Raw genomic sequence first — 112838 nt, 5'->3', positions numbered from 1 at the left:
GGCTGGAAGGCAAGTCGTTTGAGCGCGCGGAGCGGGCGCTGACCTATATCAGGAACCGTGACGTGGCGGACGAGACCGAGATTCGGGCCGAATTTGCCGGTTATTTCGACGCGGTGGCCTAGCATCAAAGGAAGCGAAGTGGCGGAAACATTGGACCTGAAGGCCGGCAAGGCCGCACCGATGGACCGCTTGTGGGCCGAGAACGACGATTCCCGGCTGACCGGCGATCCGGCGTTGGTCGTCGATGTGGCCGGCTTCGAAGGTCCGCTCGATCTTCTGCTGCATCTTGCCCGCAATCAGAAGGTCGACCTGTCGCGCATCTCGATCCTGGCGCTGGCCGAACAGTATCTGGCCTTCGTCGAGAAGGTGAGGGCGCTGAGACTGGAGCTTGCCGCCGACTATCTAGTGATGGCGGCGTGGCTGGCGTTTCTCAAGTCGAAGCTCCTGATCCCCAAGCAGCCCGGCGACGAAGGCGAAAGCGGCGAGGAACTGGCGGCAGTGCTGCAGTTCCGGCTGAAGCGGCTGGAGGCGATGCGCGACGCGGCGGCACGGCTGGTCAACCGCAACCGGCTCGGACGCGACGTGTTTGCACGCGGCATGCCGGAGATGGTGATCGTCGAGAAGCGCAATGCCTATTCGGCCTCGCTCTACGACCTGTTGACCGCCTATGCCCAGCAGCGCCAGAAGCAGGCAATAACCAATGTGACGATTGCCAGGCGCGGCGTGTGGTCGCTCAAGGATGCGCGCGACGTGCTGACCAGGCTGATCGGGTCGCTGCGCGACTGGACGGCGCTCGACAGTTTCCTGGTCGAATATCTGGCCGGCCCGGAAGAGCGGCGCACCGCGGTTGCCAGCTCGTTTGCGGCGACGCTGGAACTGGTGCGCGAAGGCAAGATGGAAATGCGGCAGGACCAGGTGTTCGCGCCGCTTTATCTGCGCGGCCGCGCCCAGGCCATCAAGATAGTCGAGGTAACACCATGAGCGAACGCGCCAACGCTTCGGTCATTCCGTTCAAGGTCGACGACGATGCCGAGCAAGGCGCGGTCGCCGAAAACCCGGCACAAAATCAGGGGCAGAATTTGTCGCGGAATCCTGGCGAGCGGCTGCATATGGCGGAGGCCGTACGGATGGCCGAGGCGATCGTATTCGCCAGCGCCGAGCCGGTCAGCGAAAAACAGCTCACTTCGCGACTGCCCGACGGCATCAACATTGCCGCGGCGATGGCCGACCTGCAGCAGATCTATGCGCGGCGCGGCGTCAATTTGGTGCGCGTCGGCGATGCCTGGGCGTTTCGCACCGCCGGCGACCTCGCCTTCCTGATGAGCCGTGACACGGTGCAGCAGCGCAAACTGTCCCGCGCTGCCCTCGAAGTGCTGGCGATCATCGCCTACCACCAGCCGGTAACGCGTGCCGAGATCGAGGACATCCGTGGCGTCGAGACGTCAAGGGGGACGCTCGACACGCTGATGGAGACCGAATGGGTGAGGATGCGCGGCCGGCGCCGCACGCCCGGCCGTCCCGTCACCTACGGCACGACCGACATTTTCCTCGACCATTTCGCACTGGAGGAGATACGCGATCTCCCCGGCATGGAGGAATTGAAGGGTGCGGGGCTGCTGTCCGGCCGCATGCCGTCGAATTTCTCGGTGCCGCTGCCGCCGGCCGACCCCGATGCGCTCACCGACGACGAGGATCCGCTGACCGACATCGACCTCGAAGAACTCGGCCTTTTGACGCCGCGCGTCACGGAAGATTGAGCCGAGCGCCATCTTAAAGCCACAGGCAGGATGGAACTGCGCCGATTGGTAGCGGGCCGCCGTGCCGAAAGTGCGTGACTTCGGCGACTCATTCATGAACTCTGTCGCAGTTCTGTTTGAATCCGAACCCGAAAGCGCATAGATCAGCGTCTGGGAAACCGTTCGAGAGAGATTTGCTATGGGTTCATTTTCGATTTGGCACTGGATGATCGTTCTGGTGATCGTGCTGCTGGTGTTCGGCCGCGGCAAGATCCCCGAGTTGATGGGCGACATGGCCAAGGGCATCAAGAGCTTCAAGAAGGGCATGGCGGACGACGAGACTGCCGAGGACAAGCGGACCGTCGAACACCGTTCCGACGAAACCGTTTCGGTACCGAAGGAAAAGGCCAGCAAAAGCTGAGCCCAAAACTTTAGTCGGCCAAAACTTGAGTCGGAACGTATAGCCATGTTCGAAGTCGGCTGGACCGAGATGCTGGTGATCGCGATTGTCATGATCGTGGTCGTCGGGCCCAAGGATTTGCCCAACATGCTGCGCACCTTCGGCCGCACGACGGCGAAGCTGCGGAGCATGGCGTCCGATTTCCAGCGGCAGTTCAACGATGCGTTGAAGGAAGCCGAGCTCGACGACGTCAAGAAGTCGGTCGATTCGCTGAGAAGCCTCAATCCGGCGGCCGAGATCAGGAAGCAGCTCAATCCATTCGAGCAGGCCGCCGCCGACGTCCGTTCCGGCGTCGACGCAGCGATGAAACCCAAGCCGGCCGTCGATGCCGCCGCTTCGACGGAGCAGGCGGCCGAGCCGCTTAAGAACGGCGCAACGACGATGCCGGGCGTCAGCCCGCCGGAGCCGACGCCGGCCACGCCGATCTTTCCGGCGATGACGGACGAGTCCGTCGTAGCGCCGGCAGTGCAGGCGCAAACGGCTGCAGCGGCCGTGCCGAAAAAAGCACCTGCGGCAAAGAAGAAGCCAGCGCCCGCGAAAGCCGCGGCCGCCGTCCCGGCCAAGCCGGCAAAGACTGCTGCGCCAAAGGCCGCCGCAAAAGCTGAGCAAAAAGCGCAGTTGTCAGCAGCGAAGAAGCCGGCGTCAGCAACGAAGAAGCCGGCCGCCAGGAAAACGGCGGGAGCCGCCAAGTGAGCGTTTCGGACAAGGAAAAGGACGAGATAGAAAAATCGTCGGCTCCGCTGATGGAGCACCTGATCGAGTTGCGCCGGCGGCTGATCTGGTCGATTGGCGGTTTTTTTGTTGCCTTCCTGGTCTGCTTCTTTTTCGCCAAGCGGCTGTTCAACCTTCTGGTCATTCCGTTCAGATGGGCGACCCAATGGGCCGGGCTCGACCCGCACAAGGTCGAGCTGATCTATACGGCGCCACAGGAGTTTTTCTTTACCCAGGTCAAGCTCGCCATGTTCGGCGGCATGGTCATCGCCTTTCCGCTGATCGCCACGCAGATCTACAAATTCATCGCGCCCGGCCTCTACAAAAACGAGCGCAACGCCTTCCTGCCGTTCCTGATCGCCTCGCCGATCCTGTTCCTGATGGGCGCATCGCTGGTCTATTTTTTCTTCACGCCGATGGTGATGTGGTTCTTCCTCGCCATGCAGCAGACCGGCACCAACGACCAGGTGCAGATTTCGCTGCTGCCGAAAGTGTCCGAATATCTCAGCCTGATCATGACGCTGATCTTCTCCTTCGGCCTGGTGTTTCAGCTGCCGGTGGTGACAAGCCTGATGACGCGGGTCGGCATGCTGTCGTCCACGGCCCTGGCCGAGAAGCGCAAATGGGCGATCGTCATCGCCTTTGTGGTGGCGGCGGTGCTGACACCGCCCGACCCGATGAGCCAGATCGGCCTCGCCATTCCGACGATCCTGCTCTACGAGGTCTCGATCTGGTCGGCCCGGCTGATCGAACGCAGCAAGGAGCGCGACCGTGTGGCCCGCGAAAAGCAGGACGCCACCGAAGAGGTGGCCGAAAAGCCGGCGGACGCGTCTTCGACCTAGGTTCGGTTGAAGCGGGCAGCATTTTTTTGCCGGCCATAGCAACTTTGTTCTTGCTTTGTGCCGGCAGCTATGCTACTAATTTCGTTATGGTGCCAATTGGCTCCAAAAACCCGCCTCCCGAGGCGGGTTTTTTGTTTCCAGGGTTCTTTCGATCGAACGTTGCGCGTGCTGCCTACCTGAGGTCGGCGCGAAGGAACTCTGCCTTGACGTCTTGTATCGATGCGGTTTACGCCCTCTGTCTTTGTTTTGGGCATGTCATTGTCCCAAAACCGCTGCGCACTTTTGGGCGACATGCCCTCTGAGGACGAACAGACCATGCTTGACATCAAATGGATTCGCGACAACCCGAAGGCCCTTGTCGAAGCGCTCCAGAAGCGCTCGTGGTCGGCTGAGGATGCGCAGTCCACGGTCGACGACCTGATCGCCGCGGATGAGGCGCGGCGCGAGCATCTGACCGAGCTGCAGACCAGGCAGGAACGCCGCAACGCCGCATCGAAGGAGATCGGCAATGCCATGCGCTCGGGCGATGCAGCTCTTGCCGAAAGGCTGAAGGCCGAGGTCGGCGAGATCAAGGCCTTCATCCAGAACGGCGAGGCGCGCGAGCGCGAGCTCGACAAGGCGCTGAACGACGCGCTGGCGGTGCTGCCCAATGTGCCGTTCGACGACGTGCCGGTCGGCAAGGACGAGCACGACAACGTCGTCAAGCGCGTCGTCGGCGAGGTGCCGACACGGCCGAATTGGGTGAAGGAGCATTTCGAGATCGGCGAAGCGCTCGGCATGATGGATTTCGAGCGTGCGGCAAAGCTTTCCGGCTCGCGCTTCACGGTGCTCAAGAGCGGACTGGCGCGGATGGAACGCGCGCTCGGCCAGTTCATGCTGGACCTGCACACGACCGAGCACGGTTATGAGGAGGTAAATCCTCCCCTATTGGTCAACGACGCCGCCATGCGGGGCACTGGACAGCTACCAAAATTCAAAGAGGACCTCTTTATCGGGGCGGACATTCCGGGGCGCTCGAGGCTGGGAAGAGAGGCTCTTGCTCAACACACAAAGGATAGCGATATCCAACGCCTACGTGAGGGCAAGATTTCTATCCTTGAGTTGGTGGACGAAGTTTACGAGCGTGCCGAAACACATGAGCAATTTTGGCTAATCCCAACCGCCGAAGTGCCGCTGACAAATCTCGTGCGCGAGGAAATCACGCCGCACGAAAAACTGCCGCTGCGCTATACTGCGCTGACGCCGTGCTTCCGCTCGGAAGCGGGCTCGGCGGGCCGCGATACGCGCGGCATGCTGCGCCAGCACCAGTTCTACAAGGTCGAGCTGGTGTCGATCACCGACCAGGAGACTTCGGTTGCCGAGCATGAGCGCATGACCGAATGCGCCGAGGAGGTGCTGAAGCGGCTCGGCCTGCCGTTCCGCACCGTGACGCTGTGCACCGGCGACATGGGCTTTGGCGCGCGCAAGACCTACGACATCGAGGTCTGGCTGTCCGGCCAGAATGCCTATCGCGAGATATCGTCGTGCTCGGTATGCGGCGATTTCCAGGCGCGGCGCATGGACGCCCGCTACAAGGACAAAGACGGCAAGGGCAACCGCTTCGTCCACACGCTGAACGGTTCCGGCACCGCCGTCGGCCGCGCTCTCATTGCCGTCATCGAAAATTACCAGAACGAGGACGGCAGCGTAACCATTCCTGAAGCGCTTCGGCCTTACATGGGCGGTCTCGCAAAGATCGAATCATCGAAGTGACAAGCTTGTCGGCCCCGCGTTCCTTCGCGCCCCCCTCTGTCCTGCCGGACATCTCCCCCTCAAGGGGGGAGATTGCGCCGTCATCACAGCTTTCGCCAACTGTTGGCGTAGCAAGGAAGGCGGCGGCTACGGAATTGCCGATCTCCCCCCTTGAGGGGGAGATGTCAAGCGGTGGAAAAGAGGGCAGGACAGAGGGGGGTATCGTAGAGCGCTGCCGTCAATCCAATTCTGCAAAGGCGGTCTCATGCGCATCCTTCTGACCAACGACGACGGCATCCATGCCGAGGGCCTTGCATCACTCGAACGCATCGCGCGCACGCTGTCGGACGACGTCTGGGTGGTGGCACCGGAACAGGATCAGTCCGGCTATGCGCATTCGCTGTCGATCTCGGAGCCGCTGCGGCTCAGGAAAATCGGCGAAAAGCACTTTGCGGTGCGCGGAACGCCGACCGACTGTGTCATCATGGGCGTGAAGAAGATCCTGCCCGAAGCGCCTGACCTGATCCTGTCCGGCGTCAATTCCGGCGCCAACATCGCCGACGACGTCACCTATTCGGGCACGGTCGCCGGCGCCATGGAAGGCGCGCTGCTCGGCGTGCGATCGATCGCCATCAGCCAGGCCTATTCCTATGTCGGCGAGGACCGCGTCGTTCCCTACGAGACGACCGAAGCGCTGGCGCCGGCCCTGCTCGAAAAGCTCGTCGCCATGCCGTTGCCGGACGGCGTGCTGCTCAACGTCAATTTTCCGAACTGTGCGCAGGAAGAGATCGCCGGAACTGTAGTCACTTCGCAGGGCAAGCTGGTCCACAGCCTGTGGGTCGACGAGCGGCGCGACGGGCGCGGCCTGCCTTACTACTGGCTGCGCTTCGGCCGCGAGCCGGTCGAGGGCAAGCAAGGCACCGACCTCCATGCCTTGCGCAATCGGCTGGTGTCGGTGACGCCGCTGCAGCTCGATCTCACCGCGCATGAAATCCGCGATCAACTGGCCAAGGCGCTCGCATGAACTTGAACCACGCTGCAACGGTCGACGAGCGCGAAGGTTTCGCTGCCTTCCTGCTTCGTCTGCGCGGCAGGGGGACGGTGCCGAAGGCGCTGATCGCCGCCTTCGAGGCGACGCCGCGGCGCGGCTTTCTGTCTCCGCATTTCCACCCGATAGCCTGGTCGGACCGTATGCTGCCGATCGAATGCGGCGAGGCCATCGAAGGCGCCGACCTGCAGGCGGCGGTGATCGCGGCACTTGCCATCGAGCCGGGCAACCGGGTGCTCGAGATCGGCACCGGGTCCGGCTACACGGCGGCGGTGATGTCGCGGCTTGCCGCGCGGATCGTCACCATCGACCGTTACAAGACGCTGGCCGAACAGGCCCGGCAGCGGCTCGAGGCGCTCGCCATCGGCAATGTCATCGTGCGCCAGGCGGACGGTTCCAACGGGCTGGCCAACGAAGCGCCGTTCGACCGCATCGTCGCCTGGGCGGCCTTCGACAGCCTGCCGCGCTTTCTCCTCGACCAATTGTCGAGCGGCGGCATCGTCATCGCGCCGATCGGACCCGACGAAGGCGAGCAGGTGCTGGCCAAGCTGACCAAGGTCGGCAGCCGCTTCGAACGCGAGGATATCGGCCTGGTGCGCCTGCAGCCGATCCTGCACGGTGTCGCCGCGGTGATCTAGGCTGTGTCGATATTCAGGTTAGGCCGGCCTGCAAATGGCGGCTTCCTCCACTTCCGGCCTTCGCCGGCCGAAGCATTCATAAGAGGTCGCGGCAGTTAAGGCTATGGCCGGCGTAGGCCGGTGCTCACGTACCCAAAAGTACGCTCCGCTCCGGTTCTCGGAACCCACCATTTTCGGCTCGGCCTGACCTGAATCTCGACACACCCGGCGCTCGATCCTCGAATATTTTAAGAAAATTTGCGTCTGATTCTACAAGTTTAACCGACCGGTAACATTAACGCGCTTTAATCACACTCAGTTGTACCGGGTCTGTGCGGGTTAGTGCGATGCAATTCAGTGTTTTGAAGGCAAACGGACGCAATCTGGCGCGTGGCTGCGCCGTCCTCATGATCGCAGGCGCTGCGACGGGGTGTAGTTCCCAGGTGGCGCGGTTCAACAGCGTCGATGACGTGTTCACCGCCTCGACCAACAACCAGCGCGCCATCATCGACAAGCAGGATGCTGCCCAGCCCTATCCGGGCGATGTTGCGGCCGCGCCGATCGACGGCAGCCACACCCAGTCGGTCAGCCGCTCAAGCCTCGAACCGGTTACGGGACAGCAGTTGCCACCGCCGGCTCCCGCCCTGGCACCCGCAGCCCGTCCGGTGCGTACCGCTGCCGCGCCGACCCTGGCGCCTGCCGCTCCTCGTGTCGACAGGACGGCAACCGGCACCGTCGCTCCGGCGGCAAGGCCGTTCAAGAACGCCGAGCCCGACGCGCCGCGCATGGCGACGGCCGCCGGCGCACCGCATGCAACCGAGATCGTCGTCAAGGACGGCGAGACCATTTCCGGCCTGTCACGGCGCTACGGCGTGCCGGCCGATGCCATCATGAAAGTAAACGGGCTGAGCGCGACCAAGGGGCTGAAGACCGGCCAGAAGCTCGTCATCCCGGCCTATGCGTATTCGAGCAACGGCGCCACGCCGAAAGTCGCCGACGCCAAGCCCGCGAACGGCACCAGGCACGACCAGCCGGCCGACGCGCCGGAGAAGGTGGCCGTGCTGCCGCAGCAGCCGAAGCTCAGGGAAGGCAAGTCTGCCGCGCAGGTGGACGCCTCGGCTGCCGCAAGCCAGCCGAAGGATGGAAAGACCGCGCCCAAAGTGGCTTCGGCGACGGCCAAGCCAGCCGGTGCTGGCGGCACCTACACGGTTCAGCAAGGCGATACGCTGTCGGCCATCGCCAGAAAGACCGGCGTCGGCGTCGTCGCGTTGAAGCAGGCGAACGGCATGCAGGATGGACTGCTCAAGATCGGCCAGACCCTGAAAGTGCCGGCAGGCGGAACCGCTGTCGTCGCCAGTGCGAAGCCGGCAAAGGTCGATCCGGTGACGACGGCCACCACCCAGCCGCCTGCCAAGGCCACGCCGACGCAGACGCTCGCCTCCTACACGCCGCCAAAGAAGGACGCGAAAGTCATCCAGCAGGCCGAGGACGACGATGCGGTGGCGCCGGACGCAACGGGCATCGGCAAGATGCGCTGGCCGGTGCGCGGCCGCGTGATCTCAAGCTTCGGCGGCGGCAAGGACGGCGTCGACATTGCCGTGCCCGAGGGGACGCCGGTCAAGGCAGCTGAAAACGGCGTCGTCATCTATGCCGGTGACGGCCTCAAGGAATTCGGCAACACGGTGCTGGTGCGGCACGAAAACGGTCTGGTCACTGTCTACGGCCACGCCAGCTCGATCGAGGTGCAGCGCGGCCAAAAGGTCAAGCGCGGCCAGGAAATCGCCCTGTCCGGCATGAGCGGCACCACCGACTCGCCGAAACTGCATTTCGAAGTGCGCAAGAACTCGGCGCCGGTCGATCCTTCGACCTATCTCGAATAGAAGACGAAAGCGATTTGCGGGCCACTTGACCTTCAGCCCGCCGAGGAAGTCCGCTCCGCAAGGTGCGGGCTTCTTCTGCTGTTAGTCCTTGAGCGGCTAATCCTTCAGCGATTTGCCGAGCCGGCCTGCCAGATCCTGGGTGAACTGCCAGGCGACGCGGCCCGAACGGCTGCCGCGCGTCGTCGCCCATTCCAGCGCCTCGGCGCGCAGCGTCTCGGGATCGATGGCGAGATCGTGATGGCGGACATAGCCTTCGATCATGTCGAGATATTCGTCCTGCGAACATTTGTGGAAGCCAAGCCACAGGCCGAAACGGTCCGACAGCGAAACCTTTTCCTCGACCGCTTCGGACGGATTGATCGCCGTCGAGCGCTCATTGTCGATCATGTCGCGCGGCAACAGATGCCGCCGGTTCGAGGTGGCGTAGAAGATGACGTTGGCCGGGCGGCCCTCGACGCCGCCTTCAAGCGCTGCCTTCAGCGATTTATAGGACGTGTCGTCATGGTCGAATGACAGGTCGTCGCAAAACAGGATGAAGCGGAAGGGTGCCGCCTTCAGCAGTCCCATCAGCTTCGGCAGCGTGTCGATGTCTTCGCGATGGATCTCGATAAGCTTGAGCGGCAGGTCGAGCTTGGCCGAAGCGTTGACCGCGGCGTGCACCGCCTTGACCAGCGACGATTTGCCCATGCCGCGCGCGCCCCACAACAGCACGTTGTTGGCGGCGTAGCCGGAGGCGAAGCGCTCGGTGTTGTCGACCAATATGTCGCGGACGCGGTCGACGCCGCGGATCAGGCCGATGTCGACGCGGTTGACCTTGCGCACCGGTTCCAGATAGCCGGGATCGGCCTGCCAGACGAAGCAATCGGCCTCGCCGAGGTTGGTTTGCGGCACCGGCGGCGGGGCGAGGCGGGCGACCGCCTCGATCAGGCGGTCGAGCTTCTGGCTCAGGATATCGATGGTACTGTCGGTCATCTCTTGTCTTTTTTGTTTCGCTTTCAGGATGGTGCGGCAGGCCAACCTACCTGATTTCAGCGGTTTCGAAACTCGTCCCAAGCATTTGTTCGGGCATGATCTTTTGCGGAAACCGAGCGTCGCTTTTGGGGATCACCCTCTAACACGGCTCACCAGGCTGGAAAAGCAGCCGATTTGCCCGGCCGCGCAGTTGCATTGGCAACGTTACCGACTATATTCCGGCCAAATTTGGCGGGGCCGTCAAATTCCCAGAACGGTTAAGGCGGCTGTTTTTAAAATTCAGGAGTACCTCGATGTTCGTGACACCGGCATACGCCCAAGGCATCGGCGGGGACTCGTCCGCAATGTTTATCCAGATCGTGCCGTTTGCTCTGATTTTCGTGATCATGTATTTTCTGATCATCCGGCCGCAGCGCACGCAGCTGAAGAAGCGCGGCGAGATGCTGGCGGCGGTTCGCCGCGGCGACACCGTTGTCACCGGTGGCGGCTTGGTCGGCAAGGTAACCAAGGTGATCGACGATAACGAGCTCGAGATCGACCTTGGCGGCGGCACCAAGGTGACGGCGCTGCGCTCGACGCTTGCCGACGTGCGCGTCAAGGGCGAGCCGGTGGCGAACCAGAACGCCAAGAAATAACCGAATTGTCGGCGGAACGATCCGCCAGTACGCCCTGACGGACGACGCCATATGCTCTATTTCTCGCGCTTCAAGATGATCCTGATCTGGCTGGCCGTGGCCGCCACGGTGGTCCTCGCTGCGCCCAATCTTTTCTCGGCAAGCACCTTGGCCCAACTGCCCAGTTGGGTGCCGAAGCGGCAGATGACGCTCGGCCTCGACCTGCAGGGCGGCTCGCATATCCTGCTCAGGATGGATCCGAACGATCTGATCAAGGACCAGCTGGAGACGACGCGCGACGAAATTCGAACGCTGCTGCGCAATGCCAAAGTCGGCTATACCGGCCTTTCCGGATCGGGCCGCAGCGTTCAGGTCCGCATCACCGATGCCAATCAGGTCGATGCCGCCAAGAATGCGTTGAAGACATTAACCGATCCGGTGCAAGCTGGCCTGTTCAGCGGCGGCTCCATCCGGGAAATGACGCTGGATGAATCCCAGCCCGGCCTGCTCAAGTTCACCGTCACCGATGCCGGCGTCAAATACCGCACCTCGGCGGCGCTGACGCAGTCGATCGAGGTCGTCGGTCGCCGCGTCAACGAGCTCGGCACCACCGAGCCGATCGTGCAAAGGCAGGGCGACGATCGCGTTCTGGTCCAGGTGCCGGGCCTGCAGGATCCGCAGCGGCTGAAGGAGATCCTCGGCCAGACCGCCAAGCTGACCTTCCAGATGGTCGACCAGTCGATGCCGGTGCAGGATGCGCTCAAGGGCCGCCCGCCGGCGGGGTCCTCGGTGCTCTATTCGCAGGACGATCCGCCCGTTCCCTATCTGATCGAGAACCGCGTCATCGTCTCGGGTGAAGACCTCGACAAAGCGAGTGCGACCTATAACTCCCAGACCAACGAGCCGGTGGTTTCGTTCACCTTCAATTCCAGGGGAGCGACGCGGTTCGGCCAGGCGACATCGCAGAATGTCGGCAAGCTGTTCGCCATCATCCTCGACAATCAGGTGATTTCGGCGCCGCAGATCCGCGAACCGATCCTTGGCGGCAGCGGCCAAATCTCGGGCAATTTTACTGCCGAGAGCGCCAACGACCTCGCCGTGCTGCTGCGTGCCGGCGCTTTGCCGGCGACGCTGACTGTGATCGAGGAGCGCACCGTGGGGCCTGGTCTCGGCCAGGATTCCATCCATGCCGGCAAGGTCGCGGGTATCATCGGGTCAATCCTGGTGGTGGCGTTCATGTTCGTCGCCTACGGTTTCCTCGGCTTCCTCGCCAACATCGCGCTGGCGGTGCATGTTGCGATGATCGTCGGGCTGCTGTCGCTGCTTGGAGCGACGCTGACCCTACCTGGTATCGCCGGTATCGTGCTGACCATCGGCATGGCGGTCGATTCGAACGTCCTCATCTATGAACGCATCCGCGAGGAGCGACGTGCCGGCCGCTCGGTCATTCAGGCGATCGATACCGGTTTCAGCAAGGCGCTGGCGACCATCGTCGATTCCAACGTGACCTCGCTGATCGCAACCGTGGTGCTGTTCTGGCTCGGAACCGGGCCGGTGAAGGGCTTTGCCGTCACCTATGCCATCGGCATCCTGACCACGGTCTTCACCGCCTTCACCTTCACCCGCCTGCTGGTGTCGATCTGGCTTCGCCGCGCCCGTCCGAAGGAGTTGCCGCGGGCGCCAGTGACGTTCATTCCACCCGGCACGAAAATTCCGTTCATGGGCATCCGCCGCTGGACGTTCACACTGTCCAGCGTGCTTTCGGTGCTGTCGGTCATCGGCTTCATGACCATCGACATCAATTACGGCATCGATTTCAAGGGCGGCTCACTGATCGAGGTGCAGTCCAAGGCCGGCAATGCCGATCTGGCCGACATCCGCGGCAGGCTGACGGAACTTAATATCGGCGAGGTGCAGGTTCAGCAGTTCGGCGAGCCGAACGACGTGCTGATCCGCGTCGGTACGCAGGAGGGCGGCGAGAACGCCGAGCAGACCGTCATCGACAAGGTGCGCGGCGAGCTGCAGGACCAGTATGATTTCCGCCGCGTCGAAGTGGTCGGGCCGACGGTCTCAGGCGAGCTTGCCAAGCAAGGCACCATTGCCATGCTGGTCGCTCTGCTCGGCATCCTGATCTATGTCTGGTTCCGCTTCGAATGGCAGTTCGCGGTCGGCGCCATCGTTGCGACCGTTCACGACGTGGTCATGACGATCGGCTTCTTCGTCATCACCGGCCTCGAATTCAACCAATCGTCGCTGGCGGCGATCCTCACTATCATCGGTTATTCGCTCAACGATACGATCGTCGTCTATGACCGCGTTCGCGAGGATCTGCGAAAATATAAGCGAATGCCGCTGCCGCAATTGCTGAACAACGCCATCAACGAGACGCTGTCGAGGACGACGCTGACCTCGGTGACGACGATCCTGGCGCTGCTGGCGCTGGTGCTGTTCGGCGGCGAGGTGATCCGCTCGTTCACCATGGCCATGCTGTTCGGCGTCGTGTTCGGCACCTATTCGTCGATCTTTATCGCCGCGCCACTGCTTATCCTGTTCAAGCTGCGGCCGCAGGCCACAGCGTCGGACGAGGAAAAGCCGGTGGGCGGCGGCAAAGCCATAGCCACCTGACGGCTTGCCTCAGAAGTGGCCAAGGGCATCGTCATCCGCGAGGCGCATTTCCCCGGCCGCGCACCGATCGAGGCTTACGGCAATGGCGGTTTCCGCTTTGCCGACATGTCGCATCGCGGCTCACTGCTGTGCCTGCCTTCGGGCATCTATGGCTGGGAGCCGGCCGATCCGCTGGCGCTGACGGCGGCGGATTTCGCCAAGCTGTTCAACGAGGCCGACAAGGTCGAGATCCTGCTGGTCGGCAGCGGCAAGGATCTGAGGCCGTTGCCCGCCGCGCTGCGTACGGCACTGAAAGAAGCGGGCATTTCCGCCGATCCGATGTCGACCGGGGCGGCTGTGCGGACCTACAATGTGCTGCTGGCGGAAAACCGCGCCGTGGCCGCAGCACTCATCGCCGTCGACTGACGTGGCCGAAAACACCAAAGTCGCCATGGAGACGGTGCGCGCCGCCGATCATGACCGCTATCTGACCGCGCTCTACGCGCCCGAAGACAAGCGGGACGCGCTGTTTTCGCTCTATGCCTTCAACGCCGAAATTGCCGGCATACGCGATCGCATCCGCGAAGCGCTGCCGGGCGAGGTGCGGCTGCAATGGTGGCGAGACGTCATCGCCGCCGAAGAGGATCCGACTAAGGTCGGCCATCCCGTGGCGGACGCGCTGAGGGCGACTATTTCCGCTCACCGCCTGCCCAAGGCCGCTTTCGACAATATGCTCGAAGCGCGCATCTTCGATCTCTATGACGACCCGATGCCGTCGCGCACCGACCTCGAAGGCTATTGCGGCGAGACTGCCGCAGCACTCATCCAGCTTGCGGCGATCGTGCTCGATCCGGTCGAAGCACCACGCTTTGCCGAACTTGCCGGCAGGGCAGGTTGTGCGCAGGCGATGACCGGTCTCCTGCTTCTGCTGCCGCTGCATCGCAAGCGGGGACAGTGCTTTGTCCCGGCCGATATTTTGGCGGCGGCGGGATCCTCGCCGCAAGAATTCGTTACGGGCAACGGCGGGCCGGGCGCGGAACGCGCCGTTGCCGCGATGATCGCTCTGGCACGGGAGCATCTTTCCGCCTTCGAGTGGGGAGCGTCCGCTTTACCGGTTTCATTGCGCCCGGCCTTTCTGCCGCTGGCTCTGTCGGGCGCCTATCTCGACAAGATGGAGACTGCCCGCCGCCCGCCTCTCAAGGATATGGCTCGGCTCTCCATCCTGCGCCGGCATTGGCTTTTGTTCCGGCGAGCGACGCGAGGCTGGCCGGCCGCATGAATGCTGATGACCAATGAGGAAGTCCGGGGAGGCCGCCAAGCCTGGACTGCAGGCGGCGAGCATTGCCCCGGCCGAGTAGTTTTTCATCACGATGGATTACTCGATCCGCCATCGCGCATCAGCGTCTCATAATCGCGACCGCCGTAGAAGATGTTGACGATGCGAACAAGATCGTCGCTGACAACATAGGCGATAATAGCCGAGTGCTCGAACGGCACCGTTCGCAACCCTGGTGCAATGTCATCGCGCGGCCGGCCGCCACGCGGTGCATTGCCGATGCTTCGGCAGCGATCTTCGATCCGAAGCACGAATTTCAGCGCTATGTCCGGATTTCCGCCGGCCTCGATGATGTGCTTGAAAATGTCAGCCAAATCGTTTCTGGCGGTTTCACGGTAGTCGACCTCAAGCCGCTGAATCATCAGCGCGGCCTGAATACTGAGCAAACAGTCCTCGGAGATGATCGCGCACCTCTTCTCCGGTATAGCCAGGCCTCGTATCCTCGATCGACGCCTTTACACGCGCCCTGATCGAGGCCATGCGCTCGGCATGTTCTTCCTCCTCGCGCTGGAAGGCGCGAAGCGCTGCGCGGATGACTTCGCTGACCGAACCGAAGGAGCCGTCTTCAACCTTTTCGCGGATCATACGCGCCATGGCGGGCGTTACGGTGATTGACAGTTTCTCAGCGGATTCCATGGAATTTGGCCTCGCGATACAAAGTAGGATGTTATCCTACTTCTGCGCCGCGCAATCCGCAAGCAGGGAGCTACTCCGCCGCTTCGGCCTGGGAAGGCAGCCCCAGCCATTCGCGGCAGTCGGCGAGCGCGCGCGACGTCACGGCGTGCCGCTTGGCGACCGTCTTGTCCTTGCCACGCAGCCGCTTGCCTTCGATCTTCGGCGCGTCCACCGGCGGGAACAGGCCGAAATTGACGTTCATCGGCTGGAAGGAGTGCTTTCCCGGCTCGTCGTCGGAGACAATATGGCCACCGGTGATATGGTTGAGCAAGGCGCCGAAGGCGGTGGTCAAGGGCGGCAGCGACGGCGCATGGCCAAGCCTTTCGGCGGCCGCGAAACGTCCGGCAAGCAGGCCGATGGCGGCGCTCTCGACATAGCCCTCGCAGCCGGTGATCTGGCCGGCAAAACGCAAGCCGGGCCGCGATTTCAACTGCAGCGACGCATCGAGCAGCGTCGGCGAATTGATGTAGGTGTTGCGGTGCAGGCCGCCTAGGCGGGCAAATTCGGCGTTTTCCAGCCCGGGGATGGTGCGGAATATGCGCACCTGCTCGGCATGCTTCAGCTTGGTCTGGAAGCCGACCATGTTGTAGAGCGTGCCCAGTGCGTTGTCCTGGCGAAGCTGGACGACGGTATAGGCCTTTACAGACGGATTGTGTGCATTGGTCAGCCCCATCGGCTTCATCGGCCCGTAGCGCAATGTCTCGACGCCGCGCTCGGCCATCACCTCGATCGGCAGGCAGCCGTCGAAATAGGGCGTGCCTTCCCATTGCTTGAATTCGGTTTTCTGGCCGTCGACCAGTGCCTGTACGAAGGCAAGGTACTGCTCCTTGTCCATCGGGCAGTTGATGTAATCCTTGCCGGTGCCGCCGGGGCCGACCTTGTCGTAGCGCGACTGGAACCAGCAGATGTCCATGTCGATCGTGTCGAAATGGACGATCGGGGCGATGGCGTCGAAAAAGGCGAGCGCGTCGGCGCCGGTTGCGTCCGCAATCGACTGGGCGAGCGACGGCGCCGTCAGCGGGCCGGTGGCAACGATCGCCTGGTCCCAGTCCGCCGGCGGCAGGCCGGTCACTTCCTCGCGTCGGATGGTGATGAGCGGGTGGGCTTCGAGCTTCTTGGTGACCGCTTCGGAAAATCCGTCGCGGTCGACGGCGAGCGCACCGCCGGCCGGCACTTGGTGCGCATCGCCGGCGCTCATGATCAGTGAACCGGCCAGCCGCATTTCGGCGTGCAGCAGGCCGACGGCATTGGTTTGCGCATCGTCGGAACGGAAGGAGTTGGAACAGACGAGCTCGGAGAGCCCGTCGGTCTTGTGCGCATCGGTGCCGCGGACGGGACGCATTTCATGCAGGACAACGGAAACGCCGGCTTCGGCCGCCTGCCAGGCGGCTTCGGAGCCGGCAAGTCCGCCGCCGATAACGTGAATGGGGTTCTTGTCCATGAGCGCCGAAATAGTCGCTTGGCGCAAGGATTGCAATTGCCAGGGATCGCACCGCAAGTGGGCTGCCTAGGAAAGACCGCCCAAAACAACAACACCCGCCGAGGGAGGAGATCCGGCGGGTGTCGTTTTGTTGGTCGATCCTCGGGAGGAGGTGAAGATCGACCGTATTCGCCATCGCCGGGGAGGAGGTCGGCTTTGACGAAATTCCTTTCGCCATTTGAAAGGGCGCGAAACCCTTTTTAGAAACAACCTGGAAACAGCGCCCGCCGGGGGAGGAGGTCCGGCGGGCGCCGTTTTTGTGGTCAACCCTCGGGAGGAGGTGAAGGCTGACCGTATCCGTCAGGGTCGGGGAGGAGGTCGACCCTGGCGAAATTCTTGTGGTTAGATCGCCCTGCGAGCGACCATCTTGATCTCGTCGCGGACGATGCCGAGATCGTTGAGCTGGCGATTCGACAGGCGACCCAGCTCGGTAACCGTCTCGCGGTAGACGCGCCAGTTACGATAGTTGCGGATCAGGTTCATTGTCGTTCTCTTTTCAAAACTGGTTCGGACCATTTGCGGCCCGAAGGATTAGACCGCCTTGCGGGCGACGTAGTGAATGTCGCTGCGGCTGATGCCGAGGTCGGTCAGTTCACGGGTGCTCAGGCGGTTCAGCTCGGACACGGTGTCCCTATAGCGGCGCCAGTTGCGATAGTTGCGGATCAGGTTCATGGTAGTCTCGTTTCGTCTTTCTTTCGGATCATTCCGTCTTTGTGTGCACCGTGAAAATAGGTGGGGTTATATCGATTTAAAAGCGCTATTGGTGCATGGCAGCAATGCAAATTGTGCAATGCAGCATTAACGCGCGTCCGGTTTTCCGCCCAGATCGGAAAATGCCGTTAGGTCAAACGCTTGGCCGGACGAGCTAAAAGGACCAAGCAAAGGGGGAGGGGCATGGCGAGCTATTCGTCACGGGTCAGGTCGGATATCGCGCGATGGCAGCAGGCTGGCCTGATCGACGCGCCGACGGCCGATGCGCTGACGCGCGACGTCGAGGCAAACGAACGCAAATCGCTGAGTTTCGGCTCGATCCTGGCGATGATGGCGGCGCTGCTGTTCGGCGCGGCTATCCTGATCTTTATCGCCGCCAACTGGGAAGTCATCCCGCGGCTGGTGCGGGTCGCGGCACTTTTTGCCGTTATCCTTGCCGGCTATGTCGGCGGCGCGGTGCTGAAGATGCGCGACCATGCGGCGATCGGCGAAGCACTGTGGATCGTCGCGGCAGCAGCGTTCGGCGGATCGATCGCGCTGATCGGCCAGATGTATCATTTGTCGGGCGACGAGGCCTCGGCCTTGATCACCTGGGGCGCCGGCACGGCGCTGGCGGCGGTGGCGCTGCGCTCAAACCCGCTGACCGTCGCTGCCGTCGGCATCGCCGATGCCTGGCTGTTCCTGAGAGGGTTCGACTACTTCCGGCGCACGGAATTTCCGCATCTCTTCGTGGTCATGGCGCTAATTCTGTTCGCCGTTTCGTTCTGGACGCGCAGCCAGGCGGCGCGCCACCTGATCATCCTGTCGCTCCTTTTCTACCTCGTGCTGTTGGCCATGGAATACGACACGCTGCAAGTCGCCATCCCGCTCGTTGCCGCATCGGTGCTGCTTTTTACCGCTGCGATCTTTGCTGCCGGGCCGGTCGAGAGGGTTTTGCAACTCGGCGGCAGGTTGCCCTTGCACGCGCTGATCGGCTTTCTCACCGGCCTGGCGATGATCCAATTCGAACTGGCGGATGAAAGCAGCTACAATAGCGGCTTCGCCATTGCCTCGGCTGTTGCGCTGGCCGGCATCGTCGCGGCGATCGTGCTGGGCGGCCGCGAGAGCCGGGGACTGCGCTGGGTTGCCTATGCGGGCTTCGCCTTCGAACTCGCCATCATCTATGTGGTGATGCTGCAATCAATGCTCGACACGGCAGGCTTCTTCCTTGCGGCGGCGGTGCTTCTCGCCGTTCTTGCTTTCATTATCATCCGCATAGAAAAGCGCATGAACGCCTCGAACATGACAGGAGCGGCGGCATGATGACCGGCAAAAGACTGATCATCTCGGCGCTGGTCCTGGCGCTCGTCCAGATCGGCTTTCTGAGCTGGATCATCGCCGGACGCGCGGCGATCCTGCGCGATGGCAAGCAGGTCCTGCTCAGGGTCGAGCCGATCGATCCGCGCGATCTCTTGCGCGGTGACTACATTCTGCTCGGCTACGATATTTCGCGCATACCGGTGAAGCTGATCGGCAACATTCCGGCCGGCAAGCTTTCCAGCGAGGAAACGTCGATCGTGGTCAGGCTGAAGCAGGGCGCCGACGGCTATTGGGGGCCGACCGCGGCTTGGTTCGGGCAAGCGCCGGCGCCGGCAGCATCCAATGAAGCCGATATCGTCGGACACGTCTCCGAGGGCTGGAATATCAGCCAGGGAGCAACGACGATCGCGCCGGATTACGGCATCGAGCGCTTCTATCTGCCGGAAGGCGAGGGGATGGCGATCCAGAACGACATGCGGGTGCGGCCGTTCGGCATCCGGGTGGCGATTGCGGCCAACGGCACCGCGCAGATCAAGGCGCTGGTGGACGGCGACAAGACACTGTTCGAGGAGCCGCTTTACTAGATCGCGCTACGGCCTTGGCAATGATCCTCCTTCGCCAAGGCTTTGGAGGAGCTTCGAGTGGCCTGCCACCCGAAGCTCGAAGAGCGAAGGATGGTGCGGATGAAGGGACTCGAACCCCCACGCCTTTCGGCACTGGAACCTAAATCCAGGGCGTCTACCAATTCCGCCACATCCGCATTGCCCGGCCAATCCCATGTAGCCATCATTCTGTCAATGTCAGAGCCCACATCGGCATCATTGGCCGCAATGCAAAGATGGTTGAAAATCGGCCGCGCCTGTGACAAAAGGCGTGTCGAATGTGACGGGACGCGACGATCCGCTTCTGCAGAATGTGATAAGAAGTAGGAAAAACAAAGACTTATTCACATTTTGGAGCGTATTTCTGGAGGATTTGTGCCGCGTTGAGCGGACAGATCGCCAAGTCCCGCACCAAAAGCCATTCCCGGCAAGATCATACCGGCAGGCTGTAAACGGCAGGGGCCGTTTGACGGCCTCATTGGTGGAAACAAAGGTTTTATGATGCAGGTCACCGAAACGCTCAACTCCGGTCTCAAGCGCGAGATCAAGATCACCGTGCCGGCCGGTGACATGGAAGCCAAGCTGATGGCGCGGCTCTCCGATGCCAGGAACAAGGTCCGCATCAACGGCTTCCGCCCCGGCAAGGTGCCGGTGCAGCATCTGCGCAAGGTCTACGGCAAATCATTCATGGCCGAAGTGGTCAACGAGATTCTCAACGATTCGACCCGTTCGATCATCACCGGGCGCGGCGAAAAGGCCGCCATGCAGCCCGAAGTGATCATGACCGAGGACGAGAAGGAAGCCGAGAAGATCCTGGCAGGCGGTGCCGATTTCGAGTTCCGCCTGAACTATGAGGTCATTCCGCCGATCGAGATCAAGGATTTCTCCGACATCAAGGTGACGCGCCAGGTGTTCGACGTGCCGGATGAAGAGATCGACGAGCAGGTCAAGCGTGTCGCTGAATCCGCCCGCACTTACGAGCCGAAGACAGGCAAGGCCGCCGAGGGCGATCGCGTGACCATCGATTATGTCGGCAAGATCGACGGCGAAGCCTTCGGCGGCGGCGCGGGCACCGATCAGCCGCTGGTGCTCGGCTCGAAGGAATTCATCCCCGGCTTCGAGGACCAGCTGGTCGGCAGCAAGGCCGGCGACGAGAAGCAGGTCACGGTTACCTTCCCGGAAAACTACCAGGCGGCGCATCTGGCCGGCAAGGAAGCCACTTTTGACGTGACGATCAAGGAAGTGTCGAAGCCCGGCGCGCTTGAGATCAACGACGAGATGGCCAAAAATCTCGGCCTTGAATCGCTGGAGCGCCTGCGCGAGGTGGTGCGCGGTCAGATCGAGAACCAGTTCGGCTCGATAACGCGCCAGAAAGTCAAGCGGCAGTTGCTCGACCAGCTCGACGCTGCTTACTCGTTCGAGGCGCCGTCCAAGCTCGTCGAGGCCGAGTTCAACAACATCTGGAACCAGGTCAACCGCGACCTCGAAGCTGCTGGGCGCACCTTTGCCGACGAAGAGACGACGGAAGAAGAAGCGCGTGCCGAATACATGCGGCTTGCCGAGCGCCGCGTGCGTCTCGGCCTGGTTCTCGCCGAAATCGGCGAGAAGGCCGGCGTCACCGTGACGGACGAGGAATTGCAGCGCGGCCTGTTCGAGCAGGTGCGTCGCTATCCGGCCAACCAGCAGCAGGAAGCCTTCGAATTCTATCGCAATAATCCCGAAGCGCTGAACACGTTGCGCGCGCCGATGTTCGAAGAGAAGGTGGTTGACCATCTGCTCGGCCAGATTTCGGTCACCGATGTCAAGGTCAGCAAGGAAGAGCTGCTGGCCGACGACGAGGATACGGAGACAACCAAGGCCAAGCCGGCGAAGAAGGCGGCTGCGAAAAAAGCGGACACCAAGAAGGCCGACGACGACGCTGAAGAGCCGAAGAAAAAGGCCGCGCCGAAGAAGAAGGCCGCCAAGGACGCTGAATAACGTCCCTGCTGAATTCCGAAAGGCCGCCTTCTCGAGGCGGCCTTTTTCGTTGTGGCGCAGACGCAACGGATTTCACGCATCTGGCGGTCGAGGTAGCGATATGAAGCTTTGATGATTATCTGCGCTGGGTTGCTGACCGCAGCGGTTGTTGGAGGCATCGTTGAGACAGTTCTTCGGTATCGGAAGCGTGGCGGCGGCGTTCCTGCTTGCGTCGGTCTGCGGCATTGCCCAGGCTGATACGGTTCTCGACAACTGGCGGTTCGACAAGAGCAGCGATGGCCTTGTCACCGCCTCGCTTTACGCGACCAACAAGCTCATCACCGGTGGCGGCGCATTGAGCTACAGCCCGGTTTTGACGATCGCCTGCCGGACAGCCGGCGAACCGCGTTGGAGCGAATGGCTGCAACTGAGCGACACCGTTTCCGCCAGCCGAACCATCGCCATGTCGGTGACTGTCGGCCAATCCGGCAAGCTCAACGAAAGCTGGTCGGTCGGCCCGCGCAGCAGAATGCTGGTCCGCGACGGTGCCGACGGCATCAGGCGACTGATTTCCGCGGACCGGCTGCTGCTGTCCTGGCGGTTCGGGCTGCTGTCGGGGCGCGGCAAAGCCGAGTTTGACCTCACCGGAGTTGAAGAGGCGATCGGCCGGATCGCCGCCAGCTGCAACACCAAATTGCCTTGAGCAGATTGTCCGCATTAAACCTTTGCATGGCCGAACTCTACCTGCCGGCCGGGTTCTGTGGTATGTAGGTGCCGCAACCCCAGGCATTGGATATCCGTTCTGCCATTCAAGAGCGCATGCGAGCGGACTAAATGTCGGCCTGTGCAGGTCAGCCAGGGCAAATTGGCGATCAGGGAGGAAATGCCATGCGTGCCATTGTGTTTTTCATCATCATGTCCGTCGCCACCGTCATTGCCGGCCCCTCGCGGGCACAGGATGCCGCGGCGGGTGAGAAGGTCTTCGCCAAATGCAAGGTCTGCCATATCGCGGACAAGGATCAGAACAAGATCGGTCCGTCCTTGAACGGCGTCATCGGCCGAACGGCCGGCACGCATCCAGGGTTCAGCTATTCCAAGGCTATGACCGAGGCCGGAAAATCCGGCGTTAAATGGGACGAAGCCACGCTGACGACCTACCTTCGCGATCCCAAGGCGATGGTCAAAGGAACCAAGATGGCGTTTGTCGGCCTCAAGAAAGACGAGGACATCGCCAACGTCATTGCTTATCTGAAGCAATTCTCCAAATAGCCCGGCTCTTCCGCCGGATCTTGGCATAGCAAACAGGTCGAGGCATAGCCTCGGCCGCAATCTGCCGGCAGTGTCGGTGGGAGGGCGGCTCGTTGCAAAAAAGACATTGGCCGGCTAGGCTGCCATTCCCATCGGTGGTCGTCTGAATGTCGACTGAAGAAAGCCGTCTCAAGGATACCGGCATCCGCCTCTCGGAGGCGACGGCGGGTGATTTCTTTGCGCTTTTGAAGCCACGCGTCATGGCGCTTGCCGTGTTTACTGCCTTCGTCGGCCTGATGATGGCGCCCGGCGTGATGAATCCAGTTATCGCCGTAATTGCCATCGGCGCAATCGCGGTTGGAGCGGGAGCCGCCGGCGCGCTCAATATGTGGTACGACGCAGACATAGACGCCTTGATGTCTCGCACGTCCAAGCGACCAATTCCGTCCGGTCGCGTCACGCCTGGCGAAGCTCTCAGCTTCGGTCTGGTGCTTTCCGCACTGTCGGTCATGACGCTCGGCGTGCTGGTGGGGTGGCTCGCCGCATCGTTGTTGGCGTTCACCATCTTTTTCTATGTTGTTATCTACACGATGTGGCTGAAGCGCTCGACGCCACAGAATATCGTCATAGGCGGCGCGGCAGGCGCCCTTCCTCCGGTGATCGGGTGGGCTGCTGCAACCGGCGCAATCGGCATTGAAAGTCTCATCCTGTTTCTGATCATTTTCCTCTGGACGCCGCCTCATTTCTGGGCGCTGGCCCTTTTCAAGGTCGGTGACTATGCCGCGGCGGGGGTCCCGATGATGCCGAATGTGGCCGGCCAGCACTCGACCAGAAAACAAATCTTCGCCTATTCGCTGCTCTTGGCGCCAATCGGCGTGCTTCCTTGGGGCTTCGGCTTCGCGAGCGGATATTACGGCACTGTTTCAGCCGCGTTGGGTGCAGGTTTCATTTGGCAGGCCTGGAAGGTTCTCGTCGCCGACAAGGAGATGAAGCCGGCAAAGGCACTGTTTGCGTATTCGATTGTCTATCTTTTCGCAATATTTGCGGCGTTGCTTGCCGACACCATTGTAATGCGAGTGATCGCTTCAGCCGACTATTGACCCCGGCTCAAAACATCACGTTGGCAGAGCACAAAATCCCAGCAACAGCAGAATAATGACGCCAAGGCCGAGTATGAGAACTGTCCTTCCGTCCATGACCTTCACCTTCGACTAGAAGAGCATATCGAAGAACGGCGTCCGTAGCTAGTCAGGCTACCCGGGAGCTCCTACTCCCGGGCCTTCCTACAAAGCGCGACAAGTCCCCCGCATGAGAGTATATTGATCATGGTGCAGGTCGCGGTTTGCGTGGGCCAATCATGCAGAACGGCAGCACCGTAAAACGCGACCTTACCGGACCTGGTCTGGAGGAATGGTCATGGCAAGCTTTCACGTGATAGCAGGCGCCAGCGAGACGCTGGAACACACCAGAATTCGAAAAATCGGTGTCTCCGATCTTTTTGATGCGCTCAGGCGTGGCGTCGATGATTTCATGGTCAAACCGTCGCACATCGTTTTTCTCTGCCTGATCTATCCGATTGCGGGAGTCGTGCTTGCTGTCTGGACATCAGGTAACAACACGCTGCCATTGCTGTTTCCGCTTGTATCCGGCTTTGCACTGATTGGTCCGTTCGCGGCGATCGGCCTCTATGAGATCAGCCGGCGACGGGAAGCCGGGCTCGACGCCTCGTGGAGGCACGCCTTTGAAGTCAGGAGTTCTCCGGCACTGCCGGCTATTGCAGCGGTCGGCGTCATGCTGCTTGCGATCTTTATCGCCTGGCTTTTGACGGCCCAGATATTCTACCAGACCCTGTTCGGCCCGGCGCCGCCGCAATCGCTGTCCAGCTTCATCAGTGAAATATTCGCCACGGGACGCGGCTGGACGCTCATCATCCTGGGTCACGCCATCGGCTTCGTGTTCGCCGCGGTTGTGTTGTGCACCACGGTCGTCGCATTCCCGTTGTTGCTCGACCGCGATGTCGGCGCCTACGAAGCCATCCACACCTCGGTGCGCGTTGTCCTGGCCAACCCGATCGTGATGGCCGTGTGGGGCCTTATCGTCGCCGTCGCCCTGATCGTCGGCTCGCTGCCAGTGTTCGCCGGGTTGGCAGTCGTGCTGCCGATCCTTGGTCATGCGACCTGGCATGTCTATCGGAAAGTTGTGGAATCGCCGCCGGCCACCAGACCGTGAGCTGAAAAAAACCTGCCCTGCGCGCACCGGTGAAAGTGCCGGTGCGGGCAGGGTGGGGCAGAGCTTTCAATAGGCCGGGTGGCTGAAACGGGCCTGGCGCGCGTCCTTTGTCAGGTCGCGGAAATCCTTGCCGCTCACATGCACCAGCGTCCTATGGTCACCGCCCTCGAAATAGACTTCGGGAGCGTCGCCGAGGCTTTCATCGAGGACCACTGGCACATCATAGGCAGCGCCGATCGGCGGCACAGCGCCGACATCGCAATCGCCGAACAACGAGACCACCTCGTCTTCGGAGGCAAGTCCAAGAGGCTTGTCCATGACATCCTGCAATGTCGCGAGTTCTATCCTGTGCGTGCTTGGAACCACGGCGAGCGCGTAGCCACGGTCGTGGTGAACGACCACCGATTTGGCCATTATGCTGCCAGGCACATGTGCCGCAATGGCGGATTGTCTGCTTGTCGCCGTGCGGTGATGCTCGACGGTGTCGTAGGAAATTCCTTTTCTGTCGATGAAGTCCTTCAGTCTGTTTGCGATGGTCATCTTGGGCGCCCCTTGCTGGTGTTCGCGACGCATGTGGAAACGCCGGCATTGCCTGTCGTTTCCGATACCAACAGAAATGGACCAGCCGTGGATTGTTTCAAGGCGAAGGCTCCAGGACCGGACCGCCTGGATCCGGATTGCATGTCAGGGCCCGGCCCCGAAAAACGCCATTCGGGTGAGAAGCGTGTAGTCCGCTTCGAAGACCATCATCGTCACGAACACCAGCACCAGCACCGGCGGCAGGATGATTGCATATGTCAGCGCCAGCCGTTCCCAGGCCATGTGCATGAAGATGGCGACGATCAGCCCTGCCTTGAGGATCATGAAGATCAGGATCAGCGACCATCTGAGATAGCCGTGGAGACCGAAATAGTCGACCAGATAGGAGCAGGTGCTGAGGATGAACAACCAGGCCCAGACCACCAGATAGAGCTTGATCGGGTGCTCTTGATGAACCTCCGCCGGGGTAAACCCGGTCGTCGTCGCATCATGGGTACGGGCGCTGTCCAGCGCATGCTGTCCCAGGCCGTTTGCGGTTGCTTCAGCCATGTCCTGCCTCTCACCAAAGATAGAAAAATGCGAAAATGAACACCCAGACCAGGTCGACGAAATGCCAGTAAAGCCCCATGATTTCGACGTTCTCGTAGCGGCCCCTCCGGCTGGTGAAGAAGCCGGGCCGTCCGACGTCGTAGTCTCCGCGCCAGACCTTTCGCGCCACGATGATCAGGAAGATCACCCCGATCGTCACGTGCGTGCCGTGAAAGCCGGTAATCATGAAAAAGGATGCGCCGAACTGGGCAGCGCCCCAAGGATTGCCCCAAGGCCGCACGCCCTCGGTGATCAGCTTGGTCCATTCGAAGGCCTGCATGCCGACGAAGGTCGCGCCGAGTGCTGCGGTCAAGAGCATCAGCACTGCCGTCTTGCGGCGGTCGCGGCGGTAGCCGAAATTGACCGCCATGGCCATCGTTCCGCTGCTCGAGATCAGCACGAAGGTCATGATGGCGATAAGGATCAGTGGAATGTCGGAGCCGCCGATGCGCAGGGCGAAGACCTCGCTCGGATTGGGCCACGGCACGCGTGTTGAGATACGCGCGGTCATGTAGGAGAGCAGGAAGCAGCCGAAGATGAACGTGTCGCTGAGCAGGAAGATCCACATCATGGCCTTGCCCCAGGACACGTTTTTGAACGCCCGCTGATCCGAGGACCAGTCGGCGGCGATGCCTTGCCAGCCTGCGGGCCGCGGCTCTGTTCGGCCGATGTGGGCCAGTGTCGTCTCTGCCATCCGCCCGTTCCTCCTAGGTCAGCAACCCTCGGCAAATGTCGATTAAAGTCGAAGCCCAGCCGGCCAGAAGCGCAAAGATGGCGAGCCAGACGAAAAGCAGGAAATGCCAGTACATGGCGCACAGCTCGACACTGAGGCGAAGCCGCTGCGGCTGCGCTCCGTTCCAGGCGCCGACGCTCGTTCTGCCCAGCCCGACCAGTCCTCCCAGTATATGCAGGCCATGCATTCCCGTTAGCAGGTAGAAGAAGCTGTTGGCCGGATTGGATGCCAGAAAATAGCCGTCCGCACTCAGTTCCCGCCATGCCACAAGCTGTCCAATCAGGAAGACGAGCGCCGTGAGTCCAGCGGTGGCGAGGCCAAGCCTGACCATGTCCACTTGACCCTTGCGCGCCGCGAGCGAAGCGCACTGTATCGCAATGCTGCTCAAGACCAGTACGCCGGTGTTAAGCCAGAGCAGGGGCGGGATGGGCAGCGGCCGCCAATCCGACAGCGCCATGCGCATGAAGTAAGCACTGGTGAACAGCGCGAACAGGCAGCCGACGACGGCAAGGAAGACGCCGAGACCGATCTTTGCGGTCGGCAGCGCCGATCGGTCCAGAGCGACAAAATCCCCGATCATACCTTGCTCGAGCCACGGTTTCGTCATTAGCCGCTGATGGGAAAGCCACCACCCGGCAATACCGGCGATCACGAGCAGGAAGACCAGGATTACGCTCATGCCGGCTCCCTGGAGGGCGCGAAGGAGCCCGGAACGTTTTGCGGTATGAAGTCCTCCTTGGCTCCCGGTACGCTGTAGTCATAGGCCCAGCGATAGACGATCGGCAGATCCTTGCCGAAATTGCCGTGGGCGGGCGGTGTTTCGGGCGTCTGCCACTCGAGCGTCGTTGCCCGCCACGGATTGCCGCCAGCCTCACGGCCATGGCGGATGCTCCAGATGAGATTGAACAGAAACACAATCTGAGCAAAACCGACTATAAAAGCCATGATGCTGATAAACGAGTTCAGGTGATGGGCCGATTCCGTCATGATCGTCATGTCGGTCAATTCGTTGTACCGCCGCGGCACGCCCATCAAGCCGAGATAGTGCATGGGAAAGAAGATCAGATAGGCGCCGAGGAAGGTGACCCAGAAATGGAACCGGCCCAGTGTCTCGTTCAGCATCCGGCCGGTGACCTTCGGATACCAGTGATAGATCGCGCCGAAGATTACGATGATCGGGGCAACCCCCATGACCATATGGAAATGGGCGACGACGAACATCGTGTCCGACAGCGGAACGTCGACGACGACATTGCCAAGAAATAGCCCAGTCAACCCGCCATTGACGAAGGTGACGATGAAGGCCAAGGCAAAAAGCATCGGTATGGTGAGGTGGATGTCGCCGCGCCACAGCGTCAGCACCCAATTGTAGACCTTGATGGCTGTTGGGACGGCGATGATCAATGTCGTTGTGGCGAAGAAAAAGCCGAAATAGGGATGCATGCCACTGACATACATGTGGTGCGCCCAGACCACGAAGCTCAGCGCGCCGATGCCGACGATGGCCCAGACCATCATGCGGTAGCCGAAGATGTTCTTGCGCGCGTGGGTGCTGATCAGGTCGGATACGATGCCGAAGGCCGGAAGCGCCACGATGTAGACCTCCGGATGGCCGAAGAACCAGAACAGATGCTGGAACAGGATCGGGCTGCCGCCGCCGTGCTGCAACTGTTCGCCCATCTCGACGATCGCCGGCATGAAGAAGCTGGTGCCGAGCGCCCGGTCGAGCAGCATCATCACGCAGGCGACGAACAGCGCCGGGAAGGCGAGCAGCGCCATGATGGTGGCGGTGAAAATACCCCAGACAGTAAGCGGAAGGCGCATCAGCGTCATGCCGCGCGTGCGCCCCTGCAGCACCGTCACGACATAGTTCAAGCCGCCCATGGTAAAGCCGACGATGAACAGGATCAGCGAGACAAGCATCAGGATGATGCCCCAGTCCTGGCCGCCTGGCGTACCGGTCATGATCGCCTGCGGCGGATAGAGCGTCCAGCCGGCACCCGTCGGTCCGCCGGGCGCAAAGAAGCTCGACACCAGGACCAGCACGGCGAGCAGATAGATCCAGTAGCTCAGCATGTTGACATAGGGAAAGACCATGTCGCGAGCACCAACCATCAACGGGATCAGATAGTTGCCGAAGCCGCCCAGGAAGAGTGCCGTGAGCAGGTAGATCACCATGATCATGCCGTGCATGGTGATGAACTGGTAGTAGGCTTCCGGGGTGATGAAGTCGAATGTGCCGGGGAAGCCGAGTTGCAGCCGCATCAGCCAGGATAGCACCAGCGCGACCATGCCGATCGCTGTCGCCGTCGCCGAATACTGGATGGCGATGACCTTGGCGTCCTGCGAGAAAACGTATTTCGTCCACCAGCTGTGCGGATGGTAGAGTTCCATTTCCGCGACTTCGGCCGGCGGTACCGCATCTGCAGGTGTGATATCGACCATAGGAACACCTCCGTGCCCTTTTCGGCCAGCCCGACAGTTCGGGCTTGCCACACTAATTTCAATCCCGACGGCGCGCCGTCGTTCCGGTTTCCTACTCTGCCGAGCCCATCTGCTGGGGGGCGGACAGCTGCGCAAAAGTCTGCTGCTGGCCAAGCCACGCCAGATAGTCTTCCTGAGTATCGACCATGACCACGCCATGCATCATCGGATGTCCCTGGCCGCAGAGTTCGGCACACAGGACCTGGAAGGTCCCCGTCTTGGTCGGAGTGAACCAGAAATAGGTGACCGAGCCCGGGATCATGTCCATCTTGGCGCGGAATTCCGGCACGTAGAAATCGTGCAGCACATCGACCGAGCGGAGCAGCATCTTGACCGGTTTGCCTACCGGGAGGTGCAGGTCGGCCGCTTCCACTACGACATCGTCCTGGCCGTTGGCATCGGTGGCGATGACGCCGAGTGGATTTTCAGCGTTGACGTCGCGAGTGTCGGATGTGCCGAGCTTGCCGTCCTTGCCGGGGAGGCGGAAACTCCATTGCCACTGCTGGCCGACGACTTCGACCTCGGTTGCGTCGCTTGGAACGTTAACGAACCGGCTCCAGACGAACAGGCCTGGAACGAGCAAAGCGGTGACGCCAACCGCGGTGACGACCGTCAGCCAGGATTCGAGCCGCCTGTTCTCAGGTTCATATGCCGCCTGATTGCCTTCCCGATGACGGAAGCGGAAGACGCAATAGGCCATGAAAAGAACCACGGCGGCGAAGACGACACCGGTGATCCAGAAAGTTATGATGATGGTGTTGTCGATATAGTCCCAGTTCGAGGCAATCGGCGTCCACCACCATGGGCTCAGGAAGTGGAACAACACCGAGCCCACGACTATCAGAACGAGTACAAGCGCAACGGCCATGTCCCGGTTCCTCCCGGTATTCCAAGCGGCGCAAGCCGTCCCGGGAAATACCAAGTGCATCATAACTTGATTTGCGATGAAAATTCTAGAGCCGGCTGTGGGAAGGGCAAAAATACCATTTCGGCGCTGGCGGTCCTTCGGTTCGGTGGCAGCGCGTGGCAAACATCGTCAGCGTCGAGTAACCGGCAAGGGCGGGCACGCCGAATGTGCTCGGCAGAGTCACCGGAACGGCGATCGTCGGGGATCGTCGCGCGCAGGTTCTGCAGGAACAGCAGCATGACGAAGAACGTCAGCACGATTGCTTCGACCAGTGTCCGTTCACCTGCTCGACGCTCGACGAAGGGAGTGGAGCCACTTTATTGGCCGGCAGATGTCACCCGCCAAACTGTGTTGCCGACGTCGTCGGCGATGAGCAGGGCCCCGGTTTTGTCTACAGCCAGGCCGACAGGCCGGCCGCGCGCCTTGTTGTCCTTGTCCAGGAAGTCAGTCACCACGTCGGTAGCGACGCCGCTCGGACGGCCGCCGCTGAATGGTACGAACACTACCTTGTAGCCATTGAAGCGCGTGCGGTTCCAGCTGCCATGCTCGCCAACGAAGGCGCCGCCGCGATATGCCTCGGGAAGGCTGGTTGCCGTATAGAAGGCCAGTCCCAGAGGGGCGACGTGGGAACTCAGTGCATAATCCGGAACGATCGCTTTTGCGACCAGGTCCGGACGTTGGGGCATGACGCGGGGATCGAGATGCTGGCCGTAATAGCTGTATGGCCATCCGTAGAAGCCGCCATCCTTTACCGAGGTCAGATAATCCGGCACGAGATTGGGGCCGAGCTCGTCGCGCTCATTGATCACTGCCCAGAGCGCCCCGGTCTGCGGCTCCCAGCTCAGGCCGTTTGGATTGCGCAAACCGCTGGCGAAAATGCGCGACCGGCCGGTGGCCCTGTCTACCTGCCAGATGGCGGCGCGGTTCTTCTCCGCCTCGATGCCGTTTTCGGCGACGTTGCTGTTCGAGCCGATGCCGACATAGAGCAGCGAGCCGTCGGGGCTTGCCACCAGGCTCTTCGTCCAATGGTGGTCGATCGGGCCGCCGGGCAGGGCGGTTAGCGGCGTCCCGGGCGCGGTGATCTTTGTGTCACCGGTGTTGTAGGGATAGCGGACGATGGAGTCGGTATTGGCGACGTAGAGATCGCTTCCCACCAGCGCCACGCCAAAGGGGGAGCTCAGGTGGTCGAGGAATACGCTGGTCAGCTCCGGCTTGCCATCGCCATCGGTGTCGCGCAGCAGCGTAATGCGGTTGCTTGGGCCGCTGTCGCCGCCCGAGGTGACCCAGGATTCGATCCAGCCCATCACCAAATCCTTGGGCCGTTTGATCGGTTCACCACCCGGCGCCTTGGACTCGACCACCAGGACGTCGCCATTGGGCAGCACGTAAAGCGACCGCGGATGCTGCAAGCCGTGGGCATAAGCCTGGATCTGCAGCCCCTGCGCGACGGTCGGCTTTTCGTCGTTCTTCCATCCGACCACGGAAGCGAGATGCATGGGCGGGAAGAAATATTGGATCGGCTCCGGCAGGTTTGGATTCGGCCCTATCTGACTGCTGGGATCCGGGTCGTTGCCGCTGCACGCTGCAAGAGTGATCGCCGCAGTGCAAACGAGGACGGACACCGCGATGCGCCTGGTCTGACCGATGGAGCTTGCTATGCGCATCAATCCGCCACTCCGACGTGATGCCGGTACACCATGGACCAGCCCAGCCAACCAGTGAAGATGAGGATGAGCACGACAACCGCCGAGAGGATCAAGCCGGTAGGAACGATGGAGGTCCATGCATCGCGGGTGTGCACGAGCATGTTGATGATGGATAACGCCAGCGCCAGAAGATTGCCGAGCACGTGCGGCCAGGCGGGGGGCTGTGCCCTTATCAGCGGATTGGCCAGGAAATCGATCAGCCCCGCGATCGCTGCTAGGCAGCCCATGATCACGCCGATGGTAACCAGCCAAGCGGAGAAGTCAGCCCACATCATCTCCGCTGTTCGCCAATAGGCTAGATCCGTCAGCAGGGTGCCGACGAAGCAGGCGATCGGAAATGGCACGAGCATCGGATGAATAGGATGTCCTGCAATCCTGGCCGTCGAACGCGGATTGTCACCGACCATAATGCGCCATCCTCCCTATTCTCGTCCAAACAAACGCCGCCTGCCCGGCCTCCGGCGGCTGTTGCCGAGAGACCGGCAGACGATCGATAGATCCGTCAGGCCCAAAAAAGGGCGCTGGCTGGCTGCGCCTGTTAGGCGGCGGACTGGGTCGGCGGGTTCTGATACATCATCCAGAGCTCGATCGCCGCCAGCACGGCGACCAGAATGCCGATCACGACATGCACGGTCATCGCCGTGGTCGCCTGGAATCCAAGCACCCAGGGCGATGCGAGAACCCACAGTCCGACGACCAGGTTCACCCACTCTTCCCACACGGCAAATGCTGCGAGGGCGGCAACCGAAAGCACGACGATCAAGATTCCGCTGCCGAGGGCGTTCTGCGTCTGCGGGCCTGCCGCAAATGCGAAGATCCAGGGAGAGAAGAACAGAATTGCCCCAAGGATCAGGTTGGCTACGTCACAGAGCCTGGCGTTTGTCCACTGGTTCATGGCATCCTCCATAAGGAGCGTTTATGGCTCCCGAGTTCGGCAAGGTGGTGCCTGAGTTCGGCGCGATACGCCCGAAGCCGCTCACTCCGTGTCACGGCAGTGCCCTTGCCCGGCCGGAGTTGCGCATGTGGCGAACTCCAGTCAAATCCGGCTATCTAACTGAATTCCGGGCTTTATGTTCCATTGGGCACCGGCACGCCTGGATCAATTGATGGTGATCGAACAAATCCAAACCTGCCTGTCAGGGGGCGGCGGGGCGGCGGCGCGTAGCTCATTCTGTCTTTTTATCGAGCCGGTGAAACATTTCTCATGGATCGCAGTTCTTGGATGCAGAGGAGTTGAATAAGGGAAACCTGATTGCACGGGAGGAGCACGGACGGCACAACTATAAATACGCTCTGCATAGAATACTTCGCAACGGGAAGCTCTCGCTTGTCTTGGTTGCCGCCGAAGCTTGTTTGAAAGACGGCGATCGCCGCCGAAAAGATTTTCTAAATGAAAATAGCCCAGATCGCACCGCTAACCGAATCCGTGCCGCCCCGAACCTACGGTGGAACCGAGCGAATTGTTTCGTATCTGACCGAAGAACTTGTCCGACAGGGCCACGAGGTGACGCTGTTCGCCAGCGCCGATTCTCGTACCTCAGCCGAGCTGGTGCGGTGTTGCGACGTCGCGCTGCGCCTGAACCCCAGGGTCCAGGACGGTGGTCCGCACCATGTTATGATGCTTGAACGGGTGCGCCGGCGAGCCGATGAATTCGACGTTTTACATTTCCACGTCGATGTCCTGCACTTCCCCATAATTCGGGATTTTGCCAGACGAACGGTTACCACGCTTCACGGCAGGCTCGACCTGCCCGATCTGGCGCAGCTTTATGCGATGTTCGACGACGTTCCCCTGGTCTCGATCTCCTTCGACCAGCGCCGGCCCATGCCGCCCGTCAATTGGGTTGGAACCGTGCATCACGGCCTGCCCCGCGATCTTCTGCCATTCCACCCGAACACCTCTGGCTATCTTGCGTTTCTCGGTCGCATCTCGCCGGAAAAGGGGCCGGAAGCGGCCATAGAAATAGCAGCGCGGGCCGGGTTTCCCCTGAAGATCGCCGCCAAGATCGACAAGGTGGACCAGTCGTTCTGGAAGGAAAGGGTCGAGCCGCAAGTGCTGCGGCATTCGAACGTGGAGTTCATTGGCGAGATCGATGAGCGGCAAAAGGCGGATTTTCTGGGCAATGCGATAGCGCTTTTGTTTCCGATCGACTGGCCGGAACCCTTCGGGCTCGTAACGATCGAAGCAATGGCCTGCGGTACGCCGGTGGTTGCGTTCCGGCGTGGCGCCGCCCCGGAGATCATCGATGACGGTGTGTCCGGATGGATCGTGGATACGGTGGAGGAAGCCGTGGGCGCGCTCCGGCGCATAGACAGCCTCGATCGCGCACGAGTGCGGCAGACGTTCGAGAAGCGGTTCACGGTCGAGCGCATGTGCAGCGATTATGTGGCACTCTACCGAGCACTCACGAGCAGCACGGCAGACGCAGTTGCCCCCACAAACGAGCTCTCCAGAAATATCGCGATGGTGGCTGTGCCGGGCTGAGGAACCGACTAATCCACATACAGACCACGACGGCGGAGTCCGGGAGCGCCTGCGGGGTCTTGTCGCCGGGCGCGGCGATCGCGCCAGAAGCCTTTGATCAGCAGCAAGCCTTCCCGGGGCTAATGCTTTCGCGAGCGGCGGCGCACTGCCGCCCGGTCCGGATTGACGCGCGCTACTTTCGCTGCAAAGGTGTTTTAACGACTTGTTTACCATGCGTCAGTCAGGGGTGGGGGGAATTTGGAACGGTTTCTGGGCGCGAACCGCCTTAATTGGGATGATCGGGCCGAACTGCACTCGACCGACACAACGGGCAGCTACCACATCGAGAATGTGCTGGCCGGCGGATCCAATCTCTATGAGCTGGAAACACGCGAGCTCGGCGACATCGCCGGCAAGGATATCGTCCACCTGCAGTGTCACATCGGTCTTGACACGATCAGCCTGAAGAATCTCGGCGCAGGCAGCGTGACCGGGCTCGACTTTTCACCGACGGCGATCGTGGCGGCGCGGGATTTTGCTGCGAAGGCAGGCACCGACGTGCGCTTCGTGGAAGCGCCACTGTTCGAGGCGGTGGAAGCGCTCGGCCGGACCTTTGATATCGCTTACGTTACTTGGGGTTCGGTAAACTGGCTGGACGACGTGTTCCGTTGGGCGCGGGTGGTTGCCGATCTTCTGCGACCCGGCGGCCGCCTCTACATGGCCGAGGGCCATCCATTGATGTTTCAGTGCGATCGAAAGGCCGCGGCCCTGGAATTGAAGCACGACTGGCGAACGCCGATAGCTCGGCCGCTCGCCTGGAACGAGGAACTGACCTACACCGGCGATGATCGTATCTTGAAGCATCCTCGCTATTATGAATGGATCCACCCGATCAGTGACGTGGTGAATGCGCTGATTTCAGCTGGTCTGACGCTCGATTTTCTCAATGAGCATGACACGGTTTCGTGGCAGCACTTTTCATTTGCCGTGCGGGCCGGCAAGGATATGTACGGCCTACCCGAGAACTCTCCCAAGATACCGATGGCCTATTCCATTGGCGCGACGAAGCGCAGCGTCGGCAAGATACCATACCTTGTGTCTCCCAAGGCGATTGAGGGGCACTAGTCCAGGTCAACGCTCCAGAGTACTCGGGTCGGAGCGTCGACTTGTGCAATCGCGCTCGTGCGCCTCGATCTTCCGAGCAAGGCTGATCTAGCTGGCGTTTCATGTTGGTCCGCATCGTGCAGCCCGCCTTCAGCATCGCTGTCGGTATCGCAGCCGGCGTCAGCCGTCGGAAAATGAAATTTCTCAGGAGTATGAAGGTCAAATTAAACATTGAAAGCTAATGTTCCTCATCGGGTCGACCCCGAGAACCTGAAAACGGCACTTGAGGAATCGCCTATTGGCTTTTTTCCGCGCTAGGTTCAACGGCATCAAGGAGGCCGTCTTTTCGTCGGCAAATATTCCGGCGGCGATCGCGTTTGTCGTCATCCTTGTCAGCGCAGCGTTCGCGGAGCACCAGAACAAAATCGTCTCGGACCAGGCCGTCCGTGCGGACGTGCTGACCAAGGTCAATCTCATCCGCGCCAAGCTCGAAGGCAATATCAATGGAAACCTCCAGCTCGTGCGTGGACTGGTCGCCGCGGTCGTGACCGAGCCCTATATGGGACAGCAACGCTTCGCCTCGCTCGCGAGCAATCTGTTTGGCGCCGACTCGCAATTGAACGATATTGCCGGCGCGCCCGATCTGGTCGTTTCCCTTATGTATCCGATGGAGGGTAACGAGCAGGCGATGGGTCTGGACTACCGCAAGAACGAGCGGCAGCGTGCAGCTGCGCTAAGGGCGCGAGACGAACGCAAGCTGGTGCTTGCCGGTCCCGTCGACCTGAAACAGGGAGGACAAGGCTTCATCGGCCGCTTTCCGGTCTTCGTGCCGAGCGCTGGCAATACGGAACGGTTCTGGGGTATCATTTCCGCCGTTGTCGACGTGCAGCGCCTTTACAGAGCGAGCGGCTTGCTTGACGACGATCTCGGGATCGACGTAGCGCTGATCGGCAGGGACGCCCTCGGTCACCGAGGTGGTCAATTCTACGGCAATGAGGAGATCAGCAAAAGCGATCCGGTGACGGCTGACGTTTTGCTTCCTTCCGGCTCGTGGCAGCTCGCGGCCATTCCCAAAAATGGCTGGCCTTCGACGCCAAGCAACGCATGGTTGTTGCGCGCGATCATGGCGACGGCCGGAGCCTTGGTTGTGTTCCCTTTCCTGGTCACAGGCCGCCTGATTGGCGAAAGACAGCGCAATTATGCGGAATTGCGTCGATTGTCACGACGCTTGGAACTCGCTCTGGAAGCTTCGGCTATTGGGGTTTGGGAACACGATCTCGCGACCAACGAGCTTACGTGGGATGATCGCGTCAACGAAATATATGGCAAACCAACCGGCGAGCACCGGGGCTACCCAGACTGGGCGGGAGCAATCCACCCAGATGATTTGGCTGGCGCCAACGCGGACTTCGACAGGGCAGTGGCCAGCGGACGACCATATTTGTCTGAGTACCGGATTGTGCGTCAGGATGGCGAGATCCGTCATGTCCGGTCCAAGGCGATCCTCTACCGGGTCGCAAACGACACCCCAAAAATGATCGGCGCGGAATGGGACGTGACTGCCGACGTCCTGCTGAACAAGGATCTGGTTCGTGCAAAACAGCTGTCCGAGTCGAAAAATGCAGAACTCGAGTCGGCCAAAGCGCGCATAGAGCACATCGCGCTTCATGATTCGCTGACCGGCTTGCCCAACCGGCGTTACCTCGACCAGGTACTGGAACATTACGCGGCAAACGCCAGGCGCTCAGGCGGGCACGCGGCACTGCTTCACATAGATCTGGATCGGTTCAAGCACATCAACGATACGCTGGGCCACGCCGCCGGTGACGCGATGCTGGTTCACGCGTCAACCGTGCTCAGGTCGAAGGTCGGCGACGAGGGATTCGTCGCCCGTATCGGGGGAGACGAATTCATCGTTCTGTGCGTGGTGCGCGACGATACCAAGCAACTGGCGCTGCTCGCCGACCGCATCATCAGCCAGATGCGCGAACCCGTCTACTATCAGGGTCATCGATGCCGTTTTGGTGTCAGCGTGGGAATCGCTGTCGATAACGCAAAAGATGTCGAAGCCAAACACCTGCTGGTGAACGCCGATATCGCCCTTTACCGAGCAAAGGGGCGGGGCCGCAATCGATACGAATTCTTCACCGACGCGATGCAAAGCGAAATCGTCGATACTAAGCGGATTGCCGACGAAATTCTCGGCGGCCTCGAGCGCAACGAGTTCATCCCCTTCTACCAGCCCCAATTTGACGCAAAGACGCTCGAAATCGTTGGGGTTGAGGCGCTGGCGAGGTGGAAACATCCAATAAAGGGTATTTTGGCGCCCGACATCTTCCTGAGGATTGCAGAAGAACTGAACGTCGTCTCGATCATCGACCAAGCCATATTGAAGCAATCGCTTTCGGATTTCGAAGAGTGGTCCGCTGCAAAACTTCACATTCCGCGGGTGTCGGTCAATGTCTCGGCCAGGCGCCTTCAAGACGAGGAGCTCATCAAGAGCCTGCGAGAACAAAATATCAAGAAAGGAACAGTTTCGTTCGAGCTTGTTGAGTCGATTTTCCTGGACGAGAACGACGACCTTGTCACCTGGAATATCGAGCAGATAAAAGAGCTGGGGATTGACGTCGAAATAGACGATTTTGGTACCGGCTACGCTTCGATGGTCAGTTTGCTGAAGTTGCAGCCGCGCCGGCTGAAGATAGATCGGCAGCTGGTCACCCCAATCGTCAAATCTCCGCAGAGAAGGCAGGTTGTCTCGTCGATCATTGAAATCGGCAAGTCGCTGGGTATCGAGGTCGTGGCGGAAGGCGTCGAGACGATGCAGCATGCACGGCTACTCAAGGGCCTGGGCTGCGACATATTGCAGGGTTATGCCTTCGGCCACGCATTCGATTCCGAGGGACTTAAGACCTTTGTCCGATCGCGACGCCTGCGCACGGCCAGCTGAGCCTCGGCGCCAGAATTTATCGAGCCGACCGCCTTCACGTTGCGGTACAGAGGCGCACAGCGGACAAAGCAGAAAACAACGCCAAACCTCAGATCAGCAGCAGGCCCTTCATGCTGGAGTGGCCTTTCCTGCCGATGATGATGTGGTCGTGAACGGCAATGCCAAGCGGTTTGGCCGTCTCTATGATCAGCTTGGTCATCTCGATGTCGGCGCGCGACGGCGTCGGGTCTCCCGACGGATGGTTATGCGCCAGAATGATCGCCGTGGCGGAGAGCTCCAAGGCGCGCCTGACCACCTCGCGCGGATAGACCGGTGTGTGGTCGACGGTGCCGACCTGCTGGACTTCGTCGGCGATCAGCGCGTTTTTCTTGTCGAGGAACAGGATGCGGAACTGCTCGCGCTCCTCGAAGGCCATCACCGACCGGCAGTATTCGAGAACCTGCGTCCAGGTCGACAACAGCTCGCGGCCGGCGATCTCGCCGCGCGCCATGCGCTGCGCCGTTGCCGCAACCACCTTGAGGTCGAGCGCCACCGCCGGGCCGATGCCCTTCACCTCCTGCAGGCGCTCGACGGGCGCGCCGAGGACCTCGGCCAATGTACCGAAGCGTGCCAGCAATGCCTTGGCGACAGGCTTGGTGTCGGCGCGGGGGATCAGCCGAAACAATAAAAGCTCGAGCAGTTCGTAGTCGGGGAGGGTGTTGGTACCGGCGGCGAAGCGCTCGCGCAGGCGGTCGCGATGGCCGAGATAATGCGGCTTGTCGGCGGCCACCGCCTTCGCGGGTGATCGCACTGGCCTTTCGGGAAAGAAGGCCCGCTCGTCGTCGTCACCGTTCATGGCTGCCCCACCCAGCATTTGCCGGGCAAGGTAACGCCCGATCTGCCAGACACTAGGCCCGCAGGCCGGGGCGGTCGAGGTTTTTTGGCGACAGCGTGAAGATCTCGCAGCCGGTCTCGGTGACGCCGATCGTGTGCTCGTACTGCGCCGACAGCGAACGGTCGCGCGTCACCGCGGTCCAGCCGTCCGACAGCACTTTCACATGCGGCCGGCCGAGATTGATCATCGGCTCGACGGTGAAGATCATGCCCGGCCGCATCTCGACGCCTTCGCTGGCGCTGCCGTAATGCAGGATATTCGGCGCGTCGTGAAACAGCCGGCCAACCCCGTGGCCGCAGAAATCGCGCACCACCGAGCAACGCTCGGCTTCGGCATAGGTCTGGATGGCGGCGCCGATGGCGCCGGTTCGGGCGCCCGGCTTGATTGCCGCGATGCCGCGCATCAGGCACTCATACGTGACTTCGAGCAGCCGCTCCGCGGCACGCTTGATCGTGCCCACCGGATACATGCGCGAGGAGTCGCCATGCCAGCCGTCGAGGATATAGGTGACGTCGATATTGACGATGTCGCCATCCTTCAACGGCTTGCTGTCGGGTATGCCGTGACAGACGACGTGGTTGATCGAGGTGCAGGATGATTTCGTGTAGCCACGGTAGTTGAGCGTCGCCGGAAGCGCGCCATGGTCCATCCCGAACTCGAAGACGAAGCGATCAATCGCTTCGGTGGTGACGCCGGGCGCCACAATCGATACCAGTTCGTCGAGGCAGCGCGCGGTGAGATCGCAAGCCTTGCGCATGCCGACAAAACCTTCCTCGTCGTAAAGACGGATCTGGCCGGTGTTTCTGAGCGGTGCCGTGGCGGCGTCGAGATAGGTGACCATTTTTATCCGTCTTGCAGGGATGCGAGGCCTGGATGAGCCTCCGCGAGAGAAACCTTCCCAGATTTGGCACTGGAAAGCGCAAGGTTCAAGGACGAACTGCCGGCGACGGCCGAAGACCGGCGATATTCACGCCTGGGAGCATTCTCCTTGCCTCTAGCGGCCCATGCTTCGCCGGGTTCATTGACCACCGTAGTGACGACACATTTCTAGGCGAGAAGCGGCCCAGGCATTAAGCCGCCACGGCAATTTTTTGCGACGAACGGCGTTGCTGCGGGGGTGTCAGTTCGGGAGAGATCGAATGGACAGACTGCAATTCGAGGTGCCGGTGCGGATCGCGCCTGTGCCCGGCCAGCCGGTCGAGGAAATCTACAGTGTCGAGCAGGCGCTCGATTTTCTGCAAACGTGGCCGGTTCGCCGGAAGGGACCAACCTACCAGGCCGCGTTCAATGCCTGTTTTGGCGCCACGGTGGACATCGTCGAGACCGAAGACGCATGGCGGGCCTTCATGGCCTTTTGCCGGGTGAGCGGCCTGCTTGCCAGGGACATGATGGTTCCGCGCAAGCGCGGCGGCGAGGCGAGGGGACTGCGGGCGTAGACAGCCTTCGACGTAGTCCTCAGTCGTCTTCGCCTCTTCTTGCCGACATCCCCATCAGAGTGGCGGGTCCAGCAAAGCTTGCGCAGCATCACGCTGGCGATAGACATAATGCCAAGTTGAAATGCTGGTACGCCCAAGGGGAATCGAACCCCTGTTACCGCCGTGAAAGGGCGGTGTCCTGACCGCTAGACGATGGGCGCGCTCAGATGTGAGCGCTTATAGTTGCGTCGCGACAAACCGGCAACCCGTCTGCCGCCGGCTGCGACAACTTTTTTCCTTTGGCTCCAAACCGCGTCTTTCCGACAGCCAAGCTGGTTTTTGCGGCATGATGCAACGCCGCCGAAGGGCCTTCGCGGTGACGGAAGATCCTCGCCCTAGCCGCGCCTGCGGCAGCGCCAGTTCCAGTCGCGCTCCGGTCCGACATCGACGTGAACGGATTCGGTGTGGCAGTAAGTGCCGACGCCGCCGCGGCCCGGCATGGTGCGGATGTAGCTCGCCAGTTCCCACTTCGAGACGCCGGGGACCTGGATGTCGGCGGCGGCGCAGTACATGTGCAGCGAATTCTTGGCGCCGTTGGCGCGGCGGTTGCGGGCCGGATCGCGATAGCCGGAGGTGACCGTCATCTTGCGGCCGTAGTGGCCTTCGATCGTCTTCAGCACGCGAACCAGCGACGGCTTCAAGCAGGCGACATCGACGCTTTCGTTCTGTTTCAGGAGGCCGTTGGGCGCCAGCCGGGCGAGGCCGGCGGCGGAGGCGACCTGGTAAGCGCCACCCGAACCTTCGTCTTCGTTGAGATCGACGTCACTCTCATCGTCGAGGCCGGATTTGCGCTTGATCTCGAACAGCGCCGTCTGGCGCACGCCGGGCAGCGCATCGGCCGTGAAGTGGCTGGTATCGCCCGTCGACACCAGCTGCACCGGCTTTTCAGCCGAATTGGCCGAGGCCAGGGTAACGGTGGGTTTTGCCGCAGGCGTCGCCTGCACGACCGTTGGCTGCCCGCCCGATCTGCTGTTGGCCGGCGATGCTGCCGAAGCGGGGGTGGCGCTGAACAGCGAGGCCAGGAAGTTTTTCTTCGGTGCGTAGGCCTGTGGCTGCGGCATCTCGCCGGCGGTCACATAGACCGGGTTGTTCATCGCCGGCGCTGCGGCCTTGGCGTCGGGCTTCGATGCATCAGCACTGTTCTGTGCCACGGCCTGATCGGCCGTCTGGGCGTTTGGTTGCAGCGGCTGCGGCGTGTGTCCCGCGATCGTCTCGGCTGCCGTGGGAACGGCGATCGGGAAGCCGGCATCGGGCTTGGCCCCTGGCTTGGCCACTGGCACATAGGCGACCTGCTCGGGAAGGTTGGCGTCGCCGTCGGCATTCATCGTCATTTGTGCGCTTGTCATCTGCGACGATGATGCGGCCGTGCTGGCCTGGGGCGCACCGGCGGCCGTGCTGATTTCGGTAGCCGAGGTATTGTAGCCTGGCATGCCGACCGACATGGTCGGGTCGCCGGCCGAGGTGCAGGACGCCAGGAGCACCGAGAAAAGCGCCGCCACAATGGCGCGGCTTTCTCCCTTCGCGAGGCGCGATCCTGCTGATCTCAAAACAAAATTCCCCCTCGATATCCGACCGGTTCGTCATTGGCGCGGCGTCGAAACGTCTCGTCGAAATGACCCTTGTTCCCCGAACCGGAAACGAGACCTGTGTCAAATCTGCAAGCCTCAAAGTAATTTGGCGGCTAGAGGATGAATCAAGGCTGCTCAGGGTTGACGGCACCATTTCGCCCGCTTTTGGCGGCGCGTCAACTCACCACACATTACAGATGGTTACACGCGCACCTTGACATAGGTGCCGGGGGCTTCGCCTAGAACTTGCATATGCTCGCCCGGTTTGCGGGCCGGTACGCGGGTATTGTCCTTGGCTTCGATCCAGCGTTGCCAGTGCGGCCACCAGGAACCGGGATGGTCGGTGGCCCCGGCGAGCCACTGGTCGAAGTCGCCGGCCGGCTTGCCGCCGGTCCAGTAGTGATATTTCTGCGCCGCCGGCGGATTGACGACCCCGGCGATGTGGCCGGAGCCGGCCATGACGTAATCGACCTCGCCGCCGAAATATTTCGAGCCGAGGAATACCGACAGCGCCGGCGCGATATGGTCCTCCTTAGAGGCGAGGTTGTAGACCGGCATGGTAACGTCCTTCAGCGAAACCGTGCGGCCCGCCAGTTCCATCATGCCTTGCGAAAGCCTGTTCTCGAGATAGCAATTGCGCAAATAGAAAGAATGGTTGGCAGCGCCCATGCGGGTCGAATCGGCATTCCAGTAGAGCAGGTCGAAGGGCAGGGGATCCTTGCCGCGCATGTAGTTGTTGACGACATAGGGCCAGATCAGGTCGCCCGAGCGCAGCATGTTGAAGGCGGTCGCCATCTTGGTGCCGTCGAGATAGCCTTTTTCGTTCATCGCCTTTTCGACGGCCGCGACCTGCTCCTCGTCGACGAACACTTTTAGATCGCCGGCATAGGTGAAATCGACCTGGGTGGTGAAGAAGGTCGCCGATTTGATGCGGTGGTCGCCTTCCTGCGCCATCAAGGCCAGCGCTGCCGCCAACAGCGTGCCGCCGACGCAATAGCCGATGGCGNTGGTCGCCTTCCTGCGCCATCAAGGCCAGCGCTGCCGCCAACAGCGTGCCGCCGACGCAATAGCCGATGGCGTTGACTTGCCTTTCGCCGGTGGCCTTCTCGATCGTGTCGAGGCCGTATTGCAGGCCCTCCCTGATATAGGCCTCCCAGCTCTTGGCGCCGTGCCGCTCGTCCGGGTTGATCCAGGAGATTACGAACACGGTGTGGCCTTGCTCGACCGCCCAGCGAATGAAGGATTTTTGCGGGTTGAGGTCGAGGATGTAGTATTTGTTGATCCATGGCGGGCAGATCAGCAGCGGCCGCTTGAGCACGGTGTCGGTAGTCGGCTCGTATTGCAGGATTTCGGCGACGTCGCTGCGGCCGACCACCTTACCCGGGGTGGCGGCGAGATTCTTGCCGATCTCGAAGGGCGAATAATCTGCCTGCCGCAGCTTCAGGTCACCCTTGCCCGCGGCGATGTCCTCGGCAAGCATCTTCATGCCGCGCACCAGGTTTTCGCCGTTGGAGGCGACAGTCTCGCGAAACAATTCCGGATTGGTCAGGATGAAATTCGACGGCGAGATGGCATTGGACACCTGCTTGACATAAAAGCCGGCCTTGTGGCGGGTGTGCTCGTCCAGGCCGTCGGCGTGCTCGACCAGTTCGGCCGCCCAGCGCGAGGTGACCAGATACGCCTGTTTGAGGAAATCGAAGAAGGCGTTGCGGCCCCATTCCGGGTCCTGGAAACGCTTGTCACCGCGCTCGGGCTTGACCGCGTCCTCGGCGTCCTCGGCGCCGGCGCCGATGCGCTGGACGGCGTTGGCCCAGACGGTCATGTAGCCGGAAAACAGCCGCGTTTGCGCCTCCAGCGCGCGCTGCGGGTCGGAGAGCCAGTACTCGGTGAGCTTGGAGAACGTCTTCACCATGTCGACGACCGGCTCGGCGACGTGATCGCGCACCTCGCCCTTTTCCCGCGGCTCGGCCCATGCCGAGGCGGCCTTGCCGGCCTGCTCGATCATGCGGGCCATGTTCAGAGCGAAGCGCTCCGGGTCCTTCACCAGATATTGCTCGACGGTCGAAGGTTGGTCATCTTCCGCTTTGCCCGAATCGGGTGTTTTGGACATGGTTCGCGGGGTTCCTCCCGAAGCGTTTTGTTGACATATTACCATGGGATATCGAACAGGGTCCAATGTGCTCTAACCCGGCCGCCAGGAAAACAATATGACGATTAATATTGGCAAGAACGTTTTTTCCGGCACTGGTCGTTTTTGCCGCATGGCGCTCGTCCTGTTGGCGATGGCCGGTTGCACGAGCAGCAACATAGAAGGTGCAGCGCCCGCCACCGGCCTTGTCGGCGCGAAGGACACCGGTTCCTATCCGAACCTGAACATCCGGCCGCAGGTGGCGGCCGAGCAATTCACCGACGAGGAAAAGAACGCCAAGCTCGCCCAACTGAAGGCCGAGGAGCAGAGCCAGGCCGCCAAGGGCGGCGGCGTCAAGGTTGCGGACCAGGCAGCGCTGGACCAGCTGGCAAAAAAACACGGCGCCGAGGCGCTGAAGCAGATCGAAGGCAAATGCGACCCCGCTCTCGACCCTAGTTGCAAATAAGCTTATACGCGCGACCGCAACCTCACTGTCTGGAACTGCCATGGAAGAATTTCACAAGGTCCGCCGGCTTCCGCCCTATGTCTTCGAACAGGTCAACCGGCTGAAGGCCAGCGCCCGTTCGCGCGGCGCCGACATCATCGACCTTGGCATGGGCAATCCGGACCTGCCGACGCCCAAGGCCATCGTCGACAAACTCTGCGAGGTGGTACGCGATCCGCGCACGCACCGCTATTCGTCGTCGCGCGGCATTCCGGGCCTGCGTCGTGCCCAGGCCAACTACTATGCCCGCCGCTTCGGTGTGAAGCTCGACCCGGACAGCCAGGTGGTGGCGACGCTCGGCTCGAAGGAGGGCTTTGCCAATATGGCGCAGGCGATCACCGCCCCCGGCGATGTGATCCTGTGCCCCAACCCGACCTATCCGATCCACGCCTTCGGCTTCATTATGTCAGGCGGCGTCATCCGCTCGCTGCAGGTCGAGCCGGACGACGGCTTCATCCCGGCGTTGGAGCGCGGCATCCGCCATTCGATCCCGAAGCCGCTGGCACTGATCCTCAATTATCCATCCAACCCGACGGCACTGGTCGCTTCGCTCGATTTCTACAAGGAGGTGGTGGCCTTCGCCAGGAAGAACGACATCATCATCCTGTCGGATCTTGCCTATTCGGAGATCTATTTCGACGGCAATCCGCCGCCTTCGGTGCTGCAGGTGCCGGGCGCCATAGACGTCGCCGTCGAGTTCACCTCGATGTCGAAGACCTTTTCGATGCCGGGCTGGCGCATGGGTTTTGCGGTCGGCAATGAACGGCTGATCTCGGCGCTGACGCGAGTGAAATCCTATCTCGACTACGGCGCCTTCACGCCAATCCAGGTGGCGGCGGCGCATGCACTCAACGGCGACGGCGCCGACATCGCCGAAGTGCGCGACGTCTACCGCAAACGCCGCGATGTCATGGTCGACGCCTTCAGTCGCGCCGGCTGGACCATTCCCGCACCGGCGGCATCGATGTTCGCCTGGGCGCCGATCCCGGAGCCGTTCAAGCACCTGGGCTCGCTTGAATTCTCCAAGCTCCTGATCGAGCACGCCGACGTCGCGGTGGCGCCGGGCGTCGGCTTCGGCGAGCATGGCGACGATCACGTGCGCATCGCGCTGGTCGAAAACGAGCACCGGATCCGGCAAGCGGCGCGCAACATCAAGCGCTTCCTCGCATCCAGCGCCAAGCAGCCGAATAACGTCGTGCCGCTCGCCGCGCATCGCTGATTTTCTACACATGAACCGACTGAATGGGGCGTCGCCGGACATGGCTGAAGCGTTGCGTGTTGGAATTGCCGGGCTCGGCACCGTCGGTGCGTCGGTGGCCCGCGTGCTACGCGACAAGGCGGCCGAACTGACGCGGCAGTGCGGGCGCGACATCGTCGTGTCGGCGGTTTCGGCCCGCGATCCCAAACGCGACCGCGGCGTTGATCTTGGCACAGCACAGTGGTTCGACGACGCCGTCAAGATGGCGCAGACCGCCGAGATCGACGTGTTCGTCGAGCTGATCGGCGGCGACGAAGGCCCATCACGCTCGTCCGTCAAAGCGGCGCTCGAGGCCGGCCGCCATGTCGTCACCGCAAACAAGGCGTTGCTTGCCAAACACGGGGTGGCATTGGCCGAGATCGCCGAGAGGAAAGGCGTGCTGCTCAATTACGAGGCGGCGGTGGCCGGCGGCATTCCGGTTATCAAGACAATGCGCGAGGCGATGGCCGGCAATTCGGTGACCCGCGTTTTCGGCATCCTCAACGGTACCTGCAACTACATTCTGACGCGCATGGAAGCCGAGGGCCTGTCTTTCGATGCCTGCCTGAAGGATGCGCAACGGCTGGGCTATGCCGAAGCCGACCCGACCTTCGACATCGAGGGTCACGACACCGCGCACAAGCTGTCGATCCTGACCAGCCTTGCCTTCGGCACGAGGATCGCCGCCAACGATATCTACATGGAAGGCATCTCCAACATCAGCCAGGCCGACATCCGCGCGGCCGGCGATCTCGGCTACCGGATCAAGCTGCTTGGCGTCGCCCAACGCACCGAAAGCGGCATCGAGCAGCGCGTGCACCCGACCATGGTGCCGACGGCCTCGGTCATCGCGCAGGTGCACGGCGTCACCAATGCGGTGGCGATCGAAACCGACATCCTCGGCGAATTGCTGCTTTCCGGCCCTGGCGCCGGCGGCAACGCCACCGCGTCGGCGGTGATCGGCGACATTGCCGACATCGCCAAGAGCCGGCCTGGCTTCCAGCATGGTCCGGTCTTCGGCCGGCCGGCGAGGGAATTGAAGCCTTACAAGAAAGCGCAGATGCGCAGCCATGCCGGCGGTTATTTCATCCGGCTGACCGTACACGACCGCCTCGGCGTCTTCGCGGCAATAGCCAAGCGCATGGCCGACAACGACATTTCGCTGGAATCGATCGTCCAGCATGCCGCCGGGCCGGAAACCGAGGCACAGAAGACCGTCATCCTGGTGACCCACGAGACGACCGAGGCGGCGGTGCGCAAGGCCGTCGACGGCATCACCAGGGACAGCCTTCTGACCGACAAGCCGCAAGTCATCCGCATCGAGCGGGCCGGATAGCAGTCTCACATTTTGCGTTTAATCGATTGATATTGCTGCGCTTTCAAAAAGGTCCAGCGCAGGTCTTGCTGTTGTCACGGGGCTTTGACACAAGAAGCGCGTCTCTGGCGGGAGGCTAAACTGCCAACGAGGATTGTCCATCGATGAATGTGGCCCAGAACATTGTCGCCGGCCTCGACCGGATACTGACCATGGAATTGGTGCGCGTCACCGAACGCGCCGCGGTCGCGGCCGCCAGATTGCGCGGACGCGGCGACGAGAAAGCCGCCGACCAGGTCGCGGTCGATGCCATGCGGCAGGAGCTCAACCGTCTTGCCATCAACGGCACGGTGGTGATCGGCGAAGGCGAGCGCGACGAGGCGCCGATGCTCTATATCGGCGAGGAGGTCGGTACCGGCAAAGGCCCCGCTGTCGACATCGCGCTCGATCCGCTCGAAGGCACGACGATCTGCGCCAAGAACCTGCCCAATGCATTGGCTGTTATCGCCATTGCCGAAAAAGGCAGCCTTCTGTTCGCGCCCGACGTCTATATGGACAAGATCGCGATCGGCCCGGGCTATGCCGACGGCATCATCGACATCGATGCCTCGCCGGCCGAAAACATCGCCAGCCTGGCCAGGGCCAAGGGCGTGCTGGTGGCAGAGATCACCGCCTGCATCCTCGACCGGCCGCGCCATGGCGCCTTGATCGAAGCCGTGCGGGCGACAGGCGCCGCGATCCGGCTGATCGGCGACGGTGATGTCGCCGGGGTCATCCATACCACCGACCCGGACGAGACCGGCATCGACATCTATCTCGGCACCGGCGGCGCGCCGGAAGGCGTGCTCGCAGCTGCCGCCTTGCGCTGCACCGGTGGCCAGATGCAGGGCAAGTTGATCCTCGATACGCCGGAAAAGCTGGCGCGCGCCGCCAAGATGGGCATCTCCGACCCTAAACGGATCTACCACACGCAAGACATGGCACGCGGCGACGTGCTGTTTGCCGCGACCGGCGTCACCGACGGCAATATGCTGGCCGGCGTCAAGTTCGGCCGCAATTTCATCACCACGCACACGATCGTCCTGCGATCGTCATCGCGGACCGTGCGCGAAATCAAGGCCAGGCACCAGGATCTGGAAAAGTTTTGATTTCGACTCAGTTAGCCGTTGCATACTGTGCGCAATGACAAATTGCAGACGGCGCGTCACGTGACTGGGGAAAGACGCTTTTTCCTCGATGTCAGGCAGTCGGCCACCGGCGTTTCCTGGGAACACCGGCTGACCGAGCGTCAGGACATGGCCGCGCTCGCCATCGCGCAAGGGTATGGCGTGCCCGATATCGTGGCACGCGTGCTGGCCGGGCGTGGCGTCACCGCCGAGCAGACCGAGCAGTTTCTGGATCCGACCATCCGCAACCTGCTGCCCGACCCGGCATCGCTGACCGACATGGACAAGGCCGCCTCTCGCATCGCCCAGGCGGTGATGGCCAGGGAAAAGGTGGCGATCTTTGGCGACTACGATGTCGACGGCGCGGCCTCATCGGCGCTGCTCAAGCGCTTTCTCGCGCATTTCTCGGTGCCGTCGGAGATCTACATACCGGACCGCATCTTCGAGGGCTACGGCCCCAATCCGGAAGCGATGCGCGAACTCGTTTCGCGCGGCGCGACGCTGATCGTCACCGTCGATTGCGGCACCAATAGTGCTGCTTCCATCGACGCGGCGAAGGCCGTCGGCGCCGACGTCGTGGTGCTCGATCACCATCAGGTCGGCGGGCCGTTGCCGGCGGCGACTGCGGTCGTCAACCCCAATCGCGAGGACGACCTTTCCGGCCAAGGTCATCTTTGTGCCGCCGGTGTCGTCTTCCTTTGCCTGGTGCAGACCGCGAAGATTCTGCGCAGCCGCCTGCCGGATGCCGCACCGCCGGACCTGCTTGGCCTGCTCGATCTGGTAGCGCTTGGCACCGTCTGCGACGTGGTGCCGCTCACCGGCATCAACCGCGCCCTCGTTGTCAAGGGGCTGCAGGTTGCGCGGCAGCAGAGGAACGAAGGGCTGGCGGCATTGGCGCGGGTCTCGCGTATCGGCGAGCCGATCAACACTTTCCATCTGGCCTTTCTGATCGGTCCGCGCATCAACGCCGGCGGGCGCATCGGCGACGCAGCACTTGGCAGCCGCCTGCTTGCAACCGACGACCCGGTCGAAGCCCGCACCATCGCCGAGACGCTGGATCGGCTCAACCAGGAGCGGCAGTCGATGGAGCAGGAGATGCTGGCCGCGGCGCGCTCAGAGGCCGACGCCGAGCTTGCCGGCGGCAATGGTCCGGCCATCGTGGTCACAGCCAGCAGCAACTGGCATCCTGGCATTGTCGGCCTGCTTGCCTCGCGGCTCAAGGACCATGCGCGCCGGCCCGCATTTGCCATCGCCTTCAACGCCAATGGTGTCGGTACCGGTTCAGGCCGTTCAGTGTCTGGCTTCGACCTCGGCCGGCTGGTGCGCGAGGCTGCCGATGCCGGACTTATCGTCAAGGGCGGCGGCCACGGAATGGCGGCCGGCATCACTGTCGAGCGGGCGAAGCTCGGCGAACTCAGGGCTTTCTTCGAAGAGCGCGCGGCGGTGGACGTGTTCCGCCTGCAAGGCGAGGAGAGCCTGGCGATCGACGGCGCGCTTGCCGCCGAGGGCGCCACGCTTGCGCTGCTCGATGCGCTTGAGAGGGCAGGGCCGTTCGGCGCCGGGCATGTTGCGCCGGTGTTCGCGCTGCCGCGCCACCGGCTTGTCGATGCGCGGGCGGTCGGCAGCAACCACATCCGCGCCGACCTGCAGTCGGAAAGCGGCGGCCGCATCCAGGCGATCGCCTTTCGCGCCGTCGACACGGCTCTTGGCGAATTCCTGTTCAAGAACAGGGGTAAGCCGGTGCATGTCGCCGGCTCGCTGTCGGGCAACCACTGGAACGGCAACCGCACGGTGCAATTTCGTATCGTCGACGCGGCGCTTGCCTGAGAGCTCGCTGCCGCCCTGCCTAAGCGAGGACGGTCTGCAGCCGGGTCAGGTCGCCGATCTGCGCCATCGTTGCCTGGTAGCCGATACGGATCGCTTCGTCGGCGCGGTGGAATTCGGTCAGGCCGATATGGCTGAGCTTCGGCTGCAGCGATATGTCCGGCGGGTCGCCGGCCAGCCTGGCGCGCGAAATGCGGTCCTGGATGATGTTGAAGGCCTCGACCATGACGCCGGTAATGCCGAGCCGCGTCTCGCGCGACTGGCGTTCGGGATCGGCGTGGCCGGCCCTCGGCGCGTCTTTCTCGATGACCAGCTCGCCGGCATTGTGCTTGATCACCGCGGCGCGGCCGAACAGATCGTAGTGAAGGTTCACCGCAACCACGAGCGGCTGCTCGTAGGCACGGCAGACCGAGACCGGCACCGGATTGACCAGTGCGCCGTCAACCAGCACACGCCCATTGCAGGCGACCGGCTCGAACACGCCGGGCAGCGCGTAGGAGGCGCGCATTGCGGTGCTCAACGAGCCGCTCGACAGCCAGATCTCATGGCCGGTGCGGATTTCCGAAGCGACGCAGACGAATGGTTTTGGCAGGTCCTCGAAGCGGATGCCGGCTATGTGCTCGCGCAGCCGCGCATCGAGCTTCATGCCACCGAACAGGCCGCTGCCGCGTAGATTGAGGTCGAGAAGGCCAAAAATGCGCCGCCTGGTCAGGCTGCGCGCGAATTCTTCCAGCTCGTCAAGCTTGCCGGCAACATAGCAGCCGCCGACCAGCGCGCCGATCGAGGTGCCGGCGATCATCGACACTTCGATGCCGGCTTCGTCAAGCGCGCGCAGCACGCCGATATGCGCCCAGCCGCGCGCACAGCCGCCGCCCAATGCCAGCGAAATCCCTGTTTTGCCCGGAGATTTGGTTTCGGATGCGCCCGCGGCCGAGGAGAGGCCATTGGCCTCCCGAACGTCAGGTCTGTTGCGCAATGACGCCCAGTCGAGCATCACAATCTCCCTTGTCCCACGGCCATCCTATAGGCGGGCCGTATCGAAATCATGAATATACGTGGCTGAAGTGCTGCGAATGGTTCATATTGATGGTGTATTGCGCTTTCGATACGTTTTTTCCGCATCGAACAGCGGCTTGCTGCCGTCGCTGGCAAGTGTCCCTTTGCCATCGCTCAGCCCCACCGTCCGATAAAAGCATGAACGTCGGCCGGTGTGACAAGTTGCTTGGTGACCCAGCACTTTGACGCGCAACCATATCGCGTCCTGGTCACAATCCGTGAGCATCTCGACAACCTCCTGGACATTGCCCGAGGTTTCGCCCTTCTTCCACAGCGCGTTGCGCGAACGCGACCAGTAGTGCGCGATGCCGGTCTCGAGCGTCAGCGCCAGCGCCTCGGCATTCATGTGCGCGACCATCANGACCATCAGCAGCATGCCGTCTTCGGCATCGGTGACGACGGCGGTGACGAGGCCGCCGGCATCGAAGCGCGGCGAAAGGACCGTGCCTTCCTCAAGCGCCTTCTTGTCTGAGGGAGCTTTCGGGAACTCCAATGCCGACATTCGCCGGTCCTTATTTAACTAAGGTGGGGCGGGTCTGATCAGTTCCGCCGCCGCGCACCATGGTGACGAAGCGGACCTGCTCTTCGGGTGTATCCTTGAAGACGCCAGTGAAGGTCGAGGTCAGTGTGGTGGAGCCCTGTTTGCGGATACCGCGCATGGCCATGCACATATGCTCGGCCTCGAGCATGACGGCGACGCCACGCGGATTGAGCACGTCCTGGATGACCCCGGCAATCTGCGCCGTCATCGCTTCCTGGGTCTGCAGACGATGGGCGAAGATGTCGACGACGCGGGCGATCTTGGACAGGCCGACGACCTTGCCGTCCGGCAGATAGCCGACATGCGCCTTGCCGATGATCGGCACCATGTGGTGCTCGCAATGCGAGTGGAACGTGATGTCCTTGACGATCACGAGGTCATCGTAGCCGGCGACTTCCTCGAAGGTGCGGCCGAGTTCCTCGGCCGGACACATGTCGTAGCCGTTGAACATTTCGCGGAACGCCTTAGTGACGCGCTTCGGCGTGTCGATCAGACCCTCGCGGTCAGGGTTGTCGCCGGTCCAGCGCAGCAAGGTGCGCACCGCGGCTTCGACTTCGGCCTCGCTTGGCCGGTCGGTGACCGGCTTTTCCATATAGGCCGACTGCGGCATGAGTTTCTTGATAACGGCGTCCATAAAGGCGTCTCCCGTAGTTCCTCTCTTAGGAGGAACGAGTTGAACGGACCACGACCTTTCGGGTGTTAGAAACTCGCCCGGTTTCCAGCCCGTAAGTGGCGTGAACAGATTTGGGCATGACGAGGTTTGTGGTCGCCTTGTCGATACCCGACTACCGCCATTATATATGTTCGTGCCGAGCGAAAGGAAGACGCCAGAGCGGCAATCGCTGTTCGCTGGGCGGCGACGGATTGGAAAAATATGATCGACGATGTCTACAATGCGAAAATTCTGGGTTTTGCCGGAAATATCGCACGGATCGGCCGGCTCGACCGGCCCGACGCAACCGCACGAGCACATTCCAAACTGTGTGGCTCGACCGTGACCGTCGATCTGAAGATGGATGACGGCGTCGTCAGCGATTTCGCGCATGACGTGAAAGCCTGTGCGCTTGGCCAGGCGTCGTCTTCGATCATGGCGCAGCATGTCGTCGGCGCCAGTGCAGAAGAATTGCGCAGCGTGCGCGAGACGATGCTGAAGATGCTGAAGGAAAATGGCCCGCCGCCCGAAGGCCGCTTCGCCGACCTGAAATACCTGGAGCCGGTGCGCGACTATAAGGCGCGCCACGCCTCGACCATGCTGACCTTCGACGCAGTGGTCGATGCCATCGGCCAGATCGAGAAGAAGCGGGCGGAAGAGGCGGCTTAAACCTTGGCGAGAAAATGCCGGCTTTCGGCGAATTCCGCCCGGACCCACTCGGCAAAAGCCCTGGCTGGCTCGGAAAGGTCATTCAGCCTTCTGGCCACTAGCCAATAGGCGCCCGACGCGACGTCGATGTCGAAAGGCTTGATCAGCGCGCCGGACGCAAGTTCTTCGCCGATCTGCAAAAGATCGCCCAGCGCGACACCATGTCCAAGCAAGGCTGCCTGCTTCGAAAGCGAAGCATCGGCCAGCATCGGGCCGCGCGCAGGCACGGCATCAGCCGTCACGCCCGCCGCTTCGAACCAGCGCGCCCAAGCCTGACGGTTTTCTTCGTGCAGCAATGTATAGCGACCAAGGTCGATCGGCTTTTCCAGAGCTGGGCCGGATGCAAGAAGTGCCGGCGACAGAACTGGGGAATCGACGACCGCGGCAAGCTGTTCGGCTTCGCTGCGTGGCCATGAGGTGGCGTGTGCACTGAAACGTAGGGCAAGTTCGGGCTGATCGCTGCGAAACTCTATCAACCTCGGGTCGACCTCAAGGGAAACGTCGATGTCGGGTCGCAACTCGCGAAACCGGTTGAGCCGCGGCACCAGCCATACGGATGCGAGCGATGGCTCAACGCTGACACGTACCACGGACTGCGTCGGGGCCGCCGTCAATTCCGAAAGCAGCCTGTCGATGCCCTCGAAACTTCTGACCAACTGGTCGAGCAGCCGCCGGCCGGTGTCGGTCAACTCGACGCGGCGATGATGGCGGAAGAACAAAGGTTGGCGCAGGAAGGTTTCGAGCTCGCGGATCTGTCGGCTGATCGCCGCCTGCGAAACATAAAGCTCCTCGGCCGCACGGCTGAAGCTCAGGTGACGACCGGCTGCTTCGAAGCTTCTGAGAGCCGTCAGGGGGAGGTGTCCGCGCTTCATTCGCATAACTCAGAGTTATCTGACGTGGACGTTATTCTCGTTTGAAGAGCAAGGCCAGCGGCGCTCTAATCGGTGCTCAAGGAGTGCCGCCATGATCCAGTTTCTCAACATTCTGGGCGATGTCGTACGGATCGCGACGTTTCAGTGGTACGACGAGAAACCGCATAGGGATTGGTGCGAGGAGAGGCCGCCGACCAGCGTCGCCGTATGTCGGAAGCCGACGCCCGACCGCTACCCGGTTCGCCGTACCAGGCCATGACGGGATTGCCGGAACGGCATTGCGTTCCTGGCCCGATGCGCACATCTATCACGTAGGGAAACGCGATGTGGAGACTGCGGTGGTCGGCCAACATCGGCAAGCGCACGGCGCCAGACCGATTCGACAAGGACGCAATTGGCCCGGCCCGTGGCGCAAGACGCCGGGCCGCGTCTTCGGCACGTCGCTTGTCCGACTCTACCAGCTGACGCTGTCCGGCTTCGTCGGCAATTCCTGCCGGCATCTGCCGACCTGTTCCGAATACGCGCACGAAGCGATCGCCCGCCACGGGCTGTGGGCCGGCGGCTGGATGGGGTTTTTCCGGGTGCTGCGCTGCGGACCGTTCGGCACGCACGGCATCGACCGGGTGCCTGAGGCACTGGCTGATCGCTACCTCTGGTTCATGCCATGGCGGTACTGGCGGATCGGGAAAAAACGTGGCGACCTGGACAGTTGACCGCAACTGTGCGGTGCACAAAGGGACCGCTTTTTACGATCTGGTAGGGTTAACCGCAGCTTGCGCTGACATAGCGCATTTGAGACAAAATCGAGACAAGACACCTCGCTAAGCCGCTCCTGACACCCTTCAGGAGAGATTACCAAATGCGCCGGATAGATCGTCTTCCCTTCGTTTTCGCCGTGGTTCTCTATGTCTTGGCGTGGCTGATGGGTTTTCCGATCCGTGCGCAATCGGCGCCGCTCGGGGACGTCGAATGCACGCTGATCGTCGACGCCGCAAACGGCGAGACGCTGTATCGCCAAGGGACCTGCGATCAGCGCTTCAGCCCCGCCTCGACATTCAAGGTTCCGCTGGCGCTGATCGGCTATGATGCTGGAATCCTGAGCGACGAGCATACGCCAAGCTGGGAGTACAAGGCAGAGTTCAATGCCCCGAAACGGGACCGCAAGACCGTCGACCCGACGATCTGGGGAAGGGATTCGGTCCTTTGGTTCTCACGCGAGATTACGCGCCGGCTCGGCAGCAAACAGTTGCCGGCTATGTGTCCAGATTGGACTATGGTAACACCGAAGTCTCCGGCACTGCCGGCAAGAATGACGGCCTCACCCATTCCTGGGTGAATTCTTCGCTCAAGATATCGCCGGTCGAGCAGGTCGATTTCCTGCGCAAGCTGCTGGCGCGGAAACTGCCGGTCTCGGACAAGGCCCATGCGATGACCAGCGCGATTGTCCCGACCTTCCGGGCAGGCGGCTGGACGGTGCAGGGCAAGACCGGAACGACCAGGCTCGGCGACAGCGCCGACAAGCGCTCGCTTGGCTGGTTTGTCGGCTGGGCGCAGACCGATGCCCGCAAGATCGTCTTTGCCCGCCTGGTAGTCGATACGAAACGTGCCGACACGCCAAAGGGGCTCAAGACGCGGGCGATGTTCCTGAAAGATCTGCCGAATCTCCTCAGGTGACCTACATCCGGCTTTACGGCGCCGAAAACTGCCCATAAAAGACCGCTCGCCGCCGGACGCATCCGGCTCTTACTGATGCATGTCGTAGCCCCAAAACCGCTAAGCAGTCTTGGGCGACATGCATTTCACCACCCGCGCTCGTTTGCGGGACTGGATAGGAGAATCTTATGCTGAATTCCGTTTCCCTGACATTTCCCGATGGTTCCGTTCGCGATTACGACGCGGCGATGACCGGCGCCGGCCTGGCGGAATCGATCTCGAAGTCGCTGGCCAAGAAGGCCGTTGCCTATTCGATCGACGGCACAGTGCGCGATCTTTCCGACCCGATCGGCAGATCGGGCAAAGTCGAGATCATCACCCGCGAGGACCCGCGTGCGCTGGAGCTCATCCGCCACGATGCAGCCCATGTGCTGGCCGAAGCCGTGCAGGAACTTTGGCCGGGAACGCAGGTGACCATCGGGCCGGTGATCGAAAACGGATTCTACTACGATTTTGCCCGCAACGAGCCGTTCACGCCCGACGATTTCCCGGTGATCGAGAAGAAGATGCGCGAGATCATTGCGCGCAACAAGCCGTTCACCCAAGAGGTCTGGTCGCGCGAAAAGGCGAAGAGGATCTTTGCCGACAAGGGCGAGCGCTACAAGCTTGAGTTGATCGACGCCATCCCCGAGGATCAGGACCTCAAGATCTATGCACAAGGCGACTGGTTCGACCTTTGCCGCGGCCCGCATATGGCCTCGACTGGCCAGATCGGCAACGCCTTCAAGCTGATGAAGGTCGCCGGCGCCTATTGGCGCGGCGATTCGAACAACCCGATGCTGACGCGCATCTACGGCACGGCCTGGGCCGACCAGGCGCAGCTCGAAGCCTACCAGACGATGCTGGAGGAGGCCGAGAAGCGCGACCACAGGAAGCTCGGCCGTGAGATGGACCTGTTCCACTTCCAGGAAGAGGGCCCCGGGGTCGTGTTCTGGCACGCCAAGGGCTGGAGGATGTTCCAGAACCTGGTCAATTACATGCGTCGCCGCCTCGACGAACAGGGCTATCAGGAGGTCAACGCGCCGCAGGTGCTCGACAAGAGCCTGTGGGAGACGTCGGGCCACTGGGGCTGGTACCGAGACAACATGTTCAAGGTGACGGTTGCTGGCGACGACACCGACGACGACCGGGTGTTTGCGCTGAAGCCGATGAACTGCCCCGGTCACGTCCAAATCTTCAAGCACGGGCTGAAATCCTACCGCGATCTGCCGGTAAAACTTGCGGAATTCGGCAATGTGCATCGCTATGAGCCGTCCGGCGCGCTGCACGGGCTGATGCGCGTGCGCGGCTTTACCCAGGACGATGCGCACATCTTCTGCACCGAGGAACAGCTCGCCGACGAGTGCATCAAGATCAACGATCTGATCCTCTCGACCTATGCCGATTTCGGCTTCGACGAAATCACCGTCAAGCTGGCGACCCGCCCCGAAAAACGGGTCGGCACCGACGCGATGTGGGATCATGCCGAGGGCGTGCTGCAGGACGTGCTCGACAAGATCGCCGCGCGGTCGGGCAACCGGATCAAGACGGGCGTCAATCCGGGTGAGGGCACGTTCTACGGGCCGAAGTTCGAATATGTGCTGAAGGACGCCATCGGCCGCGACTGGCAATGCGGCACCACGCAGGTTGATTTCAACCTGCCGGAACGGTTCGGCGCCTTCTACATCGGCTCGGATTCGGAAAAGAAGCAGCCGGTGATGGTGCATCGCGCCATCTGCGGCTCGATGGAGCGTTTTCTCGGCATCCTGATCGAGAATTATTCCGGCCATTTCCCGCTCTGGTTCGCGCCGCTGCAGGTGGTGGTGGCGACGATCACTTCCGATGCCGACGATTACGCGCGAAAGGTCGTCGCGCAGCTGAAGGCGGCCGGGCTGATCGCCGAGGCCGACCTGCGCAACGAGAAGATCAACTACAAGGTCCGCGAGCATTCGCTGGCCAAGGTCCCGGTCATACTGGTCTGTGGCAAGCGCGAGGCCGAGGAAGAAACGGTCAATATCCGTCGTCTCGGGTCGCGCGACCAGGAATCGCTCGGCCTCGCAGCCGCCGTGAAGCTGCTTGCCGACGAGGCGGTGACACCCGACCGCAAGCGCCGCGCGGCCTGAACCAGTCGACCAGCAACGAATGGCGGTGGAGCGATCCACCGCCATTTTTTATATTTTATATGCCTGTCACGCCGCGCGCCTATCTGGCAAATCGATCGACGTGCGCGTCGGCAACGCGCTGGCGCGACGCATGCGCAAGGCAGCTTAGAGGGGCGCGCCTCAGTCGGCGCCTTCCTCGGAATCGATGGCCGAAGCCTCGGTGGCCAGAACCTCGATGTCCTGGTTGTGCCCAGCCACCACCGTAAAATCCTTCTGGTAGATGCGGTCGCGGTTCTTGGCGATGATGGTGTAGTCGCCCTCGGCCAGCACCATCGAGGCAAAGGCGCCGACGGTTTCCTTGATCGGATCGCCGGATTCATTGAGCAACGACCAGGAGGTGTCGGCGATAGCCTCGCCGCCTGGTTCGCGCACCAGCTTCATGGTCATCTCGGCGGCACGGTGCTCGACCGTCGCTTCGGTGAGCTTGCCGGCCTCGACGCGGATGTCGGAGCGGATGACCGCGTTCACCGCGCCATAGGTCGACACGACGTGGTAGGTGCCGGCATTGAGCCGCACGACGCTGTTCGGCTCGACATCGGGTATGATGAGGGCGCGATCGCCATCGGCCGCGGCGTGGCTCTCATAGATCGAGAAGCGCAGCTTCTTCGGCGGTATGCGTACCCCGCCGGACAGCACGGCATCGAGCTTGAGGCCACCGGCATCGAGCACGAGGCTCTCGCGCTTGGCTTCCTTGCCGACGGTGATGCGCTTGGTGGCGCCGGCCCGCCCGTAGGAGGCGTGGACCAGATACGAACCCGGCTCGAGCTGGAATATGGCGGTGCCGCCATGAGCGGAGGCGACCATCGGCAGCTTGCCGTCGCTGGCCGATTCGGGTTTGAAGACGCGCCAGACGATGCCGCGCGTGATGTCGGCGCCCTTGTCGGTCAATTGCGCCGACAGCGTGATCGCCCCGCTGCTGCCCAATGCCAGCGATGTCTCGCTTTTCGGAGGCGCATAGCCCGAAATTCCGGGAAGCTTCAGCTCGCCGAGGCCGTCCACATCCTGGGCGACGGCAAGCGAAACCGGCACCATCAACAGTGCGGCAGCGAGCCATATCAGGAAAAGACGCAATGTCCCCTCAAACATGCCTTGCGTTGAAGCCCAAGGCGGTGGCAATTTCAAGGCTTAAGAGTCCGGTCGGCTTCTGCTACAGGGCTCTTTGTTCGGCGCGCCGCGCCAATGCCCAAGCCGCCCGATGTCCCGATGGTGCGCTTCAGCTCAAATTCCAGGAGACTTGCGCCCATGGCGTCGCCGATCATCGATTTTCTGCTGAGCCGAAATTCCGCGCCGATCCCGGATTTGAAAGAACCGGCACCGGGCGATGCGGAGATCGCGACGATGATCGCCGCCGCCTCGCGGGTGCCGGACCATGGCCGGCTGGAGCCTTGGCGTTTCATCCTTTATCGCGGCGAGGCCCGCATCGAGATCGGCAAGAAGCTGGCAGAACTTGCCGAACAGCGCGAAGGGCCGCTGCCGGAAGGCCGGCGCAACCAGGAATTGGCGCGCTTTTCGCGGGCACCGCTGGTCATCGGCGTGATTTCTATCCCCAGGGAAAATCCAAAGATCCCGCAATGGGAGATGTTCCTGTCCGGCGGCATGGCGGCGATGAACCTGATGCTTGCCGCCAATGCGCTGGGCTACGGCACCAACATGATCAGCAACTGGTATTCCGACGTGCCCGGGGGCAGGGCGATCCTCGGCCTGGCGCCGCATGAGCGGGTCGTCGGCTTCGTCCATATCGGCTCCTACCAGGGGCCAGCACCGGAACGACCGCGGCCCGATCCGGCAAAGCTCTATGCCGACTATTCAGGGCCGTGGGTGGGATAATTTCGGCGCGGAACAGACCCCTAAGGATCAAGCTCCGATGCCTTGGCTCGCGCCAGGAGCCGCTCTGCGAGCTTGAGATGCGGCCGGTCGTACATCTTGCCATCCATGCCAACGACGCCGGGATTTCCTGCCGCCTCGAACGCCTCGACGATCGCCAGGGCGCTTTTCACCGCTTGCGCCGAAGGCGTGAAGGCGGCGTTGATGACCGGCACCTGCGCCGGATGGATCGCCATCTTGCCGGTGAAACCGTCGCGCTCGGCCTCGGCGCATTCGGCCTCGAAGCCGGCCATGTCGCGAAAATCCGGAAAGACGGTGTCGATTGCCGCGACTTCCGCGGCACTTGCGGCAAGCATGGTCATGGTGCGGGCGAGGCGGAACACATCCGTGTAGCGGCCATTCGCGTCGCGCGTCGCGCGTGCGCCGATTGCCGCCGACAGATCTTCCGCGCCCCAGGTGACGCCGACAAGCCGCGCGCTTGCACGGGCGTAGGTCGCTGCGGCCAAGACGCCTGCGGCCGTTTCTGTGATGATCGGCAGGATCCTTATCGCTCCATCCGGCAGGCCGCCTTCGGCTTCGTGCACCCTGAGCTTGGCCGAGAGATGCTGGACATCCAGTCCGCTGTTCGACTTAGGCAGCATGATGCCGTCTGGTTTCACCGGCACGAGCGCCGCCAGATCGTCGTCGGTCAGTCCGGTCGAAAGATCGTTGACCCGAACATAGATCGCGGAGCTGGTCCGGTGCCTGTGCTCGGCGATAAAACGCGCCGCTGTGTCGCGCGCCAGACCTTTGTTCTGCGCGGCAATCGAATCCTCGAGGTCGATGATGACCACGTCGGCGCCTACGCCAAAGCCCTTCTCCAGCTTCTTTTCCGAATCGCCGGGAACGAAGAGCAGAGAACGCATCGGCTATGCCTTTTTCATCATCATGGCTTGCCTCGTGCATTTGGCAACCAGCACGTCGTTCTGGTTATAGGCGCGGTGCTCGAACTCGACGATACCGCGGTCCGGTTTCGACCTGGAATCGCGCACCGAAACCACCGTGGTCTCGACGCGAATGGTGTCGCCATGGAAGACGGGGTGCGGAAACACTGTCTCCTTCATGCCGAGATTGGCGATGGTGGTGCCGACGGTGATGTCATTGACCGAGATGCCGATCATCAGGCCCAGCGTGAACAGCGAATTGACCAGCGGTTTGCCCCATTCGCTCTTCGCCGCGAAGTCGAAATCGATGTGCAGCGGTTGCGGGTTCAGCGTCATCACCGAAAACAGCATGTTGTCGCTTTCGGTCACGGTCTTGCGCAGCGTGTGCTTGAACACATGGCCGACAACGAACTCCTCAAGATAAAGCCCGGCCATGGTCGATCTCCTCCGCTGCTTCAGGGTTGATAGGCGTTGCATATCGCGCTCGCAAGCCAGTTAACGAACATGGTGAACCGTTCGTAAACCATTTGTGCCTACGGTCTCCACCAGGGTCAGAAGCGTTCTGGCAAGGGGCGTAAGCAGGCGACATGGTCGTTTCGCATTTCCTGAAATGGATCCATACGGCGAAGGTGTCGGAGCGTGCTGCGGCGGCAAGCGCGCTGGCTCGCGCCTATGTCGACTCGGAGCTGCCTTTCGAGGACCGCTGCGCTGCCGAGGCGGCGCTGACGCTGCTGCTCGATGACGCATCGTCGAAGGTGCGGCTGGCGATCGCCGATGCGCTTTCCATGAGCCATCATGCGCCGCCGCAGATCGTCAGCGCGCTGGCCTCGGACCAGCCGGAAGTCGCAGCCTTGGTGCTGGCGCGCTCGCCGCTGCTCACCGATGCCGACCTGATCGATCGGGTTGCCGGCGGCCAGAAAGCGACGCAGAAGGTGATCGCCGACCGGCCACGCGTCTCGATGTCGGTTGCGGCGGCGATCGCCGAGATCGGCGAGCCGGAAGCCTGCGCCACGCTGCTCGCCAACAGCGGCGCCGATATCGCATCGATCAGCTTTCGGCGCATGGCCGAGCGGCACGGCCACCTGCCTCTGGTGCGCGAAGCGCTGATTGCCGACGCGCGCCTGCCCGCCGATTGCCGGCATTTGCTGCTGGTCAAAGTGGGCGAGACGCTCAAGGGCTCGCCGCTGGTGCTGGCGCTGATGGGCGCCGCCAGGGCCGAGCGCGTCATGCGCGATGCTTGCGTCAAAGCCTCCGTGACACTGATCGAAGGCACGCGTGCAGAGGAACATACCGCACTTGTCGAACATCTGCGCCTGCGCGGCGACCTGACCGCAAGCTTCGTCATCCGCACCATTGCGCACGGCAAGGTCGACTTCTTTGGCTCGGCGCTGGTCGCGCTCAGCCAACAGTCCGAGCAACGGGTGAGGGCACTGCTGGCCGGCGGGCATGACGTGGCTCTGCAGGCACTGTTCCGCAGCGCCGGGCTTACCGCCGCCACCCACGCCATCATTCTGCGCGCGCTGAAGGTCTGGCGCGAGGTCGCCAATGGCAAACGCCTCGCCGGCGTCCAGGAAGTCAGTTGGCTGATGCTGAAGGAATTGGGCGGACAGTCCGCCGAAGGCGATCTCGCCGGGCTGGTCAAATCGATCCATCTCGACGCGCTGCGCGAGAACGCACGCGGGCACGCGCTGGCGATCGCTGCTGCCTAAACCCGGTCTTTCGCGAAAAAGTCCGGAAAATCCTCAATCGCGGCGGCGATGATGCGCAGCGAGGCGGCGGTCTGCAGCATTTCGGCTGCGACGCTGCGCTCCGCGATGCCAGCTGCATACTGCCTGGCGACCGCGACGGTCGCCGTCTGCGGCTCGCCGGGCCGCCTGAACAGCAGTTCGCGTGCCAGCCCGCGCAGGAAATTGGTGATGGAAAGTGCTGTTTCAGGCGGGATCGCGGAACTTTGCTGCGCGTTGCGCAGCCGCAGGATTTCGAGGCCGACGGTAACCGCAGCTATGCCGCCGCCGAGAACCGCGTCGCCTTTCTTGCCGGCGTTCTGCAGCAGTGGCATCAACTGGTTGATCCGGTCGTAGGCAAGGCTTTCGAAGGCCGATCGCCGCGGCAGGCGGTCGTGCAGGCAAAGGCGTGCAAGATCTTCGCGCATGGTTTGCAGGATGCGGTTGACTGTAACCCAGGGGTCGGCGGGCAGCACGACGGCGAAGACGCCGATCGCCAGAAGAATGCCGACAAGGACCGCTGCCGAATTGGCGAGGAACGGCTCCGGATCGTAGGTCATGACCTGATGTGGGCTGAGGAAGGCGAGGAAATTGATCGCAAAGGCCGTTGCCACGCCGACGTAGCGCGGATTGGCCATGGCCAGTGCCGCTGGCACCAGGATCGGGACGACGAAAACCGCGAACCAGCCAAAGCCCGGCAGCGCTGGAAGTGCCATCTGCCCGACCACAAACGCGAACGGCAGGGCGAGCAACGTGCCCTCGAAGAAGTTCCATGCCGACCGGATCGGATCGGCGCGCGCGGCGAACAAGCTGGAGACAACGGCGACCAGAATGACCGTGCCCGTCGCGTCCGACCATTTCGTCGCCAGCCAGAAGCCGGCGACCAGGAGCGTGGCGATTGCTGCGCGCACGGCATTGCGCGATGCCGCACGGTAATCGCGGTGCACCACCAGCGCTGGCTGCCGGCGTTCGCGACTGGCATGAGACGGGGGAGAGCGCAGTGCATCCAGGCCGCGCAGCACTTGCTGCATTGCCTCGGCGAAGTCGGCGGCAATGGTTAGGCGGGTGACAGTGCCAGCCCAGTCAATGTCTTGCCCGGCCGCGATGTCAGGCATCTGCCGTGCCTTGCCGGCGATTGCGTCGAGCCGCGCCACCCAGGGCGCCGTATCGTCCAGCGCGCCCGGCTTGGCTACCAGTTCGCCGACAACGGCCTGCAACTCGGCGCGAACGGGGATGAGGGCTGCATTCTTCGGCGCGGCGTGGGCATGCAGCGCACGCGCCGCTGACAGGGCCGACAGAAGCTGGCCGATGGTACGCCGGACAGGATAGGCGCGGGTGGCGAGGCTCGGCCCCTCCAGCCTTGCGTAGGTGCGCATCTCGCCGAGCGTCTGGACGTCGCCGATCAGCTTGCGGTGCAGCCCGGCAAGCTTTTCCGCATCGCCGCCGGAAAAAGCGCCGTCCGCATAGGCCGCCAAGTCGAGAATGCTGCGTTTCAGTCTTGAGATGATGGCGTCGGCGGCCAGTTTCGGCAGGATCAGCCGGCTGGTCAGCGCAGCGCAGACGATACCAAGCACGATTTCCGCGCAGCGCGCCACGGCGAGATCGATGACGAGGTGCGGCTGGCCGAAAGCCGGCAGGCCGATGATCATCGCGGTGTAGCCGGCAAGCGCCGCGCCATAGGCTTCCGGATTGCGTAGCAGCGACGAGACCAGCGAGCAGATGCCGATCCAGACGGCAAGAACTGCAACCAGCAACCACGGGTTGGCATCGAAAACAGTGGTAATGCCGATCGCCGCCAGCGCGCCGGCAAGCGTGCCGAGGAGACGATAAAACCCCTTCGCCAGCACCATGCCGGCGACCGGCTGTGCGACGATGAACACCGTCATCATCGCCCATTGCGGGTGGTCGAGCTTCAGCGCATAGGCGGCCAAAATCGCGATGAGGCCGGCCGAAACGGTGCGCAGGGCAAAGATCCAGTCCGAGCGCGTCGGCCGCGTCAGGCCAGCGATCCGCGTGCCGATATCGTCCTTCAGCCGCGCCCAGGTCAAGTGCTCGTCTCCAGCTCAGAAGGCCAAGCTAGCGGCGGGAGCTCAGATATCCAGCACTTCCGTCTCGGCGAATTCCGCGCGTTCCTGGATGAAGCGGAAACGGGCCTCGGGCTTGGTCCCCATCAATGCGTCGACCGCATCCTTGGTCGCCGCCTCGGCATCGATAACGTCGACCCGCAGCAGCGTGCGCTTTTTCGGGTCCATGGTGGTTTCCTTGAGCTGGGCGGCCATCATTTCGCCCAGCCCCTTGAAGCGGCCGATTTCGACCTTGCCGCGCCCGGTGAATTCGGTGCGCAGGAGTTCGTCCTTATGCGCATCGTTGCGGGCATAGGCGATCTTGCCGCCTTGCCGGATCGAATACAGCGGCGGCACCGCCAGATAGAGATGGCCGCCGCGGACCAGGCTCGGCATCTCCTGGTAGAAAAAGGTGATCNGAAGCGATATGGGCGCCGTCGACGTCGGCATCGGTCATGATGATGACCCGGTCGTAACGCAGGTCCTCGTCGCGATATCTCGAGCGCGTGCCGCAGCCAAGCGCCTGGATGAGGTCGGATATCTGCTGGTTGGCGGCAAGCTTGTCGTTGCCGGCGCTGGCGACGTTGAGGATCTTGCCGCGCAGGGGCAGCACCGCCTGGCTGGCGCGGTCGCGCGCCTGCTTTGCCGAACCGCCGGCCGAATCGCCCTCGACGATGAACAGCTCGGCACCGGCGGCGGCATTCTGCGTGCAGTCGGCGAGCTTGCCGGGCAGGCGCAGCTTGCGCACCGCACTCTTGCGCGACACTTCCTTTTCCTGGCGGCGGCGCACCCGCTCGTCGGCGCGCGCGATCACCCATTCGAGCAGTTTCGAAGCTTCCTGCGGATTGTCGGCCAGCCAGTGGTCGAACGGGTCGCGGATAGCGCTTTCGACGATGCGGATCGCCTCGATCGTCGCCAACCTGTCCTTGGTCTGGCCGACAAATTCCGGTTCGCGGATGAACACCGACAGCATGCCCGCCGCCGAGATCATCACATCCTCGGAAGTGACGATCGAGGCGCGCTTGTTGCCGACCAGGTCGGCATAAGCGCGCAAGCCGCGCGTCAGGACGTTGCGGAAGCCGGCCTCATGCGTGCCGCCTTCGGCGGTCGGAATGGTGTTGCAATAGGAATTGATAAAACCGTCGCCGCCGAACCAGGTTACCGCCCATTCGAGCGAACCGTGGCCGCCCTGCTTCTCGCTCTTACCGGCAAACATTTCACGGGTGACCTGGAATTCGTCGCCGAGCGAGGCTTTCAGATAATCCTTGAGGCCGCCCGGAAAATGGAATTCTGCCTTGGCCGGCGTCGTGTCCTTTTCCTTGATCAGCGAGGGATCGCAGGTCCAGCGGATTTCGACACCGCCGAACAGGTAGGCCTTTGACCGCGCCATGCGGTAGAGCCGCGCCGGCTCGAAAGCAGCACCCTTGCCGAAAATCTGCTCGTCTGGATGGAAGCGGATCTTCGTGCCGCGGCGGTTGTGCACCTCGCCGAGCTGCTCCAGGCCGGTCACCGGAACGCCTCGCGAGAAGCGCTGGCGATAGAGCTTGCGCCCAATCGCGACCTCGACCTCGAGATGGTCGGACAGCGCGTTGACCACGGAAACGCCGACACCGTGCAGGCCGCCGGACGTCTCGTAAACCTTGCTGTCGAACTTGCCGCCTGAATGCAGCGTCGTCATGATGAGTTCGAGCGCCGGCTTCTTGAATTTCGGGTGCGGATCGACCGGAATGCCGCGGCCGTTGTCGGTTACGGACAGGTATCCGTCGGCGGAAAGCTCGACATCGATGAAGGTCGCATGGCCGGCGACCGCCTCGTCCATCGAATTGTCGATGACCTCGGCGAACAGATGGTGCATCGCCTTGTCGTCGGTGCCGCCAATGTACATGCCCGGGCGGCGGCGCACCGGCTCCAGCCCCTCCAGCACTTCGATATCGGCGGCACTGTAGCTCTCGCTGGCGTCGCGGGGCGCCGGCCGCTTCGCCGCCTGCACCAGCGGGTCGGCCGGGCGCGCGGCGGCGCGAGCCGGTTGCGGCTGCTTGTCCAATTTGGCGAAAAGATCGTTATTGTCGTCCATGCCGGTCCTGGATTCCGATGCTGCGAATCACCACCCGATACTGCCACGCTTTTTGCGGGCAGGCGACGGAGGTTCCTGTTACGTTCGAGGATAGAGCCTCTTACTGCAAAACCATTCGACAACCAAGCGGCGGAAATGGGTCGAAGCCTGGAGCATCGACGCTTTGTAAACCCTGTCCGAAGGTTACGCCGCAAGATTGGCTGAAAAAACGGTATTTGCGGACTGTCGCTGACCTAGAATGCAGCGGAACCCTCAAGAGGCTGTCGCTTAAGCATGTTGGATTACAGTTCGCTCCTGCTCGCGGCGGCGCTGTCGGGCACGTGCCTTAGCATCACCATGTTTGCGATCTGGTTCACCGCGCCACAGGCACGCTTTGTGCTGACGGTGGCCTGCGGCATTCTCGTGCTGGTCGCACATGTCGTGTTGTTCTGGCATTACACCAGGGATCCAAGCGCCTGGCTTTGCCAGATCGTGCTTGCGCTTCTCAGCCTCGGCTTCCTGATTCTCTGCCTGTCGGCCATGCAATATCTCGGCATAGGCGACTACAGGCGCGCCATCTTGCCGACCTTGGTTGCGATGGCTGTTTGCACAGGCGCGACGTATCTCGGATTTGATGGTGTCGGATTTATTGTCACCTACGCAACGGTAACGGCGCTGCTCTCGCTCATCGGAGCGATGTTCTGGATTGAGGGTGGTCACGATCGCCGGATATTGCTGGTCGTCTCGTTCCTGAGCGGCGTCTGTGCCCTGTCGTTCGGACTTTGCGGCGCGGTCCTGCTGGTCAAGGGCCAATGGGTGCTGGGTGTCGCGCCCGACAATTGGGCCGAGCGGGTGAATTCCGTCGTGGCCGTCGCCTGCATGACCGGGCTCGGCGCATTGACGCTCTCCCTGCACCATTTGCAGGCGCAAATCGAATTGAAGGCCGAGACGATGACCGATCCATTGACCGGGCTGATGAATCGGCGGGCGTTGACGGCACTCTACGGCGAGCGGGTCTTCGGCCCGTTCATGTCCGTCGCCATGTTCGACCTCGACCATTTCAAGAGGACGAACGACGTATTCGGTCACCCGGTCGGCGACCAGGTCCTGCGCCGCTTCGCCGGCGTCATCAGGAAGTACGCCAGAACCGGCGTCGACGCCTTCCGACTGGGCGGCGAGGAATTCGTGCTCGTCATGTCGCGGATGACGGAAGAGAAGGCCTATGACATTGCGAGCAAGATCAGCGTCGCCTTCGGCACGGAAGTCGTGGCCACCCAACTCGGTCCGTTGCGAAGCACAGTCAGCGGCGGCATCGGCTTTGGCGGAACAAACGGCACCGGTCTCGACGATGTGCTGGCCGAAGCCGACGCAGCACTCTATGCGGCAAAGCGCGCCGGGCGAAATCGCGTCGTCGTTCGGGACCGGGCGAGCAAGGCCGACGGGCCGGCCTTGCGTTCTGCCTGATTGAGGTTTCTATCTGCTTGTTAGACCCATGATCTTGTCCGAAAACCGGATTCCACTTTTCGGGATCATGATCTATTCCGCCGCACCCAGATATTCCGACAGCGGCGGGCAGGAGCAGACAAGGTTGCGGTCGCCGGCGACATTGTCGATGCGTGACACCGGCGGCCAGTATTTTGCCGCCGTGTCGGCATCGCCGGCGGGGTAGGCCGCCTCCAGGCGCGAATAGGGATGGGTCCACTGACCGGCCAACGCCTCGGCGGCGGTGTGCGGCGCATTGACTAGAGGATTGTCGGCCAACGGCCATTCGCCCTTCGCCACCTTGGCTGCCTCGCCGGCTATGGCGATCATTGCCTCGCAGAAGCGATCCAGCTCGCGCTTGGGCTCGGACTCGGTCGGCTCCACCATTAGTGTGCCGGCTACCGGGAACGACATGGTCGGTGCATGGAAGCCATAGTCGATCAGCCGCTTGGCGATATCGTCGACGCTGATGCCGGCGCTGTCTTTGAGCACGCGGGTGTCGAGGATGCATTCATGCGCAACGCGTCCGTTGCGCCCTTTGTAAAGCAGGGGGAAATGCTCGCCGAGCCGCGTCGCCACATAGTTGGCGGAGATGATCGCCGTCTCGGTCGCCTGCTTCAGGCCGGAAGCGCCCATCATGCGGATATACATCCAGGTGATCGGCAGGATGGAGGCACTGCCGAACGGTGCCGCCGCCACGGCATGGGCCGAGCCTTCGGTGATGTGGCCGGGCAGATATGGCTTCAGGTGCGCCTTGACGCCGATCGGGCCGACACCGGGGCCGCCGCCGCCATGCGGGATGCAGAAGGTCTTGTGCAGGTTCATGTGGCAGACATCGGCGCCGATATCGCCGGGACGGGCGAGGCCGACCAGCGCGTTGAGGTTGGCGCCGTCGAAATAGACCTGGCCGCCATGGCTGTGGACCAGCGCACAGAGATCGCGCGCGCCTTCCTCGAAGACGCCATGCGTCGAAGGGTAGGTGAACATCAGCGCCGCGAGATTGTGCGCATGCTCGGCCGCCTTGGCCTGCAGGTCTTCCATGTCGATATTGCCGTCCTCGGTGCAGCGCACGACGACAACGCTCATGCCGGCCATGGCCGCGCTTGCCGGATTGGTGCCATGCGCCGAGGACGGAATCAGGCAGACGGTGCGATGGCCTTCGCCGCGTGAGCGGTGGTAGCCGCGAATGGCGAGCAGGCCGGCATATTCGCCCTGGCTGCCGGCGTTGGGCTGCAGGGTCACCGCGTCGAAGCCGGTGATCTCCGCCAGCCAGCCTTCCAGCTCGTCGATCATGGCGCGATAGCCTGTCGAATGGTCAGCCGGGGCGAAGGGATGCAGGTTGGCGACATCAGGCCAGCTCACCGGCATCATTTCGGCGGCGGCGTTGAGCTTCATGGTGCAGGAACCGAGCGGGATCATGGCGCGGTCAAGCGCCAGGTCCTTGTCGGACAGCCGGCGCAGGAAGCGCATCATGTCGGTTTCCGAGTGGTTTTCGCGGAAGACGGGCTGGGTGAGAAACTCGTTGCCGCGCGGTTTTCCTGGCATGGAACTGCTGGCGGCAACGCCGGCCTTGGCGCCGAAAAGTGCTGCGATCGCCTCCAGATCGGCTTCGGTGGAGGTCTCGTCGAAGCTGATGCCGACATGGTCGGCGTCGATGACGCGCAGCAGCCGGCTGGTCTTTTCTGCGGCGGCGGCAATCGCGCCGGCTCTGCCCTTCACTTCCACGGTCACAGTGTCGAAGCGGCTGTCGCCGAGCACCGAAACGCCCGCTGCCTTGAGGCCGGCAGCCAGGCGGTTGGCCAGCGTGTGGACGCGGCCGGCAATCGCCTGCAGCCCGGCAGGGCCATGCCAGATCGCGTAGGCCGTCGCCATATTGGCGAGCAGCGCCTGTGCGGTGCAGATGTTGGACGTCGCCTTGTCGCGGCGGATATGCTGCTCGCGTGTCTGCAAAGCGAGGCGATAACCGGGACGGCCCTTGCTATCCGTCGACTGGCCAACGAGCCGGCCGGGCATCAGCCGCGTCAGCCTGTCGGAGACGGCGCAATAGGCGGCGTGCGGCCCGCCAAAGCCCATCGGCACGCCAAAACGCTGCATCGGGCCGACGGCGATGTCGGCGCCAAGCTTGGCCGGCGCATCGGTCAGCGTCAGGCCAAGCGGGTCGGCGATGAAGACGACCAGCGCGCCGGCCGCGCGGGCCTTGTCGATTGCTGCCTTGTGATTGCCGTAGACGCCGAACGTATCGGGCCAGGAGACCAGCAGGGCGGCGGTGTTGTCGTCGATCACCTCGCCGTCGACCTCGATGCCGAGCGGCTCGGCACGGGTGCGCACGACGTCCAGCGTCTGCGGGTGCGGCGTGCCGGCCAGTGCCACCTTGGTGCGCTTGTCGCGATGATGGCGCAGCGCGATGCCAACCGCTTCGGCCACCGCCGTCGCCTCGTCGAGCAGCGAGGCCGACGCCACCGGCAGGCCGGTCAGTTCTGTCACCAGCGTCTGGAAGTTGAACAGCATTTCCAGCCGGCCCTGACTGATCTCGGCTTGGTAAGGCGTGTAAGCCGTGTACCAGGCCGGGTTCTCGAACAGGTTGCGCTGGATCACCGGCGGCACGTGGACGCCATGATACCCGGCACCGATGAAGCTCTTCAGCACCGTGTTCTTTGCCATCGTCGCCGCGAGCTCGGCCAGCGCTTCCGCTTCGCTTGCGGGCGCGGGCAGGGCCAGCGGCCGGTCGAGCCGGATCGACTTCGGCACTGCCTGGCTGATCAGGGTCTCGACCGAAGGAACGCCGATCGTCGCCAGCATGGCTCTGACGTCATGGAGGCCCGGGCCGATATGGCGAGCCGAGAAGGGGTAGGGTGCTGCGGTCATCTTCCTGGTCCTGCTATCAACCAATATGGGCTTTGTAAGCGGCTTCATCGAGGAGTCCGTCGAGTTGGCTCTCATCGGCCAGCTTCATCTTCCACAACCAGCCGTCGCCGGTTGCCGCCGAATTGACGAGTGAAGGATCCGATGACAGCGCGGTGTTGGCCTCGGTGATCTCGCCGTCGACGGGCGCGTAGACATCCGATGCGGCCTTGACCGATTCGACCACCACGGCGGTGTCGCCCTTGGCCAGCTTCTTCCCCGGCTCCGGCAGTTCGACGAAGACGAGATCGCCGAGCTGCTGCTGCGCGTAATCGGTGATGCCGACCGTGGCGATGCCGCCCTCGACGCGCAGCCATTCGTGATCTTCGGTGAAATAGGTCTTTGCCATTGAAATCATCCTTTGCGGTAGCGATGGGGCGTGAAGGGCAAGAGGTGGATGTCGACCGGGATTTTCGTCCCGCGAACGTCGGCGAACAGTTTTGCGCCGGATTTGGCAAGCGGCGTCTGGACGTAGCCCATGGCGACCGGATGACCGGCCGAGGGGCCGAAGCCGCCTGAGGTGACATGGCCGGCAGGGTTGCTGTCAGCATCGAAAAGGGCAGCACCGGCGCGCACCGGCTGGCGGCCTTCCGGCTTCAGGCCGACGCGTTTTTGCGCCGGACCGCGCTCCAGGATGGCGCGCAGCGCATCGGCGCCGATGAAGGCGCCAGAGGCGCGAACCTCCTTGGGGATGGCCCACATCAGCCCGGCGCTGGCCGGATCGATCTCCGGCGTGATGTCCAGCCCGTGCAGGCACAGTCCGGCTTCGAGCCGCAGGCTGTCGCGGGCGGCAAGGCCGACCCACATCACCCGCTCGTCCTCGAGCAGCCTGGCGACGAGGTTTCTTGCATCCGCTTCCGTCAGGCCGATCTCAAAGCCGTCTTCGCCAGTATAGCCAGACCGGCTCATGAACCAGTTTTCGCGCGGCTCGATGCCGTGCATGAACACCAGCGAACCGGTCTCGATGCCGGCGCGGGAAAGGGCAGCCCACGCCTCGGGGCCCTGGATGGCCAGGAAGACGCGGTCGAGCGCGTCCACTTTTACATCGAAATCGCCCTCTGCATCGAAATTTTTGGCCAGTGCGCGCAGATGCTTTTCGTCGGCGGCGGCGTTGCCGGCATTGGCGACCATCATGAAGCGCTCGGCGCCGAGCCTAGTGACGATCAGATCGTCCAGAATGCCGGCCGCCTCGTTGAGGAAGAACGTGTATTTGGACTGGGAAACCTCAAGCGCGCCGGCATCGAACGGGCAGGCGCGGTTCAGAAGCGCTGCTGCGCCCGGGCCGCTGATTTCGAACAGCTTCATGTGCGAGATGTCGAACAGGCCGGCATGCTCGCGGCTATGAAGGTGCTCCTTCATCACGCCGGCCGGGTAGGTCAACGGCATCGACCAGCCGGCGAAGGCGCCGAAGCGCGCACCGGCTGTCATGTGCAGATCTTCGAGGGGGAGGTGTTTGGTGTCGTCGCCCGTCATGTCATCTCCAGAGTCGCACGCAAGCGGCCGCGAATGGCGACCAGTCCGTGCCCCTCTGTCTGAAGCCTGAGAGACTCGCGCCCCGTAACTCTGTCGGCAGCGCTTACACCTTCGGCGCGGGGGCAAGCCCCGACTTTCCAGAGTGTCTTTCCCGTCTACGGTTCTTTTGCCTGAGAGATTTCGGGCGATTTCCCCTTCGGCGGCAGCTCTCGCTGCTCTCTCCCGCAAACAGGTAGGACTCGGTCAGGAGCCCTCGACTCGTCATCCATAGCCCGTGGACGACACCTTGTCACCTGCCGGCGACATTTTTACAGCCAAGTCTTCTGCGGGCCTTCTTTACAGGCAAGCCTTCGCTAACCACGCCGCTTGCCGGTTTCTCAAGACCTTGCCGATATACCGCATAAGGGCCGGCAATTACCGGCGGCGGGCGGGGAAGAAAATGGGCGAATTGATCATGAGCGCGCCGGTGGCCGGACTGACCTCGAAAAATCGGATCACGGCGGAAGACGTGGTCATGCTGCGCGGCGAAGTGTTCGGCGACGGCGTGGTAACGCGCGGCGAGGCCGAGGCGCTGTTTGCGCTGGATGCAACGGCGAGGGACAAATGCGCAGAATGGCTTGAGTTTTTCGTCGAGGCCGTCACCGATTTCATCGTCCACCAGGAAAAGCCGGCGGGCTATGTTTCGCAAGACAATGCCGACTGGCTGATCCGGACGATTTCGCGCGACGGCATGGTCGACAGCCAGACCGAACTCGAGCTGCTGGTGCATGTGCTGGAAGTTGCCAAATCATCGCCGAGCACGCTTTCCAGCTATGCGCTGGAGCAGGTCGCTCATGCGGTCGTGGACGGCAAGGGGCCGCTGATGACCGGCGGCAGGCTTATCCCTGGGTCGATTGCCAAGGCTGAGGTCGAGCTGTTGCGCCGCATCCTTTACGCCTACGGCGGCGATGGCAACATCGCCATCAGCCGCGCCGAGGCCGAGGTGCTGTTCGAGATCAACGAGCGGACAGCGGCGGGCGACAACGATCCGTCCTGGAACGATCTGTTCGTCAAGGCGATCGCCAATTTCGTCATGTGTTCGGCCGGCTACGAACCGCCGGTGCGCGACGTGGCGCTGCGCCGGGATTCGTTCTACGAGCAGGCCGATCCGGAGATCGGCGGTTTCTTCAGCCGTATGGTGTCGGGTGGCCTGTCCGGCATCATGGAAGCCTATCGCTCACCGGGCGATATCGAAGCCGAATGGGAGTCCAAGAACAAGGCAGCCGAGGCACTGGCCCGCCGGGCCGAGACGGTCGATGCCGGCGAAGCGAAGTGGCTTGCTGAACACATCGGCGACCGGCCGCTGCAGGAGAACGAGCGTGCGCTGCTGACGCTGATCAAGCACGCCTCGCCGGAAATCCATCCGGCGCTCAAGCCGCTGATCGACAAGGTTGCGTGAGCCTTTTACGAGCAACCGAGCGTCACTGCCAACCCTGAAGCGATGCGAACGGACAGGCAGCCAATTAACTGGACAGGCTCAAGTGCATCTCTAGCGACTGATTACAGCCGACGGCAGCGCATTAACCTTTCCGAGGACAGGCAACATCAGCCAGGACCGGTAGACAGCCCTTAAGCGACAATGTCCTGAATCAGGCGCGCGAGTGGGGCTTCGTCGCCGGAAAAGCTTGAGATCATGGCCTTCATGACCCGATCGCGATCCAGTTCGTCATCGTCGAAACCATGGCCGGCGTTGTCGGCTAATATCGCCAGAAACGCCAGCTGAGTGCGGCCGTTGCCTTCTCGGAAGGGGTGTATCGCATTGATCTCAGCGAGAACGTGTGCTGCGCCAGCTGCAAAGACCTCGGCTGATGTACTGGAATAATGGCCGGCGGCTGAGAGTTCTCCGAAAACCCGCTGCATCTCGGCATCGATGTACTCGGGGTAGCAAAACCAGTTACCGCCCTTGCCGATGCGGATGGTGCGCGGTTCACCGGCCCACGCATAGACGTCCTGAAACAGGTGACGATGCAGTGCCAGATAGTGCGGATAATCCAGATCACCAGCTGGAAAAGCCTCATCGGCCCGGGTCAGAAACAGAGCGAGCTCAAACTCGTCGAGTTCGGACTGATCATGAATGTCGAGGAGGTTGCGAAGGACAGTCGTGCCCGGATAGCACAGAGGATCGGATTCTGCGGCATAGACCAAGGTCCGCTACTTCTTGCGCGCCTGTTCTTTGATGAGCTTGCGTCGCTCATCACCGCTCAGCCCACGCTGCGAGCTTTGCTCAAGGATATGCCCCATGCGTGGACTTAGCTTCATACCTTCGACGGCGCTGATTTTGGCGCCTCGACTGCTCGTCAGGACATAGTGTCCGCTCTTTGGCGAGCGATCTAATTTGGGGGAACGACTTTTCATCTGGCAACGCTAGCACATGCCGGCCAAGGGGACCAAAGCGAATTTTGCGGCCGTGAAACAGCTGAATCCGACGATCATGGAGCGAGCGCGCCACTGTCGCTGAAATACGGTCGCTGATCGACAAGGTCGCATAAGCAGTCGCGCGACCCTATTGCTTGGCGGGCTCCGGCTTGGCGCTGGTGTCGAACCGCGACATCCATTTGAAGCTGCCGAACCAGTAGCGGCGCACGCCGCCAATGGTGCCGTCGGCGGTGCGCGCGCCGATCCAGTTGTTGACGTATTGGATGAGGCGGACATCGTCCGGGCGCATCGCAAACGCTTCCGGCGTCCGCAACAGCGGGCCGCCCACCATCGTCAACTTCGCGTCATAGAGCCTGGCGGCCATCTGCGGCGTCGGCGACGTCGCGACCATCGCCTGTGCGTCGCCGCCGATGATCGCGGCGAAAACATCTGAGGTATTGTCGAAAGACAGGATGGTCGCCTTGGGAAAAGCTTCCTTCGCGGCGGCTTCATCGGTGGAATTGGACAGCACGGCGATCTTGTATCCCGGCGCCGCCACTGCCTTTCCCGGCCTTTTCCCAAGGCTGGCGATCGTCGCAACCATACGGATATCGGCGGTACCGGTCTGGTTGGAGAACACCACCTCGCGTGCGCGTTCCGGCGTGCTGGCGTAGCCCGCCGCGATCATGTCGAAATCACCCTTGAGCAGTCTTGTCTTGAGGTCGTTCCAGGGCACCTCGACCAGCTTCAGGTCGACGCCGAGATCAGACGCCAGCGCACTGGTCAGGTCGACATCATAGCCGGCGAACTTCCCGTCGGCCTTCTTGAGGATCCATGGCGGGTTGAGCGCCACGCCGATCGTCAGTGTCTTCTGGTCGATGATGCGCTTGAGGCTGTCGTCCGCCCGGGCTGGCAGCAGCGACAAAGCCAACCAGGCAGAAAGGGCAAGTATAGTTGTGGCGATCATCCTAGCGCGCATTAATATAACCTCGCTGAGCCCGTCCGGTTGTCAGATTTACACAGAGGTGCCATTCTGTCGATAGCGGACCCTGATGGAGAGTTGCGATGTCGACACGGATGACGGTTACCGGTTCGATGATGTTCCTGGTTTGCATCCTGGGCAATCCGGCGAAGCTTTCGCTGCTGCCGGCGGCAGCGCAGGCTGCGGGGGCAAAACGCGTGGTCTGCTCCAGCGCCGATTACCGCTATTCCTATTGCGGGGTCGATACGCGCCGCGGCGTGCAGTTGACCTCCAGGCTGTCGAAGGCGCGTTGCGTATACGGTAGAAGCTGGGGCTATGACGGCGGCGGCATCTGGGTCGACAATGGTTGCTCGGCCGAATTCGCAGTCGCCGGCCCCAACCGCAATCCCTCTGCTGGCGACGTCGCCGCAGCCATTATCGTCGGCGGCGTGGTAGGCGCCATTCTCGACAACGGCAATTCGCATCGCCATCATTCCGATAATTACTATCCGAAGCCGCGCCCGCGCCGTTACGACCAATCGATCGATCCGACGCCGCAATTCGACAATCAGGGCAACCCCAACTTCGATACCCACGGCAACTACCAGGGACCGCACGGGCTGGGCAAGCTTGTCACCCCTGACGATAATCCTGACCTGAATCCGGCCCTGCGCAGCGACGGCGACGACAGCGACGACGACAGTTAGATGAAGCTTGGGTCAGGTTTCGGTCAGATGCCGCCGTACCAGTCGTAGCCATTGTCCTCCCAATAGCCGCCTCTGCCGCCGCCGAGATTGGCGAAGCCGTCGACCAGCTCGATCTTGGAGAGGTATTTCGGCATCTTGTAGCCGAGCTGGCGCTCGACGCGGACGCGCAGCGGCGCGCCGTTTTCGACCGGCAACGGCTTGCCGTTGAGGCCATAGGCAAGGATCGTCTGCGGATGACGGGCATCGACCAGGTCGATCGAGCCGTAATATTTGATATCGCCGGCCAGGCTGCGGTCGATCGTATCGAGGCAGTGGAACATGACGTAGCGCGCTTGCGGCTTGACCACTGCCTGGTCGAGCACCAGCGACAGCGGCGTGCCGGTCCATTTGGCAATGCAGCTCCAGCCTTCGACGCAGTCGTGGCGGGTGATCTGGGTGCGGCTCGGCATGTTCATCAGCTGCTCGCGGCTCAGCGACAGCGGTTTTTCGACGAGGCCTGAAACCTCCAGCCGCCAGTCGGCGAAATCGCTGGCGAGCAGGCCCTTGTAGAAATCGTCGTCCGGTGCGGTGACACCGTTCGGCCGCTGCGGCTGGCGAATGTCGGCCTCGGTGAACTCCGGCGCCAGCGCGTCACGGCCGGCAAGCAGTCGCTGCGCCCGCCAGGTCAGGCCATTGGCGCTTTCGAGGAAGCTGCGCAGGCTGTCGCCGACGCCAAGCTGGCTGTCGAAGGCGTCGCAGCCCGACAGCATGATGCCGGAAAGGCCGAGGCTGGCCGAGGTCAGGAACTTTCTTCGGCTTATCTGTAGCTTGGAGCTGATCTCGAATTTCGCCATGTCAGGCACTCCTCTCTGGCGCATTGTCGCCATGCGCCGGCGGGTCGGTTCGGTACCACCCGGTGATGATGGAGCGCAGCTCGTTGATCGGGCCGGCGGCCAGGATCATCAGGATGTGGATAATGAAGAAGGCGACGAGCAGCAGCATCACCGTGAAATGAATGGTGCGCGCCGTCTGTCGGCCGCCGAGCACGTCGTTCAGGAATGGCAGCACCGAATCCATGCTCGGCGACATGGCAAGGCCGGTGATGATCATCAGCGGCAACAGCACGAACAGCACGCCGCCATAGGCCATCTTCTGCAGCGTGTTGTAGTCGCGCGTGTGATGGAACCTGAGCTTGGCGTGCTCGACAATGTCTCGCGGCAGGCGCCTGAAATCATCGAGGCGCGGGGCAAGATCGCGGCGCAAATGGCCGTTGATCAGGCTGGCGACCAGCCAGACCAGCAGCGTGGTGGTCAGCACCCAGGCAAAGAAGAAATGAACGACGCGCGCGGTGCCGAGATCGTAATAGGAAGGGATCGTCGCCCAGGACGGGAAGGCACGGGAGGTCTCCTGGCCGGCCGGACCCGACCAGCCGAGCACGCCAGTGGTATCGAAGCGCTTGCCGAAGATTTCGGTATAGCCGCGCGGGCCAGTCGCCGTATTCTCGGCGCCAATGGCGAAGACGGTGTTGTTGTAGCCAAAACCCGACTCCTTGCCGATGTAGAGCTGCGGGCGGGCGTTGAAGATCTGCAGGCCGGAAAGCAGCATGAAGAACAGCGCGATCGCCCACAGCCAATGCGTCAGCCGCGTCCAGCGCGACTGGCGATAGATCAGCGTCGCATCACTCGGCGCGGCGGTATCTGCTCCGGCGGCTTGGTTTCTGGCAAGCGATTCCATTTGTTGTTCCCTCCGGCCGCGCGTTCGTCGCGGCCTCGTCAGATCTCTTCTCCTCCCAATACGTCGCCAGCCTAAGCGATGTTTCACCCGATCACGGATTTATTACGGACTGCCGAGGCTGACGGCGAGGTTGACCGCGGCTGCCACGATGACCGTGTTGAAGAAGAACGACAGGATCGAGTGCACAAGCACGACACGGCGCATTTGCGAGGTCGTGATGTTGGTGTCGGCGGTTTGCGCCGTCATGCCGATCACCGTGGCGAAATAGAGGAAATCCGAGCCTTCCGGCCGCTTGCCGCCCGGGAAGTCAAGGCCGCCGACCGGAATTTTCTTTTTTGTGTCGCCATCCATCGCATCGCCGTCCAACCAGTAGAGATGCGCGTAGTGAAGTGCCGCCATCGCATGGATGGTCAACCAGCCAAGCGGGATAGACAGCAGCGCCACCGTAAGCTCGACGGTGTCCGCGCTCTTCTCCCTGTTGATCAATTGAAACAACGAAATGATGGCAATAGCGACGACAATCAGCGTGACCGCGAAGATGGCCAGTACCGGCAGGTCCGTGTCGCCTGCATTCCTGCGCAGATAGCTGCCGGTAAGCCGCGGCATGTGGGCGATGACAAGAACGAGATAGGCGGCAAAGAACACATTGGCGCCGATCGAATAGGCAAGCGGCGCACGCCAGACCAGCGCGGCGCCAAAGGCTGCCACGCCGATGCAGGCCGACACCGCGAACGGCGTGTGGCGTCGCATGGGCATCTTGGTCGGGGTACCGGTCGCCATGGCCTTCAGTCCGCTGACGCGGATTTCAGCGCCCGCCGTAGGATGCGGTCAAGCTCGCCGAGGAACCGCGAGCGATCCTGCGGCGCGAAGCTCGAATTGTAGCCCTTGCTTTCGCCGGTTTCGCGCAGATGCTGCTTGAGATCGCGCATTGCAATCGCCATGCCGATCGTTTCGGGCGTAAACGGGCGTCCGGTCGGACCAAGTACGTGGGCGCCAAGCGCCACAGCGCGGGCGGCAAGCGGGATATCGGCGGTCACCACAATGTCGTTGGACCGGGCATTTTCGACGATCCAGTCGTCGGCGGCATCGGCGCCCTTGGAGACGACGACATTGCGGATCATCGGATCGCGCGACGGACGCAAGCCGCCATTGGAGACGAAGGTGACGACGATGCCGTGCCGCTCGGCGACTTTTTCGACCTCGGCCTTCACCGGGCAAGCGTCGGCATCGACGAGAATAGCAGGTGCGGGCATCGTTGTTCCAAATGTGAAAGAGCCGGGCGGCGTCGCCCGGCTCGATCGATGATAGTCGAGCGGCTACTAGGCCGGCAACGCGCCGGATCTCTTGGCCGTCCAGGTGGCGATATAGTCCATCAGTCCTGGATTGAGGCAATCATAAGGTTCGAGCCCGATCGACTTCAGCTGTGACCTTATGCCGTCCATGCGGCTCGGATCGACACCGGACTCGATGATCGAAGAGACAAAGGCGGTGAAGCCCGGCGGNGCGCCTTCCGGCTTCCAGCATTTGGTGCAGCCGCAGGCATGGTTATGGGCGATCTGGCCCTTGACCTTCACCTTGACCGGGTTGCTGGTGCAGGCGCAGACCAGCGTGCCGCCGGCAAAGTCGGCCTTTTGCCTGGGCAGTCCATTGTCGATTTTCGGATGCAGTTTTTCCGGCATTTTTGTCTCCTCCCTGGTTCTATGCTGGTTCCGTTTCGATTACCGCTTCATTCTCCATACGGTGTTCTTGCTTGACGCGCTCTACCACCTTGAGCGCCTTACTCAGATATGTATCGCGCACGAGAAACGATATTTCTTCTCTGCCGCGGTCGATCTCATCGAGGTCGATGCGAACGCGGTTGTTATTCCTAAGCGCTACCCAAAGATGTTCGCCGAATTGCCAGCTCTGCATACTGAGCGACTCGCCGAAATTCGGATATCGGATCCGAACCCGGATCAGTACCTCCTTCAATAGACTACCACGCTCCTGATCGACTTGCCTTCATGCATCAGGTCAAAGCCCTTGTTGATGTCCTCGAGCTTCAGCGTGTGGGTGATCATCGGATCGATCTCGATCTTGCCGGCCATGTACCAGTCGACGATCTTCGGCACGTCGGTGCGGCCGCGCGCGCCGCCGAAGGCGGTGCCCATCCAGGTGCGGCCGGTGACCAGCTGGAACGGCCGCGTCGAGATCTCCTGGCCGGCGCCGGCAACGCCGATGATGACCGACTTGCCCCAGCCGCGATGCGACGATTCTAGCGCCTGCCGCATGACTTTGGTGTTGCCGGTGCAGTCGAACGTGTAGTCGGCGCCGCCGATCTGGTCGGCGCCGCGCTTGGTCATGTTGACGAGATGAGCCACGACATCGCCGTCGATCTCCTTCGGATTGACGAAATGCGTCATGCCGAATTTCTCGCCCCATTCCTTCTTGTCGTTGTTCAGGTCGACGCCGATGATCATGTCGGCGCCGGCAAGGCGCAGGCCCTGGATGACGTTGAGGCCGATGCCGCCGAGGCCGAACACGACGGCGGTCGCGCCTTGCTCGACCTTGGCCGTGTTGATCACCGCACCGATGCCGGTGGTGACGCCGCAGCCGATGTAGCAGATCTTGTCGAACGGGGCGTCGGCATTGACCTTGGCCACCGCGATCTCGGGCAGTACGGTGAAATTGGAGAAGGTCGAGCAGCCCATATAGTGGAACAGCTTGTCCTTGCCGATCGAGAAGCGCGAGGTGCCGTCAGGCATCAAGCCCTGTCCCTGCGTGGCGCGGATGGCGGTGCACAGATTGGTCTTGCGCGACAGGCAGGACGGGCACTGCCGGCATTCCGGCGTGTAAAGCGGGATGACATGGTCGCCCTTCTTGACCGAGGAGACGCCCTTGCCGACGTCGACGACGATGCCGGCGCCCTCATGGCCGAGGATCGCCGGAAACAGGCCTTCCGGGTCGGCGCCCGACAGCGTGAACTCGTCGGTGTGGCAGATGCCGGTTGCCTTGATCTCGACCAGCACCTCGCCATCACGGGGACCTTCNGCGTGAACTCGTCGGTGTGGCAGATGCCGGTTGCCTTGATCTCGACCAGCACCTCGCCATCACGGGGACCTTCAAGGTCGACCTCCATGATCTGCAGCGGCTTTCCGGCGGCGACGGCGACAGCGGCGCGCGTTTTCATCAGGCAATCCTCCCATGACGACCCATAGAGTTTCTCATTCCGCCATTGCTGCGGATGATCTCGGAGTCGAAGACCGCAACACGCTCATTCACCGCCGTATCTCCGCGAAAAGCCATAGGACTAAAGCAGAAACGTAAGTCCACTTGCAGGGCTTTGATAAATCTTGTGGCGTCCACTAAGCTCATTGTGGGCACCTTGAATTCGCGCTGGTCCGGGAACAATCGGACTTTAGTGCAAGAATGGGCAGTTTTATCGATGACGAGCGCGGTGCCAGGCACTCTCGCGGCCTTTTTGTGCTTTTTTTTCCAGACCGCCAACGTTACAGGCGTGATGGCCCAGGAAGTGACCGGCAAGCAACCGGTCGCAGCCGACAGGCCGGAAAGAAAGATAACCGAAATCAGAATAGGTTATTTGCGGGCCTACGCGCCGCAACTGGCGCTTTCCCTGCTGGACCTGCCGCCACGCGACGAAGGTGTCGCCGGCGCCAATGTGGCTATCGGCGATAACAACACGACAGGAAAGTTCCTCAGCCAGAAATTCAGCCTCGACATAGCCGAGGTCAAGCCGGACGCCGACGCGGTTCAGGCGTTCAACGATCTGATTGCCAAAGGTGACCGCTATGTTGTCGCTGACCTCTCGGCCAGGCAATTGCTGTCGATCGCCGACATCGCCCGCGACAAGGGCGTTCTGGTCTTCAATGTCGGTGCCACAGACGACAGCCTGCGCGAGGAAGACTGCCGCATAAACATTTTCCATGTGGCGCCGACACGAAGCATGCTGGCTGACGCGCTGGCGCAGTATCTCGTGATAAAAAAATGGCCGAATTGGGTGCTGCTCTATGGTTCGCATGAGCGGGATCATCTCTATGCGGCCGCGTTGCGCCGCGCGGCGGCTCGCTTCGGCGGTCAGATCGTCGCCGAGAAGGAGTTCAAAGACACTGGCACGGCGCGCCGCACCGACACCGGCGCCACGCAGATACAGCAGCAGATTTCCGTGTTCACGCAGGATCTGCCGGAGCATGACGTGGTGCTTGTCGCCGATGAGAGCGAGGTGTTCGGAACCTATGTGCCCTACCGCACCTGGACACCGCGGCTGGTCGCTGGCACGGCCGGTCTTGTCGCATCGTCCTGGCATCCCGCGAGCGAGCAATGGGGTGGCATTCAAATGCAAAGCCGTTTCCTGAGGACGACCGGCCGGCGAATGCTGTCCAAGGATATGTCGGCCTGGACGGCGGTGCGGGCGGTGGGCGAAGCCAGCACACGGACCAATGGCGACGATCCGAAGAAGATCAGCGACTACATCCGCTCGGACGATTTCTCGGTCGCCGCCTTCAAAGGACAGAAGCTGACCTTCCGCAAGTGGAACCATCAGCTTCGCCAGCCAATCCTGCTCGGCGACACCAAATCCGTGGTCTCGACATCGCCACAGGAGGGTTATCTTCACCAAATCTCCGAGCTCGATACGCTCGGCGTCGATCAGCCGGAAACGAAATGCGTCCTTAAGTAGAACCAATCGGGAGGAATTTTCGTGCAGAGACGAGCTTGCGCACTCGCCATTCTCGGCTTCATGGCCAATCCGGCGTGGGCTTACACCGTTTATGTCTCCAACGAGAAAGACAATACGATAACGGTCGTCGACACGGCGACGATGCAAGTGGTGAAGACCGTCGAAGTCGGCCAGAGGCCGCGCGGTATCACCATCTCGCATGACGGCAAGTTCATCTATTTGTGCGCCAGCGATGACGATACGATCGAAATCATCGATTCCGCGACGCTGCAGATCGTTGGCACGCTGCCATCAGGCCCCGATCCCGAACTGTTTGTGCTTTCGCCCGACGGCAAGACGCTCTACGTCGCCAACGAGGACGACAATCTCGTCACCGCGATCAACATCGAGAGCAAGCAGGTCATGACCGAGATTCCCGTTGGGGTGGAGCCTGAAGGCATGGCCGTCAGTCCCGATGGCAAAACCATGGTCAACACCTCCGAAACCACCAGCATGGCGCATTTCATCGACACCGACAGCCATGAGGTGACCGACAACGTCCTGGTCGACACGCGTCCGCGCTTTGCGCAATTCAAGCCCGACGGATCACAGATCTGGGTCAGTGCCGAAATCGGCGGTACCGTCAGCGTCATCGACAGTCTCAAACGCGAGGTGGTGAAGAAGATCCAGTTCGCGATTGCGGGACTGCGGCCCGAAACCATCCAGCCGGTCGGCATCGCAATCAGCGCGGACGGCAAGAAAGCCTATGTCGCGCTCGGCCCAGCGAACCACGTCGCCGTCATCAACACCGAAACCTACGAGGTGGAAAAATACATCCTGGTCGGCCAGCGCGTCTGGCATCTCGACTTCACCCCCGATCAGAAGACGCTGATCACCACCAACGGCAATTCCAACGACATCACCTTCATCGACACGGCGACGGACGAGCCGGTTCAATCGGTTACGGTGGGCCAGCAGCCTTGGGGCGTGGCCATATCGCCCCACTAGACCGCAGCAATGATCAGGGAGGCCGACGTGATGACTATTTGCCGCGGGGATGTTGCAAGTGCACTAGATGACCAGCGCGCCCCGAAGGAGCCAGCGGCATGCAGCATGTGAGGACAAGCGGAGCTGGAGAGGAGGTGGCAGCGCTCGATGTTGCCGGCATCAGCCATTCCTATGGTCCGAAGCGAGCGCTCCAGGACGTCTCATTCTCGATCGCGCCGGGAACTTTCACCGTTCTGCTCGGCCTCAATGGGGCCGGCAAGACAACTTTGTTCTCACTGATCAGCCATCTTTACGGCACCCGCCGCGGATCGATCCGCATCTTCGGCCATGACGTCAGCCGCGCTTCGGGCGAAGCGCTCAGGCGTGTCGGCATCGTATTCCAGGCACGCACGCTCGACCTCGACCTCAGCGTCCACCAGAACCTCTCCTACCACGCCTCGCTGCATGGCATTGGCGGACACCAAGCCCGGCAGCGCATTGCCGCGCTGCTCGATACAGTCAACATGCAGGGCCGTCAGCATGACAAGGCACGCAGTCTTTCCGGCGGCCAAATGCGGCGCATCGAGATCGCGCGGGCGCTGCTCCACCGCCCTTCCCTGCTGCTGCTCGACGAGGCGACGGTCGGTCTCGACATCCAGTCGCGTGCGGGCATTTTGGCCACCATCCGCAAACTCGTCGAAACCGAGGGCATCGGTGTGCTGTGGGCGACGCATCTGATCGATGAGGTCGAAGACGGCGACCATGTCGTCGTGCTGCGGCAGGGCGACCTGGTTGCCAAGGGTAAGGTGGCCGATGTCGTTGCGACGAGCGGTGCCAGTTCGATCCGCGACGCCTTTTCCAGGCTCAACCGCATCGAAACAAGCGGCATCGCGGAGATGTCGCCATGAGCGCTCCCGCAATGCCCCCAAAAGTCGCCGCCCTCACGCCGGTGAAGTTCGAACAGTTTGGGCTCCACCACTACCTCGTTTGCCTCAAAGGGATCGTCGTGCGGGAGTGCCTGCGCTTCCTGCATCAGCGCGAGCGCTTTATATCCTCGCTGGTTCGGCCGCTCGTCTGGCTGTTCATTTTTGCCGCCGGATTCCGGCAGGTGCTCGGCGTATCGATCATCCCGCCCTACAAGACCTACGTGCTCTACGAGGTCTACATCACGCCGGGCCTGTGCGGCATGATTCTGCTGTTTTCGGGCATGCAGTCTTCGCTGTCGATGGTCTATGATCGCGAAATGGGCAACATGCGCACCCTGCTGGTCAGCCCCTTCCCGCGTTGGTTTTTACTGATCTCGAAGATGCTCGCCGGTGTTGCCGTGTCGATCGCGCAGGTTTACGCGTTCCTGATCGTTGCCTGGTTCTGGGGCGTCAAGGCGCCGCCGCTTGGCTATCTCACCGTGCTGCCGGCGCTGTTCCTGTCAGGCATGATGCTGTGCGCGCTCGGCATGCTTCTGTCCTCAATGATCAAGCAGCTCGAAAACTTCGCTGGCATCATGAACTTCGTCATCTTTCCCGGTTATTTCGCTTCTCCGGCACTCTATCCCTTGTGGCGTATCCAGGAGGCTAGCCCCCTGCTCTACAAAATCTGCCTCGCCAATCCATTTACTTACGCCGTCGAACTGATCCGCTTCGCCTTCTACGGCCAGGTTGACTGGCTGTCGCTGGGCGTCGTTGCCGGCTGCACGCTGCTGTTCCTTGCCGCCGCCATCATCGCCTACGACCCTTCGCGCGGCCTGATGACCCGCAAACAGGACACGGGAGGAAATGCCTGATGGCGCGAATGATCCATGTTCGCGGTCTGGCTCTGGTCGCCATGCTCACGCCGGGCGTCAACGCCATGGCAGCCAACCCCGATCCAGACTGGCCCTGCATGCAGCGCAAGGTGCCGCAACTCTCGCTCGGCCAGATCTGGAGCGGACTGGACCTTCCTTCAGCCGCGAAGGACTGGTCGAAGGACCCCACCATCTCCGCCCTGATCGAGGAAGTGGCAGCTCGCCGGATGCCGATTGCGGAAGCTCAAAAGAAGATCAGGGATTTCGCGGCCTCCTTGCCGGCCGAGCAACTTGCACCCAAAATGGCGATGATGGTGCAAGGCATGTTCGACCACCTGGACGCCGAGCGCTCGCAGGTGATCTCCGGCATTTCCCGCTACGCCCACAAGCAGCTCGAAATGGCCGCCGCGTTGCGCAAGGAAGCGTCCGATGTCGATGCATTGCGGGCAAAGCCGGATGCAGATCCCGAAGAGATCGATCGGCGAACCGAACAGCTGAAATTCGCAACGCGAATTTTCAATGAACGCGTCCAATCACTGACCTACGTCTGTGAAGTGCCGACGATAATCGAGCAGCGGCTTTATCAATTGTCCAAGGCCGTCTCGGAAACGCTCGCCGCGAAGAAATAGAACCTCATTCGATCTTCGCGGCGGATATCACGATCCACGGCCGGGCAGCACGCGCCAGCGCTGAACGAAATAACCGGGATGCGTCTCGATCCACTGGGCTACCAGCGATTGCGCCTGCATGAAGGCGGTCCCGGGATTCATCGCCAGGCCGTCCACCATCTGTTCGCGTTGTTCACAGGTCTGCGGCACATCCGTCAGGCAGACCATCATAACGAGCGTGTAAAGCATTACCCCTTGTCCCCATCGATTCCCGAACCCCATGCCCGGGAGTTTCCGTGATACCGACCAGTCTGCAGGGATCGCACATACGGATCACTTACGGGTGTGAAAGGAACGTGGCCCCCGCTCTTTCGCGCCGCAATATAACATGGCGCTAATCTAACGCCAACGACCGCAGGGCTCGGTCGCGGACGCGCGCGCATCGAAGATGCGCGTCCGGCTGTGCCAGTGCCAAAAAATGTGAACTCCTGGAACGCGCTCTCGCATGGGCTCGACCGAAACAGGAATATCATTGTTGTCGACCTCAGACCGGCAGTCCGTTCTGCTTTCGCAGGCTCTTGTCGAAAGCGGATGCGGGGACGAAACGGCGCAGGAAACTGACCTGGCGCGCCATTTTTCCAGCCGCATAGCGCCCCTTCGGAGCGGGATCGGTCGCAGCCACCAAAACGGTCCTGGCCACCACTTCCGGCGCATCGCCTTTTTCCATCGCTTTCCGCACAGCTGCATTCATGCCGGCGCGCGCAGAGTCATAGATGTCAAGCAACTGATCCGGCCTGGCGAGATTTTCTTCAAATGAGGTGCGGGTATAGGCGGGCTCCACCAACACGACGCGAATTCCGAAAGTACGCAGTTCGTGGTCGAGCGATTCGGAATAGCCCTCAACGGCATGCTTGGTCGACGAATAAAGCGCGAAATAGGGAGCTGGAATGAACCCCTGCACCGAGCTCAAATTGACGATTCTGCCCTTGCCTTGGCGGCGCATTGTCGGCAACACCGCTTTGGTTACTCGCATAACGCCAAAGACGTTCACGTCAAACAACGACTTGGCCTGGGCCATCGAGGACTCCTCCGCGCCACCAAGCAGGCCAACGCCGGCATTGTTGACAAGCAGGTCGATGCGCCCGGTCTCGGCCAGCACGTCCTGGACAAGTTTCGCCACGGAAGTGTCATCGGTTACGTCACAGGCCAGCATGGTAACGCCATCGGATCGGTCGACGACCGCGCGACGGCTGGTTCCGAACACGCGAAAGCCCGCGTTCTGCAGGGCTTTGGCCGTTGTGTGCCCGATACCGCTGGATGCCCCCGTCACCAGGGCGACGCCTAGATTGGTCTTGTTCATGGAGGTCACTTCTTTCTTCGTTTTGGATTGGCGTGGGAGAAGCACGACAGGTCGGAGCGAAAGGCGTCAATCATGAGCGCCTCCGGTACTCGCGCCGGCCAGATCATCCGTCCAGCGCCGGAACAGCGCGCTGGCATTAACGCCTCCGAAGCCGAAGCCATTGGAGATTGCATAGCCCATCGCCATCGGCCGGGCCCGGTTTGCGACGAAGTCGATCCCGTCGCCGGCCGGATCGGGAGCGCTCAGATTGAGGGTCGGCGGTGCCATCTGATCCCTGAGCGCCAGGATTGCGAAGATTGCTCCGAGCCCGCCGGCGGCTCCGAGCAGGTGTCCGGTCGCCGATTTCGTTGCACTGACAGCTATCGCGAAATCGCGCCCGAACACGCTCTTGATCGCTTCGATCTCACCCAGGTCGCCCACCGGCGTGGAGGTCGCATGGGCATTGAGATGACGAACCTCGCGGGGCGAAATCCCTGCTTGGGCGATTGCGATCTCCATGGCCCGGCGCGCACCGTCGCCGTCCTCGGGACCGGAGGTGACGTGATGAGCATCCGCCGTCGTGCCGTAGCCGACAAGCTCGGCCAGCGGTCTTGCGCCGCGCGCCAGCGCGTGGCTCAATTCCTCGATGACCAGCATGCCGGCTCCTTCGCCCATGACGAAGCCGTCCCGCGACTTGTCGAACGGTCGGGAGGCCTCATCAGGACGGTGATTAAAGGACGTCGAAAGAGAGCGTGCCGCCGCAAACCCACCGAGGCTGACAAGATTCATGCATGCTTCCGTCCCGCCGCACACGGCAATATCGGCCTCGTTGGCGCGGATTAGGCGAGCCGCATCGCCGATCGCCTGAATGCCGGCCGCGCACGCCGTTACGGGTGCACCGAGCGGACCTTTGAAGCCATAGCGGATCGAGACGTGGCCTGCCGCGAGGTTCACCAGGAAGGACGGCACCGTAAAAGGTGATAGACGGCGGACGCCGCGCCGGTCGACCGTGCGCACCGCCTCGGTTATGGCCGGGAACCCGCCGACGCCCGAGGCGATGATCGTGGCCGTGCGCAAGCGATCCGCTTCCGAGACGGGGGCCCATCTTGCTTGGGCGAGCGCCTCTTGTGCCGCGGCCAGCGCAAAGAGAATGAACCGGTCTCCCTTGCGCTGATCCTTCGGCGGAAGGATGGCTTCCGGATCGAAACCAGCGTCCGGATCTTCTTCTGTGGAGGGCACCACCCCGCCGACCTTCGCCGGCAGGTCGCACACCACATCATCCGCAAGCCTCCGGATGCCCGAGCGGCCGGCCAGGAGACGCGACCAGGACGTTTCAACATCGGCAGCAAGGGGCGTAACCGCTCCCATGCCCGTAACAACAATCCGTCGCATCTATTTTCCTGTCAGTTCGGGCGCGCCGCAGGCGCCGCGACGCCGTTCAAGCGCCGGCTGATTCACGAACCTGATTGGCCGCCGCATCCAGAAAGGCCTGCGCGAGGTCAGGATCGTTGATGACGCGCGATAACATCAGCGCACCGACCATCGTCGAGAGAATGGCCATGGCCCTGCCATCGAACTCCCCGTCACTGGTCTCAGCAATGAAACGGCCGAGGATCTCGAGATGCTCCTTGATCCCGGCTTCGAACGGCGCTTTCACGTCCTTGCCCTGTCTGGCGGCATCCGAGCCGAGCGCCACGATCGGGCAGCCGTCCATCTTTTCTCCGCGATGGTCCATACTGAGGTAGAACGCGATCACCGCGCCAAGCGGATCATCAGGGTTTGCCGCAGTCGCGGCCGACCATCGACGGGTGGCGCTCTCCATCGCCCGCCTGGACGCCTGCGCCGCCAGGTCGTCCTTGGATGCGAACTGCTTGTAAAACGCGCCTTGGGTCAGTCCGGCACCCTTCATCAGATCCTTAAGGCCGATACCATCAAAGCCGCGCTCCCGAAAAAGGCGGCTTGCCACGTTGATTACGGTTTCTCGGTTTTCCGCTGCCTGAGTACGACTTACGCGCATTGTTGACCTCTTTTTTAGATTGCTTTCGTAATCTATAGCCTATATAGAGTTCGAACGCAATCTAAAAAGGAGATACGAAATGATCCGCAAAACCTTGAGCGCATCGCTCCTGGCTGCGCTGTTTCTTGCGGCCCCGGCTTTTGCCGAGGAAGCCACCATCGGACGCCCGATCGAGGGCGGCAGCCTGCACGAGGGACACCTTGACATGGTGGTCTACTACGTCCCGGTCGACGGCGGCCTCCTGGAGGTCACCGCCACCTTCGCGCCGAAGACCGGGGGCGATCCGCTGCGCGTCGTCATGGGCCTCGCCGACGACGACTCCGTGGCATTTTCCATGCCGGGCCACCAGGACTCGCTCTACGCGTTCTCAAGGTCCGGGGATGAGGTGACGGTCTCGACCGAGACTGACATGCATCTGCGAGCCGACGCGACAATACGCTGAGCCGAAGTTCAGACCGCAGCCGGCGTGCTGCTGGCCGTGGGCTCTCGCGTCCGCTCGGCTCGCCACACGGTGCCTCGATCACGCCATCGAATAAGTTTGGGGAGAGGTCAAATGCTATACAGTTATTTTGTCGAGAAATCGATCCGAGAGAGCTTCGACCACGTCAACAACCATCGCTGGGATGAGGCGGTGAAGGCACTCGCGCTGCATGTCCATCACCGCGTTTCCGGCGCCCACGCGCTTGGTGGTGAGCGCCACGACAAAGAAGCCATGCGCCGCTGGTTTGAGCGCCTCGGCCGCGTCCTGCCCAATCTCCATCTCACGGTCAACCACATCTGGGTGAAGGGCTGGCCGTGGCATACTACCGTGTTTGCCCAGTGGGACGGCACCGCAACGCTGCTCAATGGCGACGCGTCGTACGTCAACCGTGGTCTCCACGTGTTCACCCTGCAGTGGGGCAGAGTCTATGCACTTGAGGAATTTTACGATTCACAAGCAGCGGCCGGCGGTCTTGCCGCCCAAGCGGCAGCTGGCCTCGAAGAAGCTGTCGCCGAACCAATTGTAGGCTAGCAGACGCTCAGTCAAAGCCCACCCGTTCCGTGAACGCGGGGGCGCTACCCCGTGGCCCAGCACTTGGAGGGCGGTCGCCTCGGCTCCGCAAATGCGTGCCACCAGCGATGCCTCGGCTCGTGAACATCGGTCAGGAGGTCACAGCCGATCAGCCGCTGATACACACCATCGTTTGTCTGAAGCGTTTGCCTGGACCGCGCGCCCTAACTCGCGCGACCTCTACTGTTCAGTTCCTCGTGCGGATAGAGCTTGCCGAACAGTGGCAGGTACATCGCGCCCTTGCGCATCAGGAAATCGTGGAAGGTCGCCATCGCCGGCGAGATCGCGTGATCGCTGCGCATCACCGAAAACCATTGCCGGCGGATCGGCATGCCGACGACGTCGAGGATGACCAGCCGGCCAGCCTCGATTTCCGCGGCGATGGTGTGGGCAGAGATGAAGGCGATGCCGAGCCCGGCCATCACCGCCTGTTTGATCGTCTCGTTCGAGCCCATCTCGACGCCGAGATCGTCGATGCGGCCAGGCACGTCGCTCAAAAATATTTCCAGCGAGATGCGCGTGCCGGAGCCGGGCTCGCGAATGAGGAAATGCTCCTCGGCGATCCGCTCCTTGGAAATGTCGCGTGCCGACGCCAGCGGGTGGTCGGGCGGTGCGATGATGACCAGCGGGTGATCGCCGAAGACCGAAGCACGCACCGGGACTTCCTTCGCCGGGCGTCCCATCAGCGCGATATCGATGTCGTGGTTCTTCAGATTGTCGATCGTCTCGGCGCGATTACCAATGGCAAGCCGCATGTCGATGTCGGGATGTTCCTTCATGAAGGCGGCCATCAGCCGCGGCGCGAAATATTTGGCCGTGGAAACGACGCCGAGCCGCAAGCTGCCGGCGCGCACGCCCTTGATCGCATCCATCTTGTCTTCGAGCAGACGAAGCCGCTCCTCGATGGCCTGTGCCGTCTCGACGAAGGCCAGACCTGCGGCAGTGGGACGCATGCCGTCCGACGTCCGGTCGAACAAGGCCAGTTGGAACTCCTCCTCCACCTGCCGCAACTGGATCGTTACCGCTGGAGGAGACAGGCCTAACACCTTGGCCGCGCTGACGATTTTTCCGTGGCTGATGATTGCCTGAACGGTCTTGAACTGCTTGAGCGTGAGGTTTCTCATAGGGCATACTAAAATTTTTTTATTGCCTGAGTAAAGTTATTGAATTTTACTTATCCAACGTCGTTTGTTCTCCTTTCCCAATCCGGCCGACCCGAGGAGAGGCGGCTGGATCGGGAGGTTACGATGCCAGCGGCAACGCTCGACGCTTTTCTGAACTCCTATCTTGGCGAGCCGGACGAACTGCGCTCCGCCGTCGTAGCGACCATCCGTCAGCTGACGCAGGCGGCCACCACGATCCGCAACACCATCAATCAAGGGGTGCTCGGCACGGCCTTTGCCGGAGCCCGCGGCGCCAATGCTGACGGCGACATCCAGAAGGATCTCGATGTCTTCGCCGATGACATCTTCCTCGACGCCATGCGCCGCGCTCCGGTCGCGCTCTACGCTTCCGAGGAACTGGAGCAGCCGGTGCTGCTCGACAGGCAAGCGCCTCTTGCCATCGCCATCGACCCGCTCGACGGCTCATCCAACATCGACACCAACGTGTCGATCGGAACGGTCTTCTCGCTCCTCCCTGCAATTGGTGCGCCGGATGGGAATCCGGCCGCCTCGTTTTTGCAGGCAGGCGTGAACCAGCTGGGCGCCGGTTTCTTCATCTACGGCCCGCAGCTGGCGCTGGTTCTGTCGCTCGGCAGCGGTACGCATGTCTTCGTTCTCTCGACCAGGCTCGGCACCTTCGTCCAGGCCTATGAGAGCCGGGTCATCCCCCAGCGTACCCAGGAATTCGCCATCAACGCCGCCAACTACCGGCACTGGGACGAGGCGGTGAGGCTCTACATCGACGACTGCCTCGAAGGTACCGAAGGCCCACGTGAGAAGGACTTCAACATGCGCTGGATCGCCTCCCTGGTCGCGGACTGTTACCGCATATTGATGCGCGGCGGCGTATTCCTGTATCCAGGCGACAAGCGCAAGGGCTACAGGCAGGGGCGACTTCGCCTCGTCTATGAGGCAAACCCGATCGCTTATCTCGTCGAACAGGCGGGCGGTGCCGCCACCGATACGATCACCCGCATCCTCGAAATCGAACCCGAGAGCCTGCACCAGCGCGTGCCCATGGTTTTCGGATCGGCGCGGGAAGTCGCGCGCATCACCCGCTACCACACCGAGCCGAGCGCCATCGGCGAGCGCGCGCCGCTGTTCAGCCGCCGCGGCCTTTTCAGGGCCTGAAGACCATGTCGGCAAAGCACCCCATCATTACCATCACCGGGTCGTCGGGCGCAGGCACCACCTCTGTCAAGCGCATCTTCGAACTGATCTTCCGGCGCGAGAACATCGGGGCCGCCTTCATCGAAGGCGATGCTTTCCATCGCTACGACCGCGCCACGATGAAGGCGAAGGTGGCCGAGGAGGAAAAGGCGGGCAATCCGAACTTCACCCACTTCCACGCCGAGGCCAATGAACTGGCAATCCTCGAAGAGGTATTCGAGGAATATGGCCGCCGGGGAACCGGAAAGACCCGCACATACATCCATGACGAGGATGAGGAGAAGCAGTACGGCACGCCGCCGGGACATTTCACCGAATGGCGCGAATTTCCGCCGAGCGACCTGCTCTTCTACGAGGGGCTGCATGGCTGCGTCGTCACCGACAAGATCAACCTGGCGAGGCACGCGGATCTCAAGATCGGCGTGGTGCCGGTCATAAATCTCGAATGGATCCAGAAGATCCATCGCGACCGCGCAACGCGCGGCTATTCCACGGAGGCAGTGATGGACGTGATCCTGCGCCGCATGCCGGACTATGTCCGCTACATCGTCCCGCAGTTTTCGCAGACCGCCATCAACTTCCAGCGCGTGCCGATCGTCGACACGTCCAATCCATTCATCGCGCGCTGGATTCCGACGCCCGACGAATCGATGCTGGTCATCCGCTTCGCCAATCCCCGCGGCATCGATTTCCCCTACCTGCTTTCGATGATCCACGACTCGTTCATGTCGCGGCCGAATTCCATAGTGGTGCCCGGCAACAAGCTCGACCTTGCCATGCAGCTGATCCTGACGCCGCTCATCCTGCAATTGATCGAACGCAAGAACCGTGTGTCGTGAGGAGGACGCCATGAACAGCCAGGCAGCAGCACTGAAGCCCGTCGCCGCCGTCTCGGAGCGCGACATGGCCAACGCCATTCGCGCACTGGCGATGGACAGCGTCCAAAAGGCCAATTCCGGTCATCCGGGCATGCCGATGGGCATGGCCGATGTCGCAACGGTGCTGTTCAGCCGCTTCATCAATATCGATCCGTCGGCCCCCAACTGGCCCGATCGTGACCGCTTCGTGCTGTCGGCCGGGCACGGCTCGATGCTGCAGTATGCGCTGCATTACCTGCTAGGCTTTGAAGACATGCCGATCGAGGAATTGCAGCGGTTTCGCCAGCTGGGCAGCCGCACCGCCGGACATCCGGAATATGGCCATGCGCTTGGCATCGAGACGACGACCGGCCCGCTTGGACAAGGCATTTCGACCGCCGTCGGCATGGCGCTGGCGGAGCGCATGCTTGCTGCCCGCCACGGCGCCGATCTCGTCGACCATTTCACCTACGCGATCGCCGGCGACGGCTGCCTGCAGGAAGGCATCAGCCACGAGGCGATCGATCTTGCCGGTCACCTGAAGCTCTCCCGGCTGATCGTCTTTTGGGACGACAATGCGATCTCGATCGACGGGCCCACTTCCCTGTCGACATCGATGGACCAGCCGGCGCGGTTCAAAGCCGCTGGATGGCATGTCCAGTCGGTGAACGGCCACGACACCGAAACCGTTGCGGCGGCAATCGAAGCGGCGCAGCAATCGGACCAGCCGTCTCTGATCGCCTGCCGCACGGTGATCGGCAAGGGAGCGCCCAATCTGGGCGGTTCGGAAAAGACGCATGGCGCGCCGCTGGGCGATGCGGAGATCGCCGCGACGCGCGAAAACATCGGCTGGGCCTTCGCGCCGTTCGAGGTGCCGGACGATATCCTTTTCGCCTGGCGCGAGATTGCCGGCCGCGGTCAAGCGGCACGCCGCGCCTGGGAGCAGCGGCTTGCCGCCTCACCACGGCGGCAGGCCTTCGAGAGCGCGGTCGCCGGCGCCCTGCCCGACGCGGTCTTCGAAGCACTCGGCGCTTTCCGCAAGGAGCATGTCGGGAAGGCGACCAAGGTTGCAACGCGAAAAGCCTCGGAAATGGCACTCGCTGCGATCAATGGCGCAACCGAACTGACCGTCGGCGGCTCCGCCGATCTGACGCATTCGAACCTGACGATCACCAAGGGTATGAACCGCATCGCGCCGGGCGACTACGCCGGCCGCTACATCCACTATGGAATCCGCGAGCACGGCATGGCCGCAGCCATGAACGGCATCGCACTGCATGGCGGCTTCGTGCCTTATGGCGGCACGTTCCTGTGCTTCGCCGACTATGCGCGCGGCGCGATGCGGCTCTCGGCGCTCATGGGCCAGCGCGTCATCTATGTGATGACGCATGATTCCATTGGTCTCGGCGAGGACGGCCCGACCCACCAGCCGGTCGAGCACCTGGCGATGCTGCGGGCGACGCCAAACCTCAACGTCTTCCGCCCGGCCGACATCATCGAAACGGCGGAGTGCTGGGAACTGGCGCTGAGAAGCGAGAAGCGGCCGAGCGTGCTGGTGCTCTCGCGCCAGAACCTGCCGATGCTGCGCCAAGCACCTAGCGGCGAGCCACACAGCGACGAGAACCGGTCGAGCCGGGGCGCCTACATCCTGCGCGAGCCAGCCGGGCACCGCGCGGTGACGCTGATCGCCACCGGCTCGGAGGTCGAAATCGCGGTTGCCGCCGCCGAACGGCTGGAGTCCGAGCACGGCGTCGCCGCGGCGGTTGTCTCGATGCCGTGCTGGGAGCTTTTCGAGGAGCAGGACGCCGGCACCCGCAAGGCCGTCCTCGGCTCGGCGCCCCGCATTGCCATCGAAGCCGCAGCACGGCTCGGCTGGGACCGCTGGATCGGCGACACCGGCACTTTCGTCGGCATGGCCGGTTTCGGCGCCAGCGCCCCTGCCCCGGATCTCTACCGGCATTTCGACATCACGCCCGAAGCCGTCGCGGCAGCGGCGCTGAAGCTCATCATCTAGGAGAAACCGACAATGGCCCGCATCACCCTTCGCCAGCTTCTCGACCATGCCGCCGAGCACGGCTACGGGGTGCCGGCATTCAACATCAACAACATGGAACAGGGCCTCGCCATCATGGAGGCCGCCAGGGCCTGCGATGCGCCGGTTATCATCCAGGCCTCACGCGGCGCCCGTTCCTATGCCAATGACATCATGCTGGCCAAAATGATGGAGGCGTTGACCGAAATCCATCCGGCCATTCCGCTCTGCATCCATCAGGATCATGGCAACAACGAAGCCACCTGCCTGTCGGCGATCCGCCACGGCTTCACCTCGGTGATGATGGACGGATCGCTGATGGCGGATGCCAAGACGCCGGCGAGCTACGACTACAACGTCGCCATCACCGAACGTGTCGCACGCATGGCGCATTGGGTCGGCGCTTCGGTCGAAGGCGAGCTCGGCGTGCTCGGCTCGCTGGAGACCGGCCAGGGCGAGGCCGAGGACGGGCACGGCGCCGAAGGGGCGCTTTCCCATGACCAGCTTTTGACCGATCCCGACCAGGCGGTCGACTTCGTGACCGCCACCCGGGTCGACGCGCTGGCGATCGCCTGCGGTACCTCACACGGTGCCTATAAATTCAGCCGCAAGCCTGACGGCGGCATCCTGGCCATGCAGGTGATCGAGGCGATCCACGAAAAGCTGCCCAACACGCATCTGGTCATGCACGGGTCTTCCTCCGTGCCGCAGGAACTGCAGGACATCATCAACAACTATGGCGGCGAGATGCCCCAGACCTTTGGCGTCCCGGTCGAGGAAATCGAGCGCGGCATCCGCTACGGCGTGCGCAAGGTCAACATCGACACCGATTGCCGAATGGCCATGGCCGGGCAGTTCCGCCGCGTTGCGACGGAGGACCCGCGCGAATTCGATCCGCGTAAATTCCTGAAACCCGCCATGGACGCCCTGCGCGACCTGTGCCGCGATCGCTTCGAACGCTTCGGCACCGCAGGCCACGCGTCGAAGATCAGGGTGATCGCCATGGATGAGATGGCGAAACGTTACGCCGCAGGAAAGCTCGACCCCCAAATCGCAACCGCGAAAGCCGCCTGAGCGGCAAACAGGAGACCTGCCATGAACAAGATCGACATGCCCTCAGCAGGCACGCTCAAGGAAGGCAAGGAACGCTACAGGTCGGGCGTCATCCCCTACAAGAAGATGGGCTACTGGGAGCCGGACTACCGGCCCAAGGAGACCGACCTGATCGCCATGTTTCGGATCACGCCGCAGCCCGGCGTCGACCACGAGGAGGCAGCCGCCGCCATCGCCGGTGAATCCTCTACCGCGACATGGACCGTGGTGTGGACCGACAGGCTGACCGCCTGCGAGCTCTACCGCGCCAAGGCATTCAAATCCGAGCCGGTGCCGAACACAGGTCCAGGCACCAGGATCGAGCAGCAGTACTTCGCCTATATCGCCTACGACCTCGACCTGTTCGAGCCCGGCTCCATCGCCAACCTGACTGCATCGATCATCGGCAACGTGTTCGGCTTCAAGGCCGTCAAGGCCTTGCGGCTCGAGGACATGCGCATTCCGGTGGCTTACCTCAAGACCTTCCAGGGCCCGGCGACCGGCATCGTGGTGGAACGCGAGCGGCTCGACAAGTTCGGCCGGCCGCTGCTCGGCGCGACGACGAAGCCGAAGCTTGGCCTGTCCGGCCGCAACTATGGCCGCGTCGTCTACGAGGCGCTGAAGGGTGGCCTCGACTTCGTCAAGGACGACGAGAACATCAACTCACAGCCCTTCATGCATTGGCGCGACCGTTTCCTCTACTGCATGGAGGCAGTGAACAAGGCGTCGGCTGCCACCGGCGAAGTCAAGGGCCATTATCTCAACGTCACCGCCGGCACGATGGAGGACATGTACGAGCGCGCCGAATTTGCAAAACAGCTTGGCTCCTGCATCGTCATGATCGACCTCGTCATTGGCTACACGGCGATCCAGTCGATGGCCAAGTGGGCACGCCGCAACGACATGATCCTGCACCTCCACCGGGCCGGCAACTCGACCTATTCGCGCCAGAAGAACCACGGCATGAATTTTCGCGTCATCTGCAAATGGATGCGGATGGCCGGCGTCGATCACATCCATGCCGGCACGGTGGTCGGCAAGCTGGAAGGCGACCCGCTTATGATCAAGGGGTTTTATGACACGCTGCGCGAGGAGCGCACGCCGCAGAACCTCGAAACCGGGCTGTTCTTCGATCAGGACTGGGCCTCGCTCAACAAGGTGATGCCCGTCGCCTCCGGTGGCATCCATGCCGGCCAGATGCACCAGTTGATCCATTATCTCGGCGAGGACGTCATCCTGCAGTTCGGCGGCGGCACGATCGGCCATCCGGACGGCATCCAGGCCGGCGCGACGGCCAATCGCGTCGCGTTGGAGGCGATGATCCTCGCCCGCAACGAGGGCCGCGACTATCTGCGCGAAGGGACCAAAATCCTCGAACAGGCGGCCAGATGGTGCACGCCGCTCAAGGCGGCCCTGGAGACGTGGAAGGACGTCACCTTCAACTACGAATCGACCGACACGGCCGACTTTGTACCAACCGCAACGCCGAGCTTCTAGACGAAAGGAACCGTCGCCATGATGACCAATCCCGGAAACAAGGTCACGCAGGGACAGTTTTCGTTCCTGCCCGAGCTAACCGATGAGCAGATTTCAGCGCAGATCAAATACGCACTGAAAAACCACTGGGCGGTCAGCGTCGAGTACACGGACGATCCACATCCGCGAAACACCTATTGGGAAATGTACGGCAACCCGATGTTCGACCTGAGGGACCCGGCGGGCATCCTGCTTGAAGTCAACAATTGCCGGAAAGCTATGCCCAACATGTATGTCCGGGTCACCGCCTTCGATTCGACCAAGGGCTGGGAAGCACCGCGCATGTCATTCATCGTCAACCGGCCACCCAATGAACCCGGGTTCCGGCTGCTGCGCCAAGAGCGTGACGGCCGCAGTCAGGGCTATTCGATCGTGCCTTATGCGACCGACAGGCCCGAAGGCGAACGGAGCTAGGCGAACCATGCTGGACGCGATAGCAAAGAGCGCTGCCGCGCAGGGCGAATCGGTTGATCTACAGGCCGAGTTCGAGGCGTCCAACATCGACGAGGTGATGGACAAGCTCGACCGCGAACTCGTCGGCCTGAAGCCCATCAAGAACCGCATCCGCGAGATCGCTGCGCTGCTCCTGGTCGACCGGCTTCGCCGCAAGTTCGGGCTGATCTCTGGCGCACCGACGCTGCACATGAACTTTACGGGAAATCCCGGTACCGGAAAGACCACCGTGGCGCTCAGAATGGCCGAAATCCTGCATCGTCTTGGCTATGTACGCGAAGGGCACATGGTCGCGGTGACGCGCGACGATCTCGTCGGCCAGTATGTGGGCCACACCGCGCCCAAAACCCGCGAAGTGATCAAGCGCGCCATGGGCGGGGTGCTTTTCATCGACGAGGCCTACTATCTCTACAAGCCCGAGAACGAACGCGACTACGGCCAGGAATCGATCGAAATCCTGCTGCAATGCATGGAAAACAACCGTGACGATCTGGTTGTGATCCTTGCCGGCTACAAGGACAAGATGGACCGCTTCTTCGACAGCAATCCCGGCATGCGCTCGCGCATCGCCCATCACCTCGATTTTCCGGACTACGGCGTCAGCGAACTCAAATCAATCGCCGAGATCATGCTGGCGGAACAGAATTACCGTCTCAGCGAAGCGGCGGCCAAGGCGCTCGAAGAGTATCTCCCGATCCGCATGCGGCTGCCGCATTTCTCCAACGCCCGCTCCGTTCGCAATAGCCTCGACCGGGCGCGGCTTCGCCAGGCCAGCCGGCTTTTCGCATCGCGCGACCGGGCGTTGACGAAAATCGATCTTATCACCATTGAGGAATCCGATATTCGCGGCAGCCGCGTGTTCGCGGAAGGTAAGCTCGAAGGCGAACCGGAGACGAAGGCGCGCTGACAAGATGACGGCGGTTGGTGTGCAGCGACCGGAAACGGACGACAGAATGGGAGCCGACGACCATGGATACCAAGACAATCATCGCGCCCTCGGTGCTTTCCGCGGACTTCTCGCGGCTCGGCGACGAGGTCGAAGCGGTCGTCCGGGCGGGTGCCGATTGGATCCATCTCGATGTGATGGATGGCCATTTCGTGCCCAACATCACCTTCGGTCCGCCGGTGGTCAAGGCGATCCGTAATCGAACGGACAAGGTCTTCGACTGCCACCTGATGATCGCGCCGGCCGACGCCTATCTCGGCGCCTTCGCCGATGCCGGCTGCGACATCATTACGGTGCATGCCGAGGCCGGACCGCATCTCGACCGTTCGCTGCAGGCAATCAGAAATCTCGGCAAGAAGGCCGGCGTGTCGCTGAACCCGTCAACGCCGGAAAGCGTCATCGAATATGTACTTGACCGGCTCGATCTGGTGCTTCTGATGACGGTCAATCCGGGCTTCGGCGGCCAGGCCTTCATTGCGGCGGTCGTCGATAAGGTCAGGCGGGTCAAGGCGCTGGTCGGCCATCGTCCGATCGACATAGAGATCGACGGCGGCGTCACGCCCGAAACCGCTCCGCTTGTCACCGCGGCCGGTGCCAGTGTGCTGGTCGCCGGCTCGGCCATCTTTAAGGGCGGCACCGAGGCGGCCTATCGCGCCAATATCGGCACCATCAGGCAGGCGGCCGACGGGGCGATCCGGAAAGCGGCGTAAACCATTTCATCGGAGGAAATCTTGGCGGCAATCCCACCTGTCTGCGATTTCGGCTGGCGAGCCATCGACGCCGTTTTGCCCGGCGTCGACGGCACATCGCATTCGATCTTAAGCCACGCCGGCCCGAACGGGCTGGTGGTGGCTTTCATCTGCAATCACTGCCCCTATGTGAAGGCGGTGATTTCACGCATGGTGCGCGACGCCAATGACCTCAAGGCTGAAGGCATCGGCTTTGTCGCGATCAACTCCAACGATAGCGACGCCTATCCAGATGATTCCTTCGACAATATGAAGCTCTTTGCCAGGACGAACGGCTTCACTTTCCCCTATCTCCATGACGAGCACCAGACGGTGGCGCGTGCCTACGGAGCCGTTTGCACCCCGGATTTCTTCGGGCTCAACAGCGAGTTGACGCTGCAATATCGCGGCCGGCTGGACGCGTCGCGACGCGACGCCGAATTGCTCGGGCTGAGGCGCGACCTGTTCGAGGCGATGAAGCAGGTTGCCCGAACCGGCGACGGACCGCTTGACCAGATCGCTTCGATCGGCTGTTCGATCAAGTGGAAGGATGCTGCATGAACGTCGGCGCAGGCAGGCCGTTTCGCTCGCCCAAGGCGATCCTGTTCGATCTCGACGGCACACTGGTCGATTCGGCGCCTGATATAGCGGCCGCCGTCAACGAATTGCTGGCCGGCCGCGATCTGCCGCCGCTGCGGCTGGATCAGGTCAAGACCATGATCGGCGGCGGCATCAGGAAACTGGTCGAGCGCGCCTTCGCGGCTTCCGGCACGCCGCTCCTCGGCAGCGCGCTCGATGAGGCCAACCGCGTCATGGCGCCGATCTATCGCAGGCATCTGACCGGCCGCACGAGGCTGATGCCTGGCGTCAGGGAGGTTCTCACGCACTTGCATTTGAGCGGAATAGCCATGGCCGTGGTGACCAACAAGCCGCAGCTGGCGGCTCGCGAAATCCTGCTGCATTTTCGGCTGACGGAATATCTCGGCGCGATCGTCGGCGGAGACGCGGTGACATACTTGAAACCGGCGCCAGACGCGCTGTTGCTGGCGCTCGACCTGCTTCAGGTCGAACCTCGTGACACGCTGATGGTCGGAGACAGCAGCGCCGACGTGGCCGCCGCCCGCGCCGCCGGCATGGCCGTCATTCTGCTGCGTGGCGGATACAGCCAAATTCCCGTTGAAGAGCTTGGCGCCGACCTCGTTTGCGACAGCCTGTTCGATCTGCCTTCCGCGATGCAGAGGCTGCAAGACGCTGCGTGACCCCCAAGCGCAGCCCGGCCAACGCCGGCCGAGCGCGGTCCAACGGCCGGCGATACCGCGTTATTTGGAGAATTGCTTCAGATAAGCAATGACGTTGGCGATGTCCTCGTCCTTCTTGAGGCCGACAAACGCCATCTTGGTTCCTTTGACCATCGCCTTGGGATCGCGAAGGTAGGTCGTCAGCGTGGCCTCATNGGCCGACAAACGCCATCTTGGTTCCTTTGACCATCGCCTTGGGATCGCGAAGGTAGGTCGTCAGCGTGGCCTCATCCCATTTGACGCCGGACTTGCCGGCCTCGGTCATGGCCTTGGAATAGCTGAACCCCGGATGCGTCCCGGCCGTTCGGCCGATAACGCCGTTCAAGGACGGACCGACCTTGTTCTGGTCCTTGTCTGCGACGTGGCAGACCTTGCATTTGGCAAACACCTTCTCACCCGCCGCGGCATCCTGTGCCTGAGACTGGGTAGTGACAAAGGTGGCGACGGACACGGCGGCGAAAAATGCGACTGCGCGCATGGCATTTCCTCATTGATCGTGTGAGTGCCCGGGACACTTTACGCGTGTCGATGCCTTGATCGCCGGCATTCGTTTTAAAGCGGGAGTGCGAACTATTCGTCCTTCCTCCCCGGACTGGCAGCACCTGCACGCCTCGAAAAGCTAGACCGCCGATGAAGGAAGTCAATCGTACAAAGGTCCTGTTTCGTTTCCCGACTGCGCGACGGGAAGTGTGTAGCGACACGCGGTCCACATCGTAGCGACACGCGGTCCATATCATTGACGCCTGTTGGCCGAACGCGTAGCCTCACTCCAACCGGTTTGCTGTTTGGGCACCTTCAGGAATCCGCGCAACTCCAAAGCACGAACTCTGGAGAGTTCGCCGCGCAGGCGACGATAAGTGCCAAATGGACATGGTCGATCTCATATTAACGGTGTGCCTTAGCGCCAACCCGGGCAATTGCCGAGATGAACATCTCTATTTCGAGAGCCGCGGCTCTCTGTTCCAATGCATGTTCCTGGCGCCCGCCGAGATCGCAAAATGGTCTCAGGAACATCCGAGTCTCAAGGTCGTGCGCTGGAAATGTGCCGTTCCGAGCAAGGAACGAGCGATTTGATCGGCATTCCTGGTTCGTCGACGACCCTGAAAGAGGAGACGCCATGATGATTTCGCGGCGCACGACGCTGCGCTTGGCGGCTCTGGGAGCCATTCTCGCCTCAAAGCCGGTTGCCGTCTTTGCGGCCGCTAAGGTCCGAATTGGTGTCCTGAAGTTCGGCACCGTGAGCTGGGAACTCGATACGTTGAAACGCCACAAGCTCGACGAGGCCAACAGGATCGATCTGGAAATTGTCTACTTCGCCGGGGAGGATGCGACCAACGTCGCGCTGCTGGCCGGCGCGATCGACATGATCGTGACCGACTGGCTGTGGGTCTCGCGCCAGCGCTCCGAGGGCGGCGACCTTACATTGGCCCCTTATTCGACCGCCGTGGGGGCAATCATGGTGAAGGAGGAATCGCCGATCCGGACGCTCGCCGACCTCAAGGAAAAGAACATCGGTGTCGCCGGCGGCCCGCTCGACAAGAGCTGGCTACTGGTCCAGGCGCTGGCCAGACGCGATCACGGCCTCGACCTGCCGACAGCCTGTGACGTCGTCTTTGGCGCGCCGCCGCTGATTTCTGAAAAGGCGGTGCAAGGCGAACTCGATGCCGTGCTCAATTTCTGGCATTTCTGCGCCCGGCTCGAGGCCAATGGCTTTCGTCGGTTGATCGGCGCGGATGACGCGACGAAGGCGCTTGGTGCCTCGGGCCCCGTGTCGGCACTCGGCTACGTCTTCCACGACCAATGGGCTAGCGACAATCCGGATGCCGCCCGGGGCTTCGTCAAGGCATCCAAGCAGGCCAAGGACTTGCTGGCCAAATCCGATGATGAATGGCTGCGCCTGGCGCCGCTCATTCGAGCAGAAGGCAAGGAGCTGGAAAAACTGCGCGACCGCTATCGCCAGGGCATCCCAAGACGGCCGGTCGCCGAAGAAGCGGTCGATGCGGGCAAACTCTATCACGTGCTGGCCGCGATAGGCGGCGTGAAGCTGGTTGGCAGGGCGCCCGAGATGGCGCCCGGCACGTTCTGGCCGGAACTCGCGAAATGACCGCAAAGGAAGACAAGTCGGGTCGATCCGGCTTTGCGACGCCGCTGACGCCAGCGCTGACGGTAACGGTTTCCCTGATTGGACTTTGCCTGCTGTGGGGCCTCGCGGCTCATCTGTGGCAAAGCCGTGCTTTCCCCCCACCAGGGCAGGTCTGGCAGGTCCTGCTCAGGGAAGCGGCGAGCGGTGACCTTTTTTATCATCTTGGCGCGACGCTCGGACGAGTTGCTGCGGCGTACGTCGTCGCAATGATTATCGGCTCGGTCATCGGCGTCATCCTCGGCAGCTACCGCGGTGCGGACCGGTTCTTCAGTCCGTGGCTGGTCCTGTTTCTCAACATTCCCGCGCTGGTGGTCATCGTGCTCGCCTATATCTGGTTCGGCCTCAACGAGGCGGCGGCGATTGGCGCAGTTGCCGTGAACAAGATCCCGAATGTCGTGGTGACGATGCGCGAAGGCGCCAGGGCGTTTGATCCGCGTTATGCCGAAATGGCCGCCGTCTACCGCTTCGCCCCACTCGAGCGCATCCGCCATGTCCTGCTGCCGCAACTGCAGCCCTATTTTGCCGCGGCCTCGCGGTCCGGCATCGCCCTCATATGGAAGATCGTCCTGGTGGTCGAACTGCTCGGCCGCTCCAATGGCGTCGGTTTCCAGATCTATCTTTATTTCCAGCTCTTCGACGTCGCCGCCATTCTCGCGTACACGCTGGCTTTCGTGGCGGTGATGCTTGTCATCGAACTCCTCCTGGTGCAGCCCATTGAACGACATGCAACCCGTTGGCGCCGCCGTCCCGCTTAGGGTCGACATCGCCGAAAAGACCTTCAGGTCCGCGCAAGGCGTGTCGATCACGGCGCTACAGGGTCTGTCCTTCGAGGTCCGGCCGGGCGAATTCGCTTGCCTGTTTGGGCCGTCGGGCTGCGGCAAGACCACGACGTTGCGCATCCTGCTTGGACTGGACAAAGACTTTTCCGGCTCTTTCCAACTGCCGCAAGGCGGCTCGAACCGCATCGCCGCCGTGTTCCAGGAGCCTACTTTGCTGCCATGGCGCACGGTGGAGCAGAATGTCAGGCTGGCGCTGCCGAAAAGCCTAAGAGCGAAGAGTCTCGACGAGCTGTTTGACACTCTCGGCCTCGCCGGCATGCGCTCGCTCTATCCGGCGGAGCTTTCGCTCGGCCTTGCGCGCAGGGCAGCGCTTGCCAGGGCCTTCGCCACCGAATCGGCGGTACTTTTCCTGGACGAACCCTTTGCCTCCCTCGACGAACAGACCGCCGAGCGGCTTCGGCAATTGCTTTTGACCGTCTGGTCAGCGCGGCCTACGACCGCCTTGATGGTAACGCACAATCTGCGCGAGGCACTGATGCTGTCGGACCGCATCATCGTGCTTGCGCAGCGCCCAGCCCACGTGCTCGGCATGTTCGACGTAAGACTGCCGCGACAACATCGCAATCCACAGGTGATGAGCGACCTTTTGCGGTCATTCCAGCAAAAATTTCCGGGTGTGGCCTGATCGCCTTACGGCTCGGACACGGATTGCAAGGTATTTCGCAGCCAATAGCCAATAGAAACGGCGAGACTGTGAGGCACCGCCACGCGCGCCTGTTTCGCCTGATTAAAAGCAACGTACGTCGGCTTCAGCCTGCGCGCGTTTCAGTTCCGTGCGCGCCGCCTTCGCTGGCGCGCTTTCGCGAAACAACCCTGCGGCCTCCCCTGTCGTCAGCGACATGCTTTTGAAGGTCTCCGCCCTCTCATAGTGATCGTAAGGAAGGATCGAGGCGATAACATCGATCGAGCAGGAACAGCTTTCAAGCGCCTGACGTGTCTGGCCATTTGTTTGCATGCAGCCGAGCACGTAGTCGGCAATCGTTGCCGTCGGGTAGTCTCCCGCGGCGTTGGCCAAGTTCGCAAAAGCCAGCGTCGCCGCAAAGGCCACCGGCAAGGTGAGAGATCCAACAGACCTTATCATGAGGAACCTCCAGTTGGCCTGGACACCATGCGTCCAGACGGGATCATCGCTCCAATTGGCGACGTGCCGCAAAGCCAGTCAAGCTCCCATGGCCTGCGTATAGGACCAAAGGAGGAATGCCCTATCGACCGACAAGAGCCAGCTTCATGACCCGCTGCGCACCCTCCTTCACGCGTTCATTTCATGCGTCGCTCACTATCGGCAGCCAGCGAGATGCACGCATACTTACTCCGAGGTGCCTCGTAGAATATATCGAAATAAAGTCAAATGTGTATCACCTTGAGAATACGGGAACAATATGTCTGCTATATATGTCGCAGCTGGCGGCCATCCTCTTATTAGTTTTTCACACGGTGCTTATTTTAATTGTTTCTAAATATTGCATCGCACCATAATCGATATTGCAGCGCAGCGACCCATTGTAGGTTTTTGCTTGCCTGGCCTTTTACGATGACATAGCTTTTTCCTGTTTCCGGCTTCAAGAGCGCCACCGTCATCAGGGAGCGGCGGCAGTCTTTCGAAGACCAAGGGGGGCGGGCGGTAACGGTGCCCTCTGCTTCGGGGTAGGTCGTGACAGCTGCCGGAAAATAACTTCCCAACATGAATTGCTTGGGCAAGCCCTTGTGGGGCTTGACGGTCGATTCTTCACTGCGAACCCGGGAGGATTTTGGATGCGTGTACTTGCGAAAACTACCTACATTCTGACGACTGCGGCGTTTTTATCGCTCGGCGCTGCCTATACGGCTTCGGCCAATGAAGACCTTGCAAAGCTCGCATCGGATGCGAAGAACTGGGCGATGCAGACGGGTGACTACGCCAACACCCGCTATTCCAAACTCAACCAGATCACTGCCGACAATGTGAAGAACCTGCAGGTCAAATGGAGCTTTTCCACCGGCGTGCTGCGCGGTCACGAAGGCGGGCCGCTGGTCATCGGCGACGTGATGTATGTCCACACGCCTTTCCCAAACAACGTCTATGCTCTGGACCTCAAGAATGACGGCAAGATCCTGTGGAAATACGAGCCCAAGCAGGACACGAACGTCATTCCGATCATGTGCTGCGACACGGTCAATCGCGGTGTTGCCTATGGCGACGGCAAGATCATTCTCAACCAGGCCGACACCACCGTCGTCGCGCTCGATGCCAAGACCGGCAAGGTCGTCTGGTCTGTCAAGAACGGAGACCAGACCGACGGCGGAAAGGGCGAATCCGGCACGTCGGCACCCGTAGTCATCAAGGACAAGGTGCTCGTGGGCGTCTCCGGTGCTGAATTCGGTGTTCGCGGCTGGCTGGCCGCCTACAATCTGAAAGACGGCAAGCTCGCCTGGAAAGCCTATTCGGAAGGTCCTGATGCAGACACCCTTCTCGATCCCGAGAAGACGACCCATCTCGGCAAGCCTGTCGGAAAGGATTCCGGCACGAACACCTGGGAAGGCGAACAGTGGAAGACGGGCGGCGGCACGACATGGGGATGGTATTCCTATGATCCCAAGCTGAACCTGGTCTATTACGGCACCGGCAATCCCTCGACGTGGAACCCGGTCCAGCGCCCAGGCGACAATCGCTGGTCCATGACAATCATGGCTCGCGATGCGGATACCGGTGTTGCCAAATGGCTCTACCAAATGACCCCGCATGATGAGTGGGACTATGACGGCATCAACGAGATGATTCTCGTCGATGGCATGGAGGTCAACGGCGCCAAGCACGACGTGCTGGTGCATTTCGACCGCAACGGCTTTGCCTACACAATGGATCGAGCCACCGGCGAACTTCTCGTCGCCAAGAAATACGATCCGGCAGTGAACTGGGCGACGGAAGTCAACATGGATCCCAAGAGCGACCAGTATGGCCGCCCGCAGGTCGTCGCCAAGTATTCGACCCAGCAGAACGGCGAAGACACCAACTCGACCGGTATCTGCCCGGCCGCGCTTGGAACCAAGGACCAGCAGCCGGCCGCCTACTCGCCGAAGACCGGGTTGTTCTACGTGCCGACCAACCATGTCTGCATGGACTATGAGCCTTACAAAGTGAGCTACACCGCCGGTCAGCCCTATGTGGGCGCCACCGTGTCGATGTATGCGGCGCCTGGCGGTGACGGTAACATGGGCAACTTCATTGCCTGGGATGCAGCCAAGGGTGAGATCGTCTGGTCGAAGCCCGAGCAGTTCTCGGTGTGGTCGGGCGCATTGGCGACAGATGGCGACGTCGTCTTCTACGGTACCCTCGAAGGCTACATCAAGGCGGTCGATAAGGACGGCAAGGAACTCTACAAGTTCAAGACCCCGTCCGGCATCATCGGCAACATCACGACCTACGAGCATGACGGCAAGCAGTACGTCGCCGTTCTGTCCGGCGTCGGTGGATGGGCCGGTATCGGTCTGGCAGGGGGGCTGCTTTCGCCCGACAACGCCGCTGCCTGGCATGGCGCCGTCGATCAGGGCCGTGCGCAGGGCGACGAGACCGCGGTCGTTGGAACCGCTGGTCTGGGTGCCGTCGGCGGTTACGCGGCACTTGCCGACTATACGACGCTGGGCGGGCAGCTCACCGTCTTCGGCCTCCCGGACTGATAACCGGGAAGAGCCTTACGGCTAGGTTCGAAAACGAGAGCCCGGGTCACCCCGAAGCCGGGAACCGGGCTCTCGATTGCGCCGCGCACCCAACTCCGATCAATGCCGCTGCACGACGGCAGCCAGGGTTTCTGGCAAACGAAGGAAGAGCCTGAATGATCGTTCGCATTGCAGTTTCCGCTCTCGCCCTGGTCCTGCTGCCTCTGGCCAGCTCAAGTCTGGTACGGGCCGAAGACAGCATGGAGAAAGCCAAGGCGGTGAAGCAAGAAGGAGGCAAATATTTAGATGCGGACGGAAATCCGACCTACAAGATCGAAAACGGAACCGTCGATTGGTACACCTTCAGCGGGTACCGCCGGTATCACTCAGATTGCCATGTCTGTCACGGACAGGACGCCACAGGTTCGAGCTATGCGCCTGCCCTGGCTAATAGCCTGAAGAACATGGATTACGCCACGTTCCTGTCGATCGTCGCCGAGGGCCGCAAGAATGTCGGCGGCGGCAAGGAAAACGTCATGCCTGCCTTTGGCGACAACAAGAACGTCTATTGTTACCTGGACGATCTCTACGTCTATCTGCGCGCGCGCGCCGATGGCGCGGCACCCCGCGGCAGGCCGCCCAAGCACGAAAACAAGGCTCAGGCAGCCAAGGATGCCGAAGCATCCTGCATGGGTGGATGATATGACCGGCTGCACTGCATCGAAGCTGCGCGTCGTTCTGCCGATCCTCGGCGCGCTCGCCTTGCTGCCGTCGAATGTTCTGGCACAAAATGCCGGGCTTGGCGCTGCGGGCGAACTGGTCGATCCCGACATTCTGCGCGTCTGCGCCGATCCCTCGAACATGCCCTTTACCGACAAGAACGGCCAAGGCTTCGAAAACAAGCTGGCTGAACTGGTTGCCAAGAAGACGGGGCGGAAATCAGTCGCTTACACGTGGTTTCCCACTGTCACCGGCTTTGTGCGCAACACGCTTGGGGCCAACCGATGCGACATCATCATGGGCTACGCCCAAGGTGATGAACTGGTGCAGAACACCAATGCCTACTACCGCTCCGCCTATGTGCTCGTATACCCCAAAGGCAACGGCATGGAAGGCATCGAGACGCTCGAAGACCCGAAACTTTCCGGCAAGAGAATCGGCGTCGTCGAAAGCACGCCGCCAACCGCCAACATGGCCGCCAACAAGCTTCTGCGGACCGCCAAGATCTATCCACTCGCGGTGGATACGCGCGTCACTCCTTCCATGGGGGAGGTCATGATCAAGGACATGTTCGCCGGCAAGATTGACGCGGCGGTCCTGTGGGGGCCGATGGCAGGTTACTATGCCAAGGAACTCGGAGCCGATGTCACCATTGTTCCGCTGCTGAAGGAAAAAACCGGTTCGCGCATGTCCTACCGCATCACCATGGGCGTACGTCCGTCCGACCAGGAATGGAAACGGACGCTCAACCGGGTGATCAGGGAAAACCAGGCGGAGATCACCAAGCTCCTGCTGGGTTACAATGTGCCGCTGATCGACGAGCACGACAATCCGATTACGCAATAGTCGGGATGGGTCAGGAGGAGGAAAAACCTACGCGATGAACAATTGAAGAGAAGACTACAGCTACTTTCGATAGTTTTGTTTTTCGGTCTTTCAAAACCTTGTGTTCATTTGTCCATTTTGAGAACGTGATGGACGGGCCATTGCTTCGGTGCCCTGCAATGGTTGGCTAACCACCGGATCGGCCCCTTCGGGCTGGTAGAAGAGGAGAAATGTTATGAAGAAGAGCTGGACAAAACCGACCATGTGTCAGGTTGCTGCGGGCTTTGAAATTTCGCGGTATCTGCCTGCTGAAATTACTCCCAAGAAGTAGGCCGCAGAGGTGCGTGTCCCTGGCAACAGGGGCACGCATCCCCTTGCCGTATGGGATTTTCGTGAAAGAGTTTGAGGCGCGCAAAGCGGGCGGGCCGTTTTTTGCGGCTGCAAATTGGCTGCTGGTCAGAGAAGCCGCGGGGCGGGCGTTTTCATGCGCTTGAGAATCATCGGATCGGCGGCCGGCGGCGGCTTTCCGCAATGGAACTGCAATTATCGTCTGAGCCGTGCGGCTCGCACCGGGGTAGCTGGCGTGCATTCACGAACCCAATCGAGTGTCGCCGCGTCGGCGGATGGACTCGGCTGGATTCTGTTCAACGCCTCGCCCGACATTCGCCAGCAGATCGCGGCAACGCCTGAATTGCAGCCCGCGCACGATGCGCCGCTGCGCTCGACACCTATTCGCGCGGTGGTGCTGACCAATGCCGATGTCGATCATGTCGCCGGCCTGCTCAGCCTGCGTGAGCGGCAGCCTTTCGCTATCTATGCAACGACACAGGTTCTGGCGACGCTGGAGGCGAATTCGATTTTCAATGTCCTCGATCCGGCGCTCGTGCCGCGACGCATCTTGCCGCCGGCGCAAGAACTGTCGATCTGCGACGCAGACGGCCACGACACCGGGGTGGCTGTCGAGAGCTTTCCCGTGCCCGGGAAGATAGCCCTCTATCTCGAAGAAAGAGGCCAGCCGGATGCCAATTTCAGCTCCGATGCCGGCGACACGATCGGCGTCCGTATCGCCGGTGCCGGCAGTCGCGGCTCCGTCTTCTACATCCCCGGCTGCGCCCGCATCGATGCGACCCTGTGCACGCGTCTAGCCGATGCCGCATGCCTTCTGTTCGACGGCACGGTCTTCACCGACGACGAGATGATTGCTGCCGGCGTCGGCCAAAAGACCGGTGCGCGCATGGGGCATCTGGCAATGTCGGGAGATGCGGGGTCGATCGCCGGCTTGGCCGATGTGAGGATCGGCCGCCGTGTCTTCGTCCACATCAACAACACCAATCCTGTTCTGGACGAGAATTCTGCCGAGCATGCAGCAGTCAAAGCGGCTGGCTGGGAAGTGGCCTGCGACGGGATGGAGATGGAACTTTGAGTGATTTCCACGACGCAGCCAGCAACGGCCTGTCCTCAAGCGAGCTCGAAGCCGTGCTGCGGCAGGTCGGTGCCGAACGCTATCACAACCACCATCCTTTCCATCACAGGATGACCAGCGGTGCGCTGTCGAGGACCGAGATGCAGGCCTGGGCGCTGAATCGCTATTGCTATCAGGCGGTCATTCCGCGCAAGGATGCCATGATCCTCGCGCATGCCGAGGATCCGGCGTTTCGCGCCGCCTGGCGCAAACGCATCGAGGATCATGACGGCGAGGACGGCTGGAGCGGCGGTATTGCGCGATGGTTGCACCTGGCGACCTCGCTCGGTCTCGATGCCGACGCGGTGAAGAGCGAGAGGCTGGCCCTGCCGGCGACACGTTTTGCGGTTGGCGCTTACCTCTCCTTTTGCACGAACCGGACCCTGCTGGAGGCGGTCGCGTCGTCGCTGACTGAGATGTTCTCGCCGCTCATCATCGGCGAGCGGGTACCCGCGATGCTGGTCAGATACGATTATATCACCGAGGACACGCTGGCCTATTTCACCCGACGGCCCGAACAGGCCTCGCGCGACGCCGACTTCGCGCTCGCCTATGTGCTCGAACATGCCGACACGACGGAGCGCCAGCAGCAGGCGATCGATGCACTGGTGTTCAAATGCGATATACTCTGGGCCATGCTCGACGCGCTTCAACACGCCTATGGCGAGCCGGGCAATATCCCGCCCGGCGCCTTCCGTCCGGAGGCAGCCCAATGATGGCACTGCGCGAAAGAGCCATGGTGTCGCTGCAGTCGGTTCCATCGCTGCCGAAGCACGTGCGCATACAGTATGACCCCGTGCGCCAGGCGTTCGCCGTGCTGTCGCCCGAAAAGGTGTTCTGGCCAAACGAGATCAGCCTCGACATATTGCGCCGCTGCGATGGGCGGTCCACGGTCGGCCACATCATTGCCGGCCTTGCCGCAGATTATGATGCCGAACAGGAGGCTGTGGCGGCCGATGTCATCGCCTTCCTGCAGGAATGGTCTGACAAGCTGCTGGTGAAGCTATGAGCGAGCCCCCTCTCCCCCCGATCGGCATGCTGGCGGAACTGACGCATCGCTGCCCGCTGCAATGCCCCTATTGCTCCAATCCGCTCGAATTGCTGAAGGCCAATCGCGAACTCGACACGCAGAGCTGGCTCGACCTATTCTCGCAGGCCGCCGATCTTGGCGTTCTCCAGGTGCATCTGTCCGGCGGTGAACCGACGCTGCGTCGCGATCTCGAGCAATTGATCGCCGGGCTTTCGGCGCGCGGCGTCTACACCAACCTGATCACCGCCGGTGTCG

111 protein-coding genes, 2 tRNA genes, 5 pseudogenes and 1 riboswitch (2 of these 119 cut by a window edge) are annotated in these 112838 nt (G+C 61.9%); of the genes and pseudogenes, 68 read left to right on the top strand and 50 right to left on the bottom strand.

The genetic code is table 11. From position 1 onward, the window contains the following. The 10 genes from nagZ to X773_RS64715 form a co-directional block, all read left to right on the top strand. A protein-coding gene (gene nagZ, locus X773_RS64760) for a beta-N-acetylhexosaminidase (protein WP_023678932.1) crosses the window boundary here: on the top strand, window positions 1–122 show its 3' end. It extends 898 nt beyond the left edge of the window; 122 of the gene's 1020 nt are visible here — the last part of the coding sequence; its start codon lies beyond the left edge, outside the window; its stop codon occupies window positions 120–122. 58 nt (window positions 123–180) lie between these two features. Next, window positions 181–981: a ScpA family protein gene (locus X773_RS64755; RefSeq protein ID WP_023678931.1), complete on the top strand. Its 801-nt coding sequence runs from the start codon at window positions 181–183 to the stop codon at window positions 979–981. After that, window positions 978–1757, top strand: a complete 780-nt coding sequence (scpB, locus tag X773_RS64750; RefSeq protein WP_023678930.1) for an SMC-Scp complex subunit ScpB — start codon at window positions 978–980, stop codon at window positions 1755–1757. Before X773_RS64755 ends, scpB begins: the two co-directional genes overlap by 4 nt. Window positions 1758–1935: 178 nt before the next feature. Beyond that, window positions 1936–2157 (top strand): twin-arginine translocase TatA/TatE family subunit, encoded by a 222-nt coding sequence (locus X773_RS64745; protein WP_023678929.1) that lies wholly within the window; start codon window positions 1936–1938, stop codon window positions 2155–2157. Between the two features lie 45 nt (window positions 2158–2202). Continuing rightward, window positions 2203–2889: a Sec-independent protein translocase protein TatB gene (gene tatB / locus X773_RS64740; RefSeq protein ID WP_023678928.1), complete on the top strand. Its 687-nt coding sequence runs from the start codon at window positions 2203–2205 to the stop codon at window positions 2887–2889. Next, window positions 2886–3749, top strand: a complete 864-nt coding sequence (gene tatC / locus X773_RS64735; protein ID WP_023678927.1) for a twin-arginine translocase subunit TatC — start codon at window positions 2886–2888, stop codon at window positions 3747–3749. The genes tatB and tatC overlap by 4 nt, the downstream gene beginning before the upstream one ends. Before the next feature lie 315 nt (window positions 3750–4064). Beyond that, window positions 4065–5501: a serine--tRNA ligase gene (gene serS / locus X773_RS64730; RefSeq protein WP_023678926.1), complete on the top strand. Its 1437-nt coding sequence runs from the start codon at window positions 4065–4067 to the stop codon at window positions 5499–5501. Window positions 5502–5745: 244 nt separating this feature from the next. Further along, complete coding sequence (surE, locus tag X773_RS64725) at window positions 5746–6504, top strand: 5'/3'-nucleotidase SurE (protein WP_023678925.1); 759 nt, start codon at window positions 5746–5748, stop codon at window positions 6502–6504. After that, complete coding sequence (locus X773_RS64720; RefSeq protein WP_023678924.1) at window positions 6501–7166, top strand: protein-L-isoaspartate(D-aspartate) O-methyltransferase; 666 nt, start codon at window positions 6501–6503, stop codon at window positions 7164–7166. The genes surE and X773_RS64720 overlap by 4 nt, the downstream gene beginning before the upstream one ends. Before the next feature lie 326 nt (window positions 7167–7492). Continuing rightward, complete coding sequence (locus X773_RS64715; RefSeq protein ID WP_023678923.1) at window positions 7493–9025, top strand: peptidoglycan DD-metalloendopeptidase family protein; 1533 nt, start codon at window positions 7493–7495, stop codon at window positions 9023–9025. Window positions 9026–9121: 96 nt separating this feature from the next. Here the strand turns inward: X773_RS64715 and X773_RS64710 are convergent, their stop codons facing one another. After that, window positions 9122–9997 carry an ATP-binding protein gene (locus tag X773_RS64710; protein WP_023678922.1) on the bottom strand — a complete coding sequence of 292 codons (876 nt, stop codon included), beginning with the start codon at window positions 9995–9997 and terminating at the stop codon, window positions 9122–9124. Between the two features lie 293 nt (window positions 9998–10290). On the opposite strand from X773_RS64710, the gene yajC reads away from it, so the two are divergent. The 4 genes from yajC to X773_RS64690 are packed head-to-tail and all read left to right on the top strand — an operon-like array spanning window position 10291 to window position 14494. Next, complete coding sequence (gene yajC / locus X773_RS64705) at window positions 10291–10632, top strand: preprotein translocase subunit YajC (RefSeq protein WP_023678921.1); 342 nt, start codon at window positions 10291–10293, stop codon at window positions 10630–10632. A 51-nt stretch (window positions 10633–10683) separates the two neighbouring features. Further along, window positions 10684–13236, top strand: coding sequence for a protein translocase subunit SecDF (gene secDF / locus X773_RS64700; RefSeq protein WP_023678920.1), 2553 nt, complete (start codon window positions 10684–10686; stop codon window positions 13234–13236). A 15-nt stretch (window positions 13237–13251) separates the two neighbouring features. After that, entirely contained in the window at window positions 13252–13641 is a 390-nt protein-coding gene (locus tag X773_RS64695; RefSeq protein WP_023678919.1) for an Mth938-like domain-containing protein, read from the top strand. A gap of 1 nt (window position 13642) precedes the next feature. Continuing rightward, a complete protein-coding gene (locus tag X773_RS64690) occupies window positions 13643–14494 on the top strand; it encodes a phytoene/squalene synthase family protein (RefSeq protein ID WP_031212334.1) in 852 nt (283 codons plus the stop codon). A gap of 86 nt (window positions 14495–14580) precedes the next feature. Here X773_RS64690 and X773_RS64685 read toward each other — a convergent pair whose 3' ends face one another. From X773_RS64685 to X773_RS74965, 5 genes are all read right to left on the bottom strand, one after another. Then, window positions 14581–14913, bottom strand: coding sequence for a type II toxin-antitoxin system RelE/ParE family toxin (locus tag X773_RS64685; RefSeq protein WP_198023610.1), 333 nt, complete (start codon window positions 14911–14913; stop codon window positions 14581–14583). Then, window positions 14897–15187, bottom strand: a complete 291-nt coding sequence (locus tag X773_RS64680) for a type II toxin-antitoxin system ParD family antitoxin (protein WP_023678916.1) — start codon at window positions 15185–15187, stop codon at window positions 14897–14899. The genes X773_RS64685 and X773_RS64680 overlap by 17 nt, the downstream gene beginning before the upstream one ends. Before the next feature lie 70 nt (window positions 15188–15257). Beyond that, window positions 15258–16667 (bottom strand): methylenetetrahydrofolate--tRNA-(uracil(54)-C(5))-methyltransferase (FADH(2)-oxidizing) TrmFO, encoded by a 1410-nt coding sequence (trmFO, locus tag X773_RS64675; protein WP_023678915.1) that lies wholly within the window; start codon window positions 16665–16667, stop codon window positions 15258–15260. 381 nt (window positions 16668–17048) lie between these two features. Next, on the bottom strand, window positions 17049–17189 hold the full coding sequence (locus X773_RS74970) for a DUF1127 domain-containing protein (RefSeq protein ID WP_023678914.1): 141 nt from the start codon (window positions 17187–17189) through the stop codon (window positions 17049–17051). A 48-nt stretch (window positions 17190–17237) separates the two neighbouring features. Beyond that, window positions 17238–17378, bottom strand: coding sequence for a DUF1127 domain-containing protein (locus tag X773_RS74965; protein ID WP_023678913.1), 141 nt, complete (start codon window positions 17376–17378; stop codon window positions 17238–17240). A gap of 222 nt (window positions 17379–17600) precedes the next feature. Here X773_RS74965 and X773_RS64670 point away from each other — a divergent pair, with 222 nt between their 5' ends. Together X773_RS64670 and X773_RS64665 are read left to right on the top strand one after the other, a co-directional pair. After that, entirely contained in the window at window positions 17601–18719 is a 1119-nt protein-coding gene (locus X773_RS64670; protein WP_023678912.1) for a DUF2157 domain-containing protein, read from the top strand. After that, a complete protein-coding gene (locus X773_RS64665; RefSeq protein WP_031212332.1) occupies window positions 18716–19300 on the top strand; it encodes a GDYXXLXY domain-containing protein in 585 nt (194 codons plus the stop codon). The genes X773_RS64670 and X773_RS64665 overlap by 4 nt, the downstream gene beginning before the upstream one ends. 91 nt (window positions 19301–19391) lie before the next feature. Here the strand turns inward: X773_RS64665 and X773_RS64660 are convergent. Then, window positions 19392–19476: transfer RNA gene (locus tag X773_RS64660), tRNA-Leu, on the bottom strand. A gap of 343 nt (window positions 19477–19819) precedes the next feature. Here X773_RS64660 and tig point away from each other — a divergent pair. The 5 genes from tig (at window position 19820) to X773_RS64635 (ending at window position 24751) form a co-directional block, all read left to right on the top strand. After that, on the top strand, window positions 19820–21295 hold the full coding sequence (gene tig, locus X773_RS64655; protein ID WP_023678910.1) for a trigger factor: 1476 nt from the start codon (window positions 19820–19822) through the stop codon (window positions 21293–21295). A gap of 160 nt (window positions 21296–21455) precedes the next feature. Next, complete coding sequence (locus X773_RS64650) at window positions 21456–21977, top strand: hypothetical protein (RefSeq protein ID WP_023678909.1); 522 nt, start codon at window positions 21456–21458, stop codon at window positions 21975–21977. A 185-nt stretch (window positions 21978–22162) separates the two neighbouring features. Beyond that, window positions 22163–22543, top strand: a complete 381-nt coding sequence (locus tag X773_RS64645; protein WP_023678908.1) for a cytochrome c family protein — start codon at window positions 22163–22165, stop codon at window positions 22541–22543. 146 nt (window positions 22544–22689) lie between these two features. After that, window positions 22690–23622 (top strand): heme o synthase, encoded by a 933-nt coding sequence (locus tag X773_RS64640; protein ID WP_023678907.1) that lies wholly within the window; start codon window positions 22690–22692, stop codon window positions 23620–23622. A gap of 316 nt (window positions 23623–23938) precedes the next feature. After that, window positions 23939–24751: a DUF2189 domain-containing protein gene (locus X773_RS64635; RefSeq protein WP_023678906.1), complete on the top strand. Its 813-nt coding sequence runs from the start codon at window positions 23939–23941 to the stop codon at window positions 24749–24751. A gap of 66 nt (window positions 24752–24817) precedes the next feature. Here the strand turns inward: X773_RS64635 and X773_RS64630 are convergent, their stop codons facing one another. The 10 genes and pseudogenes from X773_RS64630 to X773_RS64590 all read right to left on the bottom strand — a co-directional run bounded on the left by X773_RS64630 (window position 24818) and on the right by X773_RS64590 (window position 32604). Next, complete coding sequence (locus X773_RS64630) at window positions 24818–25291, bottom strand: aminoacyl-tRNA deacylase (protein WP_023678905.1); 474 nt, start codon at window positions 25289–25291, stop codon at window positions 24818–24820. 144 nt (window positions 25292–25435) lie between these two features. After that, a complete protein-coding gene (locus X773_RS64625; protein ID WP_023678904.1) occupies window positions 25436–25840 on the bottom strand; it encodes a cytochrome C oxidase subunit IV family protein in 405 nt (134 codons plus the stop codon). A 10-nt stretch (window positions 25841–25850) separates the two neighbouring features. Next, window positions 25851–26573, bottom strand: coding sequence for a heme-copper oxidase subunit III family protein (locus X773_RS64620; protein WP_023678903.1), 723 nt, complete (start codon window positions 26571–26573; stop codon window positions 25851–25853). A gap of 13 nt (window positions 26574–26586) precedes the next feature. Then, window positions 26587–27291 carry a cytochrome c oxidase subunit 3 gene (locus X773_RS64615; protein ID WP_023678902.1) on the bottom strand — a complete coding sequence of 235 codons (705 nt, stop codon included), beginning with the start codon at window positions 27289–27291 and terminating at the stop codon, window positions 26587–26589. After that, window positions 27288–29057, bottom strand: a complete 1770-nt coding sequence (gene ctaD / locus X773_RS64610) for a cytochrome c oxidase subunit I (RefSeq protein ID WP_023678901.1) — start codon at window positions 29055–29057, stop codon at window positions 27288–27290. The genes X773_RS64615 and ctaD overlap by 4 nt, the downstream gene beginning before the upstream one ends. A 91-nt stretch (window positions 29058–29148) precedes the next feature. Then, window positions 29149–29964: a cytochrome c oxidase subunit II gene (gene coxB, locus X773_RS64605; protein ID WP_023678900.1), complete on the bottom strand. Its 816-nt coding sequence runs from the start codon at window positions 29962–29964 to the stop codon at window positions 29149–29151. A gap of 157 nt (window positions 29965–30121) precedes the next feature. Then, a pseudogene (locus tag X773_RS77520) lies at window positions 30122–30314 on the bottom strand (efflux RND transporter permease subunit); the annotation flags it as partial. Between the two features lie 6 nt (window positions 30315–30320). Beyond that, window positions 30321–31667, bottom strand: coding sequence for a sorbosone dehydrogenase family protein (locus X773_RS64600; protein WP_023678898.1), 1347 nt, complete (start codon window positions 31665–31667; stop codon window positions 30321–30323). Further along, complete coding sequence (locus tag X773_RS64595; protein ID WP_023678897.1) at window positions 31667–32116, bottom strand: DUF2231 domain-containing protein; 450 nt, start codon at window positions 32114–32116, stop codon at window positions 31667–31669. The genes X773_RS64600 and X773_RS64595 overlap by 1 nt, the downstream gene beginning before the upstream one ends. Before the next feature lie 131 nt (window positions 32117–32247). Next, a complete protein-coding gene (locus X773_RS64590; protein WP_023678896.1) occupies window positions 32248–32604 on the bottom strand; it encodes an SPW repeat protein in 357 nt (118 codons plus the stop codon). 495 nt (window positions 32605–33099) lie between these two features. Between X773_RS64590 and X773_RS64585 the strand changes: the two genes are divergently transcribed. The 3 genes from X773_RS64585 to X773_RS64575 all read left to right on the top strand — a co-directional run bounded on the left by X773_RS64585 (window position 33100) and on the right by X773_RS64575 (window position 38227). Further along, window positions 33100–34194 (top strand): glycosyltransferase family 4 protein, encoded by a 1095-nt coding sequence (locus X773_RS64585; RefSeq protein ID WP_023678895.1) that lies wholly within the window; start codon window positions 33100–33102, stop codon window positions 34192–34194. 237 nt (window positions 34195–34431) lie between these two features. Then, window positions 34432–35298, top strand: a complete 867-nt coding sequence (locus tag X773_RS64580) for a class I SAM-dependent methyltransferase (RefSeq protein WP_023678894.1) — start codon at window positions 34432–34434, stop codon at window positions 35296–35298. A gap of 349 nt (window positions 35299–35647) precedes the next feature. Next, the gene (locus X773_RS64575; RefSeq protein ID WP_036239064.1) at window positions 35648–38227 is read left to right on the top strand and encodes an EAL domain-containing protein; all 2580 of its coding nucleotides are present in this window, start codon (window positions 35648–35650) and stop codon (window positions 38225–38227) included. 88 nt (window positions 38228–38315) lie between these two features. On the opposite strand, the gene radC is transcribed toward X773_RS64575, so the two are convergent. Then, the gene (radC, locus tag X773_RS64570) at window positions 38316–39062 is read right to left on the bottom strand and encodes a DNA repair protein RadC (RefSeq protein ID WP_023678891.1); all 747 of its coding nucleotides are present in this window, start codon (window positions 39060–39062) and stop codon (window positions 38316–38318) included. 52 nt (window positions 39063–39114) lie between these two features. After that, window positions 39115–39942, bottom strand: coding sequence for a type I methionyl aminopeptidase (gene map, locus X773_RS64565; protein WP_023678890.1), 828 nt, complete (start codon window positions 39940–39942; stop codon window positions 39115–39117). 298 nt (window positions 39943–40240) lie between these two features. On the opposite strand from map, the gene X773_RS64560 reads away from it, so the two are divergent. Then, window positions 40241–40537 carry a DUF982 domain-containing protein gene (locus tag X773_RS64560; RefSeq protein WP_023678889.1) on the top strand — a complete coding sequence of 99 codons (297 nt, stop codon included), beginning with the start codon at window positions 40241–40243 and terminating at the stop codon, window positions 40535–40537. A gap of 125 nt (window positions 40538–40662) precedes the next feature. Here the strand turns inward: X773_RS64560 and X773_RS64555 are convergent. The 3 genes and pseudogenes from X773_RS64555 to X773_RS64545 form a co-directional block, all read right to left on the bottom strand. Continuing rightward, window positions 40663–40737 (bottom strand) — tRNA-Glu (locus X773_RS64555). 174 nt (window positions 40738–40911) lie between these two features. Beyond that, window positions 40912–42018, bottom strand: a complete 1107-nt coding sequence (locus X773_RS64550; protein ID WP_245274770.1) for a YcbK family protein — start codon at window positions 42016–42018, stop codon at window positions 40912–40914. A gap of 327 nt (window positions 42019–42345) precedes the next feature. After that, window positions 42346–44254: pseudogene (locus X773_RS64545) on the bottom strand (class I poly(R)-hydroxyalkanoic acid synthase). A gap of 151 nt (window positions 44255–44405) precedes the next feature. Here X773_RS64545 and X773_RS64540 point away from each other — a divergent pair. The 5 genes from X773_RS64540 (at window position 44406) to recJ (ending at window position 50322) form a co-directional block, all read left to right on the top strand. Continuing rightward, window positions 44406–44738, top strand: a complete 333-nt coding sequence (locus X773_RS64540; protein ID WP_348625939.1) for a hypothetical protein — start codon at window positions 44406–44408, stop codon at window positions 44736–44738. A 40-nt stretch (window positions 44739–44778) separates the two neighbouring features. Next, complete coding sequence (locus X773_RS64535; protein ID WP_023678886.1) at window positions 44779–45996, top strand: LL-diaminopimelate aminotransferase; 1218 nt, start codon at window positions 44779–44781, stop codon at window positions 45994–45996. A 40-nt stretch (window positions 45997–46036) separates the two neighbouring features. Beyond that, window positions 46037–47350 carry a homoserine dehydrogenase gene (locus X773_RS64530; protein WP_023678885.1) on the top strand — a complete coding sequence of 438 codons (1314 nt, stop codon included), beginning with the start codon at window positions 46037–46039 and terminating at the stop codon, window positions 47348–47350. 143 nt (window positions 47351–47493) lie between these two features. Next, window positions 47494–48477, top strand: coding sequence for a class II fructose-bisphosphatase (gene glpX, locus X773_RS64525; RefSeq protein WP_023678884.1), 984 nt, complete (start codon window positions 47494–47496; stop codon window positions 48475–48477). A gap of 60 nt (window positions 48478–48537) precedes the next feature. Further along, complete coding sequence (gene recJ / locus X773_RS64520; RefSeq protein ID WP_023678883.1) at window positions 48538–50322, top strand: single-stranded-DNA-specific exonuclease RecJ; 1785 nt, start codon at window positions 48538–48540, stop codon at window positions 50320–50322. Window positions 50323–50341: 19 nt separating this feature from the next. Here the strand turns inward: recJ and X773_RS64515 are convergent, their stop codons facing one another. From X773_RS64515 to folE, 3 genes are all read right to left on the bottom strand, one after another. Further along, a complete protein-coding gene (locus X773_RS64515) occupies window positions 50342–51313 on the bottom strand; it encodes a patatin family protein (protein WP_023678882.1) in 972 nt (323 codons plus the stop codon). An 84-nt stretch (window positions 51314–51397) separates the two neighbouring features. Further along, complete coding sequence (hisI, locus tag X773_RS64510; RefSeq protein WP_023678881.1) at window positions 51398–51877, bottom strand: phosphoribosyl-AMP cyclohydrolase; 480 nt, start codon at window positions 51875–51877, stop codon at window positions 51398–51400. A gap of 10 nt (window positions 51878–51887) precedes the next feature. Beyond that, window positions 51888–52550, bottom strand: a complete 663-nt coding sequence (folE, locus tag X773_RS64505) for a GTP cyclohydrolase I FolE (RefSeq protein WP_023678880.1) — start codon at window positions 52548–52550, stop codon at window positions 51888–51890. A 240-nt stretch (window positions 52551–52790) separates the two neighbouring features. Between folE and X773_RS64500 the strand changes: the two genes are divergently transcribed. Then, complete coding sequence (locus tag X773_RS64500; protein ID WP_023678879.1) at window positions 52791–53237, top strand: iron-sulfur cluster assembly scaffold protein; 447 nt, start codon at window positions 52791–52793, stop codon at window positions 53235–53237. On the opposite strand, the gene X773_RS64495 is transcribed toward X773_RS64500, so the two are convergent. After that, the gene (locus X773_RS64495; protein ID WP_023678878.1) at window positions 53234–54148 is read right to left on the bottom strand and encodes a LysR substrate-binding domain-containing protein; all 915 of its coding nucleotides are present in this window, start codon (window positions 54146–54148) and stop codon (window positions 53234–53236) included. The genes X773_RS64500 and X773_RS64495 overlap by 4 nt on opposite strands. Window positions 54149–54239: 91 nt before the next feature. Between X773_RS64495 and X773_RS77515 the strand changes: the two genes are divergently transcribed. The 4 genes and pseudogenes from X773_RS77515 (at window position 54240) to thrS (ending at window position 57963) form a co-directional block, all read left to right on the top strand. Next, complete coding sequence (locus X773_RS77515) at window positions 54240–54407, top strand: hypothetical protein (RefSeq protein WP_198023609.1); 168 nt, start codon at window positions 54240–54242, stop codon at window positions 54405–54407. A 79-nt stretch (window positions 54408–54486) separates the two neighbouring features. Then, window positions 54487–54861, top strand: coding sequence for a membrane protein insertion efficiency factor YidD (gene yidD, locus X773_RS64490; RefSeq protein ID WP_031212323.1), 375 nt, complete (start codon window positions 54487–54489; stop codon window positions 54859–54861). Between the two features lie 146 nt (window positions 54862–55007). Continuing rightward, window positions 55008–55822 (top strand): annotated as a pseudogene (gene blaOXA, locus X773_RS64485) (class D beta-lactamase). Between the two features lie 167 nt (window positions 55823–55989). Continuing rightward, the gene (thrS, locus tag X773_RS64480; protein WP_023678876.1) at window positions 55990–57963 is read left to right on the top strand and encodes a threonine--tRNA ligase; all 1974 of its coding nucleotides are present in this window, start codon (window positions 55990–55992) and stop codon (window positions 57961–57963) included. Between the two features lie 159 nt (window positions 57964–58122). Here thrS and X773_RS64475 read toward each other — a convergent pair whose 3' ends face one another. Beyond that, entirely contained in the window at window positions 58123–59088 is a 966-nt protein-coding gene (locus tag X773_RS64475) for a hypothetical protein (protein ID WP_023678874.1), read from the bottom strand. A gap of 156 nt (window positions 59089–59244) precedes the next feature. On the opposite strand from X773_RS64475, the gene X773_RS64470 reads away from it, so the two are divergent. Beyond that, on the top strand, window positions 59245–59829 hold the full coding sequence (locus X773_RS64470) for a nitroreductase (protein WP_023678873.1): 585 nt from the start codon (window positions 59245–59247) through the stop codon (window positions 59827–59829). Between the two features lie 20 nt (window positions 59830–59849). Here the strand turns inward: X773_RS64470 and X773_RS64465 are convergent, their stop codons facing one another. Both X773_RS64465 and X773_RS64460 read right to left on the bottom strand, forming a co-directional pair. Beyond that, window positions 59850–60731: a CoA ester lyase gene (locus tag X773_RS64465; RefSeq protein ID WP_023678872.1), complete on the bottom strand. Its 882-nt coding sequence runs from the start codon at window positions 60729–60731 to the stop codon at window positions 59850–59852. Window positions 60732–60734: 3 nt separating this feature from the next. Continuing rightward, entirely contained in the window at window positions 60735–61184 is a 450-nt protein-coding gene (locus X773_RS64460) for a MaoC family dehydratase (RefSeq protein WP_023678871.1), read from the bottom strand. Window positions 61185–61336: 152 nt separating this feature from the next. Here X773_RS64460 and X773_RS64455 point away from each other — a divergent pair, with 152 nt between their 5' ends. Further along, window positions 61337–62458 (top strand): DUF2336 domain-containing protein, encoded by a 1122-nt coding sequence (locus tag X773_RS64455; RefSeq protein WP_023678870.1) that lies wholly within the window; start codon window positions 61337–61339, stop codon window positions 62456–62458. On the opposite strand, the gene X773_RS64450 is transcribed toward X773_RS64455, so the two are convergent. Both X773_RS64450 and parE read right to left on the bottom strand, forming a co-directional pair. Further along, window positions 62455–64521: an FUSC family protein gene (locus tag X773_RS64450; RefSeq protein WP_023678869.1), complete on the bottom strand. Its 2067-nt coding sequence runs from the start codon at window positions 64519–64521 to the stop codon at window positions 62455–62457. The two genes, X773_RS64455 and X773_RS64450, sit on opposite strands and share 4 nt — an antisense overlap. A gap of 42 nt (window positions 64522–64563) precedes the next feature. Continuing rightward, window positions 64564–66610: pseudogene (gene parE / locus X773_RS64445) on the bottom strand (DNA topoisomerase IV subunit B). Window positions 66611–66883: 273 nt separating this feature from the next. Between parE and X773_RS64440 the strand changes: the two are divergent. Beyond that, window positions 66884–68053 (top strand): GGDEF domain-containing protein, encoded by a 1170-nt coding sequence (locus X773_RS64440; RefSeq protein WP_023678868.1) that lies wholly within the window; start codon window positions 66884–66886, stop codon window positions 68051–68053. A 72-nt stretch (window positions 68054–68125) separates the two neighbouring features. Here the strand turns inward: X773_RS64440 and gcvP are convergent, their stop codons facing one another. From gcvP to gcvT, 3 genes are read right to left on the bottom strand one after another with little or no spacing between them, the layout of a single operon-like run. Then, entirely contained in the window at window positions 68126–70936 is a 2811-nt protein-coding gene (gcvP, locus tag X773_RS64435) for an aminomethyl-transferring glycine dehydrogenase (protein ID WP_023678867.1), read from the bottom strand. A gap of 16 nt (window positions 70937–70952) precedes the next feature. Beyond that, complete coding sequence (gene gcvH / locus X773_RS64430) at window positions 70953–71321, bottom strand: glycine cleavage system protein GcvH (protein WP_023678866.1); 369 nt, start codon at window positions 71319–71321, stop codon at window positions 70953–70955. Between the two features lie 5 nt (window positions 71322–71326). After that, window positions 71327–72445: a glycine cleavage system aminomethyltransferase GcvT gene (gene gcvT / locus X773_RS64425; RefSeq protein ID WP_023678865.1), complete on the bottom strand. Its 1119-nt coding sequence runs from the start codon at window positions 72443–72445 to the stop codon at window positions 71327–71329. Window positions 72446–72593: 148 nt separating this feature from the next. After that, window positions 72594–72680: riboswitch (glycine riboswitch) on the bottom strand. Window positions 72681–72884: 204 nt separating this feature from the next. On the opposite strand from gcvT, the gene X773_RS64420 reads away from it, so the two are divergent. Then, window positions 72885–73883: a hypothetical protein gene (locus tag X773_RS64420; protein ID WP_023678864.1), complete on the top strand. Its 999-nt coding sequence runs from the start codon at window positions 72885–72887 to the stop codon at window positions 73881–73883. Between the two features lie 170 nt (window positions 73884–74053). Here X773_RS64420 and X773_RS64415 read toward each other — a convergent pair whose 3' ends face one another. Beyond that, the gene (locus X773_RS64415; protein WP_023678863.1) at window positions 74054–74629 is read right to left on the bottom strand and encodes a Fic family protein; all 576 of its coding nucleotides are present in this window, start codon (window positions 74627–74629) and stop codon (window positions 74054–74056) included. 358 nt (window positions 74630–74987) lie between these two features. Then, window positions 74988–75818, bottom strand: a complete 831-nt coding sequence (locus X773_RS64410; RefSeq protein ID WP_084641473.1) for a transporter substrate-binding domain-containing protein — start codon at window positions 75816–75818, stop codon at window positions 74988–74990. An 86-nt stretch (window positions 75819–75904) separates the two neighbouring features. Here X773_RS64410 and X773_RS77510 point away from each other — a divergent pair, with 86 nt between their 5' ends. Next, entirely contained in the window at window positions 75905–76507 is a 603-nt protein-coding gene (locus X773_RS77510; protein WP_023678860.1) for a DUF3011 domain-containing protein, read from the top strand. Window positions 76508–76530: 23 nt separating this feature from the next. On the opposite strand, the gene X773_RS64405 is transcribed toward X773_RS77510, so the two are convergent. The 7 genes and pseudogenes from X773_RS64405 to X773_RS64380 form a co-directional block, all read right to left on the bottom strand. Next, window positions 76531–77340, bottom strand: coding sequence for a molybdopterin-binding protein (locus tag X773_RS64405; protein ID WP_023678859.1), 810 nt, complete (start codon window positions 77338–77340; stop codon window positions 76531–76533). Between the two features lies 1 nt (window position 77341). Next, entirely contained in the window at window positions 77342–78220 is an 879-nt protein-coding gene (locus X773_RS64400; protein WP_023678858.1) for a cytochrome b/b6 domain-containing protein, read from the bottom strand. Between the two features lie 102 nt (window positions 78221–78322). Next, window positions 78323–79000 carry a DUF1345 domain-containing protein gene (locus tag X773_RS64395; protein WP_023678857.1) on the bottom strand — a complete coding sequence of 226 codons (678 nt, stop codon included), beginning with the start codon at window positions 78998–79000 and terminating at the stop codon, window positions 78323–78325. Between the two features lie 5 nt (window positions 79001–79005). Next, on the bottom strand, window positions 79006–79473 hold the full coding sequence (locus X773_RS64390; protein WP_023678856.1) for a YaiI/YqxD family protein: 468 nt from the start codon (window positions 79471–79473) through the stop codon (window positions 79006–79008). Between the two features lie 66 nt (window positions 79474–79539). Then, a complete protein-coding gene (locus tag X773_RS64385) occupies window positions 79540–79899 on the bottom strand; it encodes an aldehyde-activating protein (RefSeq protein ID WP_023678855.1) in 360 nt (119 codons plus the stop codon). A gap of 19 nt (window positions 79900–79918) precedes the next feature. Beyond that, entirely contained in the window at window positions 79919–80191 is a 273-nt protein-coding gene (locus tag X773_RS76620) for a hypothetical protein (protein ID WP_023678854.1), read from the bottom strand. After that, a pseudogene (locus X773_RS64380) lies at window positions 80188–81389 on the bottom strand (S-(hydroxymethyl)glutathione dehydrogenase/class III alcohol dehydrogenase). Before X773_RS64380 ends, X773_RS76620 begins: the two are co-directional and overlap by 4 nt. A gap of 255 nt (window positions 81390–81644) precedes the next feature. Between X773_RS64380 and X773_RS64370 the strand changes: the two are divergent. The 5 genes from X773_RS64370 to X773_RS64350 all read left to right on the top strand — a co-directional run bounded on the left by X773_RS64370 (window position 81645) and on the right by X773_RS64350 (window position 86270). After that, window positions 81645–82895: an ABC transporter substrate-binding protein gene (locus X773_RS64370; protein WP_031212313.1), complete on the top strand. Its 1251-nt coding sequence runs from the start codon at window positions 81645–81647 to the stop codon at window positions 82893–82895. A 21-nt stretch (window positions 82896–82916) separates the two neighbouring features. After that, on the top strand, window positions 82917–83882 hold the full coding sequence (locus X773_RS64365) for a YVTN family beta-propeller repeat protein (protein ID WP_023678851.1): 966 nt from the start codon (window positions 82917–82919) through the stop codon (window positions 83880–83882). Window positions 83883–83980: 98 nt separating this feature from the next. Further along, on the top strand, window positions 83981–84769 hold the full coding sequence (locus X773_RS64360) for an ATP-binding cassette domain-containing protein (protein ID WP_031212311.1): 789 nt from the start codon (window positions 83981–83983) through the stop codon (window positions 84767–84769). Window positions 84770–84780: 11 nt separating this feature from the next. Continuing rightward, complete coding sequence (locus X773_RS64355) at window positions 84781–85641, top strand: ABC transporter permease (protein WP_023678849.1); 861 nt, start codon at window positions 84781–84783, stop codon at window positions 85639–85641. Next, window positions 85641–86270 carry a hypothetical protein gene (locus X773_RS64350; RefSeq protein WP_023678848.1) on the top strand — a complete coding sequence of 210 codons (630 nt, stop codon included), beginning with the start codon at window positions 85641–85643 and terminating at the stop codon, window positions 86268–86270. The genes X773_RS64355 and X773_RS64350 overlap by 1 nt, the downstream gene beginning before the upstream one ends. A 27-nt stretch (window positions 86271–86297) precedes the next feature. On the opposite strand, the gene X773_RS64345 is transcribed toward X773_RS64350, so the two are convergent. The 4 genes from X773_RS64345 to X773_RS64330 form a co-directional block, all read right to left on the bottom strand. Beyond that, entirely contained in the window at window positions 86298–86498 is a 201-nt protein-coding gene (locus X773_RS64345; protein ID WP_023678847.1) for a hypothetical protein, read from the bottom strand. A 295-nt stretch (window positions 86499–86793) separates the two neighbouring features. Further along, window positions 86794–87609: an oxidoreductase gene (locus tag X773_RS64340; RefSeq protein WP_023678846.1), complete on the bottom strand. Its 816-nt coding sequence runs from the start codon at window positions 87607–87609 to the stop codon at window positions 86794–86796. Window positions 87610–87675: 66 nt separating this feature from the next. Continuing rightward, entirely contained in the window at window positions 87676–88980 is a 1305-nt protein-coding gene (gene fabF, locus X773_RS64335) for a beta-ketoacyl-ACP synthase II (RefSeq protein WP_023678845.1), read from the bottom strand. 46 nt (window positions 88981–89026) lie between these two features. Next, on the bottom strand, window positions 89027–89605 hold the full coding sequence (locus X773_RS64330) for a TetR/AcrR family transcriptional regulator (protein WP_023678844.1): 579 nt from the start codon (window positions 89603–89605) through the stop codon (window positions 89027–89029). 79 nt (window positions 89606–89684) lie between these two features. Between X773_RS64330 and X773_RS64325 the strand changes: the two genes are divergently transcribed. Continuing rightward, window positions 89685–90047, top strand: coding sequence for a hypothetical protein (locus tag X773_RS64325; protein ID WP_023678843.1), 363 nt, complete (start codon window positions 89685–89687; stop codon window positions 90045–90047). A gap of 111 nt (window positions 90048–90158) precedes the next feature. Then, a complete protein-coding gene (locus X773_RS64320; RefSeq protein ID WP_023678842.1) occupies window positions 90159–90617 on the top strand; it encodes a nuclear transport factor 2 family protein in 459 nt (152 codons plus the stop codon). Between the two features lie 203 nt (window positions 90618–90820). Here the strand turns inward: X773_RS64320 and X773_RS64315 are convergent, their stop codons facing one another. Further along, the gene (locus X773_RS64315) at window positions 90821–91780 is read right to left on the bottom strand and encodes a LysR family transcriptional regulator (protein WP_023678841.1); all 960 of its coding nucleotides are present in this window, start codon (window positions 91778–91780) and stop codon (window positions 90821–90823) included. A 123-nt stretch (window positions 91781–91903) separates the two neighbouring features. On the opposite strand from X773_RS64315, the gene X773_RS64310 reads away from it, so the two are divergent. The 10 genes from X773_RS64310 to gph all read left to right on the top strand — a co-directional run bounded on the left by X773_RS64310 (window position 91904) and on the right by gph (window position 101892). Further along, window positions 91904–92950, top strand: a complete 1047-nt coding sequence (locus X773_RS64310) for a class 1 fructose-bisphosphatase (RefSeq protein ID WP_023678840.1) — start codon at window positions 91904–91906, stop codon at window positions 92948–92950. 5 nt (window positions 92951–92955) lie between these two features. Beyond that, window positions 92956–93828, top strand: a complete 873-nt coding sequence (locus X773_RS64305; RefSeq protein ID WP_023678839.1) for a phosphoribulokinase — start codon at window positions 92956–92958, stop codon at window positions 93826–93828. Between the two features lie 10 nt (window positions 93829–93838). After that, window positions 93839–95860, top strand: a complete 2022-nt coding sequence (gene tkt / locus X773_RS64300; protein WP_023678838.1) for a transketolase — start codon at window positions 93839–93841, stop codon at window positions 95858–95860. Between the two features lie 12 nt (window positions 95861–95872). Further along, on the top strand, window positions 95873–96952 hold the full coding sequence (gene fba, locus X773_RS64295; protein ID WP_023678837.1) for a class II fructose-bisphosphate aldolase: 1080 nt from the start codon (window positions 95873–95875) through the stop codon (window positions 96950–96952). A 36-nt stretch (window positions 96953–96988) separates the two neighbouring features. After that, entirely contained in the window at window positions 96989–98467 is a 1479-nt protein-coding gene (locus X773_RS64290; protein WP_023678836.1) for a ribulose-bisphosphate carboxylase large subunit, read from the top strand. A gap of 18 nt (window positions 98468–98485) precedes the next feature. Next, window positions 98486–98920, top strand: coding sequence for a ribulose bisphosphate carboxylase small subunit (locus X773_RS64285; protein ID WP_023678835.1), 435 nt, complete (start codon window positions 98486–98488; stop codon window positions 98918–98920). A gap of 7 nt (window positions 98921–98927) precedes the next feature. Beyond that, entirely contained in the window at window positions 98928–99866 is a 939-nt protein-coding gene (gene cbbX, locus X773_RS64280) for a CbbX protein (RefSeq protein WP_023678834.1), read from the top strand. A gap of 62 nt (window positions 99867–99928) precedes the next feature. Continuing rightward, window positions 99929–100615, top strand: coding sequence for a ribulose-phosphate 3-epimerase (rpe, locus tag X773_RS64275; RefSeq protein ID WP_023678833.1), 687 nt, complete (start codon window positions 99929–99931; stop codon window positions 100613–100615). Window positions 100616–100636: 21 nt separating this feature from the next. Then, window positions 100637–101194, top strand: coding sequence for a thioredoxin family protein (locus X773_RS64270; protein WP_023678832.1), 558 nt, complete (start codon window positions 100637–100639; stop codon window positions 101192–101194). After that, a complete protein-coding gene (gene gph / locus X773_RS64265; RefSeq protein ID WP_023678831.1) occupies window positions 101191–101892 on the top strand; it encodes a phosphoglycolate phosphatase in 702 nt (233 codons plus the stop codon). The genes X773_RS64270 and gph overlap by 4 nt, the downstream gene beginning before the upstream one ends. Window positions 101893–102082: 190 nt before the next feature. Here the strand turns inward: gph and X773_RS0138705 are convergent, their stop codons facing one another. After that, the gene (locus X773_RS0138705; RefSeq protein ID WP_051406193.1) at window positions 102083–102409 is read right to left on the bottom strand and encodes a cytochrome c family protein; all 327 of its coding nucleotides are present in this window, start codon (window positions 102407–102409) and stop codon (window positions 102083–102085) included. Between the two features lie 386 nt (window positions 102410–102795). On the opposite strand from X773_RS0138705, the gene X773_RS74950 reads away from it, so the two are divergent. From X773_RS74950 to X773_RS64250, 4 genes are read left to right on the top strand one after another with little or no spacing between them, the layout of a single operon-like run. Continuing rightward, window positions 102796–103005 carry a hypothetical protein gene (locus X773_RS74950; protein WP_023678830.1) on the top strand — a complete coding sequence of 70 codons (210 nt, stop codon included), beginning with the start codon at window positions 102796–102798 and terminating at the stop codon, window positions 103003–103005. A 43-nt stretch (window positions 103006–103048) separates the two neighbouring features. Next, complete coding sequence (locus X773_RS64260; protein ID WP_023678829.1) at window positions 103049–104035, top strand: ABC transporter substrate-binding protein; 987 nt, start codon at window positions 103049–103051, stop codon at window positions 104033–104035. Further along, window positions 104032–104829, top strand: a complete 798-nt coding sequence (locus tag X773_RS64255) for an ABC transporter permease (protein ID WP_023678828.1) — start codon at window positions 104032–104034, stop codon at window positions 104827–104829. Before X773_RS64260 ends, X773_RS64255 begins: the two co-directional genes overlap by 4 nt. Beyond that, complete coding sequence (locus tag X773_RS64250) at window positions 104798–105538, top strand: ATP-binding cassette domain-containing protein (protein WP_023678827.1); 741 nt, start codon at window positions 104798–104800, stop codon at window positions 105536–105538. Before X773_RS64255 ends, X773_RS64250 begins: the two co-directional genes overlap by 32 nt. Window positions 105539–105640: 102 nt before the next feature. Here X773_RS64250 and X773_RS64245 read toward each other — a convergent pair whose 3' ends face one another. Beyond that, the gene (locus tag X773_RS64245) at window positions 105641–105994 is read right to left on the bottom strand and encodes a hypothetical protein (RefSeq protein WP_023678826.1); all 354 of its coding nucleotides are present in this window, start codon (window positions 105992–105994) and stop codon (window positions 105641–105643) included. A gap of 671 nt (window positions 105995–106665) precedes the next feature. Between X773_RS64245 and X773_RS64240 the strand changes: the two genes are divergently transcribed. The 7 genes from X773_RS64240 to pqqE form a co-directional block, all read left to right on the top strand. Then, window positions 106666–108567, top strand: a complete 1902-nt coding sequence (locus X773_RS64240) for a methanol/ethanol family PQQ-dependent dehydrogenase (RefSeq protein WP_023678825.1) — start codon at window positions 106666–106668, stop codon at window positions 108565–108567. A gap of 239 nt (window positions 108568–108806) precedes the next feature. Then, window positions 108807–109247, top strand: a complete 441-nt coding sequence (locus X773_RS64235; protein ID WP_036239057.1) for a c-type cytochrome, methanol metabolism-related — start codon at window positions 108807–108809, stop codon at window positions 109245–109247. A 1-nt stretch (window position 109248) separates the two neighbouring features. Continuing rightward, on the top strand, window positions 109249–110112 hold the full coding sequence (locus X773_RS64230) for a substrate-binding domain-containing protein (protein WP_031212302.1): 864 nt from the start codon (window positions 109249–109251) through the stop codon (window positions 110110–110112). A gap of 463 nt (window positions 110113–110575) precedes the next feature. Continuing rightward, window positions 110576–111514, top strand: a complete 939-nt coding sequence (gene pqqB, locus X773_RS64225; RefSeq protein WP_023678822.1) for a pyrroloquinoline quinone biosynthesis protein PqqB — start codon at window positions 110576–110578, stop codon at window positions 111512–111514. Next, complete coding sequence (gene pqqC / locus X773_RS64220) at window positions 111511–112269, top strand: pyrroloquinoline-quinone synthase PqqC (RefSeq protein ID WP_023678821.1); 759 nt, start codon at window positions 111511–111513, stop codon at window positions 112267–112269. Before pqqB ends, pqqC begins: the two co-directional genes overlap by 4 nt. Beyond that, window positions 112266–112562, top strand: a complete 297-nt coding sequence (gene pqqD / locus X773_RS64215; RefSeq protein ID WP_023678820.1) for a pyrroloquinoline quinone biosynthesis peptide chaperone PqqD — start codon at window positions 112266–112268, stop codon at window positions 112560–112562. The genes pqqC and pqqD overlap by 4 nt, the downstream gene beginning before the upstream one ends. Continuing rightward, window positions 112559–112838: the start of a pyrroloquinoline quinone biosynthesis protein PqqE gene (gene pqqE, locus X773_RS64210; protein ID WP_023678819.1), read on the top strand. It continues 842 nt past the right edge of the window; only the first 280 of its 1122 coding nucleotides appear in the window; the start codon lies at window positions 112559–112561; its stop codon lies off the right edge, out of view. The genes pqqD and pqqE overlap by 4 nt, the downstream gene beginning before the upstream one ends.

It is taken from the genome of Mesorhizobium sp. LSJC280B00, from assembly GCF_000502835.1.
Lineage (GTDB): Bacteria > Pseudomonadota > Alphaproteobacteria > Rhizobiales > Rhizobiaceae > Mesorhizobium.
This window is presented reverse-complemented; position numbering and strand designations above follow the sequence as displayed.

Excerpts from the sequence above, each read along its gene's own strand:
- X773_RS64755 (WP_023678931.1), top strand. The coding sequence starts at position 181 with ATGGACCGCTTGTGGGCCGAGAACGACGATTCCCGGCTGACCGGCGAT.
- scpB (WP_023678930.1), top strand. The coding sequence starts at position 978 with ATGAGCGAACGCGCCAACGCTTCGGTCATTCCGTTCAAGGTCGACGAC.
- X773_RS64745 (WP_023678929.1), top strand. The coding sequence starts at position 1,936 with ATGGGTTCATTTTCGATTTGGCACTGGATGATCGTTCTGGTGATCGTG.
- tatB (WP_023678928.1), top strand. The coding sequence starts at position 2,203 with ATGTTCGAAGTCGGCTGGACCGAGATGCTGGTGATCGCGATTGTCATG.
- serS (WP_023678926.1), top strand. The coding sequence starts at position 4,065 with ATGCTTGACATCAAATGGATTCGCGACAACCCGAAGGCCCTTGTCGAA.
- surE (WP_023678925.1), top strand. The coding sequence starts at position 5,746 with ATGCGCATCCTTCTGACCAACGACGACGGCATCCATGCCGAGGGCCTT.
- X773_RS64720 (WP_023678924.1), top strand. The coding sequence starts at position 6,501 with ATGAACTTGAACCACGCTGCAACGGTCGACGAGCGCGAAGGTTTCGCT.
- X773_RS64715 (WP_023678923.1), top strand. The coding sequence starts at position 7,493 with ATGCAATTCAGTGTTTTGAAGGCAAACGGACGCAATCTGGCGCGTGGC.
- X773_RS64710 (WP_023678922.1), bottom strand. The coding sequence starts at position 9,997 with ATGACCGACAGTACCATCGATATCCTGAGCCAGAAGCTCGACCGCCTG.
- yajC (WP_023678921.1), top strand. The coding sequence starts at position 10,291 with ATGTTCGTGACACCGGCATACGCCCAAGGCATCGGCGGGGACTCGTCC.
- secDF (WP_023678920.1), top strand. The coding sequence starts at position 10,684 with ATGCTCTATTTCTCGCGCTTCAAGATGATCCTGATCTGGCTGGCCGTG.
- X773_RS64685 (WP_198023610.1), bottom strand. The coding sequence starts at position 14,913 with ATGATTCAGCGGCTTGAGGTCGACTACCGTGAAACCGCCAGAAACGAT.
- X773_RS64680 (WP_023678916.1), bottom strand. The coding sequence starts at position 15,187 with ATGGAATCCGCTGAGAAACTGTCAATCACCGTAACGCCCGCCATGGCG.
- trmFO (WP_023678915.1), bottom strand. The coding sequence starts at position 16,667 with ATGGACAAGAACCCCATTCACGTTATCGGCGGCGGACTTGCCGGCTCC.
- X773_RS74970 (WP_023678914.1), bottom strand. The coding sequence starts at position 17,189 with ATGAACCTGATCCGCAACTATCGTAACTGGCGCGTCTACCGCGAGACG.
- X773_RS74965 (WP_023678913.1), bottom strand. The coding sequence starts at position 17,378 with ATGAACCTGATCCGCAACTATCGCAACTGGCGCCGCTATAGGGACACC.
- X773_RS64670 (WP_023678912.1), top strand. The coding sequence starts at position 17,601 with ATGGCGAGCTATTCGTCACGGGTCAGGTCGGATATCGCGCGATGGCAG.
- X773_RS64665 (WP_031212332.1), top strand. The coding sequence starts at position 18,716 with ATGATGACCGGCAAAAGACTGATCATCTCGGCGCTGGTCCTGGCGCTC.
- tig (WP_023678910.1), top strand. The coding sequence starts at position 19,820 with ATGCAGGTCACCGAAACGCTCAACTCCGGTCTCAAGCGCGAGATCAAG.
- X773_RS64645 (WP_023678908.1), top strand. The coding sequence starts at position 22,163 with ATGCGTGCCATTGTGTTTTTCATCATCATGTCCGTCGCCACCGTCATT.
- X773_RS64640 (WP_023678907.1), top strand. The coding sequence starts at position 22,690 with ATGTCGACTGAAGAAAGCCGTCTCAAGGATACCGGCATCCGCCTCTCG.
- X773_RS64635 (WP_023678906.1), top strand. The coding sequence starts at position 23,939 with ATGGCAAGCTTTCACGTGATAGCAGGCGCCAGCGAGACGCTGGAACAC.
- X773_RS64630 (WP_023678905.1), bottom strand. The coding sequence starts at position 25,291 with ATGACCATCGCAAACAGACTGAAGGACTTCATCGACAGAAAAGGAATT.
- X773_RS64625 (WP_023678904.1), bottom strand. The coding sequence starts at position 25,840 with ATGGCTGAAGCAACCGCAAACGGCCTGGGACAGCATGCGCTGGACAGC.
- X773_RS64620 (WP_023678903.1), bottom strand. The coding sequence starts at position 26,573 with ATGGCAGAGACGACACTGGCCCACATCGGCCGAACAGAGCCGCGGCCC.
- X773_RS64615 (WP_023678902.1), bottom strand. The coding sequence starts at position 27,291 with ATGAGCGTAATCCTGGTCTTCCTGCTCGTGATCGCCGGTATTGCCGGG.
- ctaD (WP_023678901.1), bottom strand. The coding sequence starts at position 29,057 with ATGGTCGATATCACACCTGCAGATGCGGTACCGCCGGCCGAAGTCGCG.
- coxB (WP_023678900.1), bottom strand. The coding sequence starts at position 29,964 with ATGGCCGTTGCGCTTGTACTCGTTCTGATAGTCGTGGGCTCGGTGTTG.
- X773_RS64600 (WP_023678898.1), bottom strand. The coding sequence starts at position 31,667 with ATGCGCATAGCAAGCTCCATCGGTCAGACCAGGCGCATCGCGGTGTCC.
- X773_RS64595 (WP_023678897.1), bottom strand. The coding sequence starts at position 32,116 with ATGGTCGGTGACAATCCGCGTTCGACGGCCAGGATTGCAGGACATCCT.
- X773_RS64590 (WP_023678896.1), bottom strand. The coding sequence starts at position 32,604 with ATGAACCAGTGGACAAACGCCAGGCTCTGTGACGTAGCCAACCTGATC.
- X773_RS64585 (WP_023678895.1), top strand. The coding sequence starts at position 33,100 with ATGAAAATAGCCCAGATCGCACCGCTAACCGAATCCGTGCCGCCCCGA.
- radC (WP_023678891.1), bottom strand. The coding sequence starts at position 39,062 with ATGAACGGTGACGACGACGAGCGGGCCTTCTTTCCCGAAAGGCCAGTG.
- map (WP_023678890.1), bottom strand. The coding sequence starts at position 39,942 with ATGGTCACCTATCTCGACGCCGCCACGGCACCGCTCAGAAACACCGGC.
- X773_RS64560 (WP_023678889.1), top strand. The coding sequence starts at position 40,241 with ATGGACAGACTGCAATTCGAGGTGCCGGTGCGGATCGCGCCTGTGCCC.
- X773_RS64550 (WP_245274770.1), bottom strand. The coding sequence starts at position 42,018 with ATGTCGGTCGGCATGCCAGGCTACAATACCTCGGCTACCGAAATCAGC.
- X773_RS64540 (WP_348625939.1), top strand. The coding sequence starts at position 44,406 with ATGGCGCTCGTCCTGTTGGCGATGGCCGGTTGCACGAGCAGCAACATA.
- X773_RS64535 (WP_023678886.1), top strand. The coding sequence starts at position 44,779 with ATGGAAGAATTTCACAAGGTCCGCCGGCTTCCGCCCTATGTCTTCGAA.
- X773_RS64530 (WP_023678885.1), top strand. The coding sequence starts at position 46,037 with ATGGCTGAAGCGTTGCGTGTTGGAATTGCCGGGCTCGGCACCGTCGGT.
- glpX (WP_023678884.1), top strand. The coding sequence starts at position 47,494 with ATGAATGTGGCCCAGAACATTGTCGCCGGCCTCGACCGGATACTGACC.
- X773_RS64515 (WP_023678882.1), bottom strand. The coding sequence starts at position 51,313 with ATGCTCGACTGGGCGTCATTGCGCAACAGACCTGACGTTCGGGAGGCC.
- folE (WP_023678880.1), bottom strand. The coding sequence starts at position 52,550 with ATGGACGCCGTTATCAAGAAACTCATGCCGCAGTCGGCCTATATGGAA.
- X773_RS64500 (WP_023678879.1), top strand. The coding sequence starts at position 52,791 with ATGATCGACGATGTCTACAATGCGAAAATTCTGGGTTTTGCCGGAAAT.
- X773_RS64495 (WP_023678878.1), bottom strand. The coding sequence starts at position 54,148 with ATGAAGCGCGGACACCTCCCCCTGACGGCTCTCAGAAGCTTCGAAGCA.
- X773_RS77515 (WP_198023609.1), top strand. The coding sequence starts at position 54,240 with ATGATCCAGTTTCTCAACATTCTGGGCGATGTCGTACGGATCGCGACG.
- thrS (WP_023678876.1), top strand. The coding sequence starts at position 55,990 with ATGCTGAATTCCGTTTCCCTGACATTTCCCGATGGTTCCGTTCGCGAT.
- X773_RS64475 (WP_023678874.1), bottom strand. The coding sequence starts at position 59,088 with ATGTTTGAGGGGACATTGCGTCTTTTCCTGATATGGCTCGCTGCCGCA.
- X773_RS64470 (WP_023678873.1), top strand. The coding sequence starts at position 59,245 with ATGGCGTCGCCGATCATCGATTTTCTGCTGAGCCGAAATTCCGCGCCG.
- X773_RS64465 (WP_023678872.1), bottom strand. The coding sequence starts at position 60,731 with ATGCGTTCTCTGCTCTTCGTTCCCGGCGATTCGGAAAAGAAGCTGGAG.
- X773_RS64460 (WP_023678871.1), bottom strand. The coding sequence starts at position 61,184 with ATGGCCGGGCTTTATCTTGAGGAGTTCGTTGTCGGCCATGTGTTCAAG.
- X773_RS64455 (WP_023678870.1), top strand. The coding sequence starts at position 61,337 with ATGGTCGTTTCGCATTTCCTGAAATGGATCCATACGGCGAAGGTGTCG.
- X773_RS64440 (WP_023678868.1), top strand. The coding sequence starts at position 66,884 with ATGTTGGATTACAGTTCGCTCCTGCTCGCGGCGGCGCTGTCGGGCACG.
- gcvP (WP_023678867.1), bottom strand. The coding sequence starts at position 70,936 with ATGACCGCAGCACCCTACCCCTTCTCGGCTCGCCATATCGGCCCGGGC.
- gcvH (WP_023678866.1), bottom strand. The coding sequence starts at position 71,321 with ATGGCAAAGACCTATTTCACCGAAGATCACGAATGGCTGCGCGTCGAG.
- gcvT (WP_023678865.1), bottom strand. The coding sequence starts at position 72,445 with ATGACGGGCGACGACACCAAACACCTCCCCCTCGAAGATCTGCACATG.
- X773_RS64420 (WP_023678864.1), top strand. The coding sequence starts at position 72,885 with ATGGGCGAATTGATCATGAGCGCGCCGGTGGCCGGACTGACCTCGAAA.
- X773_RS64410 (WP_084641473.1), bottom strand. The coding sequence starts at position 75,818 with ATGCGCGCTAGGATGATCGCCACAACTATACTTGCCCTTTCTGCCTGG.
- X773_RS77510 (WP_023678860.1), top strand. The coding sequence starts at position 75,905 with ATGTCGACACGGATGACGGTTACCGGTTCGATGATGTTCCTGGTTTGC.
- X773_RS64405 (WP_023678859.1), bottom strand. The coding sequence starts at position 77,340 with ATGGCGAAATTCGAGATCAGCTCCAAGCTACAGATAAGCCGAAGAAAG.
- X773_RS64400 (WP_023678858.1), bottom strand. The coding sequence starts at position 78,220 with ATGGAATCGCTTGCCAGAAACCAAGCCGCCGGAGCAGATACCGCCGCG.
- X773_RS64395 (WP_023678857.1), bottom strand. The coding sequence starts at position 79,000 with ATGGCGACCGGTACCCCGACCAAGATGCCCATGCGACGCCACACGCCG.
- X773_RS64390 (WP_023678856.1), bottom strand. The coding sequence starts at position 79,473 with ATGCCCGCACCTGCTATTCTCGTCGATGCCGACGCTTGCCCGGTGAAG.
- X773_RS64370 (WP_031212313.1), top strand. The coding sequence starts at position 81,645 with ATGACGAGCGCGGTGCCAGGCACTCTCGCGGCCTTTTTGTGCTTTTTT.
- X773_RS64360 (WP_031212311.1), top strand. The coding sequence starts at position 83,981 with ATGCAGCATGTGAGGACAAGCGGAGCTGGAGAGGAGGTGGCAGCGCTC.
- X773_RS64355 (WP_023678849.1), top strand. The coding sequence starts at position 84,781 with ATGCCCCCAAAAGTCGCCGCCCTCACGCCGGTGAAGTTCGAACAGTTT.
- X773_RS64350 (WP_023678848.1), top strand. The coding sequence starts at position 85,641 with ATGGCGCGAATGATCCATGTTCGCGGTCTGGCTCTGGTCGCCATGCTC.
- X773_RS64345 (WP_023678847.1), bottom strand. The coding sequence starts at position 86,498 with ATGCTTTACACGCTCGTTATGATGGTCTGCCTGACGGATGTGCCGCAG.
- X773_RS64340 (WP_023678846.1), bottom strand. The coding sequence starts at position 87,609 with ATGAACAAGACCAATCTAGGCGTCGCCCTGGTGACGGGGGCATCCAGC.
- fabF (WP_023678845.1), bottom strand. The coding sequence starts at position 88,980 with ATGCGACGGATTGTTGTTACGGGCATGGGAGCGGTTACGCCCCTTGCT.
- X773_RS64330 (WP_023678844.1), bottom strand. The coding sequence starts at position 89,605 with ATGCGCGTAAGTCGTACTCAGGCAGCGGAAAACCGAGAAACCGTAATC.
- X773_RS64325 (WP_023678843.1), top strand. The coding sequence starts at position 89,685 with ATGATCCGCAAAACCTTGAGCGCATCGCTCCTGGCTGCGCTGTTTCTT.
- X773_RS64320 (WP_023678842.1), top strand. The coding sequence starts at position 90,159 with ATGCTATACAGTTATTTTGTCGAGAAATCGATCCGAGAGAGCTTCGAC.
- X773_RS64315 (WP_023678841.1), bottom strand. The coding sequence starts at position 91,780 with ATGAGAAACCTCACGCTCAAGCAGTTCAAGACCGTTCAGGCAATCATC.
- X773_RS64310 (WP_023678840.1), top strand. The coding sequence starts at position 91,904 with ATGCCAGCGGCAACGCTCGACGCTTTTCTGAACTCCTATCTTGGCGAG.
- X773_RS64305 (WP_023678839.1), top strand. The coding sequence starts at position 92,956 with ATGTCGGCAAAGCACCCCATCATTACCATCACCGGGTCGTCGGGCGCA.
- tkt (WP_023678838.1), top strand. The coding sequence starts at position 93,839 with ATGAACAGCCAGGCAGCAGCACTGAAGCCCGTCGCCGCCGTCTCGGAG.
- fba (WP_023678837.1), top strand. The coding sequence starts at position 95,873 with ATGGCCCGCATCACCCTTCGCCAGCTTCTCGACCATGCCGCCGAGCAC.
- X773_RS64290 (WP_023678836.1), top strand. The coding sequence starts at position 96,989 with ATGCCCTCAGCAGGCACGCTCAAGGAAGGCAAGGAACGCTACAGGTCG.
- X773_RS64285 (WP_023678835.1), top strand. The coding sequence starts at position 98,486 with ATGATGACCAATCCCGGAAACAAGGTCACGCAGGGACAGTTTTCGTTC.
- cbbX (WP_023678834.1), top strand. The coding sequence starts at position 98,928 with ATGCTGGACGCGATAGCAAAGAGCGCTGCCGCGCAGGGCGAATCGGTT.
- rpe (WP_023678833.1), top strand. The coding sequence starts at position 99,929 with ATGGATACCAAGACAATCATCGCGCCCTCGGTGCTTTCCGCGGACTTC.
- gph (WP_023678831.1), top strand. The coding sequence starts at position 101,191 with ATGAACGTCGGCGCAGGCAGGCCGTTTCGCTCGCCCAAGGCGATCCTG.
- X773_RS74950 (WP_023678830.1), top strand. The coding sequence starts at position 102,796 with ATGGACATGGTCGATCTCATATTAACGGTGTGCCTTAGCGCCAACCCG.
- X773_RS64260 (WP_023678829.1), top strand. The coding sequence starts at position 103,049 with ATGATGATTTCGCGGCGCACGACGCTGCGCTTGGCGGCTCTGGGAGCC.
- X773_RS64255 (WP_023678828.1), top strand. The coding sequence starts at position 104,032 with ATGACCGCAAAGGAAGACAAGTCGGGTCGATCCGGCTTTGCGACGCCG.
- X773_RS64250 (WP_023678827.1), top strand. The coding sequence starts at position 104,798 with ATGCAACCCGTTGGCGCCGCCGTCCCGCTTAGGGTCGACATCGCCGAA.
- X773_RS64245 (WP_023678826.1), bottom strand. The coding sequence starts at position 105,994 with ATGATAAGGTCTGTTGGATCTCTCACCTTGCCGGTGGCCTTTGCGGCG.
- X773_RS64240 (WP_023678825.1), top strand. The coding sequence starts at position 106,666 with ATGCGTGTACTTGCGAAAACTACCTACATTCTGACGACTGCGGCGTTT.
- X773_RS64235 (WP_036239057.1), top strand. The coding sequence starts at position 108,807 with ATGGAGAAAGCCAAGGCGGTGAAGCAAGAAGGAGGCAAATATTTAGAT.
- X773_RS64230 (WP_031212302.1), top strand. The coding sequence starts at position 109,249 with ATGACCGGCTGCACTGCATCGAAGCTGCGCGTCGTTCTGCCGATCCTC.
- pqqB (WP_023678822.1), top strand. The coding sequence starts at position 110,576 with ATGCGCTTGAGAATCATCGGATCGGCGGCCGGCGGCGGCTTTCCGCAA.
- pqqD (WP_023678820.1), top strand. The coding sequence starts at position 112,266 with ATGATGGCACTGCGCGAAAGAGCCATGGTGTCGCTGCAGTCGGTTCCA.